This window comes from Candidatus Uabimicrobium helgolandensis, from assembly GCF_041508025.1.
Lineage (GTDB): Bacteria > Planctomycetota > Uabimicrobiia > Uabimicrobiales > Uabimicrobiaceae > Uabimicrobium > Uabimicrobium helgolandensis.
The window spans coordinates 6,223,349-6,338,691 of sequence record NZ_CP165719.1; the positions used below are offsets into that span (position 1 = coordinate 6,223,349).

Sequence of the window (115,343 nt, forward strand, 5' to 3'; positions counted from 1 at the left end):
TCGTATAACGTTGCTCCCAAAGAGTATACATCAGTACGTATATCGATAGCGGCCCCATCAGCTTGTTCCGGTGACATATATGCAGGAGTTCCCATTTGTTGGCCAGTTCGCGAAATTTGATCGTCAGCGTGGAGTATTTTCGCAAGCCCAAAATCCATAACCTTTGCCGAAATATCATTTTTAATCATGATGTTACTAGGCTTTATATCACGATGAATAACATTCTGCTCGTGCGCATAGTGAATGGCATCGCACACTTGCATAAAGAGATGTAGAATATTTTTTATCGTTACTTTTTCACGAGTATAATACTCTTTGAAAGAATAACCCTCTATGTAATCCATAGTAAAAAAATTGCGATCGTTATGTTCTCCAATATCATGAACACAAATAATATGTGGGTGATTTAGCTTTGCAGTTGCACGCGCCTCGCGCATAAAACGATTACGCCCCTCTTCTGTATTTAAACTCAGATTTAGAATCTTGAGTGCTAAGGTGCGGTCGAGAACAGGATCATATATTTTGTACACATGCCCCATACCACCAGAGCCTATTTTTTCTTGTAGTTCGTAGCGCCCAAAGTAGTCATTCTCTTCATTACCATTCTCAATTATTATAGAAGGAGAAGCGACAAGTGTTTCATTAGAAAGATTTGTTTGTGGATCTTGCCGCGTGTCAACAACAGTTTCTTGCGTTTCTGTGGAGAAAGTAATTCGCGATACGACTTGTTTAGGTTTAGATGAAATGTCATTGATAGTTTTTTCTTCGGTATCAGTGTTGTTCACTTGTTGTAATACATCCCCAACAATAGACAAAAGTTCATCATCCTGGGTATATGATACATTCTTTTTTTCGAGTTTTTTCAAGAATGTTATCGCATTTTTATTATCCGAGTCAAGCTCTATCGCTTTACGAAAACTATCGCCGCTTTTCTGGTATAACTTACACCTAAAAAGCAAAGCCCCTTGTTTACAGTAAAATTTTGCCTGTGGTTCTATCGCGATCATTTGCTCGATAATTTTAAGTGCTTGTTGCCAGTTGTGTTCGACAAGACATTCGTTATATTTTAATTTTAAATTTTGAATTTTTTGACTCATCACTTCTCCACAATAACAAAGTTATAAATGCTTTTATTGTTAGCTTGTAAGATAGGGAATGTTGATACCTTTGAAAAATAAAAGCATATTTCTTTCTAAACAATTGAACAGCAGAAATTTCCAGGATTAAAAAACGTAGATTTGGTCACCATTTAAATTTTTTGCCTTTTGTATTAATTTTGCTAGTCTTACAATCATCATAACGAGAACGAGTAACAAAACAAAGGCGATAATGCCGAGAGTTATATATATTTCAAAATGTGCACCCGAACTACGAAAATTCGTTATAAAACGACGAGGATAATGTTTTTTTAAATCTTCTGCCTCACAGTAAAGTTGATAACTATCAAAAGTTATAATAGATTTACGCGGATCAGGATTGTTTCCTTGAAATTTTTCGTTCGTCGTTCTGAAGCAAGCTCGTTGTATTTTATTGTAGAGCCAAAACGCGTTATAATAATAGGCATTCCGGTTTCATTTACCTCAATATTTTATTCATTAATGTGAAGGTAGTTGTCTAAAGGACGTATACTAACATATTCGTAATCACGAACTCTTGTGTCGTTACTTGTATCTCCATCGAGATGACGAAGCAAATTATCATCGTGATATTCACTAACTGTATTATCAAATATTCCTTCTATTGGTGCAGCATTGCTTGGCGTACATTCCCCAGCGCTAACCGGTTTATGATCAACATTTGATGGTCTATCTGGCGGAAACATCCCAAGATCAGCGCGATACATTACCAGAGACCGCTCAATATCTACAATAAGTTGTTTTATGTCAGTTCGATGATTAGTGAATGAACTAGCACTTATATTTACTACTGCTAAAGCACTGAACAAAATAAATGTTATCGTAGCTAACACCATAATTTCACATAGAGTTATACCATATATTTTGTGGTTGTTGTGAATCATTCGCATCTCTCTCATACCTATCATTTAAACCAATTAACATTTTTCGCCCTAAATAAAAGGTTGGAAGTTGAGTATGAAGGACTGTTAATATTATACTTTGATATCCTACAGGCGGCAAATAAAAGTAAATTCAATTGTAAGATAAAAACACTTTGTAGCAATCATTCTCAGATTTTAGTATATTCTACCTCTATTTGTTTACATTATTGTGCCTTTCGATTTTAATCGTTATCTTTATCTACAGATTTATGGCACTTCTTTTCTAAAAAAACTACCAAATCTTGCTATTGCTTACTCCGACAGGAATCCGTTTTTCGTTTTACCTTTCGAATAACTCTGTAGTTTTTAGGTTACTCCAATCGAGTAGCACAATAATTGTCATCAAATTCTAGGGAAATATTTTTTTACTTTTTAGGACTAGTACTCTAAGAGCCTATTACAAAATTAATTGCGGGTAAAAAATTTTATATCAGGTTCTAAAAGGGCTAGAAAAATTTCAATGAAAAAACATATATGTATTTTGGTGTATTGTTTGTGTTTAATCGGTTGCGATAAGGCAGCGTCTCAAACAAAAAAAGAAACGACAGTAATAAGACCTGTCAAAGTCATATCCTTACACAAAAAAAATCCGGCAGCGGCGCTTCGTTTAACAGGCACTGTTGCTACGTGGAAACAAGAAGAGATAAGCTTTGAAGTGGGAGGAAAAATAGATTATGTAATTGATAGTGGAAAGGACGTTGAAGGTGCTTTAAAAAACATTAACAATCGCATTATTAAACAAGGAACAATACTCGCTAAATTAGAAACAAGAATTTACGAGTTGCGCGTGGAAAGTGCAAAGGCTGATATCCGTGCTTTGCAAGCCCAGTACAAAACTACACAAACGGAAATTGAGTATGTCATTCCTGCGCAAATTGCCGAGGCAAAGTCCAATTTGAAATTGGCGGAAAGAAACTACAAACGTTTTTCTGCTTTGATGATAACCGACACAGCAAGCCAATCAGATCTTGACCAAGCGCGTTCAACCTTAGACAGCACCAAAGCACAAATGAGACAAATACAGGCACAAAAAAGAGTAAAAGAAGTGTCTTTACTGAATTTAAATGCGCAGATGAAGAAACTGCAAGAGTCACTAAAAAGTGCTAAGCTTGATGTGGAAAACTGCATTGTACGCGCTCCTTTTGATGGCCGCGTTTCTCAGATTCATGTAATTCGCGGCGGTTATGTCCAGCCAGGAAAAGCAGTTTTGACTCTGGTTCTAATGGACCCAATACAAATTACAGTCGCTGTGTCAGCAGAGACAGATCGCTTGTTGAGCGTGGGTGATTTTGCCACATTGTATCACCCAAATTGGAAAGTACCAGCAACAGGCTGGATCTATGCAAAAGATACGGTTGCCGACAACAATACACGTACGTTTAATTTACAAATACTTGTGCGTAATTTTAAGATAGATCAGCGCATGGAAGAAAATCCCGAACGAAAAAAATTGCCAAAAATCACAGATTTAATGCCTATTGTTTCGCGCCATTACTACCAACCAGACAAAAGATATATCAATGTAAACTGTCTTAAGAAAGATAAAAAAGGTTACTATGTTTGGAAAACAAATCATTACATCAATGCGAAGTTCGATGGTGTCACAACTATCGAAAAAATGTATGTCGAAGTGGGTGAAACAATGCTTGATTTCCTTGGTTTATTCACTTTTCGCAGCGTTACTGTCAAAGGAAATAAAGCTTTGCAGCGCGCTATACGAGACAGGGCTTTTTTGGCTGTAAATGTTCCAAATGGCGTAAAAAATGGAGACCAAGTAGTTCTCGTTCGCAAAAATTGGCTATTTCGTCCGGGAGAATTGGTAAAAATAGATCTAAACATTCATAATTCCGTTTCTGGACTTTATGCACCAATGAAATCTATTCTACAAGAAAATGGTAAACATCATGTCTACAAATTAATCTCTAAAGAAAATGGACTTTTTGTAGAAAAAATAAGCGTTAGTTTATTCGAATCTTTTGGCGATACAAGAAGAATAACAGCAGATTCACTAAATGACGGAGACCAAATAGTTGTTCAAGGTGCTCACTATTTAATACCAGGGGAAAGAGTTCAAATAAGTGAATAGGAAAAAGATATGAATTTAACTCGGTTTGCACTAGAAAAAAGAACAATTGTCATTGCTTTTGTTATTACGTTTATGATGTGGGGTATTTATGTTTTTCAAAATATTTCGCGGCGCGAAGATCCCGAATTTACAATACGGTCAGCACTTATTTCTACCTCTTGGCCAGGCGCAACTGCTGAAGATATTGAAAACCTAATTACCGATGTCATTGAAGAAGAAATTGAAACTGTTGATGAAATTGAGGAAATTGAGAGCACATCTTATGTCGGTTTGTCTATTATAAAAATAGATTTGTACGAAGAAGATTTACCTTACCAAGAAATAAATAACGTTTGGGACAAAGTACAAAAAAAGATTAATGATATTAAAGGTAACTTGCCTTCAAATGCTCAAGATCCGTATCTAAATAGAGATTTTGGGGACACTTCAGCGATGCTTCTCGCTATTTATGAAAAGCCTAAAGTAAAGCCTGTGTACTCTCCTCGCGATCTTGAGAAAATCACTGATAGACTAAAAAATCGTCTACGTCAATTATCTTCTGTAGGCAAAATTAGCAAACATGGTGTTGAGAATGAAGCGATTTATATCGAAACAGATATTGGGCAGTGGAGTCAACTAAAAATTACCTTAGAGGAATTGCGTAATATTTTACAGAGTTATAATATCGTAGCTTCGGGAGGAAATATTGATACATCACTAAATCGCTTTAGTATTAAACCTTCTGGCGAAATTACCGATATCAAAGAATTTGAACACATCGTTGTTAGTCAGGAAGAAACTGGTAACTCAGTACTACTGAAAGACTTAAACCTAAAGGTCTCGCGTCGTTACTCTGAACCATATCAAGTAAAAGTGAGGTACAGCGATTCTGAGACCTCAGCACCTTCTATTGTTCTTTCTCTAGTGATGAAAAAAGGCAAAAACATTGTCGCTCTAGGAAATGAAGTAAGAAAAACAATCGAAGAAGCGAAACTCAATTTGTTACCTAGCGATATAGAAATTGCCGTTTTATCAGACATACCAAAACAAGTAAAACAATCTATCGATGATTTTGTCGTTAGTCTAATCCAAGCTATTGTTCTTGTTATTGCTGTTGCTTTATTACTAATAGGCTTACGTGTCGCAATTGTTATGGCCACAGCCATACCAATTGTGATGATTAGTTCCATAGGATTAATGTATTTGTTTGATGTCGATTTAAACATTATGTCTATAGCAGCTCTTATTATTGCACTTGGTATGTTGGTCGATAATGCCATCGAGGTTTGCGATAATGTTCATCACTTTATTAACAAAGGTTATGAAAAGCGCCGCGCAGTTATAGAAGGGGTTGGTCAGATAGCATTTCCTATATTTATCGCAACTCTAACAACCGTTTGCGCATTTTTGCCGATGTTGACCCTTCCAGGAGGTTCTGGGCAATACGTTCGTAGTATACCTATTGTCGTTTGTATATCACTCTTATTTAGCTACACTCTTGCTGTTACCTTTACTTCGATAATGGCATATTGTTTTATGAAGGCAGGAACAACAACTTCTCCTGTCGGTTATCTTTGGAAATGTATATCATATGTTCCGAAAAAATTGAGAAAAAAGACATCATCCAAACCTTCAAAATCTATTTTTGAACTACTTTGTGGAGCAGCCATCCGTTTTAAGTTTTTAACGATTATGCTGGCTCTAGTATTTATGATCTACAGCTTTTCCCTACTTGCTACAGGAAAAATAGCCAATCAATTTTTTCCCGAAGCTCTGCGTAATCAATTTACAATAGTCATTGATCTACCAAATGGAAGCCCCATAAAAGAAACTAATGATATTACCGCGCAGTTAGAAAAAATAATTCAACTTCAATCTAAACAGCGCTTGCAAAACATGGTTTCCTTTGTTGGAAAAGGAGGACCGCGATTTTTTCTTAGCATTAATCCAGAGAATCCAAGAGAAAACACTGCGACCATTATTATTAATACCGTTTCTCCTTTTGTTGTAGATTCATATATAAAAGATATTGAGTCTGCTATTTATAACGGGATACCGCAGCAAAATATTTCTTCTATTGCTGGCGCAAGAATTAAACTTGTCAAATTGCTTAAAGGTCCACCAGTTCCTTATCCTGTTGAAGTAAAAATTAATGGTAGTAATATACATAAATTGCATTTGTATGCATCTAAGGTAGAGCAAATCTTACGAGATACACCTGGAACAAAATTAGTTCACAATTCATTGGGGAATATGTCATATCAGTTAGGAGTAGATGTTGACGAAGACAGAGCAAACCTCGCAGGTGTTAGTAATGCCTCAATTGCACAAACATTGAATGCTTTTTTTAGCGGCTATTACTTAACTACGTATCGTGAAGATGATCATAAGGTTCCTGTATACCTAAGACTACCAACAGAACAAAGAGGAAATTTAGAGCTTATTAATCAAGTGTATGTCGAAGGTAATTTTGGGAAAGTACCTCTTGATGAGCTAGCGAATATACAGCCTAAATGGCAGCGGGCAAAAATTGTTAGACGTAATCAAACCCGTGAAATTGGCATTCGTTGCCAAGTACAACAAGGAGTATTACCTGATCACATTGTTCGCAAGATACTTCCTAAATTAAAACAACTACAAGAAGAGTTGCCAAAAGAGTATAAACTCGAAATTGCTGGAGAATACAAGGAAAGTAAAAAAAGCGGCGGTAATATGTCGCGCGCATTTACTATTTCTCTGGTACTGATTATCCTGTGCCTTATTATTCAGTACAACTCTTTTATAAAAACCTGGATTGTACTAGCAACGATTCCACTTGCTTTTGCTGGTAGTTTCTTTGGTCTGTATTTGTCTAACAATCCTCTTGGATTTATGACAATGTTAGGTTTGCTTTCTTTGGCAGGTATTGTTATAAATGTTGCCATTGTACTAATCGAATTCATAGAACATCGAATTCAATTTGCTCTTGAGAGTAAAGAAGGATTAGCAACAAAAGATGATAATTATGTTGGTCTTACCAAGGAAAGTTTTCGCCGATGCGTTATTGAAGGAACAAAGCAAAGAATTGTGCCAATTATGCTAACGACACTTACAACTGTTGGAGGTTTAATTCCTTTGGTTTTAAGCGGAGATCCACTCTTTGCTCCAATGGCAGTAACAATAATGAGCGGTCTTATATTTTCGACTGTTCTGGCTTTATTCATTACACCAGCTATTTACTGTTTTTTTGTTGAAAACCTACGCGTCAAGACAGTGAAACAATAAACATTATCTTAGCAAAAAATTCATTCAAAAATAAAGACTGTAGAGACACTCATTACGAGTGTCCTCTACACCTTTATAAAGCACATTCTTTGTAGTTATTTTTTATTTCATGGCTTTACAATTTCAACTTCGCGCTGCTCAACGACGATCTGATTTCCTTTTTTTAACAAACGTTCACGAGCAGGAAGTTGCTTACTCGAAAAAGACTCTTTACTATTCGGACCAATACTCGGCCAAGAAAGAGAATTTCCCCAAAATTTAGGCGTTCTTTTTAGGTATAAGGACTTGCTAATTACCGTTGAATTTTTAGGTAAACTATTATAGTTTCCCCATATGTTCGCTTTGCGATTTCCCTTTGACTGATGCTCTTTTCCCAAAAGTATAAAAAGCCCGCGCCCAGCATCGGTGATATCGTTAGCTAAAATATTCTGCTGGTTTGTATTCGAAGTCATAATAAACCCGTAGTGACCAATACTATTACGAAATAATGTATTTAAATGTCCAGAAATGCCATGAGAATTATCCATTTGTGCATTGTACACGATATTGCCTTCAAATAGATTGGCGAATGGATAGTTTCCATGCAAACACAAATCAGACGCGTAATCATGGGGCCATTCACTACGATGTGGATCAAAGGAGTAATTATAAGAAAAAACATTGCCATTTGCTCCTGCTTGAACTAACATCGAATGGCGCAAGTGCTCAAAAATATTGTTAGTTATTAAAGACTCTCCAGTGTGAAAGGAAGCTTCACAACCATAAGCATGCCCACCACCACCATAATCAAAAGCATCTTTAAAGTAACAACCAGAAATTTGTAAATTCGTACTGTGGTGCATGTCCACAAAGCGTTGTACGCAATTTAGAAATTTTACTCCACTTACCCAACAACGCGCGGCATATTTAAATGATATATGGTTTCCATAAACAGGTGTTTTTTTATCAATGCGCTTGATGGTAAAATTTTCAATTCCCACATGCTTTTTCGGAGAAATTTTACGAATACGCGGTTCGTATTTGGATTGATAATTCGCACGCAATACATTTTTAAAATACAACCGACTCTCTGCTATTTTTTCTATTTGTACTATTTGACCAATTGCGTGAGAACTCCACTGATCGTTGTTGTCCCAACTAGAATCATTTTTCTGCTCTATTTCGGCATAGTCACCCACAGAAAATTGACTTACATCACTCACCTCAATAGTATTTTGGTGAATGAATCCATCGCCAACTACTGGTTGAAACGAAAATCCTTTACCTATAACATTAATGCAACTTCCATTTTTACCTGAAAAATCAAAAATGAGCTCACTGTTTGCAGATACACCTCTTAAAATGATATTATCAGGTAAGACAATAGTTTGGGTAATCAGATATTTTCCTACAGGAAAATATACAACAGTAACACCTTCATTTTTCGTCACCCAAGAAATCGCTTTTTTTATAGATACACTATCATCAACTTTGCCGTCTCCCACAACTCCAAAATCAAGTACATTTATACCTTTTTTGGCTCTTGAGTCCACATAACCTGCGTCGCTCCAAGCCTTCGTAAAAACTCTTGATGAATCTAAATCTTGTGCCATAACAGTACACAAAAATAAACTCAATGATAAAAACAATTTTTGCATTTGTAACCTCGCCAAAGAATGTAAAATAATATAACTATTATTCTAAAGAAAACAAATATTTTATGCTACTTTAAAATTAGACATCAATATCCCCTAGATTGTTCCTCTTTAACGATCTCAATTTTTACAACCAGATACATTTTTCAGAAAAATTTACTTTTATTCTGGTGGAAACGCTGCCTAATAGTAGTCCATCTGAAAACGTTTACTTTGTTGAAAGAAAAAAAATAATAACTTTTATCTACTCAGATCTAAATTCGAACTAGTTACAACTAAATGAGAGGATAAACAAATTGAAAATTATCAAAGGAAAGATATTGAAAGAGATAGAAGAAGAAGCTCAATACGAAGGGTGTACATTTTACCTAGAAAAAATGCACAAAAAAATTAGGAACACATTTACTAATTGTTCTTTTCACGGTGAAATTATACCAATCTATGTTTACAACACTTTGTTTAGTAATTGTAGCTTTAACGGACACTATTTCGTATAAAATCATATTTGAATAAGCGTGTTAATATATTTAGACCAAGATATAAATATTTTTGGGAGTGGGATAATAATGTGGAAGATCAATTCTCTTTTCTCTTGTGCTATAGAAGTAAAAGATCCAGAGAAGCAAATTGCATTTTATAAAACCTTAGGAATGAACTTAGTATATACGTATGAAAATCATGACCAAAAAAAAATATATTTATTGCGTTATTTGGAGGAAGAAGCATATCTTACTCTTGTGCATAATTATAGTAAAACAGGTAATTATTCTCCAAAACCCAACGATAATTATTGGAAAATAACTATATTTTCATCTGACGTAGACAGTCTGCGTAATAGTTTATGTCAACAAGGTATAAAAGTAGGAAATCCAAAACAATTTTTGGACATTGGTTATTTATGCCATTTACACGACTCAGAGAATTACACTATTGAACTCTTACAGAGAGATTTTCAATGCAATTTTACACCATCTAGTAGTACTAAAAAACCTTCTTTCGGGCTTATTACTCTAAGAACAAAAAATATCGATAAAAGTCTACATTTTTATCAAGAAATACTCGGCATGAAAATTCTAGCAAAAATGCCGGTGAGTTCTTATAAATTTACTCTTTATTTTTTAGCTTTTACAGAAGATACTCCGCCATCTTCTGATTTAGAATCTATAAATAATAGAGAATGGCTATATAAAAGAAATTATACTGTACTTGAGCTACAGCATTACTGGGACGACCGAGAAATAAACTCTAACTATGATTTAGGTTTTTTGCAAATATCAATGGCTTGTCAAAATATTAATAACTTACAAACTCACTTCCAATCTTACGGTATTAAAACGCTAGAAAAAAAACAAAGTATTTTAAATAAGCCAAGCTTTTCAGTAAAAGACCCTAGCGAAATTTGCGTAGAATTTATTGAGACAAGATAAAAGGTTCCATAGAGAAATATCCTCAGTAGTTTTAGAACAGATGTTGCACATTTACCAATTGTAATTTCTTCAATTCAGAGAATTAGCGAGATTCTCATTTTATAAAAACATACAGCATCGGCTAGAAAGATATTGATTGCAATAGTGTTGAAGCTATAATGAATCATAAGACTCCTTTTTTTAGAATTAGATACTTCGGTTAACTAATCTCAAAAAAGTCAAAGAGACTTCCTAAAAAAGATTTATGAGCAAGTCAAGTTCAAGCTGATACACAGGTAAAAAAGTTATAACTTTTAGATAGCTAATAATGGATAACTCACAACAAGATACTTTAAAACAAATTGATCATTATGTTAGGCAGCATATTCCAACTATTCATTCTCGATTACAATATGAAAAAAATGAGTGCTACCTACAACTATATCTACAGAATCAACTATGTAAAATTTTTTTTTACAATCGAGAGAAAGAGCCATATGCAGGATTTTATGTGGATGACAATTTATTATTCGATGTACAACTAAGTGATAAAGAATTACTTGTAAAAGTGCTAAAACGCTGGATTTGCGACTGTGCATCGCCGTCACAAATGCAAGCAGATTTTCCCTGGTTACATACCGCAACTCTTACAGATTACTACGAACGCAACCAATCTGTTGAAAGTTTGTTTATGGAAAGTTGGAATAGTCTCGGACAATTTTGTCATGAAAAATATGTTCGCTCTAAATGCAATACTGATTTATTGCAAGCTATGATCAATAACATGCGTGAAGCTGGTTTTGATCGTTTACTACGTGCGGGAACAACATTATTGTCTATGGGGCTTTCGCGTTCTCGACGTCATGGTTTACGAGAGGGGCAAGCATGTATTTGGTTTGAGTTTTGTAATTCAACGATGAATGTACACGCTCATTTTGCCAAAACTATTTTAAAACAACATCCTATAATTTTTACCCCAAATATCGAACAATTATTGGTAAAACTCACCGAATATAATGTAGATTAAGTCGTTTGTTTTTGAGATTTTTTGACACATAAAACAACTAAAGGCAAATCTCTCAACCGCAAACCCAAAATAAAGCAAATCAAATTCGATACGCAACTCAAGCCTATTTTGTTTTTTACGAAGCATCGCATGGACCCTCTCATGGGAGAGGAAAGCTTGCAAAGCAAGCGAGGTGAGAGCATCGCATAAAGTCGACTCCCTAACCAAACGCGTATTGACTTAACGCTCAAAAGTGTTACGAAAATGTAGTCTCATAAATCGAAAAGCTTTATTTTATAAACACTTAAAGAGCTATTTGTCTCAAAAATGATTTATTATACATTGTTATTAGGGTTTTAAACTTTTTTTACAACTAGCATTACGATTATATCGAAGTTATTCTTGCATGGTGTCTGATTTAATACTAAGTAAAACTTCATCTAATTCTTGTTTTTTTAACTTTATACTAATGATTATATTTTCTAATTTCATTCCTTTTTCAAGCATTTCCTTAGCGATTTCTTTCATAGTATTTAATTTTTTTATATGATAAACACTTACTTCACAAAAAACGGCAAATAAAATTACTAACCACCACAATGAACCTCTGAGATTTAAAATTAGCCCGTAAAAATTTGCTATGACAATGAAAGATAGAAACAAACACAAAACGCGAACAGATATATGTCTTATTTTTCTGTATGGAGAGAGACCTTTTTCAATTTTTACGTCGTACAAAAATCCACCAACAGATAAACTTATAATGCAAAACAAGATAGTGATTGACATAGCAATAATTGTTTCTCCTAGAAATAAAAACGCAAGAGAAAAAGTAGATACGTTTGTCGAAAAGTCTGTTAACTATCTGGCTGCGGGAATTCACTATTTAATTATTGACGTTTTGCCAGCGACGAGATTAATCGACAACTTTGTAAATAAAATCCTTATGCAAATTGATGGTGGTGAAATACCCCAAGCAAAAGAACTATACACAGTAAGCTTTCAATGTCTTGATCCCAAATTGCAACTTTACGTTGAAGAGTTCAATGTAGGAGATGTTTTACCAAAAGTACCCGTTTTTCTACAAAAAGAGTATGTTATAGTGGATCTAGAAACTACATATTTAGCGACATTAGAAGATTTGTCAGATTCCGTTATTCCTAATGGGAATTAGCATAATTTTGTATGGTAAAATACCAGGCATAAACTGTTAAGGCAGATGAAATTTAGATATCTTGTAATGACTTCGTTATTTTTTCTATTTATCCTAGTGCAGTTTTTCATCGCCAAACTATAGATAAATACCAAAAACCTGATCATTGTGTTGAGGAAAATTTATGTTAGAAATGTTTGTTCATGGTAGAGAAGTACAGCTATCTTGTAACGACTTATACTTTCCGAATATCTGTTTTAAATGTGGTAACGAAGCAACTACTCACACAGAAATACAATTAAGAAAATCGAATCTTCTTGGACATGGAGAAAAAGTTTTTGATGTTGCCATACCAATTTGTGAAGGTTGTAAAAAATGGCTTGGTATAAAACGCTTTTTTTGGAAATATACAAATCTAGTTATCGCTTTTTCGATGTCTGCGATTCTATGGTTATGGGGGTTTTCTTTTGGTGAAGATGCGTGGCAATTTTGGGTTTTGAGTTTTTGTGGCTGTATACCTTTTCTCTATCTCAGAACAAGTCAAGACCATATTTTTAACTGGTTTACTCTTGGTGTTTGGGGCTACGGTTTAAAAAAAGATTTCTCTTATTTTACCTTGAAATTCAAAAACGATGAATTAGGGCGACAAATCCAGTCTAGTTGCTCAGATAAAATGGACTATTCTGCCTTTAAAATAGAAAGTGCAAACAAATGACATATGAAAAAGCTCCCATAAATGAAACTATTTGGCGTTGGGGAATTCACTGTGAAAAACGGGAAGTTTTGCAAGAAAGTAGCCAAGAGGCTTTTGAAGTAATAGGACTTCACGGTGTTACAGCTTTTGCAGGAATAGCACCTCGTGAAGTGACAGCATCCAGTGCTCGTGTGGCAGATCTAGTTGCCCTTGGATTTTTAGTTTATATCACACCTCTAGATGCAACTCCAGAGCATCGGACGGTAGAATTACCCAAAAGTATTACCGATGGAACAGTTAGAGCATGGAATGATGTTTGGAAGCGAACTCTGACTCAAGATTAGAGTATTAAGATGGTTCGATAAATATATTTTGTACGCGGCATATCTAAATCTCTTCCTTTAACCAAAAACCAGGTCCTTCTGTACAGTGGCGACAACACAAGTTAAGCTCTTCCAATAGAGGAAACATGGACTTAACATGTGCAAAATCCTTATTTTTGACATTACTGCACCCACGTAAGGATAAATACTTTATCTTTTTCAAACAAGACAATTTCTGTAAGCCGTCATCAGAAATTTTGGTAAAGGCTAAATTTAAATGTTCTAAGTTTTTGAGATTACATAAAGTATCTATAGTTGCATCTGTAACATACACCAATGCAAAAAGAGATAGCTTTGTCAAAGTGGTTAGTCCACCCAAACGTCCTACTCCTTCATCGGTAATATCTATAGCACTATCCAATATCAATTCTTGTAAATTTGAGAAATCTTTTAATTTTGCCAGCGCATCGTCTGTTGTATCGCGTGTATTAAGATACAGTGTTTCTACATGAGAAAAGTTTGGTAAATACTTTAATAGTTCTTCGTATCCGAAAAGATTGATGGATTTTAAATTAGGTAATCGATGCAAATGCCTAATGGCTCCTTTTCCCCATACAACGACTTCTTCTAATGTTGACATATTGCTAAGTATTTCAGCAGATTTTTCATCCACGTATGCTTGTCTCAATATCAAACTTTTCAATGGCAAATCTTTAATGTAGTGCATTGCTTTTTCTGAAAGGTTATTATTGCCTTCTAAATTGAGATATTCTAAGTTGGATAGTGAGGACAGTGGCTGTAAGTCTTCATTCGTCAGAGAACAATCCTCTAGCGATAAATACTTGAGAGACATGGAGTGTAAATGTTGTAATCCTTTTTTGTCTACATCACAATAGTGCAAACTCAAGTATTGCAGGCTATCAATTTCCTTGATGTATTCTAGCGCATTGTTGCTAATGCTTGTACAATCGAGAAATAGACTTTGCAGCGCAATACGACAAATATGTTTTATCCCCTCATCGGATATATCGTAACAACGATTTAGGCTAAGGTAACGAAGATGAGGTAACTTGGATAAAAACCTCAAACTCTTGTCTGTAATATACTGACAACGAACAAGGCTAACTCTGTTTAGTTTGTGCATATAAGAAAGCAAGGCCAACGAGCATGCTGATTCTCTTTTATAAAAGGACTTTTCGCAACTACCTTTATATGCGAGCTGTTCGTTTGCATCAACATGCAAATTGAAACGTAACGGTTTGATAACACCTAGTCTTGTCGATGTAGGTTGCATGATGAAATGAGGTAGCTTGTAAAATTTACCCGGTAACAAATTGTGAATGACCATGATTGTGTTTCCCAAATAGGTGATCACTTACGGTGACTTCGCGATCTCTTCTAGTATCATATCTTGCGTTGTCTTTAACGACTCGGCGATAAACAATACAAAAGAAGACAAATCGCCGCGATCCGCTTCGCGTAGTGCCGTCAAGTTGTAAAACATCAACGATCCACCATTTCTTGTCGAAAGCGTATGTACAATAAATGTTTCTCCAAACGTTTTAGCTATAAGGAAAGAACATGTCTCGTAAGTTAAAAAAACATAGCTACACTACATCGGAAGATATTCTTTGGCAAAAACTTCGCAACAAGCAATTGTGTAATGTCAGGTTTAGAAGACAACACTCTGTTGGGGTTTACACTGTCGATTTTTTTTCTTTTTCTAAAAAACTAGCTGTGGAAATTGATGGCCTAATACATAAAAGCTGTCGTATTCAAGATAAAAAACGTGAGCAATATCTTTTACAAAGAGGTATTTCTACACTACGATTTCCTAATTGGATGATTCATAACGATATAGATAAAGTAACGAAGCAAATACAAAGTGCTTTGCGTCAAAAGTAAGTTTTTGGTTTTGTATAGAGGAGATAGTCGTCTTTTTGCGATGCCCTCACTATCGAACTAAAATTCCCGAGGCGAAAACGTGACAAAAACCCAAAAAAATACCCCAAAAATACTCATATTTAGCCATGTTAAATTCGCAACTAAAGCGGAAAACAAAAAATAAAAAACACCATATCAACCTTGTAATTACTCATCCGTAAATACTTACGCCACAACCCGTACTATTTAGAGTCAATCAATTTTGCGAATTGATACACCCAACTGGGTATTTTTATATCGTAATGTTTTGCTGTTGTTGTGTTGATGTAGAGTTCGCCTTTACCAATCCCTTTTATGGGCAAAGTACCTGCTGTTATGGATTCCGTTAGTATTTTTATGGCATATGTTGTTGCGGTTTTGCCTTGTTTGGCGCCGGTGTCCACTACTCCTAACAGTGCTCCATCTTCTATGTTGAAACCTAGAGCGCCTATGGGTGGCTTTTTTATATTGTCTAGTATCCAATTCATTACTGATTTAGGAGGAACTGGATTGCCTTTTTCATCTTTTAGGTTTAGGTAAATAGGGACTAAAAAGAAGTCTATTTGCGATTCTTGTTGCTTTAGGAATTTTTTCCATTCTTTGAAACTGGAGGATTTTAGGGTGGCTTTTTTGTTGTAGGTAGAAAAGTTTTTGTTAATGTTTTTGAAAACTATATTGGCTGATACACTGTCTTCTAATATCAACGCGTAGCTTTTGGCTTTTGGAAGGAAATAGGGTAACATTTTAAATGTTTGTTCTAGTAGTAATTGTTCGGTAATTCCAGTTACGTTTTTTTGTGGAAAGTTGTATTTTTTTGGATTGTTATTTACTCCACAGAAAACGAATTGTATATCAGAATTGAAGAAATGTGGTATTACTTTGCTTGAGGCGTTGTCATCGGCAGCAATTATTAAATGTGGTTTATATTCGTTTATTTTTATTATAGCTTTTTGAGCTTGTTGTTCGATTTGTTGCGGTGAACTTAGCTTTTTGGTATTCATATAGAATTCTTCTATTTGTAAGTGTTTTTTTACATTTACAAAGTGCGCTTCAAAACTTTTCATAATTGCTTGCTTGATTTGTTTGTCCCATATTAAATCAGATTCATAACTAAATAGTAATAAAACACGTTTCGTCGATGAGTGTGGAAAAAATAGAAATACACTCATCATACTTGTTAGAATTAGAACTACTGTTGTTAGAGTGTAAATAATGGCTAAATTTTTATTACGACGTATCCATTTTATTAGTTTCGCAGGTACTAATCGTTGCCTTGCGTTAACCGGATCACCTTTCAAGTAATTCTTTAAATCGTCTGCTAGTTCTCCTGCATTTGTATAGCGTTGTTGAGGGTCTTTGGCTATTGCTTTTAGGCAGATGGCTTCTAAATCTTTAGAAATTTTACGATTCCATTCACGAGGACGTTTGGGTTCCTCTTGGAGAATCTTGTATATCATAGTGACAGAGTTCTCTGATTCGAAAGGAACTTTACCGGTTAAAATTTTGTATAATACTGCACCTAAGGCATAAATATCACTGGTTGTTTGTACTTTACCTTCTACTTGCTCCGGAGGCATGTAGCCAACAGTACCCATAATAATTCCTGTTTGCGAAAATTTTGTGGCGTCACCTTCTAATTCTTTTGCTAATCCGAAATCCATTAAACGCGGTTCGCCGTTGCGATCTATCATTATGTTACCAGGTTTTATATCGCGGTGTATTATTCCTTTTAAATGAGCATAGTATACTGCGCGGGTTACCTTTTCTACGATCTTTACTCCATCGTTGAAATTGAGCTTTTTAGTTTTTAATACTTGGCTAAATGATTCTCCTTCAATGAAGTCCATTGTGTAAAATACTTGGCCATTTTCTTGCTTTTCTATTTCGTGTAACTTAATAATATTTTTGTGATCTAGTTTGGCTGTACTTTGTGCTTCACGTAAAAACCTAGATACACTTAAATTTGAGTTTGATTTTAGTAGTAACTTGAGAGCAACCTTGCGCCGAAGTACAGGGTCGTAAACTTCATATACCTTCCCCATACCTCCACAACCTATTTCGCGAATTAAACGGTAGCGACCAATATGCTCTGTTGTCATGTCCTAGCTCCAAAGTTAAAACTTAGTAAACAATCAAAATAAATTCTTTGATTGTTTACTTTTGTGAAATTACGAGTGCAAATAAAATGAATAACTCGTTTTCTAACAAGGCGTTTATTTTTCCTTGTTTTCTAATTCTTGTATTTTTTGTTTGAGAGTTTCATTTTCATTTTGTGCGTTTGTGAGCTGTTGTTCCATTTGACTTATTTTTTCACTTGCTCTTGCTATGTCATTTTCCATAGGAACTATTTTTTGTTGTGCTTCTTCATACTGTTTTTTTACTTGCGTAAAATTACTCTCTAAATCCACTGTTTTTTGCTCTGCTGTAGCGTGGTTCATTTTTAATTGAACAAGATCTTTTTCTAGGATTGTGATTTTTTGATCAGCGTTGTTTTTTTCTATTTTGACTCTGGTTATTTGTTCTTGAAGTTTCTTTAAATTTTCATTTAACTCTTTGGTGTTTTGAGCTCCTAGTTTGAGGGTTAAATTCTCTCTAGTAAGAGTGTTAATTTTTTGCTGAAAATCGTCTTTTTCTTTCTTTAAGGACACTATTTGTGATTCTATTCCCTTGATTTTTCCATTGAGATCATCTGAGTTTTGTTGATTCAATTTTAAAGCTTGATTTTCAATGCTTAGATTACTGAATTTTTTTTGTAAACTTTCTTTTTCTTTGAGCAATTGATCATGTGTTTCGCTTTGTTGCTTTAAATTGGAATTAGCAGTCGTTAGTTGTCCAATTTTGACTTGTAATTGTTGTTTTGTCGTTTCCAATTCGCGTAATTTTGCCGTTTGCTCTTCTGGAAGATTATTAGTAAGTTGTTTATTTTTCGCTTTTAGTTCTGCTACTTGTGTTTGTAGTGTTTGTTGTGATCGTTGCAGTTGCGAATTTCTTTCTTCCAGTGTTTTTATTGTCTGATCAGCATTGTCTTGTGAGTCAGCTAAAAGCTTAAGGGCATTGTTCTCTTTTTCTACAATAGAAATCTTTTTTTGTAAACTTTCTGTTAAACTTTTATGTGGTTTTAGGTCTTTATTTTCTCGTTGTAAAGTATTTATGCGTACTTGTTGCGCTTTCTCCATCAACTTTAGAGCTTTTATTTCTTGTTGTAATTCGCTCAATTCCTGCATTACATTTTGGCTATTTTGTATTTTTTGCTCTAATGTTTGGTATTGTTTTTTTAGTGCACTTATTTCTTTGTCACTAGCAACTAGCTGTTCTGATAGTTGTTGGTTTTTAGTCGAAGCATATTCATATTTTTTTTGTATTTCATCAACGTCTTTATTGCTGTTCAAAGACAAAGAAGATAACTTATCATCGATAGCAACAAGTCTTTTTAGAATATTCTTTTCAAAACTACTTGTGATAGTGCTATTTTCAGAGTTGTTCTTTTCAGAGTTGTTCTTTTCAGAGTTGTTCTTTTCAGAGTTGTTCTTTTCAGAGTTGTTCTTTTCAGAGTTGTTCTTTTCAGAGTTGTTCTTTTCAATGTTGTTCTTTTCAGAGTTGTTCTTTTCAATGTTGTTCTTTTCAGAGTTGTTCTTTTCGGTGTTATTCTTTTCGGTGTTATCTACAATTTGATTATTATTGGTATCTACTATTTCACCTTTTATTATAGGAAGCGATAGAGTCAAACAAATAATACCTGCAATGCAAGAAATGCATAAAGCAATATAATCTTTATCGTATTTTACAGCGCTTGGCCATTTACTTAACGGCAATAACATTTTTAATGGCATAAGTAAAACAAGGGCAATCGCTATTGCAAAAAAAGGATTGCCATAAGCAGGAACAATAAAACCAAGTAAAAAAAACGGTAGGGCTAAAAAAAGAATTCTCTTCGATTTGGCCGCAAAATGAAAAAAACTTAGTAGTTGTTGTTGATCCCATTTAGGAAGGGTCACAATTTTTGGATCTTCAGCTGTAAGTGTTGCTGTAATATTCCATAAAACTACTAATCCAACACAAAGAAAAAACGCTTGCCAATTGTGAAAAACAATGACAGCAGTTCCTGCAACAAGAAGAACAACAAGTGAAATCCACTGAGCGGGGAGCACTTTATGTTTGGCTGCTGATAGGCCTTCGTCTAAAGCATTAAACTTTTCCATAATGTTTGTTAATGCAGACTTTTCATTGTTAGATGATTGATTATTTTGTGTCATAATAACACCTTTGACTAAAAAAACGTTGCGATGATCCACGGAAAAGCAATAAGTGATCCTATTGCACTACCGATATTGGAAAATACGACCACAAGTAAAATGCGCGAGACTGAATTTTTCCAAAAACCTTTTGCTGTACTAATTGCTTGAGGTAAATTCTCTAAATCGGCAACCGTAGGGCGTTTAATCCAAGCTTGAACTAACCCTGATACCCAGCCTGCAGCAATAAGAGGATTTAAACTTGTGAGAGGAGCGGCAAAAAACGCAGCGACAATAGTGATCGGGTGACCTAATGCAATTGCGGCTCCAAGAGCTGCTAATACACCATTGACTATAACCCATATATAAATGGCACTTTTAAATTTACTTGTATCAGAGTATGTGAAAAAATAGACAAAAATTCCAACAATCGCTACAGGAATAAACCACTTAGCAAAAGTCGTTGTCCATGATGATTTTGGTATTTCTCGATAAGGCTCTAATGCTGTTTCTTCATGAATTTGTTTCGATATTCCTGGAACATGGCCAGCCCCTACCACAGCAACAACTTTTTTTCCTGTGCTATTTCGAACTTTTTGCGATAGGTATATATCGCGCTCGTCGATAAGCACTCTTTTTATTGTAGGAAATTCTTTGGAAAACGCGTCAAGAACGTTTTCGATATTTCCTTTTTCTTTCATTTCATTAATGGTTTCTTCATCTATTTTTTCACTAACAAAGACACTTGAGCCTAACTGCATCATTATTTTAAGTTTATCTCTAAACCGCAAATGACCCCATACTCTTTTCATGGTAATTTGTATATCGCGATCAGCAAGAACTAAAGTAATTTTGTGTTCTTCGGATAAATCAACCCCTGCCATCATTTCTGCACCGGGTTTTACACCTAATTCTTCACCTATCTGCTTGTAAAACGAAGTCATTACCAGTTGCGCTAAAAGGAGGAGCGCTTTTTTTTCCTTTATGACTTGGAAAATATCCATGTTTTTCCAATTTTCAGGATTACGTAATGTTTTAAAGCGCGCATCGCACAACTCAACGCAAATTGTATCAGGAGAAAGCTTATCTACTGTTTCATGAACATCAGCAACGCTTTCTTTTGAAACATGTGCTGTCCCTAGTAGATAAATGTCTCTGTCATCTAGTTTGACATGTGTAACAGAGTCTGGAAGTTGTATATCATTTGTCATATTTTTATTCCACGCAAATTAAATTAAAAATTGTCCTTGAGACCTCTTATTTTTCCGAAAACCTCGGCATCTGTAGCACTTTCCATTTTAAGATTACGACGTATTGTTTCATCGTTGCATCTCATAAATGGATTTATTTGTTTCTCTTGACCAACTGTTGATGGAATAGTTGGTTCATTATTATTTCGCTTAACAGTAACATGTTTATCAAAATTGATAAGGGCTTCATTTTTTCCGTCAATGCTTAAAGCAAAACGAACGTTACTTGCTGTGTACTCATGTCCACAGTAAATCTCAACATCGTTAGGTAATGCTGCAATTTTATTGAAAGACTCTAACATTTGCTGTGGAGATCCTTCAAAGAGTCGTCCACATCCCGCAACAAAAACTGTATCACCGCAAAACAACTTTTTATCTTGTGGAAAGTAATAACTAATGTGATGAAGTGTGTGCCCTGGTGTTTCTATCACTGTTGCTCGTGAATTTCCTACAGTAACATGATCACCTTCACTCAAAAAATGATCCGCTTCTGGAATTCGATGTTTATCGCTAAGTGCTGCATATATTTTACAACCGCTTTTATTCTTTAAGTCTAAATTTCCAGCAATATGATCACTGTGGTGGTGAGTGCAAAGTATACTTGTAAGTTGCCATTTATTTTGTTGTAGGTAATCCCATACAGGTTGCCCAGCACCAGGATCAATAACCACTGCGTCATCACCACTTACTAAAAAATAAGTGTAGTTGTCGCCTAGTATCGGAAGCATGTGAAGTTGCAATACCATAATATTTCCTCTATTGTTTTGGAACGAAGGAGTGCAAAGTACTTATCCATGTCGGCCAATTAGCTCTATATTGCGATTCTGTACCAAAAACGACCATCGCATAACTGCGTTTTTCTTTTAAAACAGTGAGCATCAAGATATATTTTTTTTGCCTTTCCCCTTGGCACTTAACAAGTGTTTCTGTGAAATTGCTTTTACCCATAAAAATCTTGCGTTTTTCGCGAAAATCAATTTCAGAAAACTTACAGACACTTTTTTGTAGTTTGTTCAATATAGAGCTTACAAAAAAATCATCGTTTGCAAACTGTTTACTCGATGTCCAAACACCTGTTGTTCCACTTTCTCCATTGTAAGCAGTAGAAAAAGGGCTTAAATCTACACGTTGCCAGTCCCGTGGATATGCATGTGAATAATACATCTCTCGACATGAAACGCTTGCAATAGGGGCAATCGAATTAATTTTGCCATTGTCAGAATTTTGCTGTTTATTTTTTTCTATTTTTTCTAGTACTATTTTGGGTTTACTAATACGCTTACGCACATACTCTTTTTCCGATTTGTTCACTGAGTATACAACATAGCCATTTTGATCGTAGTAATATGTTCTTTTGTTTAATGTTGTACCTATTTCACTACTTCGCGCAACAAAATATTTTTTGTTATTTTTTGACTTAGGAATTCTAGCTTTTGGCAAAACTTCTATATGTAATTTTAATATTGTTACTTCGCGAACAGGGACAGGAAGTATTTTTATAAAAAACTTTTTTCCTGGTGTAAAAATATCAGGATGATTAAAAATACGTCCCGACAAAGGAAAATACAACTGCTTTGGACGTTTCATTGAGTTGGAATTTTCATTTTTTCCTGATATAACCTGTATATTTACTTTATCTTTTTCTAAAAAAATTGTGATTTTTTGCTTTTGATTGTGATTGTATAAAACTTGTTTTTGAAATTTATTATTTTTTAACCAAATTCTTTGCTCATAAAGAAGAACACACTCACTTTTGGATTTATCAACTAGCAAATAATAACTCTCTGTTATATACTCGGCGAGGTTCTTTTTTTTGAATACGCATTTTTTATATATAGGGCTTCCAATATCTTCTTGAAACCAAATCGTTTTTTCTGCTTTTAAAACCACTGCAAAAAATAGCAAGACAATAATTTGCCACTTCATTCTTACTGCCCTTCCTTGTCGTAAGAGTTTTCAATTTCCCTAATTTTTAATTCGAGCCTATCAATAGTTTTGCGTAAGCGTTTTACTTCACTTTTTTCTGGTATGTTTAGTTTATTTAAAACATTAGAGTATAGTAATTCAAGATGTTTTTCCAATTTCTCTATCGGAGAAAGTTCGTGCTGAGTTAGATCTTGTTGTAGCGCGTCGCCTTCTTCTTGAGTAATTTCTCCCGAAGAGATTAATTGTTTAATTTTCCCGCGAACTTCTTCTTCGATAAAGTAAGTTGTTTCACCTAAAGTTTGCACTATTTTGCTAGCATAGGCATACATATTTCCTTTACCTTTGCGAATAATTTGTGTAAACAACGATGGAGAAAACTGATTTTCTTTTTTGGCTTGTTCAGCAATAATTTGAGACAAGACACCTGTCGTGATATCTTGATTACTGTCATTGTCTAGAATACTAACTGTTTCACCTTTTTTGATTAAAATCTCGATATTTTCTAATGTTACATATTTTTTGTCCGTTGTATCATACAGTTTACGATTAGCGTAGCGCTTAATTAACCTCATTATATTTTCCCTCGGATGGTAAATAAAACAAAATAATGTACCTAAAATATGTTTCTCTTTGCCATTAATAGAAACATCTCTAGCATAAAATTACGGTCTTGGAGGAATATTTATTTTTAAACGTCCCGTTTTATTTTCTGGGAATAGAAGCTCTAAATATTTAGCAAGTTTACTATTCGAAACTTGGCAACGATGGTCGTGTAAAAATTTGTCAAGGCTATCCCCCATTTCTTTTGCCGATTGAAAACGCTCCAGAGGATTTAATGAAATAGCCTTCATGATAATATTACTGAGTTCAGGAGGAATATTAGAGTTAGTTTCATGTAGTGGTGTCACAGGTACTCTCATTGCTTCAATGAGTTCAATGTCATCTCTTACATTAAAAACCATTTTTCCTGTAAATAATTCGTACGCAACAATTCCTAAAGAATAAATATCGCTTCGCGCATCTGTTCCTTCAAATTGGGCTTGTTCCGGTGACATATAAGGATATTTTCCCATAATAACAAGTCTTTCATCGGGCACCTTCATCGTCATAGCTTTGGCAATTCCGAAATCAGTAAGCTTGGCAATCCCCCCTGTTGTTAAAATAATATTAGAAGGAGAAATATCGCGATGCACTACTTTTAAGCGTTTACCGTAGTGATCTCGTTTACGATGTGCATAATCAAGACCACGACACACTTGACTAATAATATATGTTGTAATATCAACAGGTATCGCATTTTTCATAAAATTATGCCTTTTGAGCAAATTTTCTAAATTTACCCCTTCGGCATACTCCATGATTAAGTAGTAAAAATTATCTACTTTTTCAAAATGATATACCTGAACGATATTGGCATGAATTAGATTAGCGACAAGTTTAGCCTCCCCAATAAACATATCAAGAGTTTCCATATCACTTAATAATGATGAGCGTATGGTTTTTACAGCCACTGTTTTCGCAAATCCGCGAGCGCCTAGCTGCTCGGCTAGATAAACGTTTCCCATTCCACCACTGGCTATTTTTTTGATGATTTTATAATGAGATAGATATTTTAAATCTTCCATGACGTTAACCTTAGTAGGCAAAAATTTTATGAGGAATTTAGGGAGATCCCTAAATGTTAAGAGATCAAACTAATACTACAAAAAGTTGATTATGGATCTTTAGCTTGATCTTTCGTTTTTGAATGTTGTCGCTTCTCAGTTGCATAATTACAACTATGCGCCCTTGTTGCATCTAGTTCAAAAACGAAATACACGGCGTTAAACAAATCAAAACTAGCTTTACAGAGTACTAGCCAAAGAAAGAATTGATATTTTGTTGTTTATGTTTATTAGGCTGGGCGTGTTCCTCGTTTCCTATTAAATATCAAAGCCTTTTTGACTCACAATCACGACACATTCTACCAAATTTCTCATGCTGCTGAAACATGTTTTGTTAAACAACGAGCATTAGCAAATGCGGTTAGGCTTATGGAAATGAGCAAAATCAATATTTTGACAAAAGATGTGTTTGGTATTTGTATGAGCAGTATTTTGATTTACAAAGCTCCGCTAGGGAGCTTTTGTTGTGTAAAATATATTACTTTAGAATAAAGCGCTTATATTTATTTATACTTTTTGAGCATCTTCTTCGGTAACAACCCACTGAGAAATAACAGCATTGTAAGAAAAGAAATCTTCGTCTTTGAAGAATATTTTAAGCTCGCGTTCAGCAGCACTTTTATCTTCAGAACTGTGTATTAAGTTGTAACTAGTAGAAACTCCGTAATCTCCGCGAATAGTACCCGGATCAGCTTTCATTCCAAATGTTGCTCCGGTCATTTTGCGACAAATACTAACAGCACCAACTCCTTCAATTGCAATCGCAATAATTGGGTGAGATGTCATGAACTCACTTAGTGAAGGAAAGAAAGGTTTATCTACTAAGTCTTTGTAATGATCTTTCGCCATATCTTCGCTCATTTGCATCATTTTTAGACCAGCGATTTTCATCCCTTTGTTTTCAAAACGCTGTAATATAGTCCCAACTAGTTGTCTTTGAATAGCATCTGGTTTTATTAAAACTAAAGTTCTTTCCATGTTTAACCTTTCTAAAATTTTATTAAAATCTGCTGCGCGGTAGTAAAACTTACATAGACCGCGCTACTTCTAAATTTACATAGATTTAATTAGAGTGTGTCAACTCGTCCTAATCTTGTAAAGTGTTGTTTTGCTAATAATAGTACATTTTGTAGTAAAACCGCTGTTGTCACTAAGCCAACTCCTCCCGGAACAGGTGTTAGCCACGACGCTACTTCCATTGCCGAAGAATAATGGACATCACCAACAATGGATCGTACTTTTCTACCATCTTGTATATTTTCTACAAGATTAATACCAACATCAATAACAACAGCCCCTTCTTTTAACATATGGCCGTGAATCAGGTTGGCTTTTCCTGCAGCAACGATAACGACATCAGCTCGTTTTGTATGAAATTCTAAATTTTTTGTTGCTATATGGCAACAGACTGGTGTTGGGGATGCATTCGCTGATTCGAGAAGCATAAGTAGTAGAGGTTGTCCAATAATAGGACTACGCGAAATAACCACAACCTCCTTACCAACAAGATTATATCCTATACTTTTTATAAGTAGCATCACTGCTTTTGGTGTACAAGGGACTATAGACGTGCTACCATAAAATAATTTCCCCATGTTTGTAGGTGAAATACCTTCCACATCTTTTAAATGTGAAATGCTGGCGATTAAATGATTCTTATTTATATGTTTAGGTACAGGAACGAATATTAAAATTCCTGTAACACAGGGGTCGTTATTTAGTTTTTCAATATACTCAATTGCTTCTTCTTCAGAGGTCGAAGCTGGTAACTGAATTAGTTCAAATGAAATCCCCACTGTTTTACAAGCCGATTCTTGGATTTTGGCGTACGATCGTGCTCCACTATCTGAACCTATTAGAAGTGATACGAGTCTAGGAGCAGAAGGAAAGCAGGAAATATCTTTTTTGACTTGATGCATAATATTAGCGGACAAAAATTTACCTTCCAACTGTTTTGCTACCATTCCTTTGTTTCCTTCCATCTACACTCTGAAAAATTTTTAATTGACCTAAGGGAAATTCGTTTTCTGTAGTTTTAAATCGGGTTGTTGACTATTAAAACACTAGGGCGTACCGACATTTATCTTCCTTATAATTTGGGTTATTTTAGAGATAACTTTGTTATTTTTCGGTTAGAGAATAACTTTGCATTTTGAAAGTGTTTTGCTACTTTCTAAAATAACTCATCTATAAAACCTAAATGTCGACACGCCCTAATCGTAATAAGCATCCACCTAAATTTTATAACGAACTCTAATAGTTCAATACCATTAGGAAGTTTCGCGCAGGATACGTTATTGTGCTCCTGCTCTGCGTTTTAGACGCCCTTAGTTTCGATACTACGATCTCGAACAAGTAAACCTCAAAGTATAACTTGAGTTTCCCACATTGCAAGTGAATTTGACAAGTTTTTGTCGTGACAAACTAAACAAAATAAGTTAATATCCTTCACCTTATCTAGGGCGTATCTCTATTTAGATTTTTGCAAAATTCGGGTTATTCTAAACAATAACTTGACACTTTGGAGATGCGTAATATTGTTACATGCTTGAAAAATAACCATGCTAGTATAATAACGAGGGCGTGTCATCATTCAATACAGATAAAAATATAACGGATTCATTTAATGATACGCCAGTAGTATTGAGCCCGAGCCCGTTTGCGAGCCCGCGCCCGAAAACTTTTTGAGAGCGACAGAAAGTGATTTATTGGTTCAATACTAGTTTTTTGCGATGGAAAAAGAAACTTTGCTTCTTTGATAAATTGTTAGTGAAAGTTTCGGAAACAGGCTCGGGCTCGAAAAAACACACAATATTTTGAATGATAACACGCCCTAGTTTCTTAATAGTTTTTTTACTTACAGTTATAGAGTGTATCGACATTTATATAAATGTCAACGCGCCTTAAAAGTGAACTAGCGAATCCACGAGGAGTACAATATGTATTTTTTAGACATTGTTTGGGATGTTCACCCAATTATTTTTCAATTCGGGGCATTGCAAATACGCTACTATGGTCTTTTGTTTGCAGCAGGTATTTTTATTGGTTATTTACACTGGCGGCAACAAATGATGACGCGTTTAGGTTATGAAGAAGATACCGCAGAAGATTTTGTAATGTGGGGTTTTTTTGCTATTTTAATCGGTGCGCGTTTAGGTCATTGCCTGTTCTACGATCCTGAATATTTTTTATCAAACCCCATTGAGATTTTAAAAATTTATAAAGGTGGTCTTGCAAGCCATGGAGCAACCATTGCGCTTATCCTGGTCTTATTCCGTCACCATATTCGTTATAAAATTCCCTTTCGCGATGTTTTAGATTCGTTAACCCTCTCTGCTGGAGCATGCGCAATTACAATTCGCTTAGGTAACTTTATGAATAGTGAACTTGTTGGACGAGTAACAGATTTTTCTTGGGGTATAAAATTTCCAATACACGCAAAAATGATGGGCGTTGAGTTACAAACGCGCCATCCTTCACAGTTATACGAAGTATTTTTGGGTATTATTGTTTATGTTACTCTTTTACTTATAGATCGTCACTATAAAGAAAAGCGTCCTCGTGGTTTATTAATCAGTGTTTTTTTTCTTGTCTATTTTTCAGGACGTTTTATTGTTGAGTATTTTAAAGAATATCAAGTTCTTACATCAGGATTGACAATGGGACAATGGTTGAGTGTGCCTTTTGTTCTCACTGGATTGTACTTATTACTCAATGTAGTTATTCGTCCAGAATATACGGAAAAAAAACTTCTTAAAAATACAACTAACGCCAATGATAATATTAAAAAACAACCAAAGAAAAAATCAAAAAACAAAAAGAAAAAAAGTTAGAACTAAAGTTGATTAGGAATTTTGAAAACGCGGAATCATTCTACAATTGAAAATAGGGGCTAAAACTACTGTATCAAAAAGACGTATAGAGTTTTTTATTTTCTTTGTAAGGAATTGCTTGTTACCGCGACACTTAGTGTGTGTAGGTATTTAAATTTCATATGATATCAACACACTCTACTAAATTTATAGAAAGTTAGGCCATGTCTACGACTTTAGACTTGTATAAAATGTATGAAACTCTCTCAGCAGAAGAACGACAAATTTGGCAATCAGCTCAGAATTTTGTTGAAAAAGAGTTTATGCCCTCTATTAAAGAACACCATCGCAATGCTACTTTTCCAGCAGAAATAATACCAACTTTAGGAAAGTTAGGTTTTCTAGGATCACAGTTGCCTGAAGAATATGGTTGTGCGGGGGTAAATAACCGTTCTTATGGATTAATAATGCAAGAGCTCGAACGTGGTGACAGCAGTTTGCGCAGTGTGGCGAGCGTACAAGGTGCACTTGTGATGTATCCTATCTGGCGTTATGGTTCAGAAGAGCAAAAAAAGCATTGGTTACCGCAATTAGCTTCTGGCCAAAAAATAGGATGTTTCGGCTTAACAGAACCAGATTTCGGCTCTAATCCTTCTGGAATGCTTACCACTGCAAAGCCTCATAAAGATGGTTATTTAATCAATGGTAGTAAAATGTGGATTACAAATGGTAGTATTGCCGATGTTGCGGTAGTGTGGGCTAAACTAGATGGAAAAATACACGGCTTCCTAGTTCCAAAAGAAACACCTGGTTTTACAAGTACAGAAGTAAAAGGTAAATTTTCACTTCGCGCATCCGTGACATCAGAACTGAGTTTTGACGATTGTTTTATCCCCAAAAACAACATATTACCAGAAGGACGAGGGTTAAAAGCACCTTTGTCTTGTTTATCACAAGCAAGATATGGCATTGCTTGGGGGGCAATTGGTTCGGCCTTAGCAACATACCATTGTGCTTTAGAGTATTCACAAACGCGCATACAATTTGGTAAACCAATTGCTAGTTTTCAATTAATACAACAGCAGTTGGTTACTATGGCATCTGATATTACTCATGCACAGTTATTAGCTTTTCGCTTAGCAGAGTTAAAGGACAATGGTGAGTTTCACCCGGTAATGATTTCTTTGGCCAAACGCAATAACGTTAGTATGGCCTTAAACACAGCTCGTAGTGCACGTAACATTCTTGCAGCAAATGGAATTGTTGATGAGTACCCTATTATGCGCCATTTAATGAATCTTGAAACAGTAATCACCTACGAGGGGACTCACGAAATTCACACCTTGATTTTAGGTCAACACCTTACAGGAGTTAGCGCTTTTGAATAAAAGTATCTCCAAACATACATTGGAAAAACTACTTCAATGGTTTTTGCAAGTTCGCGAAGATTATTTTTTTCGCAAACAACGTAATCCTTATCGTGTTTGGGTATCGGAAGTTGTTTTACAACAAACGCGAATACAAGCTGCTTTAGAGCCTCTTGAGCGTTTCTTTTCTCATTTTCCCGATGTAAAATCATTAGCGGATGCAACAGAAGAAAAAGTTGTGTATGAATTTCGCGGTCTTGGTTATTATTCTCGCGCGCGTAACTTACGTAAGGGTGCTATATATATTACGCAGTTTTTTGATGGAAAACTTCCTGAATCATATGACAAACTCCTTCAAATACCATCAATTGGTCCTTATACTGCGGCGGCGATTGCTTCTATTTGCTTTGAATTACCTTATCCTGTTTGCGACGGAAACGTAAAACGAATACTACTTCGCGCAAATAAATGGTCACTCACAACTCGCGATCCAAACGTAGATAGTAAATGCATCAGTCAACTCAAGAAGTTATATAAAGGTCTTCCTGCTGGTAATGTAAACGAAGCGATCATGGAATTGGGGCAAAAAATTTGCACGCGGACAAAACCAAAATGCACTATTTGTCCAATCCAAGATTCATGTAAAGCTTTTGCACAAGGAGTTGTTAACAAATACCCCTTAATTCCTAAAAAAAAGCCCAAGGTAGATGTAAACTGGCACTTGTTTATTGTTGTCCATAATAATAAAGTATTGTTACAAAAATGGAATAATTTTTATTTTCTAAAAAAACAAAAGTCTTTTCCTTCTATTCTCGATTTTCCAACTACCAAAAAACAAGAGTGTTCATGGGAAACTAAAAAGAGGCAAATAAACAAATTTATAAAAAAATATAGCGCGAAACCTTTACCATCATTAAAACACAGTATCACTAAACATCGTATCGTTATATTCCCTTATATTATTTTTAGCTCTTGTTGGGAAGAAGTAAAGAATAGCAATTCTTTAGTATGGGTTTCTGAGCAACAAGCTGAAAAACAGCTTGTTTCATCAGCATTAAGCAAAATTTGGAAGTTATACCAACAATCTGAAATTTTGGAGAGCTCGCATGACAAAAATACTTGATCGCTATGTCATTTTCTCTATGCTCTTATCCTTTTTTATCTGTATGTCTACTATTATGTGTTTTTTCATTGTTGTAGATCTCTTTGACAATTTTGGGCGATTTACAACTTATATTGAGAAGGTCAATGGTGCTGCAAAAGAAATGGGCAACCCACAACAGAGTTTGTTTTGGGTAATGTTAACCCACTACCTCTACTTGTCGCCAATGATTTTATATAATTTTACTCCGATTATCACAGTCATAGCTACAGTATTTACTTTGTTGCGAATGGTACGTAGTAAAGAACTTATAATTTTACAAACAACAAGCATCTCTAATTATCGCATTGCACGACCTTTTGTTATTTTTTCTATACTCATCGCAACATTTTTAGCATGTACTCAAGAGTATATCTTACCATCTATCGCAGATGAAATTATTTCGACAAATAAAATCCGCAAAGGACGACGAATACGTGCTTCTTTTCAATATAAAGATTTGGAAGGAAAAGTATTTTACATAGGAATTGTAAATCCGATGACTCAAAGTATTCATGATATTCGTGTCACTTTATTTCAACAAGAAAAATATGTTGCTAGTAAAGTCATTGAAGCAAAATTGGGTAAGTGGGTAGATAATATTCTTATTTTAAAACATGGAAAAGTTATTAACTACAAAGATAATAGTGAATCGACTATTGGTCAACAAGGATATAAAATAAATACAAATCTTACTTTGTATAAATTACTAACTCCAGATCGAAATTTAGATGTTTTGCATTATGCACAACTTAAAGATTTATACACGTCGCATAAAAACCCCGGAGCGCTGGTTACAATGTACAGCCGCTGGACAACTCCAATTAGTATAATTTTTTTAGTGCTTTTAACAGTTTCACTTATTTTACATAGCGGAATTGAAAATTTTCTAAAAAAAATAATGATATGTATGCTATTTACACTCATTTTTTACTGTATCAATTTGCTATGTTTAAGTTTAGGAAAAAAAGAGCTTCTTACGCCGTTATTTTCAGCTTGTTTTCCCCTTGCCTTACTGGGTTCAGCTGCTATATCAACAATTATAACCGCAAATTGATAGCCTTGTTATGAAATCGTTTGGCAATGGCTACTCTATACTAGAACAATGTATTGTAATCGTGCTTTTTTCTATCCTAGTAAAAAAATAGCAAAATCCCAAATAGATAGTTTTTTGTCATTTATAGACGGATAACCAACACATATACTGTACAACGGTTAAATTCAACGAAAAATCGTCAAGAAAAATTATCAAAACAACCATTTTGTATATTTTTTTTATTTAAAAAATAGTTTCCTTGATTTACCATGCACCTTTATATTATAATTATTATTTGTATTAAAAAGGTGCTACTGCTGCATTTGGTTTTTCCAAGTGAATAAAATAATAAAAACATGTTTCATTCATAAGTAGGATGATAATGATTAATGCGCGCTGGATAGTCCAAAATAACTTAATATCGAAAAGTGATTTGCAATCAATAAAAAACGCTTGCCAAAAATTAAAAGTTTCTTGCGAAGAGGTTTATGTAGTGCCATTTTCAGAAAAGCTACCCCAATTTCCTCAAGATGAAAAAACGAACATTTACTACGGAGCTACTGCATTTATACAAGAAGTTCACAGCCAATTCTCTAATTCACCTGGTATTTTTTTTGATGAAAATCTTTTTTCTGTTGAAACTTGTATGTACCATTGGCAAAAACATATGCTCAATGCAGAAGGCAAGATAACTACTCTTGAAGGGTTTTCTCAAGAAGATCACCAACCTGAGACTCGGTGGTTTATTCGGCCTAATGCAGATGATAAAAGTTTTGCAGGAGAAATTATTTGTTTTTCTGAATTTAAAGAATGGTACAAAAGGCTAATTGAACAAGATCTAGATCCTAACACTAAAATACTTGTAGCCCCTCCTTATTCTATAAAAAAAGAATGGAGAAATTACATTGTTGATGGCACAGTTGTTGCGAGCACACTCTACAGAAAAAACTTTAAGCTCAATATTTCCAACGAGGAATCTCCGCGACAAGTAATAGATTTTATTGAAAAACGTTGCGAAGAATACATGCCGCACAAGCTTTTTGCTTTGGACATTGCACTGTGTGGTGATGAATATTTTATCATAGAATGCAATTGCCTAAACTCAATTGGCTTTTATGGAGCAGATATCTTTACTATCGTGAAATCCATTACTAAGTTTGTAGAATCCTCATCCTTTATAGTGGAGTATCAATGATATCTCATCTGTCTAGTGAATTAAAACAGCAAATGTTAACAGATATGGAAAATTTGTACCACGATTTATCCGAAGAGTTGTCTTTACTTCCTGCTCCATGTACTTCTTGTGGTTTTTGCTGTCATTTCGATGCAGCGAAGCACTTTTTATATGTTTCGACTTTAGAGATGGTATATCTTTTTGATAAATATGAATTAAATTTGCATGTTAAAAATCGAGAAGTTTGTCCTTTCCTAAGTAAAAATATGTGTAGTGTTCGCGATAGAAGAATGCTTGGATGTCGTACTTATTTTCGTTTGCATAACAAACAGCAAACTATCGCATCGGAAGAGATCTATGAACAATATTTAACAAAAATTAAGGAATTGCATAAAAAGTATAGTGTCCAGTGGGAATATCAAGACTGCATGAATATATTCCAAGAACGTTCTAAAGATTTAAATTAATTATGGATGATTATACGCATAGCACAATCAAAAGAAAGTTTGAAGCAATCGTACCTTTTTTAAATGAAAAAGCTATACGTTTGTGGTGTGCTACAGAAGCACAAGCTTACGGTTATGGGGGTATAACTTTAGTTTCGAGAGCAACAAACGTTTCACAAACAACTATTCGTCGTGGTATCAAAGAACTCAAACAAAAAAAAGCCAAGCAAGAAAAAAAAATACGCGAACCTGGCGGTGGGCGCAAAAAAATCACCTCTATAAATCAAATATTAATCAATGATTTGAAGTCTATAATAGATAATGGAAGTAAAGTTATAAATTGGACAGAAAAAAGTGTACAACAAATTACAAATAGCTTGAATTTTAAAGGACACGAGGTTAGCTCTCGAACTATAAATCGGATTTTAAAAAACATTGGCTACCTTGTTCAAAGAAAAGAACAAAATTTTTGTGCACAGTGCAAACATGTTGAGAAAAAAGTTCTTGAGGCGCAAGAAATGCTAATACCTGTTCTTTACCTAGAAGTTACGCAGAAAAATGTTAAAAATGTAACACCGCGTTCTCAAGTGACGGCCAACACTAAACGACTTTTACAAAATATACAATCAAAAAAGGGATATACAGAACTTATTGTCAATGGTTTATATTTGTGGGGAGAACACTACCAGCAACTAGTTCAGAATAGATCACATCTTATGCTCATTACACATGCTAGTTATATCAAACAACAAACTTATTGGTTAGACGCTCTACAAAATTTTGCCAAAAAACAAAATATTTGTTTAAACGTTCATTTGTTAGGTACAGGTATAAAAAAATGGCTTTTGCCCATGCAAAAAATGACTGTACTGTACCCTGAAGTTTGCTACAATAACAAAATGATTCAAGAATCTGTTAGAGTTAACTTTACGCACGAAACAAAGATTGACTCAGCGTTAACTATTATCCACAATAAAAATCGTATTTCATTTACAAAATTATCAAAAAATATTGAGTATAACAGATTTCTTAGTGACTGGAATTACGATGTTATTCACGAGGATGTGAATCTAATTTAAAAATTAGAAAAACCCTAATACTATACAATTTGCAGGAAAAATATAATGGCTAAAAGACGAATTACCGCAAAACCTAAACCAAAACAATCGCAAATAAGGCTCAACTTGTCTTCTGCTTCGGTGGACTATATCAGTGAATTTAGCATTCAGTCCACTTCAGAAGAACTATTTTTTAATTTTGCCGCGTCATTGTTTCCGGGTAATGCACCAAACGAAATTGTACTACCAGTGCATACGAGATTGGCTGTCAATTATAAAAATGCCAAACGTTTTCATGACGTACTTAGCAAAGTACTCAAAAAATACGAGAGACAATATGGAGAAATCGACATTAGTAACATACAACAGGAGCTTCCTATAGAAGAAAAGGAAAAAAACGTTACAACAGCAACGTTGCCTAAAGTTAAACTATGAAAAACAAAAGACGCAAAATAGATATACTCGATACAAGCACTCATAAAATATATAAAAACTTTGAAAGTAGTGTAAATCAAAAATCTTCTGGATCAACGCGAATATCAGAACTAGATGTATTGAAGATACAGCGTAATATCTATAAGGTAATAAAGAGGTACGACGAGCCTCAAGAGTTTTACAATGCATTGTTTTTATTTATTATAAAATTGACGAATGCTCGAGGAGTTGCGCATTTTGTTGCTAAAGACAAAGAGATCGATCTTTCCCACCAAGTAATACTGACTTCTAGCTCTGAAAAATCAAAGCTCATTATCGAAACAATCCAAAATTTAGCAAAAAAAGCTTTGGTATCGGAAGAGGTCGCTATCGAAAAAGTAGATAATTGGGTGGTTTTGGCCGTTCCTATTTTAAGCGAAAAATCCACTAATTCTGGACTTGCTTGTCTTCTAGAAATCGTCGATGCAGATCAGTTGAGTCCATATATTCTTATTTTGCAGTTTATAGCTAGTCATATACCTCTTATAGCTGACCGTAACCAAAAAGATATTCTCCAAACACAAGCAATGCGTTCGTCGAGTTTTGTTGATTTATTAAGAGAAATATCAGCAGATAAGTCTTTCGACAAGGGTATCGATCAACTGTTATCCACTATGAAAAGAGAGTTGGGTTGTGATCGTATTGCTATTGGAACTGTTAGAGGAAAGCGCGCGCGCCTTTTAGCGCTGTCAAACATCGTAAAGTTTGACCGGCGTGCGCGACTTGTTCAGCTTATTGAAAATGCGATGAAGGAAGCTTTACAGCAAGAGAAAACAATCGAACATCCACTTATTAATGACAAAAAGCGAGAAATACAATTAGATATATCACATCAAGCCCTACAACAAGAAACAAAATCAAAAAGCATTGTGACTTCTCTGGTTAAGGATGAGAACAGTTCCTTCGGCGTGTGGTGTTTTTTTTGGGATGAAACCAAACCAAAAAAAGAAGATATATTCTTTGTTGAAGCAGTTGCTCTATATATTACACCTATACTTATTCTTCTAAAGAAAAAGAGTTTTATTGTACGTAGACGCGAAAACTCTCCATGGTTTAAAAAAATAGCATTTGCTACTATTTTTGCGCTTGTTTCGTATTTTGTGCTCATGATGCCTTATCCTCACTACGTGTCGGCATCATGCTCTTTAGAACCTGTCGAAACAAGAACAATTTCAATTCCATTCGATAGTGTAATTCAGAGAGTTAATTATCAAATAGGAGATACTGTAAAAAAAGGCCAAAAATTAATTTTTTTAGATGGTCGCGAAATTCGATTAGAATATTTTGCTGTTAAGGAGCAATTGCAAAGTACACGTAAAACAATGCTACAGCTTTTAGCAGAGAAAAAAATTGCCGAATACCAAGCTGAGATGCTCAAAGCGCAAAAAATAGAAAAACAACTTGAGCTTCTAGAATATCGTTTGGAAAAAATTAATATCTATGCTCCGCAAGATGGAATCATTACTCAGGGTGACCTTGAAAAAGCTACTGGAGTTACAGTGCGTAAAGGTGAACCTATTATGGAAATCGCTCCACTAGACGAATTTTTTGTTAAATTAGAAATCGACGAGTTAGACATGGCATTTGTTCAAAAAAATATGAAAATCGAAATTCAACTATATTCATTTTTTGATAAAAAATGGCAAGCGCAACTTTCTTATATTTCACCAAAAGTAGAAACCTCTGAGCAAAAAAATATTTTTGTGTGTAAAGCAAAAATTTCAAATCCTCAGCAAAAATTACTTCCAGGAATGAGTGGACAAGCAAGAATATATATAAGTGAGAAGCGTGTGTGGTGGGTGTGGTTACATAAACCGATTGCCTGGGCTAAGGCAAAATTGTGGTGGTAAATTGATGGACGAGAATAAAAAAGACGCCGATTTTGCTATTCAAGAGTGGATGAATCTTTATCCAAAGTTGCGAACAGACTTAAAAATCACTTTCCAAAAACAAAAAGGCGAAGTTTACTACGTAATCGAAGATCCTATCAATTCTCGTTATTTTAGAATAGGGCTTTTAGAGTACAAATTCGTTTCATTGTTAAACAGTAAGAACATGCTCTCCGATATTATCATTACTATGGTTCAAGATATGGGAGAGCAATCGTTTGACAATCACGAAGTTTTACAGATTCTTAATTGGCTCAACGATACAGGACTGCTCGAAGAAGGAACTGTCGGTAGTGTAAAAAAAGATGTGTTTGCTGCTGTGAATGAAAAGGCTTCTTTTGTTGTTTTTCCGAAATTTCCACTAGGTAAACCCGACAAAATCATAAACGCTCTTTTTCCTTTTTTTCGTCCTTTGTTAGGAAACGCATTTTTTTTACTGTGGATAATGACAATAATTTGCGGTTGTTACTATATCTTTAGCAGCTGGAAAGAATTTCTATACGGAAGTAATAATATTCTTTCTGTGTATAGTGTTATTTCTTTTGCTGTTATATGGGTTTTCTTAAAACTTATTCACGAACTATGGCACGGTCTTGTTTGCAAGTTATACAACGGGGAAGTACGTGAAGCCGGTATTATGTTGCTTCTTTTTATTCCTCTTGGTTATGTAGATACATCAAGCTCATGGAATTTTTCTTCTAAGTGGAAAAAAATACACGTTTCTATTGCTGGGATGTATATCGAAATTTTTATTGCCGCTATTGCTGCTATTGTTTGGGGAGAAACAAACTCCAAAACGGTACAACAAATATGCTATAACATCATCATCTTGGGTAGCATTACTACATTATTTTTTAACATGAACCCATTGATGCGTTTTGATGGTTACTACGTGTTTATGGATTTAGTGGAAGAGCCTAATTTATACTCGCGTGCGCGCAACTATGTTAGTTATTTGTGTAAACGCTATATATTAGGCGTAAAAGTGACGACGACAAGTGTTGGAATAAAACAGAAACTTTTATTTCTCATCTATGGTTTACTGTGCTTTGTGTGGCGAATACTCATTTATTTCGGTATTTTTCTGGCATCCAGTATTTTGTTAATGGGTGTTGGAATGATTATGGCCTTAGCAGTACTTGCGATGTGGATTCTAATTCCAACAATAAAGATTATACTCTATATGTTTGTTGGTACAAAGACTGAACGTCCAAACCCTTTACGATCTTTAGCTGTGCTAACTGTTCTCTTTATTGGTATTTGGAGTTTGTACAATCAATTTACATGGCAAGAGAAAATTCAATCTCCGGGTGTTGTCGTCTACAAAAACTATGAAATTGTAAGAAATTATTGCCCTGGTTTTATTGAGGAAGTTTATGTCAAAACAAATGATTATGTAAAACAAGGCGACATACTCGTTCGTCTTGAAAATAAAGATAAACGCTTAGCTTTTCAAGAAATAAAATACGATATTGCCATCACTGAAAATTTTATACGCCAAAACCAAAACGACGACACCAAGCGCATTCAAGTACAAGTAGCAAAAGAGAAATTAAAGTTTTTCCACCAAACGTTATCAGAGCAACAAGTACTTGTAAATTCCTTAACAATAAAATCGCCTATTGATGGTTATATTTTGAGTGATAATTTGGTTTCTTTAGCTGGAAAGTTTATGCAAACAGGCGAGGATATTCTCGAAATATTCGATCGCGATAATACTGTTTTTCGAGCTGCTATTCTCGAAGACGATATTGAGCAATATGCAATAAAAAAAGGAATAGATGTTACTGTTTATATAACAGCGTTACAAATTTCTTTTGACGGTAAAGTAACTTATATCAGTCCTCGCGCTGACTACGAAGTTAAGCATCCAGCGATTACTGCACTTGGAGGAGGCGACTTAGTTGTAGAACAGTCTTCTTTGCCTGCGCAAAAGCGAAAACCATATGCAAATTATCGCTTAGCATATCCACATTTTTATTTAGAAGTTACTATTCCACAAAAATATAAACATTTACTGCATAGTGAGCAAACAGGTTATGTGCGTATTTACCGCGAAGAAAAAACTATAGCCGAATTAATATATTACAAAATATACAATAAAATACAAAAATTTTATGCTGAAAATCTTTAAGACAAATAAATTGCATGATAAGGGAATACTAATGATTAAAATTGTTATAAGTTTGTGTTTACTAATAACATCCTGCACTCCTTACTGGGGCAAAGCAGAAAAAATAGATACAATTGTAAATGATCGCAAAGAAATGTTAACAGACTATAGCGCACAAATAGAAAATTTAGAATCCAAACCAAAAGAACAAAAAAAAGAAGTTGAAAAACCACAAATAGACGTTCGAACCATGGAGTGGTTTCAAAATTTGGTGGAGGAATCGAAAGGAAGCAAGAATCCCGTTTCTTTAGAAGACCTTTACCTTACCTCACTGGTAAATTCTAAACAAATTCAAGTATTTGCTGATATCCCTATTATTCGTAAAACAGGTATTCAGGAAGCGGAAGGACGTTTTAATTTAACAGGCTTTGCTGATGGTGGTTATAATCGTGTAAACGAAGCGGTTGGAAACGACCTTAAAATAGGAGACGACAACGTAGATCGTTTCATAGAAGATGAAACCTTTATTGAGTTTGGTTTACGCAAAATATTTATTACTGGAGGAGAGGCGGTTTTAACGCAAAAGCTGTCGCGTTTGCAAAACAATTCGGAATTTTTTGATCCAAGCCCTCAGTCCCTAGCGACTTTGACATTTCGCTTTACTCAACCTCTTTTAAAAGGTGGTGGTGTTACTTACAACGAAAGTGCAATTGTTCTTGCGCAATTAGATACAGAGATAGCGCAAAACGAATTCAAACGCCAACTAGAAGCTCATTTTTTAGAAATTTCCGCCGCATATTGGGATTTATATTTATCAAAAATCAATTTCTTTATGCGCAAAAAAATGATCAATAATATTCAAGCTATTAATACTGAAATGACACAGCGGAGTAATATAGATGCTTTACGCAGTCAAATTTATCACACTGAAGCCGCTATCGCTTTTCACCGTACACAGCTTATCCGTGCAGAAGTAGCAGTACGCAATGCTCAAGATCGTCTTATGTCTTTAGTTAGTTCCCCTAAATTCCGCGAATATGGGATAGAGGAGTTAGCACCTCTTGATCATCCTCTAACAGAGTGGGTAGATGTCGATGTAAAAGAATCTGCCAAATTAGCTCTTAAAAATCGTCCAGAACTAGAACAGGCTTTCTTACAACTTCGCAGCGCGAAAGTACGCCTTAACATGACGAAAAATGAGCTATTACCTATTTTTGATGTTTTTGCCGAAATTGGTCTTAGTGGTATTGCTGATGATGTCGATATTCCCGGAGCATGGGAAGACGAATTTACAGGAGGAGAGCCTGGGTTTCGCGTTGGCTTTCATTTAGAGTTTCCTTTTGCAAATGATACCGCAAGAGCCCGAAAATTGCGTCGTGAGATCGAAAAACGCCAGTTACGTCATCAATTTGAAAGCTCTGTAGAAAGTATTTTACTTGAAATAAAAGTTTCGGTACGAGAAGTAAAATCTGCTTACCAAGAATTCCTTTCTAGCCAAAAAGCTTTTATTGCCGCAAAGAATGAAGTCGAATCTTTACAAAGTCGATTTAAATTTGATACGCTACTTGGAGAAAACCCTGGTGGAGTAAGTGCGTTTTTGCAAATTATGTTACAAGCGCAAAATGTTTATGCTGATTCACAACTAGCACTAGTTAAGAATCTTGTAAACTACAACTTGGCTATTACACGCCTCAAGAAAGCAGAAGGAACCTTCCTATCTTACAAGAACGTTGAAATTAACGAAATAAAAGATGCTGACAACTTACCGATGTTAAGAGCCAGAGTTAAGGCTATCGATGAAGCAACACCTGAGAATTGGAAAAAGTAACTATATGCAGAATCTGGCCTTAACCAATTTACTGTATTCTATTTCTCCCAAGGTAAAAAACTTAACTTCGTTTGAATATAGATTAGTAGAAGAAATTAAACAACAAGAAAAAATTACCGCAAAGCTTGATGACAATGCTTTGCGGCATAGTGTTTTTTATCTCAAGGAATGTATACAAAAAGATAAAATAAGTGACTTGTATCTTCTGGTAAAAGCTTTTTCTTTGACAAGAGAAGCGTCGTGGCGCGCTTTACAAAAAAAACATTACGATGTACAACTTTTGTCTGGTATTGTTCTGGCAAATGGTGGAGTTGCTGAAATGGCAACAGGTGAAGGAAAAACCTTGACTGCAACTCTACCAATTGTACTATGGGCACTACACAATAAAGGTGTGCACGTTGCCACATCAAATCAATATCTTGCCGAGCGCGATTTGGAGTTAATGAAACCAGTCTATGATTTGCTGGGGCTTTCTTCGGCAGTGCTTGGAGAAAAAGATACTCCTCAACAAAAAACAGAACGTTACGCTGCCGATATTACTTATGGCTGCGGTTATACATTTGGTTTTGACTATCTTCGAGATCAGCTAGCGATTATACATCACAAATCCCCTCCTTTAGGAAGTCGTTTTTTCCAGTACCTAAATGGTAATAAAGACTTTGATCATATTCCTCAAATGCAACGTGGTCATCACTTCGCACTCGTTGATGAATTAGATAGTGTTTTGATCGATGAAGCTAGAACCCCTCTTGTTTTAAGTAAAAAAGGTGAAAATAAAAACGCAGAAGTATATTCTTATGCTGATGAAGTTGCTAAGAATTTGGAAGATGAGGTTGATTTTACTGTTGACGACAAAACCAAAAGTCTTGAGCTAACCGAAAGTGGTGTTAACAAAATCACTCAACGTATAAATAGCGAACGCATTAAAGGAATTAAATATCCATGGTCTTTTTACATTCGCCAATCTTTACGTGCACATCATTTATTTCGTAAGGATGTTGACTATGTCATAGAAGACAATAAGGTAATGATTGTCGACTCTTTTAGCGGGCGTAAATTTGCTGATCGTTCGTGGAATCAAGGCTTACATCAAGCTGTGCAAGCAAAAGAGCATGTCGATGTTAGTGAAGAAAACACCACTCTTGGTAAAATAACGCGGCAAAAATATTACCGACGATATACTCATTATTCTGGCATGACAGGGACAGCTACTGGAAGCGAAAAAGAATTATGGGAACTTTACGGTCTAACCGTGACTGCAATTCCAACGCGAAAAACATTGCAACGCAAGATACTTTCTACACGTATTTTCAAAGACAAAAAAGCGAAATTTGCGGCGATTGCTGAACGAATATCTGAAATTATCGAAAGCAAACAACCAGTACTCGTTGGAACAAAAACGATTGAAGATAGTGAGATTGTCGCAAAAATACTAGAGCAAAAAAACATTTCTCATAAAGTTTTAAATGCCAAGCACGATGAAGAAGAAGCAGAAATTGTTGCTGATGCTGGTGTTGCAGGTAGCGTAACAATTGCAACAAATATGGCCGGGCGGGGTACCGATATTCCTTTAGGTGAAGGTGTTGTTGAAAAAGGAGGATTATTTGTTATTGCTGCCGAACGCAATGACTCAACGAGAATTGATCAACAACTTATAGGTCGATGCGCTAGGCAAGGACAACCTGGTACAGCGCAGTTCTTTATTTCTTTTGAAGATGACCTTATATATAATAATTTAGAAAAAGTTCCTATGCCTAATACAAAAGACGGAGAACTAAATTCCAAATACGAGAAAATATTTGATAAAGTTCAACAAAAAGTGGAAACCAAGCACTACTTACAACGTCGCCAAATGCAACGTTACGACAACTGGATTGATGAACTTCTAGTAAAGGTTGGTAAAAAATGAGTTATCGAATCGCTATTGTTTTTTTATTGTGTGCCTGTATTTTCGGTCAAGAAAAAGTAATCGGAACATCGCAACCATTTTTAGAGATAGAGATGGTTCCACTACAACCTGGTATTCTCCAAACCCTTAATGTACAAGAAGGAGATTCCATAAAAAAGGGACAAGTTGTTGCTTTACTTAACAGTAATTTTCTACAACCTTCTCTAGACATTGCAAAAATGAGAGCCCAAAACCAAGGAGAAATTATTGCTGCAAAATCGCAATTAAAATTAGCCAAAAACAAATTGCAAACGATAAAAGAACTACAACGAAGAAATCATGCCAGATCTGCCGAAGTCGAGAAAACACAAGCAGAAGTTTCTCTTGCAGAAGCAAATGTTCGTATCATGACAGAAAAAAACAAAGTGGCAATGCTAGAAGTAAAACAAATTGAATTTCAGATAAAACAACATCAAGTAGAAAGCCCTATAAACGGTGTTGTGCGTAAAATTATAAAGCAAATAGGCGAAAGTATTTCTGGAACACAACCACTTATAGAACTCGTTCAACTTCATAAAATAAAAGTAGAATCTTTTCCGTTTTTTGAACAAATAAAAAATGTTAATCTTGGAGATCAAGTCAAAGTATTGTTTGTTGAGACTAATCAGCGCACTATTGGAAAAGTAATATTCATTGATCCAGTTGTCGATTTTGCAAGTAATACAGTACGCATAGTTATTGAAATTGGCAATAATGAAAAAAAATACCGCAGTGGCTTGAAATGCTGGGTTTATTTACCTGGGAAAATGTAAGTTGCTAAAATAAACATTTTTTCAACTGTACCGATAAACGGAGAAATAGCTTATACTTTGATAATATTTAGTGGTTGTGTACTTAGTTTCTTGGATTATTTGGCTTCATTAGTTTGAATGATAACATGCCCTAATACTTTCGCATTTTTGTTAACTTTTCTTGTGCTTTGGTAGAAAGACCATATTGAACCAACTCTTGTTGTGAAAGTTTGTCTCCATGTTGCCCTAAATATCCATTGAGTCGGGCTGCCACTGTAGAATTCACAAAGTCGGAAAAATTAGGATAATATTCTCGGAGTTCTTTTGTCAGGAATCGTCGTTGTTGTAACCAGTATTTTTGATGATAGTCTTCTGCGAGATAAAATTCTCCTACAGGAAGAATCCCTGTTTGAATTGTCCCGCCTTTGGCAAATCCTTTGCTCGTTGTCTGTGCTTGTTCTTGTTGTTGTTTATTGTGGTAAAAAACAGCTGACATATACTGACGCGACCATGACGGCCTACATGGGTTGTGGCTTTTCCAAAAAATATTTAGTAAATCTTCGTAAGAAATATGTTTAGGATCGTAGTCAACCTGAAATGCTTCTGTATGATCTCCCATTTGATTGTATGTAGGAGACTTTGTTGTTCCACCACAATATCCAACGCGGGTGCGATAAACGCCTTTGATGCTACCAAACTGGGCATCTGGTCCCCAAAATCAGCCTAAGGCAAAAGTTGCAGTGTGTAATGTTGTCGGTATCTTTATATCTAGTGGTGGTTTATTTTGCGAAGTTTTTTTGCTTGTAGAAAACACTCTTTTCCCTTTCTTTGAAACTGTTTGGAAATCTTTGTCTATTGTTTGTACAGTATTTGCTTTCGCGTTATCACAACTTAGTAAAAAAATAATACAAATTGCTAATAGAATACTTTTAAAAGACATATTTTCTCCTTATGTTGATATCAACTATGAAATAATATTACCCATTTAGTCTCAAAAAAAAGCATTTCCTTACAAATTTCTAAAAAAAACCGCAGTACTACGTACAACTTTACCATAATAACTTCACTGTTCTTTTCACATATGCTTATAAACTCTGATTAGGCATTTTTGTCATTGGAATGAATTTATTTTATAAAATTTGTAGTTTTACTTAAAGATTTACAGTTGCAAATTATTATTATTCACTACTGAAAGTGATTCTTTTGCTGCTGTTTGAGCTTGATCTAATAATTCATAATCTCGATCTTTATCTGTAAAGTAATTCATAACAATTGATATACTATCAATAATTGAATTAAGAAATGTACGTAACTTATTATTTGTATTTATTAAAAGTTGATTTTTGACTTTGTAGGCTTCTTCCATTGTACGCAATTTATTATTTATATTTTCAAGAAGTTTACTTTTGGCTTTATGAGCTTCTTCTTCTTTTTCTTTCGAAGATTGCAAGTCTTTTTGGATTTGTTCATTATCGGTGATTTTTTCTTGTAAAGAGCGGTTTATTACTCTTAATTGCTGTGTTCTTTGCTGAACTCTCTGCTCTAAGTCTTTATTTATTTCTGTTAGTTGTTCGACTTGTTTCCAACGATCTATAGCCAAGGCCATATGAACAGTAAAAGTAACAGCCATCTCTAAATCGATTATTTCAAAGTAATCTTGCTTTTTAGCAGTAAAAGCGATTGTTCCAATAGTTTGCCCGCCAACTTGCAAAGGTAAAGATAGAATAGACTGCGATGGTTCATCAGTAACAATAATTTCTTTTTCATCTGGCTGCCAATTTCCCGATAAATACATTTGCTGATTTTCAAGTACCCAACCACAAACACCAACATCTAATAAAATACAATCTTGACGCGCGACAACATCCTTGTCAATACTAAATATTTGTTGCATGCTATAACTAATTGAATCTCTGTTTATAAGAGCTAACCAACAGTAGTCAAATCTAAAGATAGTATAAATTTTTTTGACAGATTCAGTGAGTAGCGTTTCTAAATCTTTAGCACTAGATACTGCTAAAATAATTTCTGACAATCGTGTATAACGATTTATTTCATCTTGCAGAGATTGTTGATTCATGTTAGATAAACCTTAGAAGTTAGAATAATTTCTGATAATCGTATATAACAATTTACTTCATTTTGCAGAGATTGCTGATTTATACTTATTCGTAGCCCTTATACAATTTAGTTAAGCCTTATTTACAGAACTTGGCTATGTTAAGTTCTGATTTTCTCTAGCATAGGAACATCCGAGCCATTTAAGATAAAAGATGCTTAACATATTGGTATACTATTTATCGGTGATTTGGTTCACTTATTTTAGCAAACCTATTTTAATAATAAATCAAATAAATTTTGATTGTTAAATTCAAGTTTGCAATTTGTTATTAATTTTTCACAATTAACTATGAGTACAGATCGCGACTAGGTTTAAACTCTTTTTAAAAGAATATTTACCTTTGTGTAATTACAATATTTATAAAGGAATTTTTTATGAAAATTTTCATGATTTTGATTACAACTATAATTAGTACTTCTTTGTACGCATCTTCCATAAAATCTGCTGGCGGAAGCTACACTCTTGACGGTGTTCACGTAGATGTACGTCTTCATCACGCATCGAATAGAAGGGGAGAGCTCAATACCACTAAAATTTCTCTACGTACAGAAAAAGGTACTTTTTTACGACTGGCATCTGTTACGACAGATACTAAACATCGTTTTGAAGGTGAAGAGTTCATTCAAAAAAATATTTTTACTACGACAAAGCCACTTAGTCTTGATGGCCATCTTAAAAGATTTGAAATTGTTCTCCTTGTTCTTGACAAGCTTGATGGTCAGGTAAAAACAATAAAAAAAATGATCAGCATCAATAATGTCAAAATGGAAGAAGGAAATTTTAAAGGCAGTCTTGAGTTAAAAGAAATAAAACAACTACCTTTTTTCCTAAAAAATAACTTGAGCAGCATGGAATCAGCTTGTGTTCAATTGGAAGAGCAAGCAAAAAACAAGATAGATCAAAGTTTTTTAGTTGATCAAGTAGAAAGTACTTACAATAAAGAGTTAAAGAAATACCCTGGCAACGAAAATAATCCGCGCGTTATTGCTTTAGGTAAAAAAATTGCAGATTTGAAACTGCAAATGGCAACAATTAAGAAAGAAAATGAAGCGAAGAAAAAAGAATCTCAAAGCGAAAAAAAATAATCAGGGGAAGGAAGGCAATAAGTCTTCCTTTTTTGAAAAAAGTGATTCAAATCTCGAAATGATTCTATTCTCTATTTAGCCCTTTCAGCTTTCAGGGCTAAATTTCCAGAGATTTTTATTCTTAGGGCTAGCAATAACAACCACATTTGATACAACAACTTTACATCAAAATAAAGTTTTTTACAATTATCTAAACTATTTGGATTACATCGCGATTTATTTATTGTTTTGTATCTACTTTAAGAAGTAACCCTTTCTAGCTATCTTGTTTTTTTCATATGAATAAGCCGGAGTTGTAAATATTTTTGAAAATTCAAGATTTTGAGCAAAAATCTAAAGCAGAAAATTGAGATGTAGGCGATTTTAAAGTTTTCACAGAAAGTAATTTGACTTTTACAGTATTGGTAAAAATATGAAAAAGGAATTTTATGAAACTCTTTATTGAACTGTGTAACGCAAAACAGTCATGGCTAAAACTTGACGAAGAAAAACGTAAAAAGTTTTTAGCCCCTGTTACTAATGTGATGGAAAATTTGGAAGCTAGCGGAGCAAAAATAGTCGCTTGGGGCTTCAACGAAGTATCAACGCCTCAACGTGCTGAGTATGATTTTTTTGCTGCGATTATCTTTCCAGATGAACCATCAGCTCTTACATACGAGCAATTGTTTCGTAAGGCAGGATGGTATAATTACTTTGAGCAAGTTAATGTTATCGGAGAAATGGAGTCTTATAACCTCGTTCTTGATAGGTTATGTAACCTCTAAAACAAATTCTATAAGATTGGGCACACTGCAGTTACTCCGTACGCACTAGAAATAAAAGAATTATTTACTCTGTTGTCTCTAACAGGGAGCGATAAGTTGAGTTTTTACTCTCGACACCACACTCTTATACTGTAGTGACCTCTCACTTATTTCCTAGAGTGAGATTCTCTAGCAGTAATCGGCCATAGCACTATTCGGTGTCTGTTTTAAATCTAAATCAGCGAGAGAAAATTTAACCTTTACGGTACTCAATTATTTGGTGAAAGGCTCCTAGAGAAAAAACAATAGGATATAACTGTTCGTAATACCATAGACTAGCATAATACAGACCAATAGGAGTCACGGGAAAGTGCTTACCTTCTTTAGTTGCGTTTCTCAGCCATACCTCTCCTTGAGAGATCGCTTGGGTTAATTCTTTATCATTGGTTTGACAGCCTAATTTGGCGAGCGCGTGGAGAGCTAAAGCGGTTTCTTCAATAGAAGGCCGGACTTTGCGGTCTCCTCCCCAACCACCGTTTTCATGCTGCGCTTCTAGTAAATAGCTTCTTGCTTTAGCAATAAAAGACGTAACATCATAAAGTTCAATATCAATTAGAGCAATAAGCACACGTGCTGTTCCGTACACCGGATTCTCCTGGTTTGGAGCATGTTGGTTTCCAAACCACAAAGGAAGCCATCCGCCAGTGGTTTGCCAATTTTTTTGTAAGTAAGTTAAGCACTTCTGTGTGGCTTTTTTAACGCGTTTTTGGGTATAAGCATCTAAGTGTGAATACCATTTGCTCCATGCGCTTAATGTATGTGCTGTTAAATCTGGCGTACTGCGATCAAAAGGTAGCGTTCCCCAACCACGACAAAACGTAGGTATTCCGCCATCGCTATTTTGTAAATCTAATAGCCAAACAACACCTTTGCGTGCAGCCTCTTTTACTCTTTCGTCTTCTGGAGCTAAGTTAGACAAAGCAATCAAGGCTCCTGGAGTATCATCAGCGTCTGGAACACCTCCTGATAAATCAATCCACGCCCACCCTCCCGGAGCAGCGTTGGTAAAAGGATGTACTTCCTTTTGTTGAAGTTGCAATAACCATTCTAAAGTGTTTTGTTTATTTGGAAAGGAGGTAAAGGTATTTGTTGAAATTGCAGCAGAGTTAATTGAGAGTGTTGTGCCCCAAACAGTTAAGTTTATGTCTATAGGCCAACTACCATCTTTACGCATTGCGTTTTTTAGGAAAGAGACACAGTTGTCTACAACTTTGTAACTCGGATGTTGCGGTGTTAGATAGGAAGCAACGCTCATAGCTACAAAACTTGTAAGTGGAATGGCTTCGAGATAACCACCAGTAGTTGGTTGGATATCATTTAGTTTTTTTAGGGTTTTATTAACAGTATACCTACGAATTAGGTAAGTCAATGGATTGCGCGTGGGGCATAAATGATGTCGTACCTGTCCGATAGCTATTAAAGCAGGAAGTGCGTAACTAACAACTGGTAAACGTAAAAAACTAAAAAATTGATGAGGAAATGCTGCTAGTTCAAAAGGAAGTTGAGTGATACAACGCCAAACTCTTTTGTTGTCACCAAAGCGCCCACTTAAAGTACACATAGTTAGAATTGGAATAGCAAATGTTTTATCTTTACCATATTTATCACTAATTGCGCGTATGATATCGTCTATTTTAAGGCCACCAGCGCAGTTACAAATCCATTTTTCACAGTCCGCTATAATTTTTGGATAGCTTGAATCTTGTTTTGCTGCACCAAAAGCTGCCCAAACTAGACAAGTAGTACTAATGTTACTTAGACTTAGAGGAGTATCCCCCCAACCTCCGTCTTCATTTACATTGCGAGCTAACCATTCTGCACCTTGTTCGATATAGGATTTATGTTGGTCAAAATCTACAATTGACAACGCACAAATTGCGGTAGCTGTAGATAAAGCACTTGGAGCAAGTTCTCCAATCCATCTTTGTTCTTCTACTTGTAAACTTTGTAATTTACTTAAAGTATTTTGCGCTGCTTGATTTAGTAGATGTGTGTCCATGTTTTTTCTCTGTTTTGTATGCTGTGTTAAAGCAAAGAACAATGGCCTTCGCGTAATAGTTTGGTAGTATAAAGTAATGCAATAAAAGTAGTTCGACTTTTGTCACATCACTTTATTATCAAACATTGAATTGCAATGCAATAAAAATAATTATTGTATCGTATATTTTTAACTATTATAATTAGGGCGTGTCTCTGGGCTTACAAATGTGATTTGGGGCTTTTTTCGAAAAAGTTCTACCGAAGATGATTATTAGAGCGTGTCCTATTCAGAGTTTATGTGATCTTCGCAAATGGGAGAATAAAGACAATGCAAAAATGGAGTTGTTCGCGTTGCGGACGCATAATGACGCAAATTACGAATTGTAATGACTGTACAGCTAGCGAAGTTCATGATTTGGTATCAGCAGTAAAAGTAGAATTAGCTCATGAAGAAGTTATGCCAAGCCGCGTAACAGAGGTTTTGGATTCTTCGCAATTTGTACGTAGTAAACACCAAGAAGATAATCTAGAAATAGACCAAGAAATTAGTGAATCGGCTATTGAGTGTAAAGAAGAAGAAATGGCTTTTTTTGATTCTCATGCGAGCCAAAAAGGCGATATCTTTGAAGAAACAAGTTTAAACGATGATGTTGAAGCTACAATGTTACTGCACACAGAGAAAACGAAAGAACCTACGACGCCAACAGTTTTTATTCCAACAGACAGTGAAATTCGCAAGGCGTTTGGTGAAAAACCCATTAATGCCACAGATGAAACTTTTGTGCAGCCCGCAACGCATTATAATCAACCCAAAGATGGTTTTTCTTCTCATCTACAAAAAACTCCTTCGTTACCGAATGTCGATGGCAGCGCACTAGCTTCGACTCGCGAACAAGAAGAAGGGCCATCTCGTTTTCAAAGATCGGATGTTATAGGTGGAACATTTGGACGTTGTCGCGTTGTTGAAAAAATTAGTGAAGGAGCGATGGGACGCGTATATAAAGCTTATCATCAAACCTTAGATAAAACGGTTGTTTTAAAAGAATTACCACCAAGTTTAGCTTCCTCTCAAGAACTTCGCGAACGCTTTATTCGCGAGGCGAAAGCTTGTGCGAAAATTCATCATCAAAATGTCGTTCAGGTTTTAGATGCGGGTTACGAAAACGGTATTTATTTCTACATAATGGAGTATGTAGACGGCTTAACAGTTGAAGAACTGCTCAAAGCCAAGAAAAAAATTTCTATCGAAAAAAGTTGTTCTATTATTATCGATGCAGCTAAAGGATTAGGAGTTGCTCACCAACAAGGAGTTGTTCATCGCGATATAAAAGCTTCTAATATTATGGTAACTAAAGATGAGCAGGTAAAGGTCGCTGATTTTGGATTAGCTTGTGATCTCGGTAATAGTAAAATTTCTGTTGCAGGACAAATTATGGGGACTCCACAGTATATGTCTCCTGAACAATGGGATGGTGCAAACAATGTTGATGCTCGCAGTGACTTATATAGTTTAGGTATTACCTTTTATTATATGTTAGCTGAGCGGTTGCCTTTTGATTCTGGAAGCACAGTAACATTATTTAAACAACATGTATCAGAAAAACCGCCTTCTCTCAAAACAGTCAACCCCGATGTTCCTGCTGCACTTGTAAAAATAGTAAACAAATTGATGCATAAAGATCGCGACAAGCGCTATGAAAATGCGGAATCTTTTGTCAAAGACCTTGAAGAATTTTTGCGCGACAAACATAAAAAATCTGCAGCTTATCATAAAGTAGCGATGGTTGGTTTATTTATGATTTTTGCTGCTGGAGCGGCTTACGCTCATTTTCAAGGATATAGCCAGCAAGTTTTCGATTATTTTCAATCACAAGAAAGAAAAGAAAAGATTGCGAACCAAACATCAAACGCACAGACACAAACAAATAAAAATAATACAACGATTAAAATCAAAAATAATAACGAAACTGTAAAGAATAACACTGAAGAAAACAATGGCACTAAGAATAACGCTGAAGAAAATAATGGCACTAAGAATAACGCTGAAGAAAACAATGGCACTAAGAATAACACCGAAGAAAACAATGGCACTAAGAATAATACTGAAGAAAACAATGACACTAAGAATAACACTGAAGAAAACAATGAAACTAAGAATCAAACTAACGAGCAAAACACCAACTCTTCACAGGATATAAAAAATGTAGAAGACCCCATTATTTCAGATGAGAACGAACAAAAAAAAGAAGTGGTTAAGATACCAAAAGAAAAGCCTGTTATTCTTCCACGCGTCCAAATAAAAATGAAAAAACGTATATTAAACAAGCCAACAGTTGTTGTATACGGAAAAATAAGTAGTGCGTTACCAACAAAAACACAGGTAGTTTTGTTGATCCAAAAAGGTAATCGCTTATATAAAAAACATCCAGTTCGCGTCAAACGAAACAAGTTCGTATCAAAAATGAATCTAAAGGACGGTAAATACCAAATTATTCCGCAAGTTGTGCATCACAAACAACAGAAAAAAAGAATAGGCCGCGTCATATCGTTTGTTATTGATAGCAAACCGCCTGTAATAAAATTAATTAGTCCAAATCAACAGCAGATATTTTATGAAGAACAAATTGGCAGTGCTGCGAATATTCGCGTCAAAATAAAAGACTTTCTCAAAATAGCAAAAGCATTTGTTTATCATAAGCAGCGCAAAATACCACTTAACAAACAAGGTGATGATTATGTGTGTACTGTCAATTTGCAGTACGGCAAACAGAGTTTATATGTCGTTGGTTATGATCAAGCAGGAAATATGCAGAAAATGCCGTTAACTTGGGCGCTTGTTCCGCGAAACATGGTGCGTATTCCAGAGGGAAGAATAACTCTTCATGGACAGGTTGTTTCGTTTTCTACTTTTTATGTTGATAAGAAAGAAATTAGCAACGATAAATATGCTCGTTATTTACAATCATCTGGTGCAAAAGCACCACTGCGCTGGAAACCAAAGCAACAAGATTCATGGCGTAATAAACCAGTTGTGTTTGTAAGCTATGAAGAAGCAACTAACTACTCCAATTTTTACAAAAAACGACTTCTTTCTGAAGCTGAATGGGTTGCGGCAGCCCTGTGGAATAAAAAAGTGTTGCGTAAATATCCTTGGGGAGAAAATGGCGATGTGAGTTGGCCAAAAAAGATAAAAGAAGTGGCAAATTGGCCACAAGATGTTAGTTTTTTTGGTATACATGATATGGCAGGAAATGTTTCTGAATGGGTTAAGAATACTGAAAAAGACAAAGCCATGCGTAAAGGTGGTAATTTTATTTTAAATTCGAAGTATTTAAAGAGAATGCTTTGGGATCAAGTTCGTTTTATGGAACCGAAGTCTTCGCGCAAAAACTGGCTGGGCTTTCGTTGCGCGTTTTCAGAGTAGGAAAGGTAGTAATATGCAGTATTTACTTTTAGCAGTCGCAATATGTATTGCAAGTTGTCAATATGCTCCAGTAACAACAACTCCAGTGAAAGTTATTCCAAAACAAACAAGTAAAATGGATAATGCGATTACAGTAGGGTTGTTTATCGACAATCGTTTTTCTTTTTGGCCCAGAAAAGAACAAAATTCACCTTTGGTAACCGAAGGTACGAAGATGATCAAAGATTTTGAACCGATTGCGGGAATGAAAGAGGTGCATATTCCAATGGGAGATGTACGAAGTCGTTTGGCATACACCCTCAAAGAGTCAGGTCAATTCAAAGAAATTATCAATCCACCAACAGAACTTATTGGTGATTCACTAGAAAAAATGCTAGAAAAATCATTAGAAACGAGTGATTACTTAATTGTAGGGGAAGTGAATCGTTTTCACATTCGCGATTTGGGACGCAATACAACATCCGCTCTAACCATACCTTTTGATATGACCTTATTATTTCTACCAAATTTAGTGGTGTTTCCACTTTCACAGGGAAAATCATTTTTGCTCACAGGAAATGCTTTTCGCACGCGAACAGCGGAATGTGTTGTTACAATGTCAGTAACTGTCTACGAAGTAGAATCAGGAAATCCAATCACCACTTTTCGTTTAGAAGAAAAAGCAATGTCTCCTGTTGATGCCCCAGCCGTTTACGGCGACTTTTACAATGACGAAGATGATTGGGTTGATATTGGCCGTAAGTTAGGAGAAGTAGCTCTTTCTAATGCTTGTGTTGTTGCTATTGATAAAGTAAAAGAGGCTATTGCAAAGAAATAAGTGGGCATACTGAAGAATAAATATATTCGCGTATAGTAGAAACAAAGTAAGGATCATGAGGGTATAAACTTTTATCGCGAAAATGACATTCGACAAGTGGACTACGTATGTTTTCGTGGTATAGAAAAATTTCGAACGCTCGTGCAAATATTTCGGTATTTTGACAGTAATAATCGCAATTATATTTATGGCGACTAAACCATCTCTTTCTCAAGGTTGAATTTGCAGGTAGATTTTGTATTTGCGCTGTCACTAAGTCTATATATAAATCAACAACATGACGAAAAGAAGCGGTTTCACTTAGCAAAGATTTTTGTTCGCCGTGAGTATAATCTATTTGATGTGCTAGTTCATGTGCAAATGATTCGGGGTGATCTATTGCGAAAATAGTTGCTTTTTCACTAGGAAAGTACAGTCCATCGGCTTTGTGCTTTCCTAGTTTTTTTACCCGTAAAGAATGATCCACAGCTACAGGAAGTGTGAAGTAGTTATGGAGTTCCATTAGGTGTTTTTCTAATACAGAAAAATATTCGAGATCTGTGCTATTATCCAGTTCGACATATCCATAAAAATTCAAGAAAGCGTTATCCTTCATTACCGCAAGAGTTTTTTTGCGAATATTCTTTTTTGTTTCGAAAACGCGCGCATAGGTTGATCGATCATCTTCCACACGTTTTTTGACTTTCACATACTGCAAATGTCGTATAATTTCTTTTGTTACAAACCACTTATCAAAATTATTTAAAACACGCGCGTAAAAAACATTTTTGTATTTATTGATGTTTCGCGTATAGTTTTGGATTACCTCATTTCCCCAATAACGCGAGATAACTTTTTTTAAATCGTGAGCAAAATCACTATCTACTGGTAGATTGACTTTAATACGGTTTTGGTGAACTATCACACAATTTTTCGCAACTAAGTATGGCATTAAATCGCAATGCTGCTTTGCAAAATAGTTTAAACAATAATCAACATAAATTTCAGCTACAAACGAAGAGTAATCGTAAATTGTGTGATATTTCATTTTTGATTTTGCCAAACGCCAAGGCTTTTTATGACAACTCTTGTCAAAGTTAGCGCGACGTAAACTATAAACGACAATTGACTTATCTATAATTTCTATTTCTATCGGTTCTAAACGTTGAACTTCTTCTAGTGATAAATCGTGTTTTTTGCTACACACTTTTAGCAAAGAAAACAAATAACAGTGGTAATCGCTAATTGGATGTAAGAAACGAACAACAATATTACTGTTATCAATAACTTGAAGAGCCTGTTCCATAAGCGAAAAATTTTTGCGCATGCGTTTACGAACAGCAAATACCAACTTCTGGTATTGTTTCTCTCCACTATCATTTGTATTTACCGTGAATCTGGTATTGTATAATATATCCATTTTTTGTAATAAATTACTTGACTTCAAATTATTTACTCGCAAACTTATGTTAAGACGTGTTGACATTTAGGATTTGCATAAGGTCAGTTGTTTTAAGGAGTAGCGAGATACTTTGAAAGCGCTGTGCAGTAGAAAGTAACGAAGCTAATCTCTAAAAAATTCATATAACAAGAAAGACAAATGTCGACGCACTTTAATTGATTAATGCTACATTAGATGAACCAAATTTAACACAATTTTAACTTTACAATGCAAAAATAAACTGTATACTTCGCTCAATCGAGTTAAACTCGAAAATTAACATCTCTAAAGTATTTTGAAAGGAATACCAATGAAAAAACTTAGTATTTTATTGCTTTGCATCTTTAGTGTTGCACTTTTTGCTGGAGAAATGGCTCCTAACTTCACTTTAACAGATGCAGATGGCAAGAAACATTCACTTGCTGATTTTAAAGGCAAAGTTGTTGTTCTTGAGTGGACAAACTATAGATGTCCTTTCGTTGTAAAACACTACAATGAATCTGTAAAAAATATGCAAAAACTTCAAGAGAAATACACCAAAAAAGGTGTTGTTTGGCTTTCGATTTGTTCTTCTGCTCCAGGTAACCAAGGTCACATGCCTTCTGACAAAATCAAAGAAGCAATGAAAAAACTTGGCGCTGCTCCAACGGCATACTTGATTGATGCTGATGGTGCTGTTGGTAAAGCATACGGAGCAAAAACAACTCCTCATATGTTTGTTGTTTCTGCTAAAGGCGCTTTCTTATACAAAGGTGCTATTGATAGTATTCGTTCTGCAAAATCTGCAGATGTTGCTAAAGCACAAAACTTTGTTGCTGAAACTCTAGATGTTGTTTTGGGTGACAAAAAAGGTGAAGTTCCTGCTAGCACAAAATCTTACGGTTGTGGCGTAAAATACGCTAAAAAAAAATAGTAAGACTTTTTAACTGATTATTTCGCAGATAATTATCTGCGAAATAATCAACCTACCCCCTACATCCACTAGTTTTTATCGCGAGTAATGTCCGCCATTTGCTGTTCTAGTTTTGATAAACGCTCACTTGTTTGATCAACTTGCGTTTGCAATTTTTTTAACAGCGCAATGATTTCATTGTTAGTGCGTTTTTGTTCGTCTTTATAAGTGATTTGTTTACGTACTTGCCGTAGTTTACTCCCTTTGAGTTCTGCGATAATTTCGGCACACGCTTCTTCTAGTTTACCCTGGTCTGCTTCACGACAATCGATATACTGTACAACTTTCATATATGTTGGCAACGCGGTAGTATAAAGATAGATAGGAAAAAGTATATTTTCTTCGGTATCACGATCGCGATACAAGGCAATATTAAACTCTTCTTTACAAACCTTTGAGTTGAGATAGTCATCAGAATAAATCGCGATGATTTTACGACATGAATCTAAAGCATCATAAATTTGCTGCTGCCAAGCACATCCTACATTAAGTTCACGTTTATCAATAAAAATGCTTAAACCGTCATCTAACTTTTTTAAGAAAGAAACTATCTGGTTAGCTTGCTGTGCATTTTCATGACAATAACTAATAAAAATATCATATTCGTGTTCAGAGGTATCAGATGCCGTTTTTGGCTGCGTAAATTGATCATACTTAGCTTTAAGACTAGGGAATATCTTTTCTACTTCTGCTATATCTTGCGGGCTATAAGCGGCTATTTTTAAATGTTTTACCGGTAACCCTAACGATAGCCAATGCGCCGCCGCTTCTATTAAAGAAGGTAACACTGAAGAAACCGGTGCCCGGCGCTTACCAGTGGAAACTAAAGGCATTGCCACATTTCTTTCTTGTGTACTGTCACTCAAGAACGCAATAAGGCTTTGGAAAATATCACCAATTACTTCTGCAATTTGCGTTCGGTTTTTTCGTGGTTCAAAGCACAAAATTCTCTTGAAATTAACCGAACAGCGCTCTTGTGATATTTCTTTTGAAATCCAACAAGAAAAAGATTCGCGAAGATCCACTTCTTTGTCAAGAGCAAGTCTACCAACAGAAACATTTTTTTTATTGAGAGCACCTATTAGGGTTCCTGTAGAAGGTGCGTACATTCCCGGAAATGCTGAAACAACAAGCATATCCGCAGCATCTTCTTCTGAAAGTTCTGTTAAATCACCGTGATATAGTTCTATATATCGCGGTTGGGAATTGTGGTAAACAGTAATGCTATCCATCAGCTTCATGTAAAATCTCCTAGGATTTTTCGGTAGAATTTTGAGATAATGCGTTTAATTTATTTTCCATCTCTTTTAATTTTTTGTTTGCTGTAAGCATTTGCGACTGTAATTCGCGTACCATAGAATACAGATCTTCTTTAGTTTGCCTAGGAATGCTTTCTTGCAGAGAGTTTTCTTTTGAATTATTTGCGAGAATCTCTTTACAAGCATTGTGTAGTTTAGCGTTCTCACCTTCGCGGCAATCTAAATATTGTAGAACTTTCATGTATGTAGGAAGATCTGTGCTATAGAGATAAATAGGAAAAAGTAGGTTTTCCGTTGTATCGCGGTCGCGGTACAAGGCAATGTTAAACTCTTCTTTGCACACCTTTGAATTGAGATAATCATGAGAATATAGCGCAATAACCTTATGACAAGAATCGAGTGCATCATAAATTTGTTGTTGCCATGCACAACCAACATTCAACTCCTTGCGGTCAATAAATATGCGAATTTTGCTGTCTAGTTCTTTGAGAAATGACACTAAAAGGTTCGCTTCTTTGGTGTTTTGATGTGAATAGCTAATAAAAATATCATACTTGTAGTCGTCTTTAACGACTTTTTCATTGGACAATGTTTGCTGGTGATATTTTTGTTTGATTTGCGGGAAAATTTCCATAGCCTGGTTGACACTACCCTGGCTATACGCAGCAATTTTTAAATGTTCCACTGGTAGACCTAAGCTAAGCCAATGCGCTGCAGCTTCTATAAGTGCTGGTAGTACAGAATCTAGATCAGCTTGCTGATTTCCCGTACCGACAAGGGGCATTGCAACATTTTTTAAGGAATCACTATTGCTCAAAAATGCAATAAGACTTTGAAAAATATCACCAACTACTTCGGGAACTTGTTCCCTATCTCCTTTGGGTTCAAAACACATAATACGTTCAAAATTTATTTCAGCATTTTTACGTGTAGAGGTAATTTTTTTGGAAAGCCAACATGAAAACGAATCGCGGAGATCTGCTTCTTTGTCTGCTGCTAAAGCTCCAACCCAAACACCCTTTTCATCTAAGGCTCCAATAAGCGTTCCGGTAACAGGTGCATACGAACCAGGGAAAGCAGAAACCACGAGAATATCAACCGCGTCTTCTTTTGAGATTTTCGTCAAATCTCCTTGGTATAACTGGATAAAACGTGGTTCATCGTTGTGATACACCGTAATTTGATCTATTAATTCCATTATTTCTCCTCTGAAGTAAACAACCAAAATAAGCTTCAAATTGCGAACAAACAATTTAGTTTATCATAGAGTATGTCGCTACGCTATATTCTATACGGATAAAATTGTTGATACGTTGAAAAAATTATCGAAACAAATTTTTTTGTACAAAGAAGTACTGGTTTGCTAATATGAAAATGAATTGTAAGTATATATTTTACTTATAGTTTCTCTTTCTTTACTTGTATTTTATTTTATTAAGCGAGTTGCAAAAGTTTTCAAAAGCACGCAGCTTGCCTTTGAGCATCATAGCGGTGTCGAACCTTCGGTTACATAGCTACAGCTATGTGCCTTTCAGGTTGTCCTTGCTCTAATACTCAAATTCTATGTTGACTTAAAACGTGCTCAAAAACTTTTTGCGACTCACTTAACTGCTTGGATTAATGCATTGCAATACAAAAAAATATTACCACCAAGGATCAAAAAGATATTACGCAATAGTAAGCGTAATTTTGATAAATTTTGGATTAAAAGTAAGTATTTTAGAAAACTTGGGTTTGCTAACGCCTGCTTTGTGATTTTGCGCTTACTCATTTCTAAAAAGAACTTATATGTTTTTGTACCTGCGATTAGTAAAAAAGTAGCTATTCGCCCACGCACTTCTGATATTCCTACTTTCGAAAAAATTTTCATTATTGAGGAGTATAAGTTTGATTTAGCGAACACTCCGCGGTTTATTATCGACGCTGGAGCGAATGTCGGTTATGCAGCTTTGTTTTTCGCGAACTGTTATCCTCAAGCTGAGATTATCTGTATTGAACCTGAGAGTTCGAACATTGCTATTTTACGAGAAAACACTAAAGATTATTCGCAAATTACTATTCTCTCTCAGGCTTTGTGGTATACAAAAACATTTTTACAAATAGACAACCCTCAAGACAGTAAATATGCGTTTCGCGTGTCAGAAACACAAAGTTCTAAAATAGAGAGCATCACTGTACCAGAGATTTTGCAATATCGAAAATGGCCAAGAGTGGATCTCTTTAAAATAGATATTGAAGGTGCAGAGAAGTCGGTTTTTTCTCAAAATACTGCTTGGATTAAGTGCATTAGTACTATTGTTATTGAACTTCATGAACAAATGCTACCAGGATGCGAAAAAAGTTTTTATAGCGCCTTGAATGAGTACGGCGATTATAAAAATTTTACCATTGGTGAAAACACTGTTGTAACGAGGTCTGAGATTAAAAATTGGACTTATTGAATTACTTGCGATTTTTTTATAAAACTGGTAAAATTTCAAAAGAAACTGTGTTTCTACAGCTCTACAAAATTTAATTTACGTCGGAGGTTATTTATGAAGTTTATTTTCACTGTAGTAGTATTTTTATTTTCAGTTACTGCTTTTACACAGCAAACAAACGATTTGACCATTTTAAATTGTAATAACGGCAATGATAGTTTCTTATCTTCTCCTCAAGAAATTCCACTACAGCAACTGCAACAAAATTTCGATGCGAGTGTTGATACTGTTGTTCTTGTTCATGGTTTTAACAATACATTTAGCAGCGCAAAAAGAACCTTTAATTCGGTTTATCCCGTTTTAAAAAGCAAACTTGGGCATGTCAATTATGTTGGTTTTCACTGGCCAGTAAATATTTCCATTGATTTTGGCAAAGGCATGAAACATGCAAATAAAGCGGGTGATTACTTGACTCATGTTCTTGCAACAATGACAAATTGGTATGGTGGAAGTAATAACAAAATCCATATTATTTCTCACAGTTTAGGAGCAAGAGTTGTTCTTAGCTCTCTAAACAACAATAGTGCGCGTTATATTAACTGGGGATATTGTAATTTTTTTGCCCCTGCAGTGCACAATAATGTGTTCCTTACTAGTTTTAAAGGAACGAATATTTTTGCTCCTCATAATTTTGTTTATTACTCTAAAAATGATTACACCTTGAAATACACTTATGCTTTGTGGTATTGGCTTTTTGGGCGCAATGACAATTGGCAGAATATCCCTGGCTCACAAGATTTCATTGCAATGTCTATGGATGAGAAATTGCAATATATGCATAGCCTAGAAACAAAAAATTCAAGATCAAAAAATGAATTTGAGCAACAACTTTTTACTCAAATTCTTCGCGCAGAAAAAGACGCGATGGGGCTTGTTGGCGCATCAACGGAAGATGTTGTTACTAAAGTAAGCAATACAAATGCTGCAGATTTTGTTAGTGGACATTCTTACTGGCAAAGTGAAACTGTTCTACACATGGCTGCTGAAAGAATTATTTCTGGAGAATTCAAAGTTGCGCGTAGCGTTGTTAATAAAAAAGTAGTTCACGGCAGTGCCGCTGGAAAAACAATATGGAAAGTACCTGGTAAAAATGGCTTCTTTTGGGGAAGTGGTATGTCTGTAGATGCAGACGGAGCTCCAAAAGCATATCATCGTCAAAAAGGAAAAGGATTAGATTATCTAGCAAATGCTGGACATCCTGGAAATTGGTGGGGCATTGTCACCAAAAATGGTGTTCCTGTAATTCAAAAATCCACAGACCCTGCTCCAGGCTATTATGTATCGCAAACAGCAATGTTCTCTTCGCAAAAAAGCATATACGATCCAAGAAGATATGTCAATGCGAGCACAATACCATTTTATGTTCTCCCTGCTAGAAAATCTATGGGAGCAAAGATAGGTGACATCGCTGCTGTAATTAATACACGAAGTAATAAAGTTGCCTACGCAATGTACGCAGATGTTGGTCCAAGGAATCACATTGGAGAAGGATCGATTGCTTTGGCAGAAGATTTAGGAATTAATTCTAGTCCTAAAAAAGGCGGAATTAGTAGTGGTATTGTTTTTGTTGTTTTTCCTGGATCGGGAAATGGCAATGGCCGATTGAGAACACGAGATGAAATCCGCGAAGCAGGACAACGTCTATTCTCTCAGTGGGGCGGAATGAAACAACTCGAAGCTGTGTGGAGTAAGTAACACTTATTTCCAATTGAAACCTCAGTATACAAAACAATATCTGTATACTGAGGTTGTAGAATAATTCGTAGCTAGTTCTAGGTATTCTAGTTTTCGTTGAATCTGAAAAAACAATAATATTTGTCAGTAACTTTCCAAAATAAAATAATTTACCTCACTTCGATTTTTACTACCCAAAAAGTATTCCGATACGCTCATTTCTGCAATTACTCATAAAACAATCTTTTAAAGAACGACTATGTAATGTTTTACTCTTGTGTAGGAGAAAAAAAGTGAAATATTTTCAACAAACAGAGTCTGTGATTGGGCTTATTCATAAACTAAATCAACAAAATCGCAACATTACTTTTTTTATATATGTTATGACTTTCAGTCGCAATGTTGAGGAGTTTGATGTGTTTAGTACGGAATTACACGAAAAGCTTAGAACATGTCGTTTTTATATAGAAAGTACAGAAAATGGTGACCATTGTATTTTTGGTGGCAATCATTACTTTGTCAATTCTGTAGAAATACAAAAGTTCGTCAACATCGAAGCTCCCCAAAAAGGGAGTGCACATCTTTCTTTTTTTATAAACACAATAGCACCACAATGTCCTAAATGCCATTCAATGCAGCATTTAAGAAAAAAACTGGTGATGCTTAATCCCGCTCGAGGCGAAAGAGTAGGATCGATATTTGCCAACCTCAGTATTGATAGTGTCGTCGAGTCAGAACTTATTGGCAGTAGCCAACAATTTACCGAAGGTGTATACTGTACAAAGTGCGAAATCGCTTTTGTTCCAGATAATAAATTGAATAGATTTGTAATAAGAGATAGTTGATTAGAAGGATTTAAAATGGATAGCGAACCTCGGAAACAGAAACCTCGTTGGCAATTGCGAATTTTGCTTATTACCTTGAAACTAACAATGCTAACGATTGCTTTAATCGCGATAATGTTTCTTTACGCAAGAAATAATATTATAAAAAGATACAGTCCCTATTATGATATATGCACTTTTTCTTTTGAAAAAGTGTTTAGTGTCTACGCTGTTGTTATAGATCAAGAAGCCTCTTACGAAGGAGTAGTTTGGAGTGTACGAAATTGGGATTTTCGTGAAATTGAAGTAAGTGAAGCCCAGTACTTTAAAAATACGCAAAAAAGATTTAGCCTTTCTTTTTCAACAAAAAACTTAACTTCTATTCCGCAAAAGATTTTTGATTTAAAAAGACTAAGATCGTTAGATTTATCGAATAATGAGATTCGATCCATACCGAAAGAAATAGGGAAATTACAAGAACTAGAGTATCTTAATTTGTCTTACAACCGATTAAGATCTCTGCCAGAAGAAATCTACCAATTGAAAAAACTTCAAACTTTATCTTTAGGAAACAATCCCCTAATTTCTGTTTCAGAAAAAATTGGATCTCTACAAGATTTGATTTTTTTAAACTTAGATAAAACAAATATATCTAATATTCCGCAGCAAATAGCAAAATTAAAAAAACTCATAACCTTATATGTAAGTTCTAGTCAGTTAAAACATTTTTCTCTTGCTATTCTAGAATTGAAATCGCTAGTTAACCTAAGTTTTTCAGATAGCAGTATAGAGAGTATTCCAAAAGAAATAATTCAATTGCAAAATTTAAAAAGTTTATGTTTTGAAAATAATAGCTTAACATTTTTGCCTGAAAATTTAGGAAAATTACCTAACTTAGAAGAGCTTTTCTTAGCAAAGAATCTACTGCACAATTTGCCTAGTAGTTGTACAAAATTCAAGCGTTTATTCCGACTTGATCTATCAAAAAATCAATTTAAGCAATTTCCTTTAGAAATAACAAAAATAACGGAAATTGACATATTAGAGTTAGGAAATAATCAACTAAAATCTATTCCAATTGAATTGAAGAAAGTACAAATAGATTATCTATTTTTAAACAATAACCAATTAAAAGAATTACCCAAAGAATTAGCAGAATCAAATATAATCAGTTTGGATTTTAAAAATAACTTAGCTAGTAGAGAGCAACAAATTAAAATAGAATCACTATTCCCAAAGATTTCTATAGAATTTTAAATCATGGTAAATTCTTTAACCATTTAGCGATAGACTCTAAAGCTAAAATAGACATACTACGCATACCTGTTTTTTGGTATTTACACAAAAGATGATCAGTAGCCTCTAAGTAATCGTAACTAATGAGTGAGTCATTATAGCCGTGAAAATTCTCTTTGATAATCATACCTCCATAATCATCATTTTCACCGACAATAACGTGAACTGGAATTTGACTTTCGAGTATATCATCAGTTAATTTTCCTAACGAAGACAGTAACAAAATACCTTTGGGAGGTTGTATTTCATAAAAGTAGCGAAAATATTTTTTTATTGTTCCAGCTCCATAACTTTGTCCTAGCAAAACAATTTGCTGATTTGGAAATAGATTTACAATTTGCCTATAGATACAGAAAACATCATTTTCTACAGGCGTTGATAAATTCTCATGAGTGCTTTTACCCGTTTTGCGACGATCATAATTGAAAAAGGCAAAATTTGTTTGAGATATAATCTTTTCCTTCAGTGGCACATAAAAATTTTTGAGTGCTGGAAAACCAAGTGGAGAACCGTATCTATCAGTAGCGAAAGCTCCTGGAATGACAAACACAATTCCCTGATATTCAGGTTCCCGATAATCTATTTGTCCTACTAGATCTTCTCCATCTTCTGCAACAAATGTAATCTCCATAAGGAATTTCCTTCCTAACATATACTAAAATTTTAAAACACCACTAAATTTTATTCGGATTTTTCACAAAGAAATTCAACTCTAACATTCAAATTTTACTTCGATATGGCACAAGCTTTGCATTTAACATGATGTATTGATGTTGATATCGCAGATATCATAACTATAAGTGTTCTTAATGCATTTTTAAGCACTATTTTGATAATTTCCATCAAAACGATGATGATTCTTATCAATAATAAACTAATCTAAAACCTGACTTGTGCTAAAGGAAACCTCATGAATGCAAAACTTTACTTCGCAGCACTATTTTTCTTTGTAAATACAATACTATGTGCGCAACAGCAACAACAAGAAATAACAATCCACAATTGTCTAGCAAGAGCTCTTAATCATAACTTAGGTATAAAAATTAAAAGCTTTGAACCACTTATTGCTCAGAAAGATATTGCTATTACTCAGGGAGCATTTGACCCCGTTATTACTTTTGATTTTGCTTATGAAAATAGTACCGATGCCGTTGTACAGCAATTTCAACTCAATGATATTGTTATTCAAGATGTATTCGAAAAAGATACAGAAGCTATTGTTTATAGTGGTGGAGTTATGAAAAGGCATCAGTTTGGCGGTTCTATCGGTATTTTTCAAAATTTCAATTATTTAAAAAATGCTTTCGATAATGAGGAAAATGATTCAGTTTTTAATTACGAAACCGAATTAAGAATCACCCAATCACTGCTCAGAAATTTTGGCATCGATCCAAATACTGCAAACTACCGAGTAGCACAAAATAATTTGAAAATTGCGAAATACCAACACACAAATAAGATTCTCAACATTTTTGCGGAAGTGCAATTGACATATTTAGACTTAGTAAATGCTATCGAAAATGTGCGTTTACAAAAAGAAGCTTTGAAACTTTCGCATCGCTTTTACGATATTACAAAAATGCAGGTAAAAGCAGGAGCTATACCAGCGATAGACTTACTTGATGCAGAACGAGATATTGCCGAAAAACAAGATAACTTAGTTGTCGCGGAGAGAAATGTTATTTATTCTGAAGATAGATTAAAAAGTATTATTCAACCTTCAGATTTAAATTATTATGAAAATATTCGTTTACTTCCTATTGAAATACCTAATCTCCGTAAGAACAATATAAATTTTGAAGAAACAATAAAATATGCCATTAACCATCGTATGGATATAAAACAGGGGCGAATTAACCTAAAGAATGCCGACATTAATATAGCTTTTCGAAAAAATCAATTACTCCCTAAATTGGATTTGACTGTTAACGTTGGACTCCAAGGCCAAGACAATGAGCATGCAGCAGCTCTCGAACAAATATATAATATCGATCAAGTTTCTTGGGGCGTACAACTCTCTCTTGAAGTTCCTATTGGCAATAGAATTGCTAATAATCGCTATCAAAAAAATATTTTGCAAAAGAAACGACTACTCGTGGAATACCAAGATTTAGAAAATCGCGTTATTTTTGAAATACGCAATAATATTCGGTCTCTTGCAACATCTAGACGCCGAATCACTACTGCAGAAAAAACGCGCGAAATAGCAGAAAGGCAGATTACTATTCAAAAAAAGAAATATCGTGCTGGAGTAATCTCATTGTACCGTTTACAAAATACAGAGAAAAGTTTAACAGAAGCAAAAGTCAATGAGATAAATGCTATTGTCGCGCACCAAAAAGCAGTCGTAAATTTAGAGCGATCTCAATGGGCATTACCCCTATGGCTACAAAGATATGATATTCAATTACCATTTGTAGCAGGGAGCTATTAGAATGTCCCTTTTAGAGAGTAATTGTATTAGATTTCTCTCATCGAGACAAGTCAAAAACTCAGTAAAATTAAAATTTTCAAAGAACAGTAAAGAAGCTATAAAAAATAAGGTTAAGAAGTAAATTTTAAAGGATCAAAAGACGTATTTTTATGAAAAGTAGTCCAAGCCCAAATAAGAATTTTACGAGCGCAAGCAATAAGAGCAAGCTTCTTGTGCTTGCCACGAGAAACAAGACGATTAAAAAAGGTGCGAAGAGGACCTTTTGTAGTTCCGTAAACAGCTCCGAGAGCTCCAAGATACAGCATTTTACGTAAAGAAGGATTACCTTTACGAGAAATAGCTTCGTGGCATTTAATGCTAGAACCACTAGATCGAGGAACTGGATCAAGACCAACATAAGAAGTAAGTTGCTTTGCAGAACCAAGACCTTGAGTAAGAGAAGTCCAACGATGAAACAGAACAAGAAAGTAAAGAGAATTTTTATCACCAACGCCAGGAGTTTTTTTGAGCTTTTTGACTTGTTCTTTTAAGTCAGTATGCTTCCCAATGTGGTTGTTGATGTCATTCTCAAGGCGTCTGATTTCATCTTGAATCCATTCAATAGATCTTTTGATACTAGCAAGGGCAGAACCTTCGAACTTTAGTTTGAGAAGTAAAGCATTAAGGCGATTTTTTTCACGTAAAAGGGATTGCTGTAACTCTTCTTTACGTTTGAGCATTTCGTCAAGTTGAGCAATGTGTTCTTCTTGAGGTTGCCACTGTGGTAAAGTGCCTTTTGCAATAGCAAAATTAGCAAGTAATCTTGCATCCATGCGATCTGTTTTGGCTCTTATGCCTTCTGATTCAGCCCACTTTCTTACTTTAAATGGGTTGACCATGTTTACAGTCCATTCGTGGTCGAGAGCAAATCTTGCTATTGGTTGCTCATATCCACCGCTTGGCTCTATTACTACTCGTATTTTTTCTAACTCATGTTTTTTTATTATGTTCTTTAACTGTTTTAATAACTTTTTATGACCTTTGTTTGCGTTGGAGAATGTTCCAAGATCTGTTGGCTTATCCTGACTTTTATTTATTATTGCGACATCCAATTTGTCTTGGCTTACATCTATTCCTACTGTGAGAACTGACATTTTTTATTCCTTATCTTATGAATGAAATACCTTTCTCACTGAGTGTTGTTCTCTGGGGACCCTTTGCTACCTGGTATACGAGCTCGGAGCTCTGATTTCTCTACGCTTTCCCAGAGATTTTTGACCTGTCTAACAACGGTTTTGAGAAACCTTTGGCGTTTATTTGTCCGGTCTACTCAAGAGAAGATTATTGATTCTGTCTAAATATCAAGTTTTGCCTTAGGGCGTGTGCGAATTTTATCTTCTCAAAGTAGATTAATTTTGTCAAGATTGATGATACCAGGGCGTGTCATCATTCAAAATATTGTGTTTTTTCGAGCCCGAGCCCGTTTGCGAAACTTTCACTAACAATTTATCAAAGAAGCAAAGTTTCTTTTTCCATCGCAAAAAACTAGTATTGAACCAATGAATCACTTTCTGTCGCTCTCAAAAAGTTTTCGGGCGCGGGCTCGCAAACGGGCTCGGACTCAATACTGGCGTATCATTAAATGAATCCGTTATATTTTTATCTGTATTGAATGATGACACGCCCTAAATGTTGGTATATTCGCTTTATTTTTGTTTTGCTTGTACCAAAATAAATCTTAGCCATGGAATAAAAACCACGAGAGCCACAATAGACAGAATGGATATTCGAGTAACAGCGCCTTGAAAATCAGAATACACAGAATATTGAGCAAGATAGCATTCATGAACCTCTACAACTATACCCGAAATATACCACAACAATGTTATGAAAAATCTTATCAATCGACTACTTAAAGTGACACTGAATTCGTTGCAATTGGGCCAACGTATTGCAAGGACAGGAAAAAGGAATAATACAACTAAATGCATTGGCAAAAGTAGCCCAAGCCAAAACATATATGGATATGGGTCGACTATTTTTACTAAGAAAGCTTTTTGCGGATTTTGTGTTGAACAGTACGCTGTAGATGTTTTTCCTACAGGAAATGTATTTATCAATTTCTCTACAATTTCTCGTCGCATATCCGTCGTGTCTACATCCGGCAAAATCTGCTTAGATTTATACAGTTTTCCTTCTAGGTTATAACTGTAATGAATCACAGGAGAATAAGAAGGGTTATGAATATTTTTCTCCCCAAACTTATTTAGCGGATAGCTTTCTTTCACTTCTGAACTCAAAACAGTAATAGGAACTGTGTTATTAACACTAAAAGACAAATGCTGTTTATAAAGCATATTTCCAACTTTATATACAAAAAATATCCCTAATACAAAAAAGAAAAGCCATGCAACAAACGTCACACTAAACGTCAATGTATTTGATTGTTTTTTAGAAGATTTTTTTGCTCGTTTTTTATTCGATTTTCCCATTTGATCATCACCTACTTAAATTTTATATTACATTCAGGCAAATATTCTTTAATTAATTTTTGCTGTTTTTCTGATAATGGATTGCCTCTCATACGCATTTTTGTAAGTGAGAGAAGGTTACTTATTTCGGCTGGCATGCTTTCTAGCTTGTTATTGCGTAGACGAAGCTTAGTAAGAGCATGAAGTTTGCCTATTTCGGCAGGTAAACTCTCTATTTTATTATTACTTAAATCGAGCACTATAAGAGATGAAAATTGTTTTACTCTTGTGGATATAGTTGTTAGATTATTTTTGCTCAAATCAAGTACTGTTAGAGATGAGTTTTCGCCTATTTCAGGTAAATCAGTCAATTCATTTTTACTCAAATTCAAAGTAGTGATCGAAGAAGTTCTACCTATTTCAACGGGCACAGTTGTTAATTTGTTACTTCCTAAATTTAGTTCTGCTAAAAACAACAATTTCCCTAATTCAGCAGGTATGCTTGTGAGATTGTTATTGTTTAAATTTAGCTTAGCAAGCGATAATATTTTTCCTATTTCGCTCGGAATATTCTCCAGTTGATTTTTTTCTAAATTTAACTCTGCAAGAGATAATATTTTTCCTATCTCGCTTGGTATAGTTGTTAATTTGTTACTACCCAAACCTAAATAAGTAAGAGATGTAAGGCCACTTATTTCGACTGGTATATTTTCTAATTGATTACTAGCTAAATCTAAATAAGCAAGAAATGAAAACTTACCTATTTCTGCTGGTACATCAGTCAATTTGTTGTTAACTAAATCTAAATAGGTAAGAGATGAAAGCTCGCCTATTTCTACTGGTATAGATTTCAATTGATTGTTTGCTAGATAGAGATGCGTCAGAGACGAAAGCTTTTCTATTGCGGCAGGGAGTTCAGTTAATTTATTCCGACTTAAATTTAAGTGGGTGAGAGACGAAATATCAAATACATCATCAGGTATTTTTTTTAATCTTGTTTTAGATAAATCAAGTTCAAATTTACCAGAAAAACTACAATCTATAAATTTACAATCTTTTATCTTTTCAAAAGATACATCGTTTTCAAAGTTACAGTTGTGAAAGTAAGAATTTTGAATTTTATAACTGTAATCTTTATTTAAAGAAAAAGTACACTCGCAGTATTCGGTGTTGGCCTTAAGTTTTTGTAACGATTGTTTATTAACTTTGCGCATTTATTCTCCGTATTTAAACGTTTGTTTTAGTGTTTTTGTTTCATTTTTTGAATTTTACGTAAGGCTTCTTCAGCAGAAGGTCTATCTTTTGGTTCTTTGCGAATCAATTTCGCAATCAATTTTCCCAAAGAGGGTGATATATCTTTTTCAATATCAACAGGGCTAACACCATCGTAAATGGCTGTATTTAGATAGTATTCTTCTCCACTTGTTCCAGGATAGGGGATAGTTCCTGTTAGGATATAAAATGCTACAGCTCCTAAGGAATATAAATCCGATTTAGATTCCGTATGATCCATGAATCTCTCAGGAGCGATGAAATGAAGGCTTCCAAATGCTTCTTCATTACTTTTGTCAACTGCAACTGTTGCTCCCCAGTCAGAGAGTAAGTAGTGTTTATGAATAAGTGAACCGCGCGACTCCATTATATTTCCAGGACTAATATCTGCATGCACAGCTCCTGTGCTAGAAATATAGTCAACTACACTTACAATATCTTCAACTATGTTGATTGCTAAATTTTCGCGGTATTTTAAAGGTATGTTTTTAGCATGGGATGGGTAGCCTGTTTGCAAATCTAAATTGCTAATATCGTATTCTGCAATTCGTCCTTTATCTGGCAGTGAAATATGGATATTACGTAAATGAGGCATAGCAAACCACTTGTAGTTTTCTTGGTCAAAAGCCAACATTTGTGGTATTCTTGGATGATTTACTTCTTTAAGAAATAAAATTTCATTCTTGATTCTTTCTTGAGCAACAGGATCATCTTTTGTTGTTTTAATAGTAATAGCATCGTGGGGGTAAAAAATTGCTTCTGCTAGCCACACTGTAGCATGTGAACCTTCGCCAATTTGCTTTTTCACTCGATGTTTTCTTTGATCGACAACAAAAGTTTTATTTTTCATCATATACCTTTATTTTTTAGCTGCTATTTTTTGTAGGGTGAGTGAAATAAATCGGGAAATATCTTTACTTTGTGATCCTAATTTTTGAGCAGTTCTAAAGCTTGCAAGTGCCTGTTTATAATTTTGTAAATTGTACAATATCATGCCTTTTACTTCGTGTATTTCTGGGATATTTTTAATTCGCATTTCTAAGCGTTCTATATTATCTAGCGCTAGTTGGTAACGTTTTGCACGATTCAAAATGCGAGATAATTGAATGCGATATTTAGCGTTATTAGGTTTTAAAAGTATACATATTTGTGCATCGCGCATCGCTGATGGCAAATCCTCTTTATCAAGATAAACATTCGAGCGATTGTTATATACATCTACAATAACGGGATTTAATTTTTGCGCCATATTGTAATCAGCTATCGCGCGTTCGTAATTTCTCAACCGTCGAAACAAAGCTCCGCGTTGTATATAAGTACGTGCACTTGCTTTATTATTTGCAACTACTTTGTTGTAGTCGCTAAGCGCTTCCTGATAATTGCCTTGTAAAAGGTATATATCGGCACGCGTTTCACTACTTTCATAGTCTTGCGGATTCAATTTAATAGCAGTGTTAAAATCTTGAAGTGCTTTTAGAAAATTCTTCTGTGAAAAATAAGCATGTCCCCGCAACATATGGAAAAAATAGTTAGGAGAAAATTTTTCAATGGCACTGGTATACTCGCGAACTGCTTGTGGAAATTGTTTTAATTTTGTATACGCTTGGCCCTTGAGAATTAAATATTCGGAAACATTGTTTTGTATAGAACCAGCCCTTTCAAAATTTTCTATTGCTTGAACATAGTCTTTCATTTTTTCGAAAATCTTTCCGCGGCGAATATAAAATTCATATGAGTTAAGATTTTGTTTCATTGCACGATTAATATAAAGAAGAGCTTTGTTATAATCGCCTCCCAAGTAATAAACTCTTGCTGATATATCGTTTATCTGAATACTTTTTTTAGAAAAAGTACTTTGTAGTTCTTCAATCGCTTTTTCTGTCTTACCCATTTGTGCAAGAAGCATTATACTTTTTACTTTGTAATCGTAATTTTTTTTATTCAGTTGGCGATTTTGAAAGAGAATGATTGAAAAAAATGCCGTAAACAAAAATAACACAATAGTAACCGATATACAAAAAACGCGATTGCGCACAAAAAAGTTGCGAAAAGCGTCCCAGCTAGTATACTTTTTCGCAGTAATTGGTCGGCCATTTTCTAAATTTTGCAGGTCGGTAAAAAACTCTTTGCAATTTCGATAACGTTTTTTTGATTCTTTTTCTAAACATTTTAAACAAATAGCTTCTAAATACGGTGAAATTGTTGGATCAATTTCGCGCGGACGTATAGGACGGTGATTGGCAACTTGAAAAAGCACATTGTAATTTGAGTCTCCTTGAAAAGGAGGACGTGATGTCAACATTTCATACATTGTCGCTCCTAAAGAGTAAACTTCGCTCTTCACAGAAGTTTTTCCTGCTATTTGTTCTGGAGCTACATAGTTTGGCGTTCCTTGGAAAATTCCGTGGGTTGTCAAATTACCTGTAGAACGCGAACGTGCTAAACCAAAATCGGTAATTTTAGGCACTAATTCTTCGGTTATAATAATATTCTGAGGCTTAATATCTCGGTGTAAAATATTCTTTTTATGAGCGTAAGACAGTGCTTGGCATAGCAAAATTAGTATATCAATAATATTTTTTTCTTTAAGCGCTTCGCGATTTTGTAACAATTTTGATAAAGCTATGCCTTCAACATACTCCATAACAAAAAAAGGACGAGGTTCGTAATTTATTTCATAGAAACGTACGATATTTGCGTGTTCCAACTGTGCCATACACGAGGCTTCATCAAGGAGTTTTTGTACAGTATTGCTATTTTTATCCAAAAGAATTTTAACGGCAACAACTCTCTTTGTCTCGAGATCTTGCGCTTGATAAATAACACCCATGCCTCCTTGACCAAGCAGTGGCCCTAGTTTATACTTACCTAACTGATGATTATTAGTGATAATAAAATTTTGGATTTCTGCGCTAGGAGAAATAGATCGTGGAACTTGTTTTGGAAATGGCTTCGTTTCGTCCATGCAATACTCTCCTTTTATAAAAATTTAAGTTAGGGCGTGTTAACACGCCCTATAGAGTACAAAGAACAACTAAATATTGTACTTTTAGAACAAAAAGCTAACCCCATTCTTAAGGAAGACCTTTAGTAATTTTATAAACGCCAAATAACACCACTACCATAGCTGCAAAAGCAAAATTCAACATAGTTTTATAACGAACAAGATCGTCTTTTTCACCTTTTTTGGCTTTTACAGAACCAATATGTACAAGTGCTACAGCAAGTAGCATTATTGTAGGATGCTCCCAGCTTCTTTCAGGATCAGCACCTTTCCAACGTTCTCCCACAAACCATAAAGCTAAACCAATGAGAACCTGGATGTCGATCATGATCACAAATAATAACGAACTAACACGTCCTAAAGGACGCCATTTTTTTTGGCTAAAAAGCCCAATAACAAGAGATACAATAGCAATAGCAGCAAACATAAATATCATATAGCGCCAATGCTGGTGTGATTTATATAAAATTGTGTAAACTCGTTCCATGAATTTTCCTTTTAAAAGAGTTGTTGTATCGCAAGAATAAATGATTACATTACACAAATCAAGTATTTTGTAACTGTGGCAAAGAATTTCTTATTGATTCTTTTCCCACTTAATTATGTAACATCCAAAGATTGAAAAATTCTTCTCAAGTAAAAACTTGGGGATTGGGCTCGGAAGCGGCTAACATAAACGCATTTTTCAAGGAACTTTGTTATGAAAAATATAATTATTATAACTTTTTTAATTTTCTCAGTAAAAATATTGGCTCTTCCTGGCCTAGGTCCTATCCCTCAAACAACTCATGATCTATCTTTTTCATTAAAAGGCAGATGTTTTGGCATACAAGTAAAAAAATACAACCATGATACAGGCATGGGAAAAATCCACATTTATTTTGCCACAAATTACCCAATATGTGTAGTAGAACCAATTTGGTTCTTTTCATTCACTTTTATTTTTATAATGGTTCTAATTTTGTTTTTTTTAACGATATGTGATCTATGTAGCAGAAAGATTGAAAAAGATTAAAAAATTAGAATCAAATAATAATACCCCTTCAACTTGCTGGCCTAAAATAGGTCAACACATTTTTATTATTGACAAACACCGTGCGCAATGCATTAATATCGTTGGGGTTGGAGGTGTCAAGTCTTGTGTTATACAAATCAAGTAATTTAGTGGAAATTGATAGGAGAATAACAATGAAACTTTACCAATTTGCTATTTCGCATTATTGTGAAAAAATTAGATGGGCCCTAGACTATAAAAAATTGGATTATGAACTTGTGAATCTTGTACCTGGTTTACATACTTTAACGACGCGTAAGATGGTTTCTCAAACTCATCTTCCTATTCTTGTTGATGAAGGTAAGGTTATTCAAAATTCTAGTAGCATTCTCGATTATTTAGACGAAAAATATCCAAAACATTCTCTTCTTTCTGATAAATTAGATGAAGTACGCAGCTGGGAAAAATATGCTGATGAGCAGATTGGAATCAATTTACGCCGTTATTTTTACGCTCATTTACTTAAACATAAAAATATTGTTGCTCCGATGTTATCGTCAGGAGTCTCACCGATAAAAAAAACAATTTTTTCTGTTATGTTTCCCAAGGTTCGTAAAGTTATGCGTCAGCGTATGAATATTAATGACGAAACAGGTTTGGAATCAAAAAAGCAACTTATCAAAGCTATAGACAAGGTTGGCAGCCATCTTGAAAACCGCGACTTTATGGTGGGAAACAGTTTTAGTCGCGCAGATCTCACCGTCGCTGCATTACTGGCTCCTATTTACCAACCTCAAGGTTATGGACTTAAATGGCCTTTGCAAATTCCCGATGACTTGCAAAGATTTCGCGATGAGCATATGTCTAAAATTTTATGGGTAAACAAAATATATGAAAACTATAGATAATTTTTATATACATTAAAGGTAGAAAAAATTGAAATGTGCATTTTTAACATGTGAAGATCTTCCAAATATGATTGACGAAGAACTCGCTCTTATAAAATTGTTAGCGAAAAAAAATATTGATGTAGACATTGTTATTTGGAGTCAAAAAACAAATTGGAGTTCTTATGAGTGTGTTGTAATACGTACTACATGGGATTACTATTTGCAGAGTGACTTATTTCTTGGTGTTTTACAAGAAATAGCAGATAGCGGATGTCGTTTATTTAACACACTCGACATTGTAAGATGGAATACAAATAAAAATTATTTGATTGATCTACAACAAAAAGGGATTCCTGTAATTCCTACAAAAATAATAGCTTCACAACAAGAAAGACGTACACTGTTTTCGCTATGGAAAACAAATAAAGTAGTGATTAAACCAACAATCAGTGCAGGAGCTTACCATACCTACTTGGTCGAAGAAAATCAAAAGATAGAGATACCAGATTTACCTGTTTTTTATATGGCGCAACCTTTTTGCGAAAGTGTTGTTAGCGAAGGTGAGTGGTCATTTATGTTTTTTGGCGGTCAATTTAGTCATGCTATAATTAAACGCCCTCAAAAAAACGATTTTCGCGTTCAAGAAGAACATGGTGGTAGTGTTTTGTTGGTAAAACCAGAAGCAGCTGACTTAGAGCAGGCTACAAAAGTAATAGAGTCGATTCCTATACAATTGTATGCGCGTGTTGATATGATAAGATATGAGCACAAACTACATCTAGTTGAATTAGAACTCATTGAGCCACAATTGTATTTTCAAAACTCCACTGCTGCGCTTTCGTCATTTGTTGAAGCTTTTTGTAATTTATCTAGGAAATAATAATGATAAAAATACCACACACACGAGGAATTTTTTGTAACAGAACTCTCAATCTTCGTGCAATACCTGTTATTGGGTACGACATGGACTACACTCTCGTCCATTATAAAGTGGATGCTTGGGAAGGTTTAGCATACGAATACATAAAAAAATACCTAGAAAGAGATGGCTGGCCTGTTGAAGATCTGGTTTTTGATCCTAGTATCTTTATTCGTGGTCTTGTCATCGATAGAGAATTAGGTAATATCGTAAAAGTAAATCGCTTTGGTTATGTTAAAGCTGCTTACCATGGGACCCATCGTTTGGATTTCGAAAAAATGCGTGAAGTGTACAGCCGCACGATTATCGATCTGGCAGACACACGCTATGCTTTTCTCAATACATTATTTTCTATTTCTGAAGCGTGTATATTTTCGCAACTTGTTGACCTACTTGATCGTGGGAAAATATCGGGGATCATTGGTTATCATGATCTAGCTCTTCGCATTCGTACAGTTCTAGATCAAGCGCATTTAGAAGGCGAGCTTAAAAATGAAATCATGGCAAATCCTGAGAAATTTGTAGAATTAGATCCAGATTTGCCACTAACGCTTCTTGATCAAAAACATGCCGGAAAGAAATTGTTACTTATCACAAATTCTGGCTGGATATATAGTAAGTTTATGATGTCGTACATCTGCGATCGTTATTTACCAAAAGGGATGGACTGGAGAGATCTATTTGATCTCATTGTTGTTTCGGCGCGAAAACCTAGTTTTTTCGTTGATAAGCCCCCAATGTTTGAAATTGTCGATGAAGACGGCCTTTTACAGCCTGTTATTGGAGAAATTAAAAAGAAAGGTTGTTATCTTGGTGGTAATGCGGCGATGATCGAAAGATATCTAGGCGTGTCTGGAGAACAAATTCTCTACGTTGGTGATCATTTATTTTGCGATGTAAGTATTTCAAAAGACGTGCTTCGTTGGCGAACAGCCCTTATTATTCGTGAACTTGAGCAGGAGCTTGAGGCAATTGAAAACGCGCGAGCAGATCATCGTCAAATACGTAAAATGATGCAAGAAAAAGAAGAACTGGAAGCACAGATAAGGCATTACCAACTTATTTTACAACGTCGCGAGAATAAGTACGCGAGTAAGGTAAAAGAAGATCCTGCAATGATAAAAGCACAACTACGTGGGCTTCGTGACGATTTACACGAGTTAGACGTTCAAATTGGCGAATTAAATGTACGCGATAGCAAGCGCTTTAATAATAACTGGAGCTATTTGATGCGTACAGGAAATGACAAAAGTAAGTTTACACGCCAGGTCGAGCGCTATGCCGATATATATACTTCTCGCGTTTCTAACTTACTGTATTATACACCTTTTATGTATTTTCGTTCACCACGCGGAAGTATACCTCATGATCCAGTATTCTACCCTGAAGATTTGAAAGATTAAGTTCTATGAAAGCGTATACAAAAGAACAAGTAAGAGAACTAGATCGCGTTGCCATAGAGGAGTATCAAATTCCAAGTATTGTTCTAATGGAGAACGCTGGTGTAGGTGCCACGCGCATTATTTTAAAAGAAATCGCGACGCAAAAAAACGTTGCTATTTTTTGCGGAAAAGGCAATAATGGCGGAGATGGTTTTGTAATCGCACGTCACTTACACAATAACAATGTGCAAGTCCATGTGTTTTTTTTAGGCAAAGTAAATGAGATAGCTACTAACAGTGATCCAGGTATTAATTTACGCATATTACACAATATGAAAATCCCCATTACTGAAGTAAGTAGCGCACAAGATTTACATGAGCATAACAACACACTGCAAAATTGCGATTACCTTGTAGACGCCATATTTGGAACCGGTCTTTGTCGTAAAATCACAGGAAATATGCTTGAGATCATAAGTGAAATTAAATCGTGGCGAAAGAAAACAATTGCTATTGATACTCCCTCAGGACTAGATTGCAACAGTGGTGAAATTCTCGGTGAAGTACTGCCAGCGAAAATAACGATTACTTTTGCGCTGCCTAAACGAGGTTTTTTTGATAAAGACGGACCAAGTGTAACAGGAAATATCGAAGTTGTTGATATTTCTATACCAAAAGAGTTAGTTGAAAAACTATAGGAGTAATATATGAAAATATTGATTTGTGATGCCTTTGATTCCTCATTACCTGAAAAATTAGCCAAATACGGCGAAGTTTTTTCTGATAAAGAACGTCTAGCCGAAGCCAATATTGCTCTTATTCGCAGCAAAACAAAAAGCACAAAAGAGTGGATCGATAAAGCCCCAGAGTTGAAAATGATTATTCGCGGAGGTGTAGGGCTTGACAATGTCGATCTTGATTATGCTAAACAAAAAGGCATTCGTGTCGACAATACTCCGGAAGCTTCTAGTATTGCTGTTGCAGAAATGGCGTTTGCAATGATGATTGCCATGCCTTGCCGTTTAACAAAAGCGCATAATGGTATGGTTGCAGGAGAGTGGTTAAAAAAACAGTGTAAGAGAACAGAGTTGTGTAACAAAACTTTGGGACTAGTTGGATACGGACGTATTGCAAAAGAACTAGCGAAAAGAGCAGCGGCTTTTTCGATGAATGTCATTGCTTATAAAAGAACAGCTGCTACTTGCGAATATGCGCAAATGAAGTCACTAGAAGAAGTGCTAACGCAATCTGATTTTATTAGTCTTCATACACCACTAAATGATGAATCGCGTGGTCTCGTGAACAGCGAGTCAATCAAAAAAATGAAAAAGGGTGTCTACGTAATCAATACTGGTCGCGGTGAATGTATTGTCGAAAAAGACGTTTGTGAAGCGCTTAATTCGGGACATATTGCAGGATATGCCGCTGATGTTTGGGAGAAAGAACCTCCTGAAGACAGAACTCTGGTTGAAACAACAGGCTGTTTAGCGACGCCACACATAGCATCATCCACTACCGAAAATTTACTGCGTATAGGTGAAATCATCGAGCAAAAAATAGCAAATTTTGTTAAATAGAGCGCGGAAACGCTTTGTTTTTAATTTTAGTTTTTTGTAAAAAACGGAGGTCTTAATGAGACAATTTATTTTTTTACTGTTGTGTATTGGATTTACATTTGCACACATGGATCTACAATACACAGATCGCTTTACTTCAGAAAAAATGACACGCTGTGAATGTGAAGGTGTAGCTTCGATAAAGAGCTTTATGGCACTTATAGAAGAAAATGAAGGAACTCTTACTTCTGCAGAGATCACAGCACGTACTTATTTCAATGCTATTTCTGTTAACTTTTATGCTGATGTACCAGAAGGTGCCTCTCTACAATTTGAAGTAAGTGCAAGAGATAACAGTTACAATTGGAGTGAATGGCGCGCCGTGCAAAATTCAGAAGGTGATATTCACTTTGATAATTCACATGACACTTATCGTTACCGCGTAGTATTTACTCGTAGTGCTGATGGACACTCTCCTAAATTGCACGAAGTACAAATTAGCTACGACTATGTTGTTCCTATGATGTTACAAGAAGAAACAATTGTACAACAGCAAAGTCGCGGTGTTCGCAAACCAAGTATCATTTCTCGTAGTGATTGGGGAGCGCGTCAACCTAAAAAAGGCTATAGTTACCACAGTCCACGCAAACTTACAATCCACCACACTTATCGTCCCCTAGCTTCTAATTTCAAGGGCTCATCTACTATCCGTGGTATCCAAAACTATCATATGGATAACAACGGTTGGTCTGACATTGGCTACCATTTTCTTATTGGTACTTATAGTTCTGGGTCAACGGTTATTTATCAAGGACGTCCAGAAAATGTTATTGGTGCGCACACAGGTGGTGCCAATACTAATAATGTTGGTGTAAACCTTATCGGTGACTACGATATGGAAAATGTACATCCAAATGGCTACAAGGCAATGATTAGTACTTTGGCATGGTTGTGCGACAAATACGGAATCAGCTCTAACAGTATTTACGGACATAAAGATTTTTCAAGTACACTTTGTCCAGGAAGAGGTCTATACGATATTCTTCCACAAATTCGTCGCGATGTGGCAAATCACATAGCGCGCGGTGGCGAGACAGAGCAACTAGACAGTGCAGCAACAGGTACTTTAATAGGAGCTGTTTACGACAGTAATAAAGGATCTAGTGCGCGTCTTGGCGGTGCAACAGTTACCTTAAGTAGTGGCACAAAACAAACCACAGGCAGCGACGGAATTTTTCGCTTTCAAGTATCTCCTGGTACTTACAGTTATACAGTAAGCAAGTCTGGCTATAAATCAAATAGTTCTTCGCGCGCAGTTGGTTCTGGAGAAACAGTATGGGGATCTTTGGGCCTATCAGGTGGTAGTGGTTCCCCATCAAAAAGTCTAAGTGGATCACACTGGGTTAAATTTTTCCCACCAAGCCGTCAAATCAAAGACCTAAAAGATCCATTTCGCGGTAATATGACTCGTTTCTACAATGCTCTAAGAAGCGCAGGCGCGAATGTTTCTATTTCGAACACTCTACGCCCACCACAAAGAGCATTCCTAATGCACTGGGCTTATCGTATTGCCAAAGAAGGCTACAACCCGCGCAGCGTTCCTGCAAAATCAGGAGTAAATATTGAGTGGTGGCACGGCTCGACAAGTAAGTCTGTCTCAGCAGCAAGAGCAATGGTCAGTTCTTACGGAATTGTTTATCGTCCAGCTCTGTCCTCAAATCACATCCGTGGCGATGCTATTGACATGTCCGTTACTTGGAGTGGCACACTAAAGATAAAAGACGCTAACGGTCGCACAGTTTCGATAGGATCTCCACGTTCGGGAGCTTCTAACAGAACGTTGTGGAGTGTTGGTAAAACTTATGGAGTATTAAAACTAGCAAGCGATGCACCTCACTGGTCGCGAAACGGTCGCTAATATTGATATATGGTCCTGGAGTTTTAACTCCAGGGCTATTAACACACCTAATTTTCTTCTTTTATTACAAATCTATAAACCTCAAAATTTATTTCAAGCAAATTCAGTCAATTTGTTATAAGATTATAAAAATAGAAACTCTCATAATCAATGACGGTCAAAGAATGAATTTCTTATTTTAACGCGATCTATTTTCTGCATTAGTAATTAGCAAACACATCCATTACAATTTTATTCGTCGACAGATTTCCAGAGAAAAATTAAATATACTACTGCAATATTATTTTTGTTCTAATTTTAAATTTGCTAACTCTAAAAACTGTCGACTTTATCATTACGGTAAAGGAGAAAATATGAAAAAAAATAACGGATTTACACTTGTTGAAATTCTTGCGATTATAATCATGTTAAGCGTTTTAGTAGCTATGCTATTACCAGCATTGAACCAAGTAAGCGAAAAAACAGATGCTCGGGGACGCTGTAAACCAAATTTATCACAAATAGGCAAAGGCTTGGCTGTGTATCTCTTAGACTTGGGAAAACAAGTTTACTATCCTCAGCGCAATGGACAAGGTTTTATTGCAGAATTATACAGAGAAAGAATACTTCTTGAACCTACTGTATATTTGTGTCCAAGTACTGCGGATACCAATAGAGAATGTGAAATTCAAGAAGGAAGAAGCGGACGTTTTACTAAGAGTCTAGCTAATGCTCCTGATTCAGGTACTACATCAGGACCTATTAGTTATGCTGGACGTTTAAATAAAGAACAGAGTGTGTACCCTGGTATTTTTCGTCCAGCAGAAGATACAACAACAACGCCTATTGTCGGGGATGATTTAGGGGATTCTCATAATCATGAAAATGGACAAGTAATGCAATTTTTATTTTTAGATCTACATGTTGACCATATACGTAGACCTAACAGTAATTTTTCAGATATGTTTTCTGTACTTGGCAACTAACGTTATATTAACTGTACACGAAATCTTCCAAAAAAGTTTCAGTGCGTTTCCAAAAAAGCTTGACTCCTTTTTTAGATAAAACACGCTAACGGTTACACTACAAACATTGGTAAAACTTACGAAGTATTAAAACTAGTAAGTGATGCACCTCACTGGTCACTAGACGGTAACTAATATTGAAATAATAGCCCTGGATTTAGAAATCCAGGGCTATTGACACTTCTTTTATTACAAAACTATAAACCTAAAAATTTACTTCGAGTGAAATAATTATCCTTTTAAAAAACGTACCTAAAATTTTTGTTTCAAGGCTAGGATATTTTCTTACAAAATTTCTTCTTTTTAAAATCAATACAATCTGATAAGCTAACTTAAGTTGCGACCTAAAAATAACAAGAAAAAGTGAAAGCGAGAACAAAAAGGACAACTTTTAACTCAAATCCATAAGAGGTAACAGCATGAATTTTCTTTGGAAAAAAAGAAGTGATCTGACTAAAAAGTTTCGTCCTTTTTCAAAGTTGCCAGAAAAGTAGAGCATAGAAACTAATGCTGTTGTCATAATTTCTGAATTAGTCATTTTAACTTGAGGATCTTCTACAATCTTGAGTGCTTGTGTTATCTCATTACATATACAGAAAACAATTATAATTTCTTTTTCCATGACTTTCTCCTTCTTATTTTTCCTACTTTAAGAGAAGAGTCGTTATAACAGTATAAAAAAACGATGTGTGCAATTCGATTTTTGAGGTTCGTGGTCGTGGATCGATATTCCATGTGCGAAAATTAGACTATTAACTTTGAAAGCATACAAATTATTCGATAGAGTAGTTTTTTGATTTTCTCTTTTTCTTTTGAGTCTATTATTTGGGCTATCTTGGCAACATCAAATACTGCACTACATTTATTTGCTGATGCTCTTGCTATAGAGAAAAACCTTGCTTTCTCTTCTTTGCTAAATTTGGCATTGCCTTCTGCTATATTAAGAGGGACTCAAGGCGATGCTCTTTTTAGCTGATCCTTTAAATAGCTGTAACCTGATGGCATTTTCTCCATCACATTAAATGTTTCTTTTGTATATTCTAGTGATACTTGATATACATCTAATTTTTCATGATTAAAATTCATTGCATTACCCTTACTTCGTGCCATGTGCCACGATTGCGTCTCACGAGATTCGAACCGCGCACATCGAATTTGTAAGAGTAATTATACCAGACTATACGACAACTTTTATAGGTCGCAACTTGGGTTAAGCTAATTATTATATTTATACATAATCGCAACTTATTACTAAAAAAATACAACCAACTTGACAATCTAGCGTGTGTACAAGACATACAAAGCAGTAAATGTGCCAAACATTGAGTATGTCTTTATAAATTAATATTCTTAGGCATCTCATTTCGGTTTGGCAATTGTTTTTTATTAGACATATGCTAGAAAGCCAGAAATGAAATCACAAATACGAAAAAGAATTGAAGCCGTTAAAAAAAATCGAAGTCAAGAACTGAATTTATGTGACTTCAACCTAACTACATTTCCACTGGAAATTTGTAATCTCCATAATTTATCACACCTACATATTGGCAACAATAAAATCACTCAATTACCACAACAAATCGGTAGACTTAGAAACCTTGTTTATTTGTATTTGGGCAGAAATCAGTTAACGACATTGCCGCGAGAATTTACTAGCCTCTCCAAACTTCGAGAATTATATTTAGGCTGGAATAAATTTGCCACTATTCCAAAAGAAATTCATCAACTTCAAAATCTTGAAGAACTATATATTTACTATAATCAAATCTCGAAATTATCTGGGAATATTGCGCAACTATCTACACTCAAAGATTTACGAGTAGGTGGCAATAAAATTACTTCATTACCAGATGAATTATGGAAAATGACGCATCTTGAAGCGCTGGATTTGGGAAACAATCTTCTTAAAGTGATACCAAGAGAAATTGGGCAATTGCGAAATCTCAATTACTTAGATTTAGCGATGAATCAGATGACCAATCTACCTGAAGAATTAAAACATTTACAAAACCTTAAAGAACTTTATCTGGAAGATAATCCCAATTTACATCTCCCAACCAAAGCACTACATTCTCTTCTTGGCAAATTGAAAAAATTACGTTTTTAATAAAAAAAGAAAATGCCAAGCCTTCGCGGACAGATTAACTTATTAATAAAGTTTGAAATAGAGAATTAGTAAAATAAATTTACCTCATCTATCGATTGTGCAAACAGTGTTTGCACAATTGGAAACAAAGTGAATAGCAACGCATACAAAGTTCACAATAAAACAATTCAAACAACATAAAAAATGGAGATTGCTGTGGTTCTTAATGCATCACAAATCGATATAATCGAAAAAGAAAGTGCTTGTCTCATCGAAGATATGAAGGATGCTGTGTGTTTCTTCGAATGTATTATTCCGCATATTTCGCGTTCTGTGTTCATTGAAAAAATAGAAGAATATACTTCTCAAGTTAAAAATAATGAGTTTAGCGGAGGATATATATTAGGAAAAGAAGATCTTGATTGTTTTCTTGATGGAGACATTCTAACTCTTTCCTCTACTCACAAGGTAGATCACGAGTCTCATCCATTCTTTTTCCAATTTATATTTGACTGGGTAGACGATAAAAAAACGCTCATAGATTTAGATGTTATCTGCTATAGAGAAGGAATATTAATTGAAGGCAAAGAAAAAGAACGCTTTGTAGAGTGTCTGCGCTATATACACAAAATAAAACAACTATTTGCAGGAAAAGCTCTTTATTGGACCTGATAGTTGCGATTCAATTTTATGGCCCGACAAGATACCTGATCATTGGACAAGAATTGAATAATCAGCATTTCTTTAGAACTTATTTCTCCCATATTCGCGAGTCAAAATTCTTCTAGTAGTCAATAAACCTAATGATTATTTAAGAGAATGCGAAACGGCATTACTGGAAAGCTCAAATTTCGTCTGACACTTTTTTTAAAAGTATACCATCATTCCTGTTACAAGTTCTCAATACAGTAATTGTAAAATTTCGTCTGACCTCTTTTTTGAAAAGCTCTGTCCTTTTTTTTGAATTTCCAGCAATTTGCACAATCTTGTTCAATACAGTATACTTAATAATACATTTTTTGAGTTTTTTCATTTATGTAGGAGTCATTTAAATGCGAATTGCTATAGATATAAATCATACAATTACCCATGCTCCCGAATTCTTTTCTCTTTTTACCCGCCTTATGAAAGCAGAAATTATCATTGTTACTTGCAGAGATAGTCTAGAGGAAGCACAACTAGCTCTTCAAGATTGCCAGGTACGTTATGATAGAATTATCATACCCAATGATTCCGAGTTAGGGCGCAAAAAAGACCAAAATTTAAGTGAATGGAAAGCGCACGTAATCGAGCAAATAAAAGCTGATGTATTCTTTGACGATACGCCAGAAATAATAGCTCTCATAAAACCCCCAACTAAAGTTTTTATGGTTATTGACGAAGTAATGCAGGGGTGGATTCAAGACAATCTTTCGCGTTCTTAACAAGCAACTCTATTATTAAATTTTTGCAATTCAGTGAGCCTAAAATTTCGATATTAAATAATATTCAACTCTGACCTTTTTTTCTTTGTATTCACTAAAAAGGATCAATTCGTATAATAACGATGAATAAAAAATTTATGTTGCTTTGAAAACCAAGTAAAAGATACGATATATTTCATCATTCTCATCGTCGTACAAATCCAATGGTAAGTAGATAGGATAGATAAGTAATTATCTGTTCTATCGTGCCGATATGATAAGCTAGCATTTTCAAAATACCACTTGTATTAATTAGAGCTTCGAGATCCAAAAATTAAATCTGACATCAGAATAAGAAGAAGCCTATTTGAGGAAACATTTATGTCAAAGCAAAAATCACAAAAGAGTCTAGACGAAATAGAAAAGTATACAATCGGACATTACGATTACCATGCAAAATCATTTTGGTTGGGGACCAAAGATCACGACGTAAGCCAAAATATAGAAGCTTTTTTACAAGCTATGCCAAAAAATAAAACTTTAGATATTTTGGATTTGGGATGTGGCCCAGGTAGGGATGTTTATACTTTTAAATCCCTAGGACATAATCCTACTGGACTAGATGGGAGCAAAGAGTTTTGTTTAATTGCGCAAAAATACACTAATTGCCCTGTTTTACACCAGAGCTTTTTAAAACTGAATCTTAACAAAAGCTCTTTTGATGGTATTTTTGCCAACGCTTCATTGTTTCATATACCAAGCCAAGAGCTGCACAGAGTTCTGTGTGATTTACACCAAACCTTGCGACCTAATGGAGTACTCTTTTCTTCAAATCCAAGAGGTAATGCAGAAGGATGGCAAGAACAACGATATGGTCACTACATGGAATATGAAACCAGCAAAAATTACCTCAACAAAGCAGGCTTTGAAATCATTCACCATTACTATCGACCCAGTGGACAACCAAGAGAAAGGCAACCATGGTTAGCCGTTGTTAGTCAGCGTAAAAACTAAATACAAATCAATTTACTTTATCCACTTACAGAGATAAACCATTTTAACCGATTGCGAAAATATTCTTTTGGGTATATGAAAAACAAACTTTGCACTCGATGTAAATAGGTAAAATTTGAACGGTAACTTGAATAATTTCATCTTGGTTTACCCATATTGTAAGTTTCTAGCACCACAAAGCAATCATTTCGCTTTTTCTCGTTTTTTTCCTTTTTAATATGATAGAAAAGGTGCCAAACTGACAAATACCAAAAAGAATTGTGGAAAAGGAGTCAAACTTAATAGATTTAGATTTATTGGTTTGGAAAAAGAATTGCGAAAAAGGTGACAAATACCAGAAAGAATTGCTAGTACCTGCTGGATGAATAGATTTTCGTAAAGAGTAACCACATAATCCAGCTTTGTAATCAGTAAGAGCAATAATTTTTTGGCGAACAGTACCAAGAATTAGAAATGTAACGAAATAACTATTTGCGTTTGACGAAGAACGACATTCCAATCTGACACCATTTTTGGTTGGTACTAGTCCGTAAACAACAAAATATGCTTAATATTACCTTTTAAATTCATATGTTTATTGTCATTTGTTTTTAAGAAACAGAAAGTATAGATAGCATTTAGTTTTTCCTTCTTCAGCAAGGTTTCAACTAAAAAAGCCAATTGTTCAACAGAGCACTCTCTTTTTACATAAAAATCTATCTGAGGAGATTTACTAATTTGAATTATGTTAGAGATATCAACATTATTTATCCTACCTGGTTCACCGTGCATGACTCTAATAGCTCTAGCAATATTGGACAAAACGCGATCAATAAGTATCTCATGAATATCTGGTCCTAACTTGGTACATTCGATTCTGTTTACCTTTAATCCCTCTTCGTAAGTGGAATAAAATCGATGAACCGTATAGTACTTAGTTAAGTACAATTTAATTTTTTTACTTTGTTCGCCATTTTGAAATTTAAGTTCTTTGTCAACAGCCCAGCTAACACTTCCTAGGTGAAGAAGTTGGTATTTTTCCTCTAAAGATGGAACGATCTTAAATTCCTTAGGAATTAAGTCTCTCTCTATTTCTTGCGAACAAATAGCTGGACTTGATAACAAAAATAACCAACAAACGATTAAAACAAGATTTCGAATTAACATTTCTTTCTCCAATAAAACTCCATAGTTATTAGATTCATTTTACTAAGTGACCCGCCAAAAGTAATTACCCATCGGCATTTTGCTCTTTTATTTCCTAGCTTTGTTGCTCCTTAGTACGCAGCTATAGCTGCGCGCCTTCGTCTCGCCGCACTAGAAAATAAAAGCCCTGCATTCAATGGGTAACTACTTTTGTCAGGCCATTTACATTTCTTTGGTATTGTAACTTATTCTTTACTATGTTCAAGTTTTAAATGGTTCTGTCAAAACTCAGCTTTAAATAATGACATTCCAGTCTGACACAAATATCCTAACGTGTAGCTATATTCGTGTCAGACTAGTTTTTTTTAAAATTAGGGCGTGTTTGTAAACTCCTTTTCAACCTCTAACAAAATAAAAATTAGTTCGCAAACACACTCTAGTTTCTAGGTTGTTACAAATCAATTATTCGTTACAAAATCTAATATTTCAATAGAATCTTCTTCATCTGCTCTGTCTGTATCCCAATCAATAAAAACAGATTTTGGAAATCCATACTTTGCATCATATTTTACATCAATTTTGTCAGCTTTTTCTTTTATAGCTTTCGCGACTAAAGCAAAAGTCACATCTACAGTATTAATCTGTGGTGTTGGAGCTTTTCCATATTTATCATCAAATTTAGAATCGGTAAAAGTAACTTTGACCACTTTGCCTTTTTTAACACTAACTCTCTTAGGAAGCGCATATTTTTCAAATGGCATTTCCATATAATTTCGATGGAATGTAAACTGGTAATTTTGTATTTTTTGCTGCTTCCAAAGTAACAAATTCTTTGAAAGTACTCCTTCTACGTTTACTTCAGTTACTGTGGTTGGAGTAAAATCTAATATTTCAATAGAATCTTCTTCATCTGCTCTATCTGTCTCCCAATCAATAAAAACAGATTTTGGAAATCCATACTTTGCATCGTATTTTACATCAATTTTGTCAGCTTTTTCTTTTATAGCTTTCGCGACTAAAGCAAAAACTGCATCCAACGTATTTACACTTGGCACCGGAGCTTTCCCATACTTGGCATCGAATTTAGAATCGGTAAAAGTAACTTTGACTACTTTATCTTGCTCAACATTGATTCTTTTAGGAAGAGCGTATTTTTCAAATGGCATTTCCATATAATTTCGATGGAATGTAAACTGATAGTTTTGTACTTTATGTTGCTTCCACTTTAAAAATTGTGTTGTGACCTTATTTACTTGTTCGTTGTTTGATTGAGCACTTACAGAATGGAAAACTAAAACTACTAAAATGCACAAAATAACTAAATTTTTCACGATTCTCTCCTAAATTTTTCCTTTTACATGACTTTTGGTCTAACAGTATGTTAGTAGGTTGATTGTAAATGAAAGTTCCTAAAATTTTTTATTTTTGATTGTTATATGCGGTTCTCAATCAGATTATTTTGATGTACGACACCTTCAGCTGAGTCTAGAGTCCGTTGCATAAGAATATTGAGAAATAAAGGGTGAAAGAAGAAAAAGGTAGAAAAAATGTGCTAAAAAAGGAAAATAGCCATAACTCCAAAACTAAAATAAAGGTTATGGCTATGATAAAATTAGAAAATCAAGATGGCAAATTTAGGTTAGTAACAAAGAATTTTGTACAGAGTGGTTGAAAGATACCAATGAAAACAGAGAAAAAGCCAAAAAACACTTCTAAGTTTGAGAAAGTATTGGGGAGATTTCTTTAGAAAAGAGGAATTACAGGAAGTACTAAGAATTAAAGAAGAAGAGCGAGTTGTTAAAAAAGCTGTTATCAAAAAGGGTCAAGGTCATTTAATTCTTTTTTTGTTGATTTTTCAAGAAATGCATAAGGTACTTATTTTACTTGCTATAGAGCTAATAATAGCAAAAATCTCTTTTTGAAATTTAAGATAAATTGAAGACAAATAAAAAATCTCAATTATAAGCTGCTACCTTCGTAACATCGAAGAAAAAAAATGAATGTAAGTTATCAAGAAAAAAAGAATTAAATGACCGTGAAGAGCAGGAGGTTGTAGAGTTTGAAAATAACAAATTTAGAGTAATAGGAAAAAATTTTCGCAGCAAGTGGGTAACAGATACAAGGTAATGCTAAGGTACATAGAAGATAAGAAAGGGCAAAGTTTATTTTCACTGTATAAACTTTGTAAACTTATCTTTTTCGACCTATAAATTTGTTACAATAACGATAAAAAGTCGATGGTTATTATTTTGTAGGGAGAATTTGATGCAAAAGTATATTTTTCTAACTTTTATCATTATGAGTACAATATGCGCTGAATGGCAAGCTATTCGTGAAGCAGCACCGGCTGGTGAACAAATAAAGGTAAGAGTTCTTACAGCAACTTTGAATGAGATGAAAATAGAAATATCGGTAGGTGGTTATTATCAACAGGAAGTTACCGCGAATCAAGTTTCTTGTGCACAAGTTACCATTCCTGGTAGTTCAGTATTGATGGAAAAAGGCTATCCACTTGTTCCCAAACTAGGTAAACTGATTTGTATTCCTGATAATTGCGAGGTGTCACTAGAAGTATTGTCAAAAATAGAGGTTGAAAAAGATCTTAGTGCTCCTATTCTCCCATCAAAAGGACATCTTACAAGAGATGTAAATCCCAAGGACATTGCATTTCAATTTGCCTCGATTTATCAGCATGACGCCTATTGGCCATCACAACAATTCTCAACTGGCAAAAAATTTATTTTTCGTGATGTTCATGGAGTACGCATGCGTATTCTGCCTGTTCAATTCAATCATGTACAGAAAAAAATGAAAATTTTGCAACGTGCAATTATATTACTAAAGTTTGCTGTAAAAAAAGGTTATAAACTTCAACAACCCAAGATAAATACAGGCAAAGTATACCACAAAATTTATGAAAATTCGTTTTTGGGGTATGACAAAATGGTGCAGAGTTCTATTCGCGAAGGTCGTAAACTGTTAGTCGTAACTCCACAGCAATATCAACAAACTATTGCCGCATGGGTCAATTGGAAACAAAAATCAGGTTACGAAGTAATGATTCACACTACCTCTGATCGCGATAGATCTTTCGAAATAAAGGATGACTTAAAAGACTTGTATGATAATCCATCTACGCGTTTTGATTACGTTGTTTTAATTGGTGATGCTAGCGATAGTGGCTATTACGAAAATTGCCAGCCAATGCCTACATTTGAAGGAGAATACGAAGGCGCTGCTGCTGATCGCATATATGTCCGTTTGAAGGGGTACGACAACTATCCTGAGGCATGCATTTCGAGAATTTCGGGCAATACGGCTGACGAAATTAAAGTGCAACTCGAAAAAATTATCCATTACGAACAAACGCCACCTAATGGTAAATGGCCACAGCAAGGTATTTGCGTTGCTAGCGATGAAGGTCTCTTTAAAGATTGGCAACGAGCTGAATGGTTACAAAATGGTGGAAGCAAGTCCCAAAACGTTCCTATTGAAAAAGGTGGATTGTTGGCAAATGGTTTTACTTCCTTTGCCGATGTTTATGATCCTGGCGCAGCTCCTTTTCAAGTAGCTCAGGCTGTTAATGGTGGCAGCAGCATTATTTGCTATATTGGTCATGGAACTTCTACTAGTTGGGTAAGCTCTGGTTTTAATAATAATGATATCTATCAATTGCTAAATAATAAAACCTATCCGGTCATTTGGAGTGTTGCATGTGTTAATGGTAAATTTGCTAATTTTAACGAATGCTTTGCCGAAGCGTGGTTGCGAAAAAAAAATGGTGGTGCAGTTGCTATTGAAGCTGCTTCCACTAACGAATCATGGGCACCACCGTGCGATAAACAAGCTGCCACTATTAACTCGATTATTAACAATACCGCTACCACATTCGGAGCGCAAGAATTGACAGGGTGTCTCAAAGCGATGGAAATATGGGGCGATGACAACGATTCTGAAGGCAATAAAATGGCAGAGCAATGTAACCTCTTTGGTGATTGCACATTGATGACGCGCTATGGAAAACAAACGCGTTTGCAGACAGAGATTGCCTATGAAGCAGGCAATACTATTTTTCACCTTTCTTCTGCAAAACGCAACATACAAAATGCAACTGTAACCGTATATTCCAACGATTTTAGCTATCATGTTAGCTACGATACAACTGTGGATGGAAGAGTTATCATTCCTAATCATAGTAACCAACCCCTGTTTTACACTGTTGTGGCTCCTAATAGCATACCCATTATAGATCAAAGACTAAAATAAAGAATCTCTATCACAAGAAATTCGCAATATAAAGAATGATTCAATAGAGGATTCCAAGTTAAGTTAGAATCCTCTAAAAAAATATAGAAATAAACTTTAAAAAATAGAGCTACACAGGTCAACAAGTCCGAAAAACCCTCATTATCTCTAAACTAGAGAAGACTCACATGTAAAGGATAAGGTTATGTACGCAACAGAAAAACCTCTTTCTTGGAAAGAAATTCAAGGACAACAGATACTAGTAGTAGGTTTAGGTGGCGGCGCAGATATTATTTCTGCCTATGCTGTTGCAAAAGCAATAGAGTCTCCTGAATGTAAAATTGTATACGGCAACACCAAAAGAGTAGCTGAAAGTGATTTAACCCAGATCACAGAGCATATATTCGAAGTGGGAAAAAGCTTGTCTGTACCTAATGATCTATCTGATGCTTTCGGTACCACAAAAGTAGATCGCATAGTTCCTCGATGCCAAGGATGTCCATTAATTTTTAAACTATTAGAGGATAAAAAACCACTATTAGCCGATGAAATCAAAAAATACAACTTTGATCGTATAATTGGTGTGGATACCGGAGGCGATATTTTACAGACGAAAAAAGAGGGAGAAAAGCGCGGACTTGATCACCACATGTTAGAGGTCCTTTTAGCAACAGAGATACCAGTTTCACTTGTTGTTGTTGGGTTAGGTTCTGATGGCGAAACATCACGAGATGATTTACAAAAAATCATTGAAAACAGCGAGGGAAATGGTTCTTTACAAGGAAAACTAGATTTCGCTCCTATCAAACAATACCTTGAACAATTTCGCGAGCAACTACCGGAATATCGCACAACTAATTTAATTCTCCAAGCCAACGATTGTTCCGAAACAGAAATGTTAGTTCCCCGCGATTTGCGTCCGATGATTCCAACTTCATGGCTGCTATCAGCTCTACTATTTGACCCGAAAAAATTCTAATACACACCGCATCTTATCTCAAAGGGATAGTAACAGTATCCATCTAAATTTATAAATTTGATTGGAGAAGAGGGTTTATAGAATTTTTTTGTTTGGAATATTGTTTTTTTCCTTTGTCGTCTATGCGGATTTCGATTTACAAGAAGCTATCTCTAAAAATAAAATTGAGGCGATTTGCAATCATTTTGCCAATATGGGTAACAGCGAAAAATTAGAGCAAATAGATCCTGATAGCGAATAAAACCGACTCTTTTTTAGAAATAAAATACGACCGACTTGGTTCTTCGCCCTAAGAAAAAATGAGGTGACAGGAATCGAGCCATAACCTAAGGATTTGGGATCCGCCGTTCTGCCTGATTGAGCTACGTCCTTTTAAGTGAGTCGCAAAAAGTTTTTGAGCACGCAGCGTGCTCTTAAAAACTTTTTGCGACTTGCTTAAAAGCACGCGGCAGGATTCGAACCTGCGAATATGTGATTTGAAATCACACCCCTTCAGCCACTTGGGTACACCTGCTTGTGACGGAGAGAACGGGATTTGAACCCGTGAATCCAATATGGAAGTGGTTCCTTAAAAAGGCTGCACCGCTTTTGGCCACTCAGCCACCTCTCCTAGATAATGGTAGGGGAGGCGGGACTTGAACCCACTACCTACGGTTTCGTAGACCGTCGCTCTATCCAAATGAGCTACTCCCCTGTATTTATAGAGCAGGTGGTAGGATTCGAACCTACGATCATGTGGTTTGCAATCACAGCCCTTAAGCCACTTGGGTACACCTGCTTATATGGTAGGGGAGGAGGGACTTGAACCCACAGCCTACGGTTTCGAAGACCGTCGCTCTATCCGGTTGAGCTACTCCCCTGTAATATTGGAGGAGAGGGCGGGATTCGAACCCGCGGTTCCTTTCGGAACAATGGTTTTCAAAACCATTGCCTTAAGCCACTCGGCCACCTCTCCTTTTTTACAGGGGCGGCAGGAATCGAACCCACAACCCACGGATTTGGAATCCGTTGCTCTGCCTGATTGAGCTACACCCCTTTGTTTTTTACTTCGTTTGTCTTACGTATGAATAATACAGGTAGAACTAGGATTTGTCATGTAATAACATAAGATATTGTCCAAAAACACCTTATAGGACCGACATTCTTTGAGACTTTGTTTTTCTTCGATTAGATTATTACGTTGATTAAAATTTAGCGAAAAAAAATTCAAATCAACTGAGATTTCAGATGTTATTCGTAAGTAATCGTCCAAAACGGCCAATTACGTTTCACTTTGTTGAAAAGTGTTTTCTGGATTCTTCGCTCTAATCGCAACATTTATTTGTAATCGTTATTTGAGACATAGTATCTAATAAAGATAGACTGTCCACTTGTATATATCGATCGGACAATTTCTTTTAATTCTTTATTTAAAACCTATTTCAAGAGTAATAAATCAAAAAAAACACAAATAAAAAACATAATGATTTCGTTTTGCTTTTATATTGACGTCACAATAAAAAAGATGATATTCTTATAAATCGATTTAAGACATAACGATATTTAAATTTTATTTTGATCACAAAAGTTGCTTAAAAATTTTCTATTCGAATGTGTTATCAATTAATAACAAACTCTTTAAAGCTTAATTATTAGCCTTAACCGTTAGCGTTATGATTATCTTAATCACGAATTTTCAAACAACTTTTTAATTGATCACGCGCCCTAATTCTTTTTTTAGGAATACATCATGAAAAACGACATAAAAGACTTCTGTTGGGCTGGAATTGTGGGTTTTATTTTGTTTATGCTTGGTAAAAGTATGTCGAAAAATGAACTCGCAAGTATTGCAAAATGGATGTGTATTTTTATTGCAGCAACTTATATTTGTTACTACATACTCAAACACAAAAAAATACTTAACCCCATCGCGAAATTAAACTGTATTTTCTTCCCTCTTCTAGTTCCTATCATGTGGCTACATGCTGTATTTTTCCATGTACCGAATAATTGGGCTGTTATGAAAAAATATGGCTTTTTTGGATTTTGGTTTCGTCCTAATAGAGATTTTGATTTTGATTTGGTGCATCTTAAATTACTCATTCCTATTATTCTAGCAACGATTTTTATTACAATAGCCATTACAAAAAATTATGCTAAAACATTTTCCAACACACGAGCTGGATTTGCTATGGTGTACTGGTTTTTTGCAGCGATTATTTTACGTCATATCGTTCACGTTATAAATGATGGTATGGTATTTCGCTATGCCATGAGGGAAATAGGTCTTTGTATTACTCTTGGAGCGCCATTAACCTGGGCAGCTATGAGTAACACAGTGAGAACATTTACTAAACAACACGCGTCAGGAAGTTTATTACAATTGATAATTCTCAACTGCTTCGTTGTTATCTCTCAACTCATTATACTTATGATATTCGCTTATCCTGAATTCGCAAAACGCGCAGCAATATCTAATTATAGTTATGTCATGATAGTAATAACTATTGTGCTTATATTTTCTGCTACATTAGGATTAGCAAAAAATCAACTTTACGGATTATACCTAGGTTATATCACAATAATCGTGATGTTAGTCAGTGCGGTTATTAGCATTTTCAATGGAGATGTTTCCGTTGGTCAGTCAATTATTTGCTTTGTATACTTACTTTTCTTTTACACAACATTGATTTTTGCAAAAGGGACTTTCAATCAGCAGATTAAAAATAGTAAAGCTTTTTGAACTACCAGTACAAATTCACAAAAATAAGACTGTGTATTGTGATCAAAAAATTAAAAAACTTTACTTATATCTCTCATAAGTTAACTTTTCTTACGGAATTGCAATACTACAAGTTGGATAATTTGCCAAAAGAAATAGGTAATTTAGCATCTCTTACAATACTTCATATTGAAAATTCGGAGTTTGTAGAAATACCTAAAGATTATTATCCATTTCGATGAAGAATTGCATTCTATTCTTGGCGAATTATGCCTATAATAGGCATATTGTTATATACAAATTATCTGCACAAGAAATTATTCATAGTTTAAAACAGCAAATTATTCCAAATGAGCAAAACAACCTAAAAGAATAAGTTACAATAAACTAAGTGACCGCCAAAAGTATTTACCCATTGGCATTTTGTTCTTTAATTTTCTAGCTTTGTTACTCCTCTTTTACGCAGCTACGGCTGCGCGCCTTCGTCGCGCCGCGCTATAAAAATAAAGCCCTGCATTCAACGGGTAACTACTTTTGTCAAGTCACTTAACAAGGACTAGCACTCCATAAAGTTAATTGTGAATCTTTTAGCTTGGATTTTCGTTTTGAACATTGTTGCTCCTATGTTTCGTAACTACTATAATATGCACCTAGTTCAAAAAATGAAATACACGGTACTAAAAGATTTATTAAAAATGGTTTTCGCTTCTTGAAGATTCTATCTTTGGAATCCTTCGGGTATGAGCGTTATTTTTATTTTAGATTTTTTAACTTGAATAGGAACGGTAGTATGTCATGAAATTAGTGCAAATTGTTAGCGCTTTGTTAGAACAACAAAAACACTGTCAATTTTTGCTTGCTATACTACAGTGGGACGCTTTTCACGGTGATAGTAAACGTTGGCGAGAGATAACAAGTAAGTTTTTTTATCACATTGATCATAAGACAATTTATCAAAAACAAGCTGCATTTTATTTACATTACATTTCACAAAATAACCGCATCAGTATCTCCCATATACAACAACAAAAAAACAAAGTCTGCAAAAATCTACTACAAACAGAAAATCCAGTTACCAAAGAGAATATCAAAAGTCATGTTGTGCAAAATATCAAATTCCTCGGTTTTCAAGGATTGAATAATTTGTATAAACAACGAACACTATCGAAACATCTTGATGATTCGTTATTTGCTGTTTCAACTTTGGAAAGTATTCTTAAGTGTTTTTCTGTAAATGAAAATCAGCTTCTCGAATGTGTTTACAAAGGAATTTTACATATCGAATATCGTTACTCAACGGTAATATTTGATTATAATGAAGTTTGCGATTTACTAGAATTTCGTTGTGAAAGTCAACAATTTGTAAAAATGGTTTCTCCTAGCGCAGAGATTTTGGAGCTTGTGAACAGTGGCAAAGTAACTGCGGCCTATCGCAATAAAAATATTTATATGTTGAAACCTGATTTAAATACTTACTATCCTGAAACTATAAATTTTACTTCAAATGTTCTACCTAATAGAGATATATCGATATCTTTTATTCAAAGCATAAAGGTAGCAGCAGTTCAAAAATCATTAGGTCTAAAAATAATACTTTCTTCACAGTATTATTCTTTCGAAAAAGTCTTAAAAGAACTACAGATGGAAGAAGATGAACTGAAAAGACTTGTTTCGGAAGGCGAAATTAGAGCTTTTCGCGATGAAGACAAAATGAAGTTCAAAAAGTCTGACATTGATGGCCTCAAAAAAGGAAGAATGACCGAACCAACAATTATTCTTCCATCTGGAGAGCCCGATGATTCTTCGGAAGACAGCGAAGTACTTTTAGTAGAAGAGGATACTTCTGAAACCTTACTCGATATAGATGATTTAGATGGTGGAGATTCTAGCTCTACTACAGTGCCAACAGTTGACTTTTCTTCTTCTGATTTTGATGATTCTTCATATCCGTCAGAAACAATTACAGAAGAGCTGACGTTTGAAGAAGATAGCGGTTCCTACGTTCTTGAGTCATCAGATGATGTTTTTATTGACTCATCAGGTGAACTTTTAGATGTCAGTAGTGATTCCAGTGGTAAAACTTTTATAGAATCAGACACTGAGCTACAAACAGAACCTTTAGACATGGATTCTGACATCATTGAAAGCGCTGATTTCGAAACAGATTTTGCCGACTCTGCAACTGGTGATGAGACCGTTCCTGTAGATGACGACTCATATGGTCTTATTGATGCTGACCAACCAGGTCCATTTGATACAACAGGTAGTTCACCGTTTGGTACGACGGGTAGTTCACCGTTTGATCCAGAACAATCAGATTCAGTAGAGAGTTCACCGTTTCATTCAGTAGGGAGTTCAGCGTTTGATCCAGGACAATCAGATTCGCCTGATTCAGCAGAGAGTTCACCCTTTGATCTAGCAGGGAGTTCACCGTTTGATCCAGGACAATCAGATCCATCATTTGATCCAGAACAACCAAATCCATTTGATATATTACAACCAAGTTCATTTGACACAGCATCCGAAGAAGGTGAACAAACAATCGATTTGTTTTCTCAAGATTCTCAATCATTAGATGCTTCACCAACAGGCGAAACAAGTGAATGGAGTTGGGAAAGTGATGAAGGCGCACTTGATACTGACGATATTTCTTCTTTTTTTAGTCCACCAGACGTAATGTCTGAGATAGAGCCTCCTAAAGATGTAACATTTGATCAGGAAAAAGCGAGTTTTAAGTCTAAGTCTGATAAAGAACGTTCTTCAAATTTGACTAAATCAAAATCGCAAAAAAAACAATATTTATCTCAAGGTAAAATCCGGTCAATCATTGGTATGCTTACTTTTGTACCAAAGGCAGTAGTTAGTATTTTTACTATCACACTTTTTTCTGTTGTTTCAACAACCATCTCGGCAATGACTCTAATTTTTCTAACACTACAAAAAATAACTACAAGCACTGTTAATATAGTAAAGAAGTTCTTACTATGGCTAAAAAGTAAAAGTATAAAAACGGTCGCAGGTATTGAAGTACCGCTGTTTGAATCTTTATTGAGCGAAGATGCAGGACAGCCAGGAATACTGGAAAGAACAATTGCCCAATCAAAAATTATTATCTCTGTACTCCAAATAACCATAGGTTTACAAATTATTGCTTTTATTAATTTATTTGATAATCTTTTGGAATTTGTAGCTGGGTACATTAATAACATTTATCGTACATGGAAGATTAGTAAAAGCGTAAAAAAACGTTTATCAAGGCGCGATAGCAAGAAACAAATTCAAGGAATTTATGATGAACTACAAATAATACGTTATCAAATTTCGAGACTGCTGTGCTTACCGCGTTTTTGTCCATACCAAGGGCAACAAAATTTGGATGAAGTGATGGCTCTTGAATTAGTTTTAGAAATTCGTTACCGATTAGATGAAATGAAGCGTGATTTATCGATCCTCACTGTAAAAGGTATGAAAAATACTGCAAAAAAAACAGTATGGGATTTTATAAAAAGTTTTATCCCAAATCCTACGGAGCTAGTAACTCCATGGAAAGATTTTTTCATTTTCATATTTTTTATGAAATATTCTAGACGCGATTTGTATGTGATGTACTCTGAAATACTAATGAGCTATGAGTATATCATCATAAACTTAGATCAAGAAGAGCAACTTCCTATGGAAGAGTACGAAAAAAATATGATAGCTCAAGTAGATAAAGTATATAAAAAGCAAGATATAGAAGTGCATATAGAGGAATGTAGTTTACAAATCCAACGTATTATTCAAATGCTAACGAATGCACACAAAATAATCGAAGTGCGCCACTTTGATTTAGAAAGTTTATGGTTAGAATGTAAATCAAATAACAACGGAGATTATCACCTAGCAACGCGTTTTACTCTTGAATGGGAAAAAAGAGTAAACAATTATGTCGAAACCCATATAAAACGCAAAACAAAGTGGCACAAGTACGAAAAAATGTTATTTAATAGAAGATATAATTTACAAAAGAAATTAGCTGCGAAATTTATATAGTTTGACTTTATCCGCTATTGTTTCCAAACCAATCAGGGCATTTTATTAATTGAGTTTTTTGATTTTCCTAACTCATACACCAAAGTATCATATTGAGACGCTCGTCGCTCGGAATACCATCTTAAAATAAAGTTGAGTAAATATCATTGAAAGTATAAGTATGAAAATCAAGAAGTCGCTATAGTAGAAAAGGAAATAAAACATTGCGACACACCTTAAGTTGAAGCGTTTAAAAGACATATAGAGCAATACTGTTTTTCATGACTGTGTTTTTTATTTGAATGAAAATATGGAATATGTACTTGAAAATTTATGATTGTAGTTTTCGAACTAATGTTAAATTTAAAATGACAACAAGTTACAATTTTCAAAATTGTGGATTTAGTAACGATTAGCAAAGGGTTTTGGTTGGCAGAAACAGCGTGTACTCAGGAATTGTGGCAAGCAGTGATCGGAGATAACCCAAGTTATTTTAAGGGGAAGAGGTTTCCAGTAGAAATGGTAAGTTGGGATGATTGCAAGGCGTTTACTGAGAAACTAAACGAGCAAATGAAAGAATGGCAATGTTGCCTGCCGACGGAAGCGCAGTGGGAATATGCATGTCGTGCAGGAACAACAACAGCGTTTAGTTTTGGTGACAGGATTGCTAAAGATCAAGTAAACTATGATGAAATAAGACAGTAGAAATAAAATCGCTACCACGCAACAATTGGGGACTATATGAGATGCATGGCAATATATATGAGTGGTGTAGTGATTGGTATGGCGAATATGATATTTCGATAACAGTAGATCCTGTTGGCCCTAATGATGGTTCTTACCGCGTCATACGTGGTGGTAGCTGGTTCCTCTCATCCAGGGACGTGCGCTCTGCGTGCCGCAATTGGATCGAGCCCGACAATCGCGCCCACATCATTGGTTTTCGGTTTTGCCTGAGGTCACAATAGAGAGCGGAGCTCTGCAAGAGAAATGTATAGGATACGGTGGAACCGTCGACAAGACATTTCGAAGATGAATGAATATAAAAATGCAATTTTGTGAATGAATTTTGGAGTTTGTGATGAAAAAACGTGTAAAAGGCAAATCGTTAAAGGAAATACAGCCCAATACAATGTATATGGGTTGCACGTTTTATTTAGATTGTGTCGATGGCGAAGACTTTGCGGGAACAGAGTTTGACAACTGCTCTTTTCGTGGAAGTTTTTGCGATTGGGGCCGAGATGAATGTGGCTTGTGGATGGGTTTTACTTATAAAGATGTGCATCAAGTAATGAGGTGGATCAGGCCAGGAACGTTTATGATGGGTTCCCCAGAAACAGAAGAAGGTAGATTCGAAGATGAAGTTCAGCACCAAGTAACGATTAGTAAAGGGTTTTGGTTGGCAGAAACAGTGTGTAGTCAAGAATTGTGGGAAGCAGTGATTGGGAATAACCCAAGTTACTTTAAGGGGAAAAAGTTTCCGGTGGAAATGGTAAGTTGGGATGATTGCAAGACGTTTACTGAGAAACTAAATGAGCAAATGAAAGAATGGCAATGTTATTTGCCAACGGAAGCGCAGTGGGAATATGCATGTCGTGCAGGAACAACAACAGCGTTTAGTTTTGGTGACAGGATTACTAAAGATCAAGTAAACTATGATGAAAATAAGACAGTAGAAATAAAATCGCTACCACGCAACAATTGGGGACTATATGAGATGCATGGCAATATAGGTGAGTGGTGTAGTGATTGGTATGGCGAATACGATATTTCCATAACAATAGATTCTATTGGCCTTAATGATGGCACTAACCGTGTCATACGCGGTGGTTGTTGGGTCGACCCGTCCGTGTACGTGCGCTCTGCGTGGCGCCGCAGGTACGAGCCCGTCAGTCACTACCACTCTGTTGGCTTTCGTTTTTGTCTGAGGCCACAGTAGAGAGCGGAGCTATACATTTCGAAGATGAATAGGAACTACTTCTACACCTTCTGGCATCGTATCTTGAAGAGTGCGGAACAGCGATGCTCCTCCTCCGACATATGGGAAGCAAAATACGCGTAATTTCGGTTTTGTTAGAGGTAGGTGATAGTGGATTTTTTTTGTGATTGGTATTTGCAAGAATCCACCTTTGCGTAAATCTTCTACGCATTTTTTTACTGTTGTTATAATTTGCTGGGTATCTTCTTTTGTATGAGCTGTGGATAGAAAACATACACGCCCTTCCCATATATAAACGCCGTGATAGTTCATATGATGGAAGAACAAGTCAACATCAAAAGGAATGAAAAACCCTTTGGCTTCGCGTGGTACAAAGCGAAATATAGATGCACAGCTCACTACTTTAATCGGAACATTGTTCTCTTCTAGATAGGCGTTTAGCTCTGACACTAATTCATTTTTTGCTTTAACCATTTTAGGAAGAAAGATTTTCTTTTTCAATTACCTTTATATACTATATTTCTACTCACTCAGAACCTTAACTGAATGACATTCGAGCCTGACACGGATATTCAACGTGTACTTGTAACAGCGGACAAAGATTTCTTTGAAATTGCCTCCGACTTTCACAATCGCGAAGAATAATTTTGCGGCATTGTTTACTATAGACCTCTTGATATTACCATTAGAAATATGATTGAAGATTTGCAACTCATTGCACAATTATCAGACCCTGAAGAACTATGTAACTTGATTACTTTTCTGCCTATAAGACATTAACGAGTTCTTGGTTATTGCCAAGAGCTATGCTAAATATAAGACTTACACCTGATTTGTAGATTCTAAGCATAAACCGTAAGAGAAAGAGAAAGGAGAAAAAAATATATTACATTAATGAACGAGAAGATGATGTAAAAAGGATTACTTCAAAGCAACCAAGTAACATATGGTTTAATATTTGGTTTTGAGTCTTTCATTAACGAAATCATTACCAAATATACATCTCACAAATACTACAAAAATCGCAAGATTCATCCTCTTGATTCCAAAACTTATTGCTTAGAAAACTCAGGACTTAAATTCAAAATTATACTTTAAACTTAAACGAAGCTAGAATAAATCCAATGACAGACAAAGTCTGCCTACATTCAAAAAATGCGCATTTTTTTGCACAATTTTTCTTTTCAAATATGCATCTTTTTACAAATCAAAAACACTCAATTCTAATTTTCTTAGTTATATATTCAATTGCCATAGATTTTTCTTTTTAGTTTTGGTTTGTTTCTAAGCGAGTCTGGCATTATTAGTCGCGAATAGGTTATATTAGGGAATTACTAGTGCCCCCCACCCGTTGAATTCGACACCTACATCTTCGGCTAGCTTATAGTTTTCTATCGATTCATCAACAATCAATGACAGATCAAGAACAAGCTGCCTGGCGAGCACGATCTGGCCAGATGTGGTATTCATTTTGCCAACCGGTTCATATCCGCGTTGTTGAAGGATATTAGCGATGCGCTTTAATCCGCCACTTGTACCCATAAACACAAATTCAAGAGAGTGTTCTTTGTCTGGATCGCTGCCATTATCGACCAATGAATCAACAACACTGCGATCTGACATAAAAAGCTGATCTTCGGTTCGAGGATAGATGTATTCGTCAAAGAAGCACCAACCTTCGTGCTCAGAAACATCGATATCATAGTTCTCGTTCTGCATGATCCATAGGCCAACAGGTGGGCGGAACAAATTCCAATCATGAAGTTGGAACACGATTTCTCGTAGCCCATCGTATGTTAGACGCCCAACAAGACGGCAACGCACACAATGTTCTTGAAGGAGAGCCACAAGCGCATCTTCCATCTCCCAGAGTAGTTCACTTTCTGGAGAGACCGGACCACCCGTATTATTTGGCTCGCGAATGGAGATTATAATACGAGCACACAATTGCAAATCTTTCGGGGGGTCTTCACGGATAACAGCTTCGTCGAACGAGATAAACATCGCGACGCCGTCCCGTTCGGCAGGATAGGTGTTCCATTCGTCAGAAACGATTTGCAGCTTTTTCTTGCGCTTTTTTTGGCGTTTTTTCATAAATAGATTACTCCATATTATACAGAATTATGTTTGGCGATATTGGTGACAGTCCTAAAGTCGAGCAAGAAACGAAACTCAAGTTCCCCACTTAGGGCATTCATGTCTGGCACGAATGTCCGTGTCAACAGTCTTTGTATAAGTTGATAAATCGGATGTCTGGAGACGAATTAGTACTTCTTTGTCTGGGGCATTCATGTCTGGCACGAATGTCCCAATTAACTAAGTCCTTCTCCTAGTCCAAAAAGCATTGGTTCTGAAAATTTTAATCCCATCTGATTTAAAAGGCTACCTGTTCCTGTTGTTTCACAATGATGCCCGATAAATGGTTCAAAGTTTAAAATGATTATGATCTCTCCATTGTAAGATTTACCTAGACATTGTTACAGTGCAAATATATAGGAGGTATTGAAGTAAACAAGTTAAGTAGGATAAAATTTTGCGATGCTCCCTTATCAGATAACGGCAAAGTATCAGTACCCGATAAGTTTTTTATTTTTAATGTACCAGCTACAAAATTTCAAAGGGATATCTTCATAAAGATCAATAAGTACACAGTACTTTATTGACTCCCATATTATAAATATATCTTTAAAATTTGTAGAGGACAATTATGGAAAAAAAATTAATCTTTATGGTGTTTTTTCTCAGTTTAATTTGTGCTGAGGGTTTTCGCCCTTTAACGTTAGAACAAGCGCAAGTTTTTGCGCGACAAAACAATAAAAACATTGTTGTTTACTTCGATCAAGAGAACTCGAATCCTTGTCGTTTAATGAAGCAATTAACGTTTAAAAACGACCAGGTACAAAAATGGTTAAATAATAATCTCTCTTTGAAATTAGTGAAAAGTAAGGCTGCTCACACCATCGAAAAATTTAACATAATGGTATTTCCCACGATTTTAATTCTCGATAAAAATGAGAAAGTTTTACAACGAATAGAAGGTTACATTCCAGCGAAAAATCTATTAGAAATTGCTAATGCAAAGGTCCCTAGGTTAGATTTAACAATAAAAGGGCACCACATGGCTTATTTGAGTAAGCGTACACAAGCAACGATTACGATAGAAAATGGGCATGTTCCTCTTGAATTTGGTGTATTGAGAATTGAGGCACCTAATAAATTGCAAATACTCTCTGGAGAAGGCAACCCTTATATATCAAAAAACACAGCGTCTATCAACGTAGGTGTTTTAAAACCTAAGGAAAAGAGAGAGTACAAGATAACATTTATTTCTAAGCATCCAGGAAAATATTGTTTGAAAGTACTGTTTAAGAGTCGTCAAATTGAAAAAAGAGCGGAACATTGTACAACTTGGCGTGGTTTTCCGGCACTACTTATTGAAATGATTGATACTGTAGATCCACTTCTCATTGGCGAAGAAACAACACTTATTGTTGAAATTTCAAACTGAGGGACCTATTTAGATAAAAATGTGGTAATTGAGTTAGATTTCTCAGAAGAAATAACTCCACTGGAAATCGTGCGCAGTGATTCGTTAGGAAAAATCGAAGGTAAAAAGGTATTTTTCAACCCAACAGATCTTCATCCTAAAGAAAAAAAGATTTTTCATATTAAAGCGCGCGCTATAAAGCGAGGAGACAGCCGTATAAAAGCATTTATGCGTTCTTATACAATATGGAAAAGACCTGTGGTAGAAGAAGAATCTACCCACGTTTACTAAATTACCACTCAAGTGACCCGGTGGGTCACTTGTAACCAAGATTTATCTCTTTATCTCCAACATAGAATCTTTAGAAGGAGAGAGGATTGTCCTAAAAAGATTTAGCCTGCTATTGCAAGCAGACAGCTTCAAGAATAAGCGATTATGAAAATGGAAATATTATGCCTAGATACGATGTTATTCGCATGATTTGTAACGCATTAGAGGTCGTAGTAGATGAAATATATCCTCAACTACAAGAACTGGATAAACATGTAGATAACATTCGGCAAATAAAATGCACACTTCAATCGAATAAGAAAATCTAGATTGACATCACAGGTTAGAATTTTGGTTTAAGAAGGGAAATGATGTCACATGTTTTCCGCGAAATTTAGATGTAAAACTTAATAAAACCTTGTAGAAATAAGCGCAAAGCGAACATCTATAGTCTTTTCAACAAATCATACCCGAATACATTCAGAACCTAGTCGGTTAACCTATTGATAACATTGCACAAAACGACATTGCCAATAGGCTAAGCTACCTATAGGTTTAAGATTGACGATTAAGAGCTACAGATGTGTCTATGTCATAGAGTTTAATAATTTGTCCAGGAACAATTTTCAAGATAGCATTGAATAATTTAGCAACACTTATTTTGTGGTGAAAACGTATTAAACCATATTGTTCTAAAATTATCTTTTCGCGAGCTTGTTCTTTTTGAGTATCGTAAGATTGATGACAATCATAACCATTTTCTTCTAGACATAACGAAAATACTGGAATAAAGTAGTCAACATAATAGCGATACTGCCCTATAGGATAATTGGTACGCAATTCAAAACCTGAAAAAACGTCACGTAGTATTTCGCGCCATTCTATTTCATTTCGACTATCCATTTTTGCAAAAGTCCCTAACTCACCAAACATTCTTCTTTTCAAAGCAATAGTTACTTCAGTATCCATTCCAAAAACTACTTTTACTACATCTTGAAGTTCATAGCCATTCATGCGTGAAGCCCTGCAACCTATTTGTTGAATAGCTCTACGATCTAGCTTAATCGGTTTAATTTGATAGCTATGCTTGCTGAGAAAGCTGTTAAGTGTGCTTTGTGGTACTCTGAGAAAATTAACTAAGTCTTTTTTGGTCGCAACATTAGGTAGTGAACTTTTAAATCCTGATTCTTGAAGATAATGCAAGGCGTTTTGGTAATTCGAATCTGCACGTTCTACTAAAGCTTTATGAGGTTTGTAACGACACGCATCAAAGATAATTTGCTCTAAAGCAGTATCAGCCATCGCATCCCTGAGAGTTGCACAATGTAAACCAATATGGAGCTGATTTTTACGTAATTTACAATGAAGATATGCTTGAGAGTATGCTCTTGCGATTGTGTTTATAAACTGAGCATTGCAAATATGTATGCTTGAGCCTTTATGTGGACAATTTGCAATGACTTTTGCAAAAGTTTGAGTACACTCAAATCCTTTAGGAATAAAAGGTTTTAACTCTTTAGGCCATGAGTTTGAGTACGCTCGTTGTAAAACAGAAAATGTAGAAAAACCTAATAACTTTGCTGCCCCACGCTCACTAATACATGGTGTTCCATCTGAAAGAACATAACCATCTATTTCCACGCCAAGCATTTTTATTCTACCAAAATAATTAGCTGTGATTATTTTTACCTCCTTTGAAAGGTATCTTTGGTTGTGGTGAGGCAGGTTGGCCAAAGTATCCAACTTTTCAAAAAGGGAGCGACCCTTATTCTAGCCTCATATTCATTATAACTATAGTGCTATTTCAATCAATGTCTTTTTTGGAAGGCATCTAAAAGGTGGCATACTCAACATTCTTGTGAAGATTTACTATTTGCTATTTTCATCGTTGTTATCTAAACATCGTAACGAATATAAGATTCTTATTTTACAGGGCATTCGAACTGAACGACCTTAAGCTTAACTGAATGGCATTCGAGTCTGGCATTGAATTAACTCCATTACAAAAAGCCTTTGTCACAAATCTCGTTTTTCTATTAATGCGGAATATTTTATTTTTTGTTGTAGCTCTTGCCAGCCCTACTCCATGCTTTACGCCGTTTGCTGCCTCCATATTGATAAGGTGTTTTTTCAATTGGTGTATTTAAAAGAGTGGAGAGATATGCTAAAATATTTTCAATAACAATTCTACAAGTCTTTAGCTCCCCAAACTAAAGTTCTAAACCTTAAGGAAGCATCTTCGGAGTTCTAATTAACAGTTGTAATCCAATAAGTTACTTTTACACCTTATGGTTTTCTTACTATTTTAGATGAAAACTTCCTAATTTGTAAAACAAGGACAATATGGTTTAAAATCTAAATATCTACAAGGAGATTTATAATGGAAAGTTGTAATCAGAAAATGCTATTTATTGTTCTTTTTCTCTCTTTTTTAGTTAGTATTTTCGCTGAATCTCCTCGTCAGCTAAAAGAGGATGCTATTACAACCTTATCAAATATTTCAACAACTGACCCAGTTGTTCAAAAGGTAATAGATACAACACGTATCTCTATTCAGAAAAGCTTGACATTTAAAGCGCAATCTCTCTTTATCGATGGTTTTAGAATATCGGCTAAAGATGGTCCAAAAGTTTTTTCAAATAGCAAAAGGGCGGTTACTACGCTAGTAAAATCTATCGCCAAAGATAGTACTCCACAAGAAATCAAAGATACTTTCCAACAAATAGTAGATTCTTTAGTTTTATCGGACAAACAGATAGCAGATCTTTCGCTACAAACAGCACAGGCAATGATAGGAGTATTCGAGGTGAACGCAAACCTGTTTGGTCGTGCGGTAGAAAAATTTACAAGCGGAGAACAGGAAACTAACGTAGCAAAAGCAATAGCTTTTTTTGGCCAATCGTGGAGGTTTTCACAGAAAGCAGTGTTTAGCAAGCTCAAAAATATAGCAATTACTGACTTTAACGACTCTCCAAACCCATTTGATCCAACAAACGAACAAAGTATACTCGATGCAACGGTTCGTATAGAAAAACTTGCTCCCAAACAATTTCTTGATTTTACTCAAGTAATCAAAGACTCTTCGAATAACATTGTTCGTACAATAGTGACAAAAAACCAGGTCGTTAGTCGTTCAGTTGATGTCCAAGTTCGGAGTATTTGGGATGGGCGTAACGATGGAGGAAACTTAGTAGCACTTGGAAACTACTCTTACATAGCATACGCACAATTGTTTACCCTCCGCAATGGATTACCTACAATCAAGGAACTTTCCTTTCCCATTTCAGGGAACATTACCGTTGTTGAATCTGGTCCAAACATTGTGTCAATTAATCCTACGCAAGGAAGTTCATCAGGCGGTACAGTTGTCACTATTAACGGTGATAATTTTGAAAATGGCGCCACTATTTTTTTTGGCGCTAACCAAGCAAGCAATGTTCTTGTAAATTCTAATCAAATCACTTGTACCACACCTCCTGAAACTTTAAAGCGTGGAACTGTCAATGTTTCTGTCACAAACCCCGATAACAAAAGCGATACTTTGAATGATGCCTTTACCTATTTTTCTGACGTTACAATTTTTGTTTGCCCAGGTTTAGGTGGTAATATGCTTACGTTTAATCAAAAAGACACGGGCAATGTTGCTCCAATAAGAGAACTTGATGGAGGTTTGAACGATGCTGATGGTATTTTTTTTAGTAACGGGGAAATTTTTATTGGCGACGGGGCAGAAATATTTGTATTTAATGAAGACGACGAAGGAATTGCAGCACCAAAAAGAACAATATCAGGGAATAACACTGGCTTAGAGAATGCTGGAGGACTCTATGTAGCAAACGGCGAAATATTTATAGCAGACCAAGAAGACGAGGTAATCTTTGTATTCAACGAGGATGACAATGGCAATGTTACTCCGAAAAGAACTATTATTGGCGGAAACACTACTCTGAAAAATCCGGTAAATCTTGTTGTAAGTGAAGGGGAAATATTCGTAGCAAATACAACTATAGGATCAATAGTTGTATTTAACGAAGATGATAACGGAAATGTTGCACCAAAGAGAATCTTACAAGGAAGTAATACACAGTTTACTTTACCAAATGGTATTTTTGTAACTGAAAATGAGATGTTTGTTGTTGAAGATAGCGGAAGTATACATGTTTTTGACAAAGATAATGAAGGAAATGTTACACCAAAAAGGTCTATAATTGGTAGTAAGACAACTCTTAGTAAGCCTTTTGGAATATTCGTTGTTGGTGGAGAAGTTTTCGTTATAGATATAGGAAGTAATGCAATTGTCATATTCAACGAAAATGATAATGGAAATATTACTCCTAAAAGAATTATTAGTGGCGAAAATACCAATCTCAATGTACATGTGGACATAGCATTGAAAGTCACGAAAGAAAAACTATTGTGGACAGATCGAACAAATAAAATCTTTGAGAGAGACCTTATCTCTGGTGAGACTATCGAACTTATTAACAGCGGGTTAAACTTTCCTAGTGATGTGGACTTGGATCTTTCTGCGGGAAAAATGTACTGGGCGAACAGATTGGATCAAAAAATTCAGCGATCCGATTTAAATGGTTCAAACATAGAAGATTTGGTAATTGGTACCGAAGTGAGTGGCTTAGCTCTTGATGTTGCCAATGGAAAAATGTATTGGACGGCTATTCTTTTGAATAAAATTCAAAGATCAAACCTCGATGGAAGTAATCAGGAAGATCTAGTAACGATTTCAGAGTCTAGTGCACCAGAATATATCGCTTTAGATTTAACAGAAAACAAAATGTATTGGAGCGATGATGGCCAAAAAGATATTAAACGTGCTAATCTTGATGGCTCTAATGTTGAAACGGTCATATCAGGATTACCATTCCCCTTAGGAATCGCTATAGATTCTGTTGGGAAAAAGATATATTGGAGTGATGAGAGTACAGACAATATCCAACGAGCCAATCTCGATGGATCTAATATTGAACAAATTGTTACTGCTGGAAACCCTCAAGACATTACTCTTGACTTAAAAAATGGCAAGCTATACTGGGGAGATTCCGGGAGTGGAGGTTTAAACAAAATTCAGCGAGCTAATTTAGATGGTAGTGGTGTTGAAGATTTCATTACTAATGTTCAACCCAGAGGTCTGGTATTGACAACATCGCCTAATATTAATATATCGCAACTAAAAAACAATATGGCAATTAATGTAAATAGAACTTCGTTTGGTGTAGTCATCAAGTGGAAGGATTCAAATAACAGCGATACGATCGGGTTTAACGTTTGGCGTGAAGAAAAGAACGGCTATATTCAGATAAACAAAATGTTAATCCTCTCTAACAAAACTAATCCTAAAGAGAATTATTCTTATATAGACTATAGTCACCAAGGACTAAATTACAAAATAGAAAGAGTAACTTTTTTAGAAAAAAGTTACAAAAGCCAACCTATACCTGTAAAAAAATAAAGCTTGAGGAAACAACATCGTCTTTAGATAGAAGCACAAAAGTGGAGTATCTTTCAACGATACCAAATTTAAAGTTAAAGAAATCTATTCCAAATAGAATAGCCTAGTCTAAAATCTAAATATCTACAAGGAGATTATAATGAAACGTTGTAATCATAAAATGCTATTTCTTGTTCTTTTTTTCTCTTTTTTAATTAGTATTTTTGCTGAATCTCCTCGTCAATTAAAAGAGAATGCTCTTACAACTTTAACAAACATTTTTACCACCGATCCGGTTGTTCAAAAGGTAATAGATACAACACGTATCTCTATTCAGAAAAGCTTGACATGAGTGTCAGGCTCAACAAACAAAGAGAAGCAATAAGGAGTAAGCTATTTCTTATTAGTGACTTACCGCAAACAAGGATGGTGGCTGTAGTGTGTTTTGTCAAACGAACTTATAGAATAATATAGTTAAATAAAGTTATTTTATAAAGGAAAACAAATGCGCCCAGTGAGAATATCAATGATCAATGGTTTATTTCATATAACAACAAGATGTAATAATAAAAACTTCTATTTTAAAGAAGATGAGGACTTCATAGAATATTTAAAGGTAATAGAAAAAGCCCGCGAAAAATACTCTTTTAAGCTACACGCTTACTGCATAACCAGCAACCACACCCATTTGTTAATATCAACTCCAGTAGAAGACAATCTGTCAAAGATAATGCAATATATCAATGGTGAGTACGCAAAGAACTACAACCGTAGACACAAGCGTACAGGGCATTTTTGGGGCGGAAGGTTTTATTCAACAATTATTGACTCGGAGACTCAGCTACTTAATTGTATATTTTACATTGAACTTAACATGACGAGGAACAAAGTTACAAAGCATCCAAAAGAGTGGAAATGGAGCAGCTATAGTCAACATGCAACAGGTAAAGGCCTTATCAATATTGACTATCACGAAATTTATATGAACCTTGGTAAGACTATAAAGCAAAGGCAGGAAAAGTATGTTGCAATGATGAAAGAAAGAATGAGAGAAAGAGGTTTACTGGTCAAACAACCACAAATTACTTATGGTTTGGTTTTTGGCTCAGAGTCTTTTATAAAAGAAATTATCAGTAAGTATACATCTCATAAATACTACCAGAAACGTAAAAGCTACACTTTGGATCACAGTACATCTTGTTTAAGGAAATTTAAAACCTAAATTTTGACTCATTCACTAGCCTCTATTTTTTCTATAGTAATAGTCTACAAGGAAAATCTGTTTCCATTTCTCAAGTGAGAAAAACGCTTCACATTTATCTATCTAAATTGCAATTTTTTTCGCGCTAATAATTTTTTGTTTTGCATCATTTTTTATTACCACTATAACATTTGTCTTATCTTGGATGATTATTACGTTTTAAGTTATTATGAGTCTGGCATTGAATTAGACTACCTACCAATTAAAGAACCCTTATTTTCCTCCATTTATTCTTGATACTCTAGAAAATTTTTTGCAACTAATATTGTTTCTTCTGTAATTTCTGGATGTTGTACTGACAATCGGAGAAAATTAAGCCATTTTTCTCGTTGTTTTTTTTCTAGATTACTATTTAGTATCCTATTAACCATCCAGCAAGTATGTGCTGTTGGCTTTCTTTTTAGAGAATTTTGCAATTCTTCTTGGTAGAATTCTATAGATTCTAAAAAATGCACAAGTGGTCCTGGAGATCCTAAGTCAGCATCTGGATATTTTTCGAAATAGTTAAATATAGGTACAACAACTTTCTCTTTTTGTTTTTCATTCTCAATCTCTTCTATCATATCGTATAAAAAAGATATGTTGGGACTCAAATGTGAAAGATTTTCTATAAAATATTGCAATTTTTTACTCATATTGTTTGTTTCCTTTTAGAACGTCATCATTTAATGCGTGAGATAACAGACGTCTCGAAAATATCATTGTCTTACGTTTAATACTACGAACAGTATCGCGTGCAAAAGAAAAGTTATACTAGACGAGAACTTGTCGACGAAATTGAAAAACAGTTAGAACTTAAAATGAGTTAATGGCATTCGGGTCAGACTCGTGCCAGGCTGTGGCTAGCACTACAGCCACCATCTTTATTTGCAGTAAGTCACTAATGAAAATCGACTTACTGCTTTTTTTTCTCTTTATTTGTTGAGTCTGACACCGATATTTACAAAAGTTACGATATTTACAAAAGTTAGGATGAACCACTTTTTTACTAGCGAAGCTACCCGTCAAGGGTTAACTGACCGCCGTATGTTACTCCATTAGTTTATACTCACCAACAGTTCGAATATAAAGAATAGCTCCAGACTTCGTTCCTATAGCATGCGTAAAATTACCTATTGAACCAAAATAACTACCAGGCATTAAGTCATTATGTGTGTAGCTCTTATGGTTGACTTGTCCCTTTATTACCACGGCTCTAAATGTTGGTGAATTTACCAAGACCTTTCCATTAAAACCCTTTGGTAACCAGAGAAATGTGCCATTTGACTTATCCTTTGATATACCGCCCCACAAATAGGCAATTTTTGGCGAAGTATCAGAAATTTTAAACCCATCAGGTGCGAGCCAAACAATATTTGAAGGATCTACATTTACTGGTCGCTCACCACTATCAAATTTATCTTCTTCGTGGAGAACTAAATATGGACCCATGTCTATTTCTACTAAGGCAATGTTGCTATCTCCTTTTGCAGCGGTTATATGAACTTCACCTTTGGGTTGTGTCCAAAATGAACCTAATGGCATCCACATTTTTTTGGCAGAAGGATCATCGTTATGAATTAAACCTTCGATAACCACTGCGCGATACGTTACATTATGAATATGTGGAGGTGACGAAAACCCATCAGCAAATTTCGCAAGAAAGCCTGTTGGTTCTTCGCCCTTTCGGTTGCCCCAAAGAGTCCCTGCTTGTGGACTTTTATCACCTCTTGCAGAGTTTAATTTCTCCCAGTTAACTTTTTCGATTGGGACGACTGTAAATGAAGAATTCGGTTTTTCCTCCGCCATTGAACTTGTACAACCAATGCTCATTAAGCATAAAACTAAAAGATTTTTAAAAATATTCATGCATCTCTCCAAGTAACTTGGTTTGTTGATGTCTAATTACCACTATGTTGAACCCATCTGTAGATAATTGTGTGATCGACTTTAATTCCTCGTTCTTCAAGCATCTCTCCCGGTTCACGATAACTTATACCATAGTACAGTCCATAATACTATCTCTTCTTGGAAGTGACGCCATTTGAAATTGCTCATTATTTGCTTCATTCATTTTTTTATTATTTACAGATCTTTGAATTATACAAAAAAGCTCAAAATGATTGAGAACTTATTTTTTTCAACAGCGCCCTAAGTTTTCGTAAACGAATTCCACGAAAAAATTAATGTATTCATAAACCAAAGGGTGAATTTTTAGAAGCCCTCAAGCACGTTCTTACCAATGACACGGGTACTCTCTTGTTGTGTATGTGCAATTTTAAGAAGAGTTTCGGCGTTAATTTTTTCAAGGTTGTTAGTCATTGTGGAAATCAGTATGCCATTATCAATGAGCTCCGACACTCGATTCAATCGAGAAATCAAACTGAACTTTTGTGTAAAACTTCAGCAAAAATCCGGTTGCCCTTCAACTGTGCCAGAAGTCATCATTGATAAATTGTTACATCATCTCTTTGTCATAAATAATAGTAATTCCAAATCGAAGTATGCCACTTTCATTCCTGAGACAGAAATGGTGGTTTGTGTCTCAAAAGTTAAAAGTTCAATATATCCACATAAAGTGAAAAGGACCCTTTTCGTTTTATGTTTGTGTAAGTTCATAGTGTTTTTATTTAATAATATGATTCCGATGAAATTTTAAGTATATGGTGTAAACTCTTAATTATGGCGACTTGACAATATTATAAAAAGCATAGTATTCGGTGGTAACAATGAAAAATAAAAAATTGTGTTATTTGTGCGAACAAGAATCTGACCTTGTGAAAAGTCACTTGATCCCGAAGTTTGTTTTTAAAAAAATGATTTCAGAAGGAGGTTTGCTTAGATCTGCTACTACTCCAAATTTTAGAATGCAAGATGGTTTAAAAAAAGAGTTACTCTGTGATAATTGCGAGTTACTTTTTTCACAACGCGAAAGAGTTTTTTCAGAAACAATATTTAAGCAGGTGTTGGATCAAGGTAAAGGATCTTTTGTTTATGATTCAAATTTTTACTATTTTGCTGTATCGATTCTATGGAGGGTTTTGGTTCATCATTTGGATAATCGCTCAAATAAAAAATTTGATGAATTACTCAACGGGGCTAATCAGGAATGGAAAAAGTATCTTTTAAACCCCGAAGATGGACTTGCAGATTTTGGTGAGATACACCTCTTAATATCGGATGTGGTTGAAAGCTCTGAAGATGTACCACAGTTGAATAGATATCTTATCCATGCCTCTGATGGGACTATTGTATCTGGTTCTGAAGATTGCTTAGTTTATGTGAAATTTTTTCAATTTTTATTATTTGCTTGGATTACTCCTAGAGATATTTCTGTGTGGGAGAATACAAAGATTGAGTTAGGTGGTGGTGAATTTTGTGGTGAACAAAAAGTAGAACAGTGTATCAGTGACTTTGTTATTTCGAGAGCTCGACAAGTTAGCGAATCATTTAAAAATTTAAACGAAAAACAACAAAGTAAAATCGATGATTTTATTGAGATGAACTCAAATAGAATTGTGAATAGCAATTTGGGAAAAGCAATATCAGCAGATTTTTCAACAAATAAAAAACGTTAATTGTTACATTACTTTTGCTTGCGACTTATAAAAATTTTTAATGGTTTGAAAGAAGCCAAAAACTATGGTTTGTGTCGTAAATATCGGTCATAAGAAAATTAAATTTTGCAAAAAAACTGCAAGACTTACTTAGGGCGTGTCGACATTTATCTTTCTAGCAAATTCGGTAATTTGGGGCACTAGCTTCGTTGTTTTTTCTTGGAGAGAACTCCCCATTATTCATTATCTGTTCTATGCAAAATAA

Annotated in this window: 100 protein-coding genes, 6 tRNA genes and 4 pseudogenes (1 of these 110 cut by a window edge); 61 read left to right on the top strand and 49 right to left on the bottom strand. The window is 35.1% G+C overall.

Annotated features, from left to right (window positions below):
• A protein-coding gene (locus UABHE_RS23080) for a protein kinase (RefSeq protein WP_372365656.1) crosses the window boundary here: on the bottom strand, nucleotides 1-1,097 show its beginning. The gene continues 2,974 nt to the left of window position 1, outside the view; only the first 1,097 of its 4,071 coding nucleotides appear in the window; its start codon is at nucleotides 1,095-1,097; its stop codon lies off the left edge, out of view.
• Nucleotides 1,098-1,588: 491 nt separating this feature from the next.
• The gene (locus UABHE_RS23085) at nucleotides 1,589-2,020 is read right to left on the bottom strand and encodes a hypothetical protein (protein ID WP_372365657.1); all 432 of its coding nucleotides are present in this window, start codon (nucleotides 2,018-2,020) and stop codon (nucleotides 1,589-1,591) included.
• Between the two features lie 499 nt (nucleotides 2,021-2,519).
• On the opposite strand from UABHE_RS23085, the gene UABHE_RS23090 reads away from it, so the two are divergent.
• Together UABHE_RS23090 and UABHE_RS23095 are read left to right on the top strand one after the other, a co-directional pair.
• Nucleotides 2,520-4,145, top strand: coding sequence for an HlyD family secretion protein (locus tag UABHE_RS23090; RefSeq protein ID WP_372365658.1), 1,626 nt, complete (start codon nucleotides 2,520-2,522; stop codon nucleotides 4,143-4,145).
• A gap of 9 nt (nucleotides 4,146-4,154) precedes the next feature.
• On the top strand, nucleotides 4,155-7,388 hold the full coding sequence (locus UABHE_RS23095; protein WP_372365659.1) for an efflux RND transporter permease subunit: 3,234 nt from the start codon (nucleotides 4,155-4,157) through the stop codon (nucleotides 7,386-7,388).
• 107 nt (nucleotides 7,389-7,495) lie between these two features.
• Here the strand turns inward: UABHE_RS23095 and UABHE_RS23100 are convergent, their stop codons facing one another.
• Nucleotides 7,496-9,025: a glycosyl hydrolase family 28-related protein gene (locus tag UABHE_RS23100; protein ID WP_372365660.1), complete on the bottom strand. Its 1,530-nt coding sequence runs from the start codon at nucleotides 9,023-9,025 to the stop codon at nucleotides 7,496-7,498.
• A 293-nt stretch (nucleotides 9,026-9,318) separates the two neighbouring features.
• Here UABHE_RS23100 and UABHE_RS23105 point away from each other — a divergent pair, with 293 nt between their 5' ends.
• The 3 genes from UABHE_RS23105 (at nucleotide 9,319) to UABHE_RS23115 (ending at nucleotide 11,455) form a co-directional block, all read left to right on the top strand.
• Nucleotides 9,319-9,519, top strand: a complete 201-nt coding sequence (locus UABHE_RS23105; RefSeq protein ID WP_372365661.1) for a hypothetical protein — start codon at nucleotides 9,319-9,321, stop codon at nucleotides 9,517-9,519.
• Nucleotides 9,520-9,588: 69 nt separating this feature from the next.
• A complete protein-coding gene (locus UABHE_RS23110; protein WP_372365662.1) occupies nucleotides 9,589-10,449 on the top strand; it encodes a VOC family protein in 861 nt (286 codons plus the stop codon).
• A gap of 307 nt (nucleotides 10,450-10,756) precedes the next feature.
• A complete protein-coding gene (locus tag UABHE_RS23115; protein WP_372365663.1) occupies nucleotides 10,757-11,455 on the top strand; it encodes a hypothetical protein in 699 nt (232 codons plus the stop codon).
• A gap of 375 nt (nucleotides 11,456-11,830) precedes the next feature.
• Here the strand turns inward: UABHE_RS23115 and UABHE_RS23120 are convergent, their stop codons facing one another.
• Nucleotides 11,831-12,223: a hypothetical protein gene (locus UABHE_RS23120; protein ID WP_372365664.1), complete on the bottom strand. Its 393-nt coding sequence runs from the start codon at nucleotides 12,221-12,223 to the stop codon at nucleotides 11,831-11,833.
• On the opposite strand from UABHE_RS23120, the gene UABHE_RS23125 reads away from it, so the two are divergent.
• From UABHE_RS23125 to UABHE_RS23135, 3 genes are all read left to right on the top strand, one after another.
• A complete protein-coding gene (locus tag UABHE_RS23125) occupies nucleotides 12,198-12,608 on the top strand; it encodes a DUF4058 family protein (RefSeq protein WP_372365665.1) in 411 nt (136 codons plus the stop codon). The genes UABHE_RS23120 and UABHE_RS23125 overlap by 26 nt on opposite strands.
• 163 nt (nucleotides 12,609-12,771) lie before the next feature.
• Nucleotides 12,772-13,302, top strand: a complete 531-nt coding sequence (locus UABHE_RS23130) for a hypothetical protein (protein WP_372365666.1) — start codon at nucleotides 12,772-12,774, stop codon at nucleotides 13,300-13,302.
• Nucleotides 13,299-13,625 (top strand): hypothetical protein, encoded by a 327-nt coding sequence (locus UABHE_RS23135; RefSeq protein ID WP_372365667.1) that lies wholly within the window; start codon nucleotides 13,299-13,301, stop codon nucleotides 13,623-13,625. The genes UABHE_RS23130 and UABHE_RS23135 overlap by 4 nt, the downstream gene beginning before the upstream one ends.
• 43 nt (nucleotides 13,626-13,668) lie before the next feature.
• Here the strand turns inward: UABHE_RS23135 and UABHE_RS23140 are convergent, their stop codons facing one another.
• Nucleotides 13,669-14,952: a hypothetical protein gene (locus UABHE_RS23140; RefSeq protein WP_372365668.1), complete on the bottom strand. Its 1,284-nt coding sequence runs from the start codon at nucleotides 14,950-14,952 to the stop codon at nucleotides 13,669-13,671.
• 27 nt (nucleotides 14,953-14,979) lie between these two features.
• Nucleotides 14,980-15,108 carry a hypothetical protein gene (locus UABHE_RS23145; RefSeq protein WP_372365669.1) on the bottom strand — a complete coding sequence of 43 codons (129 nt, stop codon included), beginning with the start codon at nucleotides 15,106-15,108 and terminating at the stop codon, nucleotides 14,980-14,982.
• Nucleotides 15,109-15,185: 77 nt separating this feature from the next.
• Here UABHE_RS23145 and UABHE_RS23150 point away from each other — a divergent pair, with 77 nt between their 5' ends.
• Nucleotides 15,186-15,509, top strand: a complete 324-nt coding sequence (locus UABHE_RS23150) for an endonuclease domain-containing protein (RefSeq protein ID WP_372365670.1) — start codon at nucleotides 15,186-15,188, stop codon at nucleotides 15,507-15,509.
• 221 nt (nucleotides 15,510-15,730) lie between these two features.
• On the opposite strand, the gene UABHE_RS23155 is transcribed toward UABHE_RS23150, so the two are convergent.
• From UABHE_RS23155 to UABHE_RS23165, 3 genes are all read right to left on the bottom strand, one after another.
• On the bottom strand, nucleotides 15,731-17,626 hold the full coding sequence (locus UABHE_RS23155; protein ID WP_372365671.1) for an ABC transporter substrate binding protein: 1,896 nt from the start codon (nucleotides 17,624-17,626) through the stop codon (nucleotides 15,731-15,733).
• 114 nt (nucleotides 17,627-17,740) lie between these two features.
• On the bottom strand, nucleotides 17,741-18,922 hold the full coding sequence (locus UABHE_RS23160) for a hypothetical protein (protein ID WP_372365672.1): 1,182 nt from the start codon (nucleotides 18,920-18,922) through the stop codon (nucleotides 17,741-17,743).
• Nucleotides 18,923-18,957: 35 nt separating this feature from the next.
• Nucleotides 18,958-19,122, bottom strand: a complete 165-nt coding sequence (locus UABHE_RS23165; RefSeq protein ID WP_372371669.1) for a hypothetical protein — start codon at nucleotides 19,120-19,122, stop codon at nucleotides 18,958-18,960.
• Between UABHE_RS23165 and UABHE_RS23170 the strand changes: the two are divergent.
• Nucleotides 19,045-19,236 (top strand): annotated as a pseudogene (locus UABHE_RS23170) (hypothetical protein); the annotation flags it as partial. The gene UABHE_RS23165 and the pseudogene UABHE_RS23170 sit on opposite strands and share 78 nt — an antisense overlap.
• A 558-nt stretch (nucleotides 19,237-19,794) precedes the next feature.
• Here UABHE_RS23170 and UABHE_RS23175 read toward each other — a convergent pair.
• The 7 genes from UABHE_RS23175 to UABHE_RS23205 all read right to left on the bottom strand — a co-directional run bounded on the left by UABHE_RS23175 (nucleotide 19,795) and on the right by UABHE_RS23205 (nucleotide 26,581).
• Entirely contained in the window at nucleotides 19,795-20,970 is a 1,176-nt protein-coding gene (locus UABHE_RS23175) for a TraB/GumN family protein (RefSeq protein WP_372365673.1), read from the bottom strand.
• Nucleotides 20,971-20,993: 23 nt separating this feature from the next.
• Nucleotides 20,994-21,755: a hydroxyacylglutathione hydrolase gene (gloB, locus tag UABHE_RS23180; RefSeq protein WP_372365674.1), complete on the bottom strand. Its 762-nt coding sequence runs from the start codon at nucleotides 21,753-21,755 to the stop codon at nucleotides 20,994-20,996.
• 10 nt (nucleotides 21,756-21,765) lie between these two features.
• Nucleotides 21,766-22,935: a hypothetical protein gene (locus UABHE_RS23185; RefSeq protein WP_372365675.1), complete on the bottom strand. Its 1,170-nt coding sequence runs from the start codon at nucleotides 22,933-22,935 to the stop codon at nucleotides 21,766-21,768.
• A gap of 2 nt (nucleotides 22,936-22,937) precedes the next feature.
• Nucleotides 22,938-23,507, bottom strand: a complete 570-nt coding sequence (locus UABHE_RS23190) for a polyhydroxyalkanoate synthesis regulator DNA-binding domain-containing protein (RefSeq protein ID WP_372365676.1) — start codon at nucleotides 23,505-23,507, stop codon at nucleotides 22,938-22,940.
• Nucleotides 23,508-23,597: 90 nt separating this feature from the next.
• Complete coding sequence (locus UABHE_RS23195) at nucleotides 23,598-24,560, bottom strand: serine/threonine protein kinase (protein ID WP_372365677.1); 963 nt, start codon at nucleotides 24,558-24,560, stop codon at nucleotides 23,598-23,600.
• Between the two features lie 546 nt (nucleotides 24,561-25,106).
• Entirely contained in the window at nucleotides 25,107-25,577 is a 471-nt protein-coding gene (gene ndk / locus UABHE_RS23200) for a nucleoside-diphosphate kinase (RefSeq protein ID WP_372365678.1), read from the bottom strand.
• 89 nt (nucleotides 25,578-25,666) lie between these two features.
• Nucleotides 25,667-26,581 carry a bifunctional 5,10-methylenetetrahydrofolate dehydrogenase/5,10-methenyltetrahydrofolate cyclohydrolase gene (locus UABHE_RS23205; RefSeq protein ID WP_372365679.1) on the bottom strand — a complete coding sequence of 305 codons (915 nt, stop codon included), beginning with the start codon at nucleotides 26,579-26,581 and terminating at the stop codon, nucleotides 25,667-25,669.
• Between the two features lie 957 nt (nucleotides 26,582-27,538).
• On the opposite strand from UABHE_RS23205, the gene lgt reads away from it, so the two are divergent.
• From lgt to UABHE_RS23270, 13 genes are all read left to right on the top strand, one after another.
• The gene (gene lgt / locus UABHE_RS23210) at nucleotides 27,539-28,432 is read left to right on the top strand and encodes a prolipoprotein diacylglyceryl transferase (protein ID WP_372365680.1); all 894 of its coding nucleotides are present in this window, start codon (nucleotides 27,539-27,541) and stop codon (nucleotides 28,430-28,432) included.
• Nucleotides 28,433-28,635: 203 nt separating this feature from the next.
• Nucleotides 28,636-29,799, top strand: coding sequence for an acyl-CoA dehydrogenase family protein (locus UABHE_RS23215; protein ID WP_372365681.1), 1,164 nt, complete (start codon nucleotides 28,636-28,638; stop codon nucleotides 29,797-29,799).
• A complete protein-coding gene (locus UABHE_RS23220; protein WP_372365682.1) occupies nucleotides 29,792-30,901 on the top strand; it encodes an A/G-specific adenine glycosylase in 1,110 nt (369 codons plus the stop codon). Before UABHE_RS23215 ends, UABHE_RS23220 begins: the two co-directional genes overlap by 8 nt.
• Entirely contained in the window at nucleotides 30,885-31,976 is a 1,092-nt protein-coding gene (locus UABHE_RS23225) for an LptF/LptG family permease (RefSeq protein ID WP_372365683.1), read from the top strand. The genes UABHE_RS23220 and UABHE_RS23225 overlap by 17 nt, the downstream gene beginning before the upstream one ends.
• Nucleotides 31,977-32,337: 361 nt before the next feature.
• Nucleotides 32,338-33,150, top strand: a complete 813-nt coding sequence (locus UABHE_RS23230) for an ATP-grasp domain-containing protein (RefSeq protein ID WP_372365684.1) — start codon at nucleotides 32,338-32,340, stop codon at nucleotides 33,148-33,150.
• Complete coding sequence (locus UABHE_RS23235; RefSeq protein ID WP_372365685.1) at nucleotides 33,147-33,596, top strand: YkgJ family cysteine cluster protein; 450 nt, start codon at nucleotides 33,147-33,149, stop codon at nucleotides 33,594-33,596. Before UABHE_RS23230 ends, UABHE_RS23235 begins: the two co-directional genes overlap by 4 nt.
• 2 nt (nucleotides 33,597-33,598) lie before the next feature.
• Entirely contained in the window at nucleotides 33,599-34,654 is a 1,056-nt protein-coding gene (locus tag UABHE_RS23240) for a hypothetical protein (protein WP_372365686.1), read from the top strand.
• Between the two features lie 45 nt (nucleotides 34,655-34,699).
• Nucleotides 34,700-35,068, top strand: a complete 369-nt coding sequence (locus UABHE_RS23245; RefSeq protein ID WP_372365687.1) for a DUF3467 domain-containing protein — start codon at nucleotides 34,700-34,702, stop codon at nucleotides 35,066-35,068.
• Nucleotides 35,065-36,957 carry an efflux RND transporter periplasmic adaptor subunit gene (locus tag UABHE_RS23250; protein WP_372365688.1) on the top strand — a complete coding sequence of 631 codons (1,893 nt, stop codon included), beginning with the start codon at nucleotides 35,065-35,067 and terminating at the stop codon, nucleotides 36,955-36,957. Before UABHE_RS23245 ends, UABHE_RS23250 begins: the two co-directional genes overlap by 4 nt.
• A gap of 4 nt (nucleotides 36,958-36,961) precedes the next feature.
• Nucleotides 36,962-39,130 (top strand): efflux RND transporter periplasmic adaptor subunit, encoded by a 2,169-nt coding sequence (locus tag UABHE_RS23255; protein ID WP_372365689.1) that lies wholly within the window; start codon nucleotides 36,962-36,964, stop codon nucleotides 39,128-39,130.
• A gap of 31 nt (nucleotides 39,131-39,161) precedes the next feature.
• Nucleotides 39,162-40,937 carry a TolC family protein gene (locus UABHE_RS23260; RefSeq protein ID WP_372365690.1) on the top strand — a complete coding sequence of 592 codons (1,776 nt, stop codon included), beginning with the start codon at nucleotides 39,162-39,164 and terminating at the stop codon, nucleotides 40,935-40,937.
• Between the two features lie 4 nt (nucleotides 40,938-40,941).
• Nucleotides 40,942-42,846: a helicase-related protein gene (locus UABHE_RS23265; protein WP_372365691.1), complete on the top strand. Its 1,905-nt coding sequence runs from the start codon at nucleotides 40,942-40,944 to the stop codon at nucleotides 42,844-42,846.
• Nucleotides 42,843-43,637, top strand: a complete 795-nt coding sequence (locus UABHE_RS23270; protein WP_372365692.1) for an efflux RND transporter periplasmic adaptor subunit — start codon at nucleotides 42,843-42,845, stop codon at nucleotides 43,635-43,637. The genes UABHE_RS23265 and UABHE_RS23270 overlap by 4 nt, the downstream gene beginning before the upstream one ends.
• Before the next feature lie 130 nt (nucleotides 43,638-43,767).
• Here UABHE_RS23270 and UABHE_RS23275 read toward each other — a convergent pair.
• The 3 genes and pseudogenes from UABHE_RS23275 to UABHE_RS23285 form a co-directional block, all read right to left on the bottom strand.
• Nucleotides 43,768-44,322, bottom strand: a pseudogene (locus UABHE_RS23275) (peptide-methionine (S)-S-oxide reductase MsrA); the annotation flags it as partial.
• Nucleotides 44,323-44,334: 12 nt separating this feature from the next.
• Nucleotides 44,335-44,556 carry a hypothetical protein gene (locus tag UABHE_RS23280; protein ID WP_372365693.1) on the bottom strand — a complete coding sequence of 74 codons (222 nt, stop codon included), beginning with the start codon at nucleotides 44,554-44,556 and terminating at the stop codon, nucleotides 44,335-44,337.
• A gap of 219 nt (nucleotides 44,557-44,775) precedes the next feature.
• Complete coding sequence (locus UABHE_RS23285) at nucleotides 44,776-45,696, bottom strand: GAF domain-containing protein (protein ID WP_372365694.1); 921 nt, start codon at nucleotides 45,694-45,696, stop codon at nucleotides 44,776-44,778.
• A gap of 416 nt (nucleotides 45,697-46,112) precedes the next feature.
• Between UABHE_RS23285 and UABHE_RS23290 the strand changes: the two genes are divergently transcribed.
• The gene (locus UABHE_RS23290; RefSeq protein ID WP_372365695.1) at nucleotides 46,113-46,823 is read left to right on the top strand and encodes a hypothetical protein; all 711 of its coding nucleotides are present in this window, start codon (nucleotides 46,113-46,115) and stop codon (nucleotides 46,821-46,823) included.
• Nucleotides 46,824-47,251: 428 nt separating this feature from the next.
• Entirely contained in the window at nucleotides 47,252-47,587 is a 336-nt protein-coding gene (locus UABHE_RS23295; RefSeq protein ID WP_372365696.1) for a DUF6616 family protein, read from the top strand.
• A 232-nt stretch (nucleotides 47,588-47,819) separates the two neighbouring features.
• Here the strand turns inward: UABHE_RS23295 and UABHE_RS23300 are convergent, their stop codons facing one another.
• The gene (locus UABHE_RS23300) at nucleotides 47,820-49,625 is read right to left on the bottom strand and encodes a prenyltransferase/squalene oxidase repeat-containing protein (RefSeq protein ID WP_372365697.1); all 1,806 of its coding nucleotides are present in this window, start codon (nucleotides 49,623-49,625) and stop codon (nucleotides 47,820-47,822) included.
• Between the two features lie 309 nt (nucleotides 49,626-49,934).
• Here UABHE_RS23300 and UABHE_RS23305 point away from each other — a divergent pair, with 309 nt between their 5' ends.
• Nucleotides 49,935-53,030, top strand: a complete 3,096-nt coding sequence (locus UABHE_RS23305) for a protein kinase (RefSeq protein WP_372365698.1) — start codon at nucleotides 49,935-49,937, stop codon at nucleotides 53,028-53,030.
• A 13-nt stretch (nucleotides 53,031-53,043) separates the two neighbouring features.
• Nucleotides 53,044-53,847, top strand: coding sequence for a hypothetical protein (locus UABHE_RS23310; protein ID WP_372365699.1), 804 nt, complete (start codon nucleotides 53,044-53,046; stop codon nucleotides 53,845-53,847).
• Here UABHE_RS23310 and UABHE_RS23315 read toward each other — a convergent pair.
• Complete coding sequence (locus tag UABHE_RS23315; RefSeq protein ID WP_372365700.1) at nucleotides 53,831-55,312, bottom strand: hypothetical protein; 1,482 nt, start codon at nucleotides 55,310-55,312, stop codon at nucleotides 53,831-53,833. The genes UABHE_RS23310 and UABHE_RS23315 overlap by 17 nt on opposite strands.
• A gap of 265 nt (nucleotides 55,313-55,577) precedes the next feature.
• Between UABHE_RS23315 and UABHE_RS23320 the strand changes: the two genes are divergently transcribed.
• Nucleotides 55,578-56,180, top strand: coding sequence for a thioredoxin family protein (locus UABHE_RS23320; RefSeq protein WP_372365701.1), 603 nt, complete (start codon nucleotides 55,578-55,580; stop codon nucleotides 56,178-56,180).
• A 68-nt stretch (nucleotides 56,181-56,248) separates the two neighbouring features.
• Here the strand turns inward: UABHE_RS23320 and UABHE_RS23325 are convergent, their stop codons facing one another.
• The gene (locus tag UABHE_RS23325; protein WP_372365702.1) at nucleotides 56,249-57,460 is read right to left on the bottom strand and encodes a TIR domain-containing protein; all 1,212 of its coding nucleotides are present in this window, start codon (nucleotides 57,458-57,460) and stop codon (nucleotides 56,249-56,251) included.
• Between the two features lie 10 nt (nucleotides 57,461-57,470).
• Nucleotides 57,471-58,676, bottom strand: a complete 1,206-nt coding sequence (locus tag UABHE_RS23330) for a toll/interleukin-1 receptor domain-containing protein (protein WP_372365703.1) — start codon at nucleotides 58,674-58,676, stop codon at nucleotides 57,471-57,473.
• 427 nt (nucleotides 58,677-59,103) lie between these two features.
• Between UABHE_RS23330 and UABHE_RS23335 the strand changes: the two genes are divergently transcribed.
• The 4 genes from UABHE_RS23335 to UABHE_RS23350 all read left to right on the top strand — a co-directional run bounded on the left by UABHE_RS23335 (nucleotide 59,104) and on the right by UABHE_RS23350 (nucleotide 63,713).
• Nucleotides 59,104-59,919 (top strand): FkbM family methyltransferase, encoded by an 816-nt coding sequence (locus UABHE_RS23335; protein WP_372365704.1) that lies wholly within the window; start codon nucleotides 59,104-59,106, stop codon nucleotides 59,917-59,919.
• 93 nt (nucleotides 59,920-60,012) lie between these two features.
• Nucleotides 60,013-61,653 (top strand): alpha/beta hydrolase, encoded by a 1,641-nt coding sequence (locus tag UABHE_RS23340; protein ID WP_372365705.1) that lies wholly within the window; start codon nucleotides 60,013-60,015, stop codon nucleotides 61,651-61,653.
• 272 nt (nucleotides 61,654-61,925) lie between these two features.
• Entirely contained in the window at nucleotides 61,926-62,477 is a 552-nt protein-coding gene (locus UABHE_RS23345) for a hypothetical protein (RefSeq protein ID WP_372365706.1), read from the top strand.
• A 15-nt stretch (nucleotides 62,478-62,492) separates the two neighbouring features.
• Complete coding sequence (locus UABHE_RS23350) at nucleotides 62,493-63,713, top strand: leucine-rich repeat domain-containing protein (protein ID WP_372365707.1); 1,221 nt, start codon at nucleotides 62,493-62,495, stop codon at nucleotides 63,711-63,713.
• A gap of 1 nt (nucleotide 63,714) precedes the next feature.
• Here UABHE_RS23350 and UABHE_RS23355 read toward each other — a convergent pair whose 3' ends face one another.
• The gene (locus tag UABHE_RS23355) at nucleotides 63,715-64,383 is read right to left on the bottom strand and encodes a hypothetical protein (RefSeq protein ID WP_372365708.1); all 669 of its coding nucleotides are present in this window, start codon (nucleotides 64,381-64,383) and stop codon (nucleotides 63,715-63,717) included.
• A 279-nt stretch (nucleotides 64,384-64,662) separates the two neighbouring features.
• Between UABHE_RS23355 and UABHE_RS23360 the strand changes: the two genes are divergently transcribed.
• Complete coding sequence (locus UABHE_RS23360) at nucleotides 64,663-66,186, top strand: TolC family protein (RefSeq protein WP_372365709.1); 1,524 nt, start codon at nucleotides 64,663-64,665, stop codon at nucleotides 66,184-66,186.
• 110 nt (nucleotides 66,187-66,296) lie between these two features.
• Here UABHE_RS23360 and UABHE_RS23365 read toward each other — a convergent pair whose 3' ends face one another.
• The 6 genes from UABHE_RS23365 to UABHE_RS23390 all read right to left on the bottom strand — a co-directional run bounded on the left by UABHE_RS23365 (nucleotide 66,297) and on the right by UABHE_RS23390 (nucleotide 73,399).
• Nucleotides 66,297-67,319 (bottom strand): IS110 family transposase, encoded by a 1,023-nt coding sequence (locus tag UABHE_RS23365; protein WP_372365710.1) that lies wholly within the window; start codon nucleotides 67,317-67,319, stop codon nucleotides 66,297-66,299.
• A 552-nt stretch (nucleotides 67,320-67,871) separates the two neighbouring features.
• Nucleotides 67,872-68,657 carry a DUF3592 domain-containing protein gene (locus UABHE_RS23370; protein ID WP_372365711.1) on the bottom strand — a complete coding sequence of 262 codons (786 nt, stop codon included), beginning with the start codon at nucleotides 68,655-68,657 and terminating at the stop codon, nucleotides 67,872-67,874.
• Nucleotides 68,658-68,668: 11 nt separating this feature from the next.
• Nucleotides 68,669-69,850, bottom strand: coding sequence for a leucine-rich repeat domain-containing protein (locus UABHE_RS23375; protein ID WP_372365712.1), 1,182 nt, complete (start codon nucleotides 69,848-69,850; stop codon nucleotides 68,669-68,671).
• A gap of 26 nt (nucleotides 69,851-69,876) precedes the next feature.
• Nucleotides 69,877-70,761 (bottom strand): serine/threonine-protein kinase, encoded by an 885-nt coding sequence (locus UABHE_RS23380; RefSeq protein ID WP_372365713.1) that lies wholly within the window; start codon nucleotides 70,759-70,761, stop codon nucleotides 69,877-69,879.
• A 6-nt stretch (nucleotides 70,762-70,767) separates the two neighbouring features.
• On the bottom strand, nucleotides 70,768-72,873 hold the full coding sequence (locus tag UABHE_RS23385) for a protein kinase (RefSeq protein ID WP_372365714.1): 2,106 nt from the start codon (nucleotides 72,871-72,873) through the stop codon (nucleotides 70,768-70,770).
• 109 nt (nucleotides 72,874-72,982) lie between these two features.
• Nucleotides 72,983-73,399: a hypothetical protein gene (locus tag UABHE_RS23390; protein WP_372365715.1), complete on the bottom strand. Its 417-nt coding sequence runs from the start codon at nucleotides 73,397-73,399 to the stop codon at nucleotides 72,983-72,985.
• A 213-nt stretch (nucleotides 73,400-73,612) separates the two neighbouring features.
• Here UABHE_RS23390 and UABHE_RS23395 point away from each other — a divergent pair, with 213 nt between their 5' ends.
• The 8 genes from UABHE_RS23395 to UABHE_RS23430 all read left to right on the top strand — a co-directional run bounded on the left by UABHE_RS23395 (nucleotide 73,613) and on the right by UABHE_RS23430 (nucleotide 81,536).
• Entirely contained in the window at nucleotides 73,613-73,927 is a 315-nt protein-coding gene (locus tag UABHE_RS23395; RefSeq protein ID WP_372365716.1) for a hypothetical protein, read from the top strand.
• A gap of 173 nt (nucleotides 73,928-74,100) precedes the next feature.
• The gene (locus UABHE_RS23400) at nucleotides 74,101-74,814 is read left to right on the top strand and encodes a glutathione S-transferase family protein (RefSeq protein WP_372365717.1); all 714 of its coding nucleotides are present in this window, start codon (nucleotides 74,101-74,103) and stop codon (nucleotides 74,812-74,814) included.
• Nucleotides 74,815-74,842: 28 nt separating this feature from the next.
• Entirely contained in the window at nucleotides 74,843-75,676 is an 834-nt protein-coding gene (locus tag UABHE_RS23405; RefSeq protein ID WP_372365718.1) for a RimK family alpha-L-glutamate ligase, read from the top strand.
• A gap of 2 nt (nucleotides 75,677-75,678) precedes the next feature.
• Nucleotides 75,679-77,118 carry an HAD-IG family 5'-nucleotidase gene (locus tag UABHE_RS23410; RefSeq protein WP_372365719.1) on the top strand — a complete coding sequence of 480 codons (1,440 nt, stop codon included), beginning with the start codon at nucleotides 75,679-75,681 and terminating at the stop codon, nucleotides 77,116-77,118.
• A 5-nt stretch (nucleotides 77,119-77,123) separates the two neighbouring features.
• Nucleotides 77,124-77,795, top strand: coding sequence for an NAD(P)H-hydrate epimerase (locus tag UABHE_RS23415; RefSeq protein ID WP_372365720.1), 672 nt, complete (start codon nucleotides 77,124-77,126; stop codon nucleotides 77,793-77,795).
• A gap of 9 nt (nucleotides 77,796-77,804) precedes the next feature.
• A complete protein-coding gene (locus tag UABHE_RS23420) occupies nucleotides 77,805-78,674 on the top strand; it encodes an NAD(P)-dependent oxidoreductase (RefSeq protein WP_372365721.1) in 870 nt (289 codons plus the stop codon).
• 55 nt (nucleotides 78,675-78,729) lie between these two features.
• Entirely contained in the window at nucleotides 78,730-80,571 is a 1,842-nt protein-coding gene (locus UABHE_RS23425; RefSeq protein ID WP_372365722.1) for an N-acetylmuramoyl-L-alanine amidase, read from the top strand.
• Between the two features lie 353 nt (nucleotides 80,572-80,924).
• Nucleotides 80,925-81,536 carry a type II secretion system protein gene (locus tag UABHE_RS23430; RefSeq protein WP_372365723.1) on the top strand — a complete coding sequence of 204 codons (612 nt, stop codon included), beginning with the start codon at nucleotides 80,925-80,927 and terminating at the stop codon, nucleotides 81,534-81,536.
• Between the two features lie 430 nt (nucleotides 81,537-81,966).
• On the opposite strand, the gene UABHE_RS23435 is transcribed toward UABHE_RS23430, so the two are convergent.
• The 3 genes from UABHE_RS23435 to UABHE_RS23445 all read right to left on the bottom strand — a co-directional run bounded on the left by UABHE_RS23435 (nucleotide 81,967) and on the right by UABHE_RS23445 (nucleotide 82,661).
• Entirely contained in the window at nucleotides 81,967-82,197 is a 231-nt protein-coding gene (locus UABHE_RS23435) for a hypothetical protein (protein ID WP_372365724.1), read from the bottom strand.
• A 122-nt stretch (nucleotides 82,198-82,319) separates the two neighbouring features.
• Nucleotides 82,320-82,514: a four helix bundle protein gene (locus UABHE_RS23440; RefSeq protein WP_372371671.1), complete on the bottom strand. Its 195-nt coding sequence runs from the start codon at nucleotides 82,512-82,514 to the stop codon at nucleotides 82,320-82,322.
• 12 nt (nucleotides 82,515-82,526) lie between these two features.
• Nucleotides 82,527-82,661 carry a hypothetical protein gene (locus UABHE_RS23445; protein WP_372364459.1) on the bottom strand — a complete coding sequence of 45 codons (135 nt, stop codon included), beginning with the start codon at nucleotides 82,659-82,661 and terminating at the stop codon, nucleotides 82,527-82,529.
• A 325-nt stretch (nucleotides 82,662-82,986) separates the two neighbouring features.
• Between UABHE_RS23445 and UABHE_RS23450 the strand changes: the two genes are divergently transcribed.
• The 4 genes from UABHE_RS23450 to UABHE_RS23465 all read left to right on the top strand — a co-directional run bounded on the left by UABHE_RS23450 (nucleotide 82,987) and on the right by UABHE_RS23465 (nucleotide 86,078).
• Entirely contained in the window at nucleotides 82,987-83,682 is a 696-nt protein-coding gene (locus UABHE_RS23450) for a leucine-rich repeat domain-containing protein (RefSeq protein ID WP_372365725.1), read from the top strand.
• A 195-nt stretch (nucleotides 83,683-83,877) separates the two neighbouring features.
• A complete protein-coding gene (locus UABHE_RS23455; protein WP_372365726.1) occupies nucleotides 83,878-84,333 on the top strand; it encodes a hypothetical protein in 456 nt (151 codons plus the stop codon).
• 380 nt (nucleotides 84,334-84,713) lie between these two features.
• Nucleotides 84,714-85,085, top strand: a complete 372-nt coding sequence (locus tag UABHE_RS23460) for a hypothetical protein (RefSeq protein ID WP_372365727.1) — start codon at nucleotides 84,714-84,716, stop codon at nucleotides 85,083-85,085.
• Between the two features lie 360 nt (nucleotides 85,086-85,445).
• Nucleotides 85,446-86,078, top strand: a complete 633-nt coding sequence (locus UABHE_RS23465; RefSeq protein ID WP_372365728.1) for a class I SAM-dependent methyltransferase — start codon at nucleotides 85,446-85,448, stop codon at nucleotides 86,076-86,078.
• A gap of 166 nt (nucleotides 86,079-86,244) precedes the next feature.
• Here the strand turns inward: UABHE_RS23465 and UABHE_RS23470 are convergent, their stop codons facing one another.
• The 3 genes from UABHE_RS23470 to UABHE_RS23480 all read right to left on the bottom strand — a co-directional run bounded on the left by UABHE_RS23470 (nucleotide 86,245) and on the right by UABHE_RS23480 (nucleotide 88,534).
• Nucleotides 86,245-86,577, bottom strand: coding sequence for a hypothetical protein (locus UABHE_RS23470; RefSeq protein WP_372365729.1), 333 nt, complete (start codon nucleotides 86,575-86,577; stop codon nucleotides 86,245-86,247).
• Between the two features lie 23 nt (nucleotides 86,578-86,600).
• Nucleotides 86,601-87,224 carry a hypothetical protein gene (locus UABHE_RS23475; RefSeq protein WP_372365730.1) on the bottom strand — a complete coding sequence of 208 codons (624 nt, stop codon included), beginning with the start codon at nucleotides 87,222-87,224 and terminating at the stop codon, nucleotides 86,601-86,603.
• A 437-nt stretch (nucleotides 87,225-87,661) separates the two neighbouring features.
• Nucleotides 87,662-88,534 (bottom strand): DUF6174 domain-containing protein, encoded by an 873-nt coding sequence (locus UABHE_RS23480; RefSeq protein WP_372365732.1) that lies wholly within the window; start codon nucleotides 88,532-88,534, stop codon nucleotides 87,662-87,664.
• Nucleotides 88,535-88,725: 191 nt separating this feature from the next.
• Here UABHE_RS23480 and UABHE_RS23485 point away from each other — a divergent pair, with 191 nt between their 5' ends.
• The 4 genes from UABHE_RS23485 to UABHE_RS23500 all read left to right on the top strand — a co-directional run bounded on the left by UABHE_RS23485 (nucleotide 88,726) and on the right by UABHE_RS23500 (nucleotide 92,668).
• Nucleotides 88,726-88,875, top strand: coding sequence for a hypothetical protein (locus tag UABHE_RS23485; protein WP_372365733.1), 150 nt, complete (start codon nucleotides 88,726-88,728; stop codon nucleotides 88,873-88,875).
• A gap of 593 nt (nucleotides 88,876-89,468) precedes the next feature.
• On the top strand, nucleotides 89,469-91,469 hold the full coding sequence (locus UABHE_RS23490; protein ID WP_372365734.1) for a C25 family cysteine peptidase: 2,001 nt from the start codon (nucleotides 89,469-89,471) through the stop codon (nucleotides 91,467-91,469).
• Nucleotides 91,470-91,653: 184 nt separating this feature from the next.
• Nucleotides 91,654-92,427: a DUF1152 domain-containing protein gene (locus UABHE_RS23495; RefSeq protein ID WP_372365735.1), complete on the top strand. Its 774-nt coding sequence runs from the start codon at nucleotides 91,654-91,656 to the stop codon at nucleotides 92,425-92,427.
• Between the two features lie 88 nt (nucleotides 92,428-92,515).
• The gene (locus UABHE_RS23500) at nucleotides 92,516-92,668 is read left to right on the top strand and encodes a hypothetical protein (RefSeq protein WP_372365736.1); all 153 of its coding nucleotides are present in this window, start codon (nucleotides 92,516-92,518) and stop codon (nucleotides 92,666-92,668) included.
• Nucleotides 92,669-92,947: 279 nt separating this feature from the next.
• On the opposite strand, the gene UABHE_RS23505 is transcribed toward UABHE_RS23500, so the two are convergent.
• From UABHE_RS23505 to UABHE_RS23530, 6 genes are all read right to left on the bottom strand, one after another.
• Nucleotides 92,948-93,037 (bottom strand) — tRNA-Lys (locus UABHE_RS23505).
• 7 nt (nucleotides 93,038-93,044) lie between these two features.
• A tRNA-Arg gene (locus tag UABHE_RS23510) sits at nucleotides 93,045-93,121 on the bottom strand.
• Between the two features lie 10 nt (nucleotides 93,122-93,131).
• Nucleotides 93,132-93,205: transfer RNA gene (locus UABHE_RS23515), tRNA-Cys, on the bottom strand.
• A 5-nt stretch (nucleotides 93,206-93,210) separates the two neighbouring features.
• Nucleotides 93,211-93,287: transfer RNA gene (locus UABHE_RS23520), tRNA-Arg, on the bottom strand.
• Between the two features lie 7 nt (nucleotides 93,288-93,294).
• A tRNA-Ser gene (locus tag UABHE_RS23525) sits at nucleotides 93,295-93,382 on the bottom strand.
• Nucleotides 93,383-93,389: 7 nt separating this feature from the next.
• Nucleotides 93,390-93,463 (bottom strand) — tRNA-Trp (locus UABHE_RS23530).
• A gap of 693 nt (nucleotides 93,464-94,156) precedes the next feature.
• Here UABHE_RS23530 and UABHE_RS23535 point away from each other — a divergent pair.
• From UABHE_RS23535 to UABHE_RS23555, 5 genes are all read left to right on the top strand, one after another.
• On the top strand, nucleotides 94,157-95,149 hold the full coding sequence (locus tag UABHE_RS23535) for a hypothetical protein (RefSeq protein WP_372365737.1): 993 nt from the start codon (nucleotides 94,157-94,159) through the stop codon (nucleotides 95,147-95,149).
• 774 nt (nucleotides 95,150-95,923) lie between these two features.
• Nucleotides 95,924-99,160, top strand: coding sequence for a hypothetical protein (locus tag UABHE_RS23540; RefSeq protein WP_372365738.1), 3,237 nt, complete (start codon nucleotides 95,924-95,926; stop codon nucleotides 99,158-99,160).
• Between the two features lie 408 nt (nucleotides 99,161-99,568).
• The gene (locus UABHE_RS23545; protein ID WP_372365739.1) at nucleotides 99,569-99,844 is read left to right on the top strand and encodes a formylglycine-generating enzyme family protein; all 276 of its coding nucleotides are present in this window, start codon (nucleotides 99,569-99,571) and stop codon (nucleotides 99,842-99,844) included.
• Between the two features lie 41 nt (nucleotides 99,845-99,885).
• A complete protein-coding gene (locus UABHE_RS23550; protein WP_372365740.1) occupies nucleotides 99,886-100,107 on the top strand; it encodes a formylglycine-generating enzyme family protein in 222 nt (73 codons plus the stop codon).
• Nucleotides 100,108-100,220: 113 nt separating this feature from the next.
• Complete coding sequence (locus UABHE_RS23555; protein WP_372365741.1) at nucleotides 100,221-101,078, top strand: formylglycine-generating enzyme family protein; 858 nt, start codon at nucleotides 100,221-100,223, stop codon at nucleotides 101,076-101,078.
• Nucleotides 101,079-101,087: 9 nt separating this feature from the next.
• Here UABHE_RS23555 and UABHE_RS23560 read toward each other — a convergent pair whose 3' ends face one another.
• From UABHE_RS23560 to UABHE_RS23570, 3 genes and pseudogenes are all read right to left on the bottom strand, one after another.
• A complete protein-coding gene (locus UABHE_RS23560) occupies nucleotides 101,088-101,579 on the bottom strand; it encodes a hypothetical protein (protein ID WP_372365743.1) in 492 nt (163 codons plus the stop codon).
• A gap of 822 nt (nucleotides 101,580-102,401) precedes the next feature.
• Nucleotides 102,402-103,172, bottom strand: a complete 771-nt coding sequence (locus UABHE_RS23565; RefSeq protein WP_372365744.1) for a DUF695 domain-containing protein — start codon at nucleotides 103,170-103,172, stop codon at nucleotides 102,402-102,404.
• Nucleotides 103,173-103,393: 221 nt separating this feature from the next.
• A pseudogene (locus UABHE_RS23570) lies at nucleotides 103,394-103,519 on the bottom strand (BtrH N-terminal domain-containing protein); the annotation flags it as partial.
• A 266-nt stretch (nucleotides 103,520-103,785) separates the two neighbouring features.
• Here UABHE_RS23570 and UABHE_RS23575 point away from each other — a divergent pair.
• The 3 genes from UABHE_RS23575 to UABHE_RS23585 all read left to right on the top strand — a co-directional run bounded on the left by UABHE_RS23575 (nucleotide 103,786) and on the right by UABHE_RS23585 (nucleotide 105,164).
• Entirely contained in the window at nucleotides 103,786-104,586 is an 801-nt protein-coding gene (locus UABHE_RS23575; protein WP_372365745.1) for a thioredoxin family protein, read from the top strand.
• Nucleotides 104,587-104,607: 21 nt separating this feature from the next.
• The gene (locus UABHE_RS23580) at nucleotides 104,608-104,856 is read left to right on the top strand and encodes a hypothetical protein (RefSeq protein ID WP_372365747.1); all 249 of its coding nucleotides are present in this window, start codon (nucleotides 104,608-104,610) and stop codon (nucleotides 104,854-104,856) included.
• A gap of 161 nt (nucleotides 104,857-105,017) precedes the next feature.
• Nucleotides 105,018-105,164, top strand: coding sequence for a hypothetical protein (locus UABHE_RS23585; protein WP_372365748.1), 147 nt, complete (start codon nucleotides 105,018-105,020; stop codon nucleotides 105,162-105,164).
• A gap of 226 nt (nucleotides 105,165-105,390) precedes the next feature.
• Here UABHE_RS23585 and UABHE_RS23590 read toward each other — a convergent pair whose 3' ends face one another.
• Entirely contained in the window at nucleotides 105,391-106,485 is a 1,095-nt protein-coding gene (locus UABHE_RS23590) for a hypothetical protein (RefSeq protein ID WP_372365750.1), read from the bottom strand.
• Between the two features lie 730 nt (nucleotides 106,486-107,215).
• Between UABHE_RS23590 and UABHE_RS23595 the strand changes: the two genes are divergently transcribed.
• The 3 genes from UABHE_RS23595 (at nucleotide 107,216) to UABHE_RS23605 (ending at nucleotide 111,503) form a co-directional block, all read left to right on the top strand.
• On the top strand, nucleotides 107,216-110,302 hold the full coding sequence (locus UABHE_RS23595; protein WP_372365751.1) for an IPT/TIG domain-containing protein: 3,087 nt from the start codon (nucleotides 107,216-107,218) through the stop codon (nucleotides 110,300-110,302).
• Nucleotides 110,303-110,441: 139 nt separating this feature from the next.
• The gene (locus tag UABHE_RS23600) at nucleotides 110,442-110,633 is read left to right on the top strand and encodes a hypothetical protein (RefSeq protein ID WP_372365753.1); all 192 of its coding nucleotides are present in this window, start codon (nucleotides 110,442-110,444) and stop codon (nucleotides 110,631-110,633) included.
• Nucleotides 110,634-110,786: 153 nt separating this feature from the next.
• Nucleotides 110,787-111,503 carry a transposase gene (locus UABHE_RS23605; RefSeq protein ID WP_372365754.1) on the top strand — a complete coding sequence of 239 codons (717 nt, stop codon included), beginning with the start codon at nucleotides 110,787-110,789 and terminating at the stop codon, nucleotides 111,501-111,503.
• A gap of 266 nt (nucleotides 111,504-111,769) precedes the next feature.
• Here UABHE_RS23605 and UABHE_RS23610 read toward each other — a convergent pair whose 3' ends face one another.
• From UABHE_RS23610 to UABHE_RS23620, 3 genes and pseudogenes are all read right to left on the bottom strand, one after another.
• Nucleotides 111,770-112,177, bottom strand: coding sequence for a hypothetical protein (locus UABHE_RS23610; protein WP_372365755.1), 408 nt, complete (start codon nucleotides 112,175-112,177; stop codon nucleotides 111,770-111,772).
• Between the two features lie 394 nt (nucleotides 112,178-112,571).
• Entirely contained in the window at nucleotides 112,572-113,390 is an 819-nt protein-coding gene (locus UABHE_RS23615; RefSeq protein ID WP_372365756.1) for a DUF4437 domain-containing protein, read from the bottom strand.
• Nucleotides 113,391-113,437: 47 nt separating this feature from the next.
• Nucleotides 113,438-113,579: pseudogene (locus UABHE_RS23620) on the bottom strand (IS6 family transposase); the annotation flags it as partial.
• Nucleotides 113,580-114,250: 671 nt separating this feature from the next.
• On the opposite strand from UABHE_RS23620, the gene UABHE_RS23625 reads away from it, so the two are divergent.
• Entirely contained in the window at nucleotides 114,251-115,099 is an 849-nt protein-coding gene (locus UABHE_RS23625) for a hypothetical protein (protein WP_372365757.1), read from the top strand.
• Nucleotides 115,100-115,343: the final 244 nt, after the last annotated feature.

What these genes read in the sequence shown, in the direction of transcription:
- UABHE_RS23085 (WP_372365657.1), bottom strand. Translation starts at nt 2,020, where the DNA reads ATGATTCACAACAACCACAAAATATATGGTATAACTCTATGTGAAATT.
- UABHE_RS23090 (WP_372365658.1), top strand. Translation starts at nt 2,520, where the DNA reads ATGAAAAAACATATATGTATTTTGGTGTATTGTTTGTGTTTAATCGGT.
- UABHE_RS23095 (WP_372365659.1), top strand. Translation starts at nt 4,155, where the DNA reads ATGAATTTAACTCGGTTTGCACTAGAAAAAAGAACAATTGTCATTGCT.
- UABHE_RS23100 (WP_372365660.1), bottom strand. Translation starts at nt 9,025, where the DNA reads ATGCAAAAATTGTTTTTATCATTGAGTTTATTTTTGTGTACTGTTATG.
- UABHE_RS23110 (WP_372365662.1), top strand. Translation starts at nt 9,589, where the DNA reads ATGTGGAAGATCAATTCTCTTTTCTCTTGTGCTATAGAAGTAAAAGAT.
- UABHE_RS23115 (WP_372365663.1), top strand. Translation starts at nt 10,757, where the DNA reads ATGGATAACTCACAACAAGATACTTTAAAACAAATTGATCATTATGTT.
- UABHE_RS23125 (WP_372365665.1), top strand. Translation starts at nt 12,198, where the DNA reads ATGCAAAACAAGATAGTGATTGACATAGCAATAATTGTTTCTCCTAGA.
- UABHE_RS23120 (WP_372365664.1), bottom strand. Translation starts at nt 12,223, where the DNA reads ATGTCAATCACTATCTTGTTTTGCATTATAAGTTTATCTGTTGGTGGA.
- UABHE_RS23130 (WP_372365666.1), top strand. Translation starts at nt 12,772, where the DNA reads ATGTTAGAAATGTTTGTTCATGGTAGAGAAGTACAGCTATCTTGTAAC.
- UABHE_RS23135 (WP_372365667.1), top strand. Translation starts at nt 13,299, where the DNA reads ATGACATATGAAAAAGCTCCCATAAATGAAACTATTTGGCGTTGGGGA.
- UABHE_RS23140 (WP_372365668.1), bottom strand. Translation starts at nt 14,952, where the DNA reads ATGGTCATTCACAATTTGTTACCGGGTAAATTTTACAAGCTACCTCAT.
- UABHE_RS23145 (WP_372365669.1), bottom strand. Translation starts at nt 15,108, where the DNA reads ATGTTTTACAACTTGACGGCACTACGCGAAGCGGATCGCGGCGATTTG.
- UABHE_RS23150 (WP_372365670.1), top strand. Translation starts at nt 15,186, where the DNA reads ATGTCTCGTAAGTTAAAAAAACATAGCTACACTACATCGGAAGATATT.
- UABHE_RS23155 (WP_372365671.1), bottom strand. Translation starts at nt 17,626, where the DNA reads ATGACAACAGAGCATATTGGTCGCTACCGTTTAATTCGCGAAATAGGT.
- UABHE_RS23175 (WP_372365673.1), bottom strand. Translation starts at nt 20,970, where the DNA reads ATGACAAATGATATACAACTTCCAGACTCTGTTACACATGTCAAACTA.
- gloB (WP_372365674.1), bottom strand. Translation starts at nt 21,755, where the DNA reads ATGGTATTGCAACTTCACATGCTTCCGATACTAGGCGACAACTACACT.
- UABHE_RS23185 (WP_372365675.1), bottom strand. Translation starts at nt 22,935, where the DNA reads ATGAAGTGGCAAATTATTGTCTTGCTATTTTTTGCAGTGGTTTTAAAA.
- UABHE_RS23190 (WP_372365676.1), bottom strand. Translation starts at nt 23,507, where the DNA reads ATGAGGTTAATTAAGCGCTACGCTAATCGTAAACTGTATGATACAACG.
- UABHE_RS23195 (WP_372365677.1), bottom strand. Translation starts at nt 24,560, where the DNA reads ATGGAAGATTTAAAATATCTATCTCATTATAAAATCATCAAAAAAATA.
- ndk (WP_372365678.1), bottom strand. Translation starts at nt 25,577, where the DNA reads ATGGAAAGAACTTTAGTTTTAATAAAACCAGATGCTATTCAAAGACAA.
- UABHE_RS23205 (WP_372365679.1), bottom strand. Translation starts at nt 26,581, where the DNA reads ATGGAAGGAAACAAAGGAATGGTAGCAAAACAGTTGGAAGGTAAATTT.
- lgt (WP_372365680.1), top strand. Translation starts at nt 27,539, where the DNA reads ATGTATTTTTTAGACATTGTTTGGGATGTTCACCCAATTATTTTTCAA.
- UABHE_RS23215 (WP_372365681.1), top strand. Translation starts at nt 28,636, where the DNA reads ATGTCTACGACTTTAGACTTGTATAAAATGTATGAAACTCTCTCAGCA.
- UABHE_RS23225 (WP_372365683.1), top strand. Translation starts at nt 30,885, where the DNA reads ATGACAAAAATACTTGATCGCTATGTCATTTTCTCTATGCTCTTATCC.
- UABHE_RS23230 (WP_372365684.1), top strand. Translation starts at nt 32,338, where the DNA reads ATGATTAATGCGCGCTGGATAGTCCAAAATAACTTAATATCGAAAAGT.
- UABHE_RS23235 (WP_372365685.1), top strand. Translation starts at nt 33,147, where the DNA reads ATGATATCTCATCTGTCTAGTGAATTAAAACAGCAAATGTTAACAGAT.
- UABHE_RS23240 (WP_372365686.1), top strand. Translation starts at nt 33,599, where the DNA reads ATGGATGATTATACGCATAGCACAATCAAAAGAAAGTTTGAAGCAATC.
- UABHE_RS23245 (WP_372365687.1), top strand. Translation starts at nt 34,700, where the DNA reads ATGGCTAAAAGACGAATTACCGCAAAACCTAAACCAAAACAATCGCAA.
- UABHE_RS23250 (WP_372365688.1), top strand. Translation starts at nt 35,065, where the DNA reads ATGAAAAACAAAAGACGCAAAATAGATATACTCGATACAAGCACTCAT.
- UABHE_RS23255 (WP_372365689.1), top strand. Translation starts at nt 36,962, where the DNA reads ATGGACGAGAATAAAAAAGACGCCGATTTTGCTATTCAAGAGTGGATG.
- UABHE_RS23260 (WP_372365690.1), top strand. Translation starts at nt 39,162, where the DNA reads ATGATTAAAATTGTTATAAGTTTGTGTTTACTAATAACATCCTGCACT.
- UABHE_RS23265 (WP_372365691.1), top strand. Translation starts at nt 40,942, where the DNA reads ATGCAGAATCTGGCCTTAACCAATTTACTGTATTCTATTTCTCCCAAG.
- UABHE_RS23270 (WP_372365692.1), top strand. Translation starts at nt 42,843, where the DNA reads ATGAGTTATCGAATCGCTATTGTTTTTTTATTGTGTGCCTGTATTTTC.
- UABHE_RS23280 (WP_372365693.1), bottom strand. Translation starts at nt 44,556, where the DNA reads ATGTCTTTTAAAAGTATTCTATTAGCAATTTGTATTATTTTTTTACTA.
- UABHE_RS23285 (WP_372365694.1), bottom strand. Translation starts at nt 45,696, where the DNA reads ATGAATCAACAATCTCTGCAAGATGAAATAAATCGTTATACACGATTG.
- UABHE_RS23290 (WP_372365695.1), top strand. Translation starts at nt 46,113, where the DNA reads ATGAAAATTTTCATGATTTTGATTACAACTATAATTAGTACTTCTTTG.
- UABHE_RS23295 (WP_372365696.1), top strand. Translation starts at nt 47,252, where the DNA reads ATGAAACTCTTTATTGAACTGTGTAACGCAAAACAGTCATGGCTAAAA.
- UABHE_RS23300 (WP_372365697.1), bottom strand. Translation starts at nt 49,625, where the DNA reads ATGGACACACATCTACTAAATCAAGCAGCGCAAAATACTTTAAGTAAA.
- UABHE_RS23305 (WP_372365698.1), top strand. Translation starts at nt 49,935, where the DNA reads ATGCAAAAATGGAGTTGTTCGCGTTGCGGACGCATAATGACGCAAATT.
- UABHE_RS23310 (WP_372365699.1), top strand. Translation starts at nt 53,044, where the DNA reads ATGCAGTATTTACTTTTAGCAGTCGCAATATGTATTGCAAGTTGTCAA.
- UABHE_RS23315 (WP_372365700.1), bottom strand. Translation starts at nt 55,312, where the DNA reads ATGTCAACACGTCTTAACATAAGTTTGCGAGTAAATAATTTGAAGTCA.
- UABHE_RS23320 (WP_372365701.1), top strand. Translation starts at nt 55,578, where the DNA reads ATGAAAAAACTTAGTATTTTATTGCTTTGCATCTTTAGTGTTGCACTT.
- UABHE_RS23325 (WP_372365702.1), bottom strand. Translation starts at nt 57,460, where the DNA reads ATGAAGCTGATGGATAGCATTACTGTTTACCACAATTCCCAACCGCGA.
- UABHE_RS23330 (WP_372365703.1), bottom strand. Translation starts at nt 58,676, where the DNA reads ATGGAATTAATAGATCAAATTACGGTGTATCACAACGATGAACCACGT.
- UABHE_RS23340 (WP_372365705.1), top strand. Translation starts at nt 60,013, where the DNA reads ATGAAGTTTATTTTCACTGTAGTAGTATTTTTATTTTCAGTTACTGCT.
- UABHE_RS23350 (WP_372365707.1), top strand. Translation starts at nt 62,493, where the DNA reads ATGGATAGCGAACCTCGGAAACAGAAACCTCGTTGGCAATTGCGAATT.
- UABHE_RS23355 (WP_372365708.1), bottom strand. Translation starts at nt 64,383, where the DNA reads ATGGAGATTACATTTGTTGCAGAAGATGGAGAAGATCTAGTAGGACAA.
- UABHE_RS23360 (WP_372365709.1), top strand. Translation starts at nt 64,663, where the DNA reads ATGAATGCAAAACTTTACTTCGCAGCACTATTTTTCTTTGTAAATACA.
- UABHE_RS23365 (WP_372365710.1), bottom strand. Translation starts at nt 67,319, where the DNA reads ATGTCAGTTCTCACAGTAGGAATAGATGTAAGCCAAGACAAATTGGAT.
- UABHE_RS23370 (WP_372365711.1), bottom strand. Translation starts at nt 68,657, where the DNA reads ATGGGAAAATCGAATAAAAAACGAGCAAAAAAATCTTCTAAAAAACAA.
- UABHE_RS23375 (WP_372365712.1), bottom strand. Translation starts at nt 69,850, where the DNA reads ATGCGCAAAGTTAATAAACAATCGTTACAAAAACTTAAGGCCAACACC.
- UABHE_RS23380 (WP_372365713.1), bottom strand. Translation starts at nt 70,761, where the DNA reads ATGATGAAAAATAAAACTTTTGTTGTCGATCAAAGAAAACATCGAGTG.
- UABHE_RS23385 (WP_372365714.1), bottom strand. Translation starts at nt 72,873, where the DNA reads ATGGACGAAACGAAGCCATTTCCAAAACAAGTTCCACGATCTATTTCT.
- UABHE_RS23390 (WP_372365715.1), bottom strand. Translation starts at nt 73,399, where the DNA reads ATGGAACGAGTTTACACAATTTTATATAAATCACACCAGCATTGGCGC.
- UABHE_RS23395 (WP_372365716.1), top strand. Translation starts at nt 73,613, where the DNA reads ATGAAAAATATAATTATTATAACTTTTTTAATTTTCTCAGTAAAAATA.
- UABHE_RS23400 (WP_372365717.1), top strand. Translation starts at nt 74,101, where the DNA reads ATGAAACTTTACCAATTTGCTATTTCGCATTATTGTGAAAAAATTAGA.
- UABHE_RS23410 (WP_372365719.1), top strand. Translation starts at nt 75,679, where the DNA reads ATGATAAAAATACCACACACACGAGGAATTTTTTGTAACAGAACTCTC.
- UABHE_RS23415 (WP_372365720.1), top strand. Translation starts at nt 77,124, where the DNA reads ATGAAAGCGTATACAAAAGAACAAGTAAGAGAACTAGATCGCGTTGCC.
- UABHE_RS23420 (WP_372365721.1), top strand. Translation starts at nt 77,805, where the DNA reads ATGAAAATATTGATTTGTGATGCCTTTGATTCCTCATTACCTGAAAAA.
- UABHE_RS23425 (WP_372365722.1), top strand. Translation starts at nt 78,730, where the DNA reads ATGAGACAATTTATTTTTTTACTGTTGTGTATTGGATTTACATTTGCA.
- UABHE_RS23430 (WP_372365723.1), top strand. Translation starts at nt 80,925, where the DNA reads ATGAAAAAAAATAACGGATTTACACTTGTTGAAATTCTTGCGATTATA.
- UABHE_RS23435 (WP_372365724.1), bottom strand. Translation starts at nt 82,197, where the DNA reads ATGGAAAAAGAAATTATAATTGTTTTCTGTATATGTAATGAGATAACA.
- UABHE_RS23445 (WP_372364459.1), bottom strand. Translation starts at nt 82,661, where the DNA reads ATGAATTTTAATCATGAAAAATTAGATGTATATCAAGTATCACTAGAA.
- UABHE_RS23450 (WP_372365725.1), top strand. Translation starts at nt 82,987, where the DNA reads ATGAAATCACAAATACGAAAAAGAATTGAAGCCGTTAAAAAAAATCGA.
- UABHE_RS23460 (WP_372365727.1), top strand. Translation starts at nt 84,714, where the DNA reads ATGCGAATTGCTATAGATATAAATCATACAATTACCCATGCTCCCGAA.
- UABHE_RS23465 (WP_372365728.1), top strand. Translation starts at nt 85,446, where the DNA reads ATGTCAAAGCAAAAATCACAAAAGAGTCTAGACGAAATAGAAAAGTAT.
- UABHE_RS23475 (WP_372365730.1), bottom strand. Translation starts at nt 87,224, where the DNA reads ATGTTAATTCGAAATCTTGTTTTAATCGTTTGTTGGTTATTTTTGTTA.
- UABHE_RS23490 (WP_372365734.1), top strand. Translation starts at nt 89,469, where the DNA reads ATGCAAAAGTATATTTTTCTAACTTTTATCATTATGAGTACAATATGC.
- UABHE_RS23495 (WP_372365735.1), top strand. Translation starts at nt 91,654, where the DNA reads ATGTACGCAACAGAAAAACCTCTTTCTTGGAAAGAAATTCAAGGACAA.
- UABHE_RS23535 (WP_372365737.1), top strand. Translation starts at nt 94,157, where the DNA reads ATGAAAAACGACATAAAAGACTTCTGTTGGGCTGGAATTGTGGGTTTT.
- UABHE_RS23540 (WP_372365738.1), top strand. Translation starts at nt 95,924, where the DNA reads ATGAAATTAGTGCAAATTGTTAGCGCTTTGTTAGAACAACAAAAACAC.
- UABHE_RS23550 (WP_372365740.1), top strand. Translation starts at nt 99,886, where the DNA reads ATGCATGGCAATATATATGAGTGGTGTAGTGATTGGTATGGCGAATAT.
- UABHE_RS23555 (WP_372365741.1), top strand. Translation starts at nt 100,221, where the DNA reads ATGAAAAAACGTGTAAAAGGCAAATCGTTAAAGGAAATACAGCCCAAT.
- UABHE_RS23565 (WP_372365744.1), bottom strand. Translation starts at nt 103,172, where the DNA reads ATGAAAAAACGCCAAAAAAAGCGCAAGAAAAAGCTGCAAATCGTTTCT.
- UABHE_RS23575 (WP_372365745.1), top strand. Translation starts at nt 103,786, where the DNA reads ATGGAAAAAAAATTAATCTTTATGGTGTTTTTTCTCAGTTTAATTTGT.
- UABHE_RS23585 (WP_372365748.1), top strand. Translation starts at nt 105,018, where the DNA reads ATGCCTAGATACGATGTTATTCGCATGATTTGTAACGCATTAGAGGTC.
- UABHE_RS23590 (WP_372365750.1), bottom strand. Translation starts at nt 106,485, where the DNA reads ATGCTTGGCGTGGAAATAGATGGTTATGTTCTTTCAGATGGAACACCA.
- UABHE_RS23595 (WP_372365751.1), top strand. Translation starts at nt 107,216, where the DNA reads ATGGAAAGTTGTAATCAGAAAATGCTATTTATTGTTCTTTTTCTCTCT.
- UABHE_RS23600 (WP_372365753.1), top strand. Translation starts at nt 110,442, where the DNA reads ATGAAACGTTGTAATCATAAAATGCTATTTCTTGTTCTTTTTTTCTCT.
- UABHE_RS23605 (WP_372365754.1), top strand. Translation starts at nt 110,787, where the DNA reads ATGCGCCCAGTGAGAATATCAATGATCAATGGTTTATTTCATATAACA.
- UABHE_RS23610 (WP_372365755.1), bottom strand. Translation starts at nt 112,177, where the DNA reads ATGAGTAAAAAATTGCAATATTTTATAGAAAATCTTTCACATTTGAGT.
- UABHE_RS23615 (WP_372365756.1), bottom strand. Translation starts at nt 113,390, where the DNA reads ATGAATATTTTTAAAAATCTTTTAGTTTTATGCTTAATGAGCATTGGT.
- UABHE_RS23625 (WP_372365757.1), top strand. Translation starts at nt 114,251, where the DNA reads ATGAAAAATAAAAAATTGTGTTATTTGTGCGAACAAGAATCTGACCTT.